General features: G+C 68.9%; 115 protein-coding genes and 1 pseudogene (2 of these 116 cut by a window edge). 52 read left to right on the top strand and 64 right to left on the bottom strand.

Going from position 1 to position 110,858, the window contains the following annotated elements; all coding sequences use genetic code 11:
* The 5 genes from ctaD to OG558_RS33645 form a co-directional block, all read right to left on the bottom strand.
* Positions 1 to 731, bottom strand: the 5' end (the start) of a protein-coding gene (ctaD, locus tag OG558_RS33665; RefSeq protein ID WP_405066579.1) for a cytochrome c oxidase subunit I. 967 nt of this gene lie to the left of the window's left edge; 731 of the gene's 1,698 nt are visible here — the first part of the coding sequence; its start codon is at positions 729 to 731; its stop codon lies beyond the left edge, outside the window.
* A gap of 88 nt (positions 732 to 819) precedes the next feature.
* Complete coding sequence (locus OG558_RS33660) at positions 820 to 1,629, bottom strand: LLM class flavin-dependent oxidoreductase (RefSeq protein ID WP_405066578.1); 810 nt, start codon at positions 1,627 to 1,629, stop codon at positions 820 to 822.
* On the bottom strand, positions 1,629 to 2,450 hold the full coding sequence (locus OG558_RS33655; protein WP_405066577.1) for an alpha/beta fold hydrolase: 822 nt from the start codon (positions 2,448 to 2,450) through the stop codon (positions 1,629 to 1,631). Before OG558_RS33655 ends, OG558_RS33660 begins: the two co-directional genes overlap by 1 nt.
* A gap of 100 nt (positions 2,451 to 2,550) precedes the next feature.
* Positions 2,551 to 3,354, bottom strand: a complete 804-nt coding sequence (locus OG558_RS33650) for a TIGR02569 family protein (protein ID WP_405066576.1) — start codon at positions 3,352 to 3,354, stop codon at positions 2,551 to 2,553.
* Between the two features lie 28 nt (positions 3,355 to 3,382).
* On the bottom strand, positions 3,383 to 4,579 hold the full coding sequence (locus OG558_RS33645) for an MFS transporter (RefSeq protein WP_405066575.1): 1,197 nt from the start codon (positions 4,577 to 4,579) through the stop codon (positions 3,383 to 3,385).
* Positions 4,580 to 4,706: 127 nt separating this feature from the next.
* Between OG558_RS33645 and lexA the strand changes: the two genes are divergently transcribed.
* On the top strand, positions 4,707 to 5,357 hold the full coding sequence (lexA, locus tag OG558_RS33640) for a transcriptional repressor LexA (RefSeq protein ID WP_405066574.1): 651 nt from the start codon (positions 4,707 to 4,709) through the stop codon (positions 5,355 to 5,357).
* 18 nt (positions 5,358 to 5,375) lie between these two features.
* On the opposite strand, the gene OG558_RS33635 is transcribed toward lexA, so the two are convergent.
* Together OG558_RS33635 and OG558_RS33630 are read right to left on the bottom strand one after the other, a co-directional pair.
* Entirely contained in the window at positions 5,376 to 6,566 is a 1,191-nt protein-coding gene (locus OG558_RS33635; protein WP_405066573.1) for an RNA polymerase sigma factor, read from the bottom strand.
* Positions 6,563 to 6,907: a YciI family protein gene (locus OG558_RS33630; RefSeq protein WP_405066572.1), complete on the bottom strand. Its 345-nt coding sequence runs from the start codon at positions 6,905 to 6,907 to the stop codon at positions 6,563 to 6,565. Before OG558_RS33630 ends, OG558_RS33635 begins: the two co-directional genes overlap by 4 nt.
* Before the next feature lie 187 nt (positions 6,908 to 7,094).
* Here OG558_RS33630 and OG558_RS33625 point away from each other — a divergent pair, with 187 nt between their 5' ends.
* A complete protein-coding gene (locus OG558_RS33625) occupies positions 7,095 to 7,718 on the top strand; it encodes a pyridoxamine 5'-phosphate oxidase family protein (RefSeq protein WP_405066571.1) in 624 nt (207 codons plus the stop codon).
* 7 nt (positions 7,719 to 7,725) lie between these two features.
* Here the strand turns inward: OG558_RS33625 and OG558_RS33620 are convergent, their stop codons facing one another.
* On the bottom strand, positions 7,726 to 8,382 hold the full coding sequence (locus tag OG558_RS33620) for a response regulator (RefSeq protein ID WP_405066570.1): 657 nt from the start codon (positions 8,380 to 8,382) through the stop codon (positions 7,726 to 7,728).
* A 62-nt stretch (positions 8,383 to 8,444) separates the two neighbouring features.
* On the opposite strand from OG558_RS33620, the gene OG558_RS33615 reads away from it, so the two are divergent.
* The 3 genes from OG558_RS33615 to OG558_RS33605 all read left to right on the top strand — a co-directional run bounded on the left by OG558_RS33615 (position 8,445) and on the right by OG558_RS33605 (position 10,990).
* Positions 8,445 to 8,912: a pyridoxamine 5'-phosphate oxidase family protein gene (locus OG558_RS33615; protein ID WP_405066569.1), complete on the top strand. Its 468-nt coding sequence runs from the start codon at positions 8,445 to 8,447 to the stop codon at positions 8,910 to 8,912.
* Entirely contained in the window at positions 8,909 to 9,991 is a 1,083-nt protein-coding gene (locus OG558_RS33610; RefSeq protein ID WP_405066568.1) for a sensor histidine kinase, read from the top strand. Before OG558_RS33615 ends, OG558_RS33610 begins: the two co-directional genes overlap by 4 nt.
* Before the next feature lie 78 nt (positions 9,992 to 10,069).
* Positions 10,070 to 10,990: a carbamate kinase gene (locus tag OG558_RS33605; RefSeq protein WP_405066567.1), complete on the top strand. Its 921-nt coding sequence runs from the start codon at positions 10,070 to 10,072 to the stop codon at positions 10,988 to 10,990.
* A 2-nt stretch (positions 10,991 to 10,992) separates the two neighbouring features.
* Here the strand turns inward: OG558_RS33605 and OG558_RS33600 are convergent, their stop codons facing one another.
* From OG558_RS33600 to OG558_RS33590, 3 genes are read right to left on the bottom strand one after another with little or no spacing between them, the layout of a single operon-like run.
* On the bottom strand, positions 10,993 to 11,475 hold the full coding sequence (locus OG558_RS33600) for a hypothetical protein (protein ID WP_405066566.1): 483 nt from the start codon (positions 11,473 to 11,475) through the stop codon (positions 10,993 to 10,995).
* A gap of 55 nt (positions 11,476 to 11,530) precedes the next feature.
* A complete protein-coding gene (locus tag OG558_RS33595; RefSeq protein WP_329477420.1) occupies positions 11,531 to 12,154 on the bottom strand; it encodes a response regulator transcription factor in 624 nt (207 codons plus the stop codon).
* Positions 12,151 to 13,476 (bottom strand): sensor histidine kinase, encoded by a 1,326-nt coding sequence (locus tag OG558_RS33590; RefSeq protein ID WP_405066565.1) that lies wholly within the window; start codon positions 13,474 to 13,476, stop codon positions 12,151 to 12,153. The genes OG558_RS33595 and OG558_RS33590 overlap by 4 nt, the downstream gene beginning before the upstream one ends.
* Positions 13,477 to 13,581: 105 nt before the next feature.
* On the opposite strand from OG558_RS33590, the gene OG558_RS33585 reads away from it, so the two are divergent.
* Positions 13,582 to 15,258: an ABC transporter ATP-binding protein gene (locus OG558_RS33585; protein ID WP_405066564.1), complete on the top strand. Its 1,677-nt coding sequence runs from the start codon at positions 13,582 to 13,584 to the stop codon at positions 15,256 to 15,258.
* A 155-nt stretch (positions 15,259 to 15,413) separates the two neighbouring features.
* Positions 15,414 to 16,193, top strand: a complete 780-nt coding sequence (locus OG558_RS33580; protein WP_329477426.1) for a serine/threonine-protein kinase — start codon at positions 15,414 to 15,416, stop codon at positions 16,191 to 16,193.
* Here OG558_RS33580 and OG558_RS33575 read toward each other — a convergent pair.
* Positions 16,183 to 16,623, bottom strand: coding sequence for a nuclear transport factor 2 family protein (locus tag OG558_RS33575; protein WP_329477428.1), 441 nt, complete (start codon positions 16,621 to 16,623; stop codon positions 16,183 to 16,185). The two genes, OG558_RS33580 and OG558_RS33575, sit on opposite strands and share 11 nt — an antisense overlap.
* Positions 16,624 to 16,724: 101 nt before the next feature.
* Between OG558_RS33575 and sigJ the strand changes: the two genes are divergently transcribed.
* Positions 16,725 to 17,624: an RNA polymerase sigma factor SigJ gene (gene sigJ / locus OG558_RS33570; RefSeq protein WP_405066563.1), complete on the top strand. Its 900-nt coding sequence runs from the start codon at positions 16,725 to 16,727 to the stop codon at positions 17,622 to 17,624.
* A 6-nt stretch (positions 17,625 to 17,630) separates the two neighbouring features.
* Here sigJ and OG558_RS33565 read toward each other — a convergent pair whose 3' ends face one another.
* On the bottom strand, positions 17,631 to 18,266 hold the full coding sequence (locus OG558_RS33565; RefSeq protein ID WP_405066562.1) for a class I SAM-dependent methyltransferase family protein: 636 nt from the start codon (positions 18,264 to 18,266) through the stop codon (positions 17,631 to 17,633).
* A 165-nt stretch (positions 18,267 to 18,431) separates the two neighbouring features.
* On the opposite strand from OG558_RS33565, the gene OG558_RS33560 reads away from it, so the two are divergent.
* The 3 genes from OG558_RS33560 to OG558_RS33550 are packed head-to-tail and all read left to right on the top strand — an operon-like array spanning position 18,432 to position 20,467.
* Positions 18,432 to 19,334 (top strand): DUF929 family protein, encoded by a 903-nt coding sequence (locus tag OG558_RS33560; RefSeq protein ID WP_405066561.1) that lies wholly within the window; start codon positions 18,432 to 18,434, stop codon positions 19,332 to 19,334.
* A 3-nt stretch (positions 19,335 to 19,337) separates the two neighbouring features.
* Positions 19,338 to 19,814, top strand: coding sequence for a vitamin K epoxide reductase family protein (locus OG558_RS33555; protein ID WP_329477438.1), 477 nt, complete (start codon positions 19,338 to 19,340; stop codon positions 19,812 to 19,814).
* 29 nt (positions 19,815 to 19,843) lie between these two features.
* The gene (locus tag OG558_RS33550) at positions 19,844 to 20,467 is read left to right on the top strand and encodes a UdgX family uracil-DNA binding protein (RefSeq protein WP_405066560.1); all 624 of its coding nucleotides are present in this window, start codon (positions 19,844 to 19,846) and stop codon (positions 20,465 to 20,467) included.
* Positions 20,468 to 20,522: 55 nt separating this feature from the next.
* On the opposite strand, the gene OG558_RS33545 is transcribed toward OG558_RS33550, so the two are convergent.
* From OG558_RS33545 to OG558_RS33535, 3 genes are all read right to left on the bottom strand, one after another.
* The gene (locus tag OG558_RS33545; RefSeq protein WP_329477442.1) at positions 20,523 to 20,666 is read right to left on the bottom strand and encodes a GPGG-motif small membrane protein; all 144 of its coding nucleotides are present in this window, start codon (positions 20,664 to 20,666) and stop codon (positions 20,523 to 20,525) included.
* A gap of 123 nt (positions 20,667 to 20,789) precedes the next feature.
* Positions 20,790 to 21,545: a DinB family protein gene (locus tag OG558_RS33540; RefSeq protein ID WP_405066559.1), complete on the bottom strand. Its 756-nt coding sequence runs from the start codon at positions 21,543 to 21,545 to the stop codon at positions 20,790 to 20,792.
* Between the two features lie 98 nt (positions 21,546 to 21,643).
* Complete coding sequence (locus tag OG558_RS33535) at positions 21,644 to 22,231, bottom strand: dihydrofolate reductase family protein (RefSeq protein ID WP_329477446.1); 588 nt, start codon at positions 22,229 to 22,231, stop codon at positions 21,644 to 21,646.
* Between the two features lie 208 nt (positions 22,232 to 22,439).
* Between OG558_RS33535 and OG558_RS33530 the strand changes: the two genes are divergently transcribed.
* On the top strand, positions 22,440 to 23,408 hold the full coding sequence (locus OG558_RS33530) for a TIGR03557 family F420-dependent LLM class oxidoreductase (protein WP_405066558.1): 969 nt from the start codon (positions 22,440 to 22,442) through the stop codon (positions 23,406 to 23,408).
* Between the two features lie 3 nt (positions 23,409 to 23,411).
* On the opposite strand, the gene OG558_RS33525 is transcribed toward OG558_RS33530, so the two are convergent.
* The gene (locus OG558_RS33525) at positions 23,412 to 24,113 is read right to left on the bottom strand and encodes a helix-turn-helix domain-containing protein (RefSeq protein ID WP_329477450.1); all 702 of its coding nucleotides are present in this window, start codon (positions 24,111 to 24,113) and stop codon (positions 23,412 to 23,414) included.
* A 114-nt stretch (positions 24,114 to 24,227) separates the two neighbouring features.
* Between OG558_RS33525 and OG558_RS33520 the strand changes: the two genes are divergently transcribed.
* Complete coding sequence (locus OG558_RS33520) at positions 24,228 to 24,737, top strand: DUF2231 domain-containing protein (RefSeq protein WP_405066557.1); 510 nt, start codon at positions 24,228 to 24,230, stop codon at positions 24,735 to 24,737.
* A 1-nt stretch (position 24,738) separates the two neighbouring features.
* Positions 24,739 to 25,158, top strand: a complete 420-nt coding sequence (locus tag OG558_RS33515) for a hypothetical protein (protein WP_405066556.1) — start codon at positions 24,739 to 24,741, stop codon at positions 25,156 to 25,158.
* A 1-nt stretch (position 25,159) separates the two neighbouring features.
* Here OG558_RS33515 and OG558_RS33510 read toward each other — a convergent pair whose 3' ends face one another.
* The 3 genes from OG558_RS33510 to OG558_RS33500 all read right to left on the bottom strand — a co-directional run bounded on the left by OG558_RS33510 (position 25,160) and on the right by OG558_RS33500 (position 28,020).
* Positions 25,160 to 25,783 (bottom strand): DUF1684 domain-containing protein, encoded by a 624-nt coding sequence (locus OG558_RS33510; RefSeq protein ID WP_405066555.1) that lies wholly within the window; start codon positions 25,781 to 25,783, stop codon positions 25,160 to 25,162.
* Between the two features lie 127 nt (positions 25,784 to 25,910).
* On the bottom strand, positions 25,911 to 26,564 hold the full coding sequence (locus OG558_RS33505) for a transglycosylase SLT domain-containing protein (RefSeq protein WP_405066554.1): 654 nt from the start codon (positions 26,562 to 26,564) through the stop codon (positions 25,911 to 25,913).
* A 13-nt stretch (positions 26,565 to 26,577) separates the two neighbouring features.
* Positions 26,578 to 28,020: an MFS transporter gene (locus OG558_RS33500; RefSeq protein WP_405066553.1), complete on the bottom strand. Its 1,443-nt coding sequence runs from the start codon at positions 28,018 to 28,020 to the stop codon at positions 26,578 to 26,580.
* Positions 28,021 to 28,099: 79 nt separating this feature from the next.
* Between OG558_RS33500 and OG558_RS33495 the strand changes: the two genes are divergently transcribed.
* Positions 28,100 to 28,756, top strand: a complete 657-nt coding sequence (locus OG558_RS33495) for a TetR/AcrR family transcriptional regulator (RefSeq protein WP_405066552.1) — start codon at positions 28,100 to 28,102, stop codon at positions 28,754 to 28,756.
* Here the strand turns inward: OG558_RS33495 and OG558_RS33490 are convergent.
* Genes OG558_RS33490 through OG558_RS33480 form a run of 3 tightly spaced genes read right to left on the bottom strand, consistent with a single transcriptional unit; the run spans position 28,753 to position 31,253 of the window.
* Positions 28,753 to 29,472: a cation diffusion facilitator family transporter gene (locus OG558_RS33490; RefSeq protein WP_405066551.1), complete on the bottom strand. Its 720-nt coding sequence runs from the start codon at positions 29,470 to 29,472 to the stop codon at positions 28,753 to 28,755. The genes OG558_RS33495 and OG558_RS33490 overlap by 4 nt on opposite strands.
* Entirely contained in the window at positions 29,469 to 29,849 is a 381-nt protein-coding gene (locus tag OG558_RS33485) for an ArsR/SmtB family transcription factor (protein ID WP_405066550.1), read from the bottom strand. Before OG558_RS33485 ends, OG558_RS33490 begins: the two co-directional genes overlap by 4 nt.
* A 12-nt stretch (positions 29,850 to 29,861) precedes the next feature.
* A complete protein-coding gene (locus OG558_RS33480; RefSeq protein WP_405066549.1) occupies positions 29,862 to 31,253 on the bottom strand; it encodes an alkaline phosphatase in 1,392 nt (463 codons plus the stop codon).
* Positions 31,254 to 31,649: 396 nt separating this feature from the next.
* On the opposite strand from OG558_RS33480, the gene OG558_RS33475 reads away from it, so the two are divergent.
* From OG558_RS33475 to OG558_RS33435, 9 genes are all read left to right on the top strand, one after another.
* The gene (locus OG558_RS33475) at positions 31,650 to 33,764 is read left to right on the top strand and encodes a DEAD/DEAH box helicase (RefSeq protein ID WP_329477468.1); all 2,115 of its coding nucleotides are present in this window, start codon (positions 31,650 to 31,652) and stop codon (positions 33,762 to 33,764) included.
* Positions 33,765 to 33,841: 77 nt separating this feature from the next.
* Positions 33,842 to 34,600 (top strand): ArsR family transcriptional regulator, encoded by a 759-nt coding sequence (locus OG558_RS33470; RefSeq protein ID WP_405072249.1) that lies wholly within the window; start codon positions 33,842 to 33,844, stop codon positions 34,598 to 34,600.
* 2 nt (positions 34,601 to 34,602) lie between these two features.
* Positions 34,603 to 34,974 (top strand): VOC family protein, encoded by a 372-nt coding sequence (locus OG558_RS33465; protein ID WP_405066548.1) that lies wholly within the window; start codon positions 34,603 to 34,605, stop codon positions 34,972 to 34,974.
* Positions 34,975 to 35,133: 159 nt separating this feature from the next.
* Positions 35,134 to 37,881 carry an ATP-binding protein gene (locus OG558_RS33460; protein WP_405066547.1) on the top strand — a complete coding sequence of 916 codons (2,748 nt, stop codon included), beginning with the start codon at positions 35,134 to 35,136 and terminating at the stop codon, positions 37,879 to 37,881.
* Positions 37,882 to 37,960: 79 nt separating this feature from the next.
* On the top strand, positions 37,961 to 38,728 hold the full coding sequence (locus OG558_RS33455; protein WP_405072248.1) for an SDR family NAD(P)-dependent oxidoreductase: 768 nt from the start codon (positions 37,961 to 37,963) through the stop codon (positions 38,726 to 38,728).
* 57 nt (positions 38,729 to 38,785) lie between these two features.
* Positions 38,786 to 39,745, top strand: coding sequence for an ABC transporter ATP-binding protein (locus tag OG558_RS33450; protein ID WP_405066546.1), 960 nt, complete (start codon positions 38,786 to 38,788; stop codon positions 39,743 to 39,745).
* The gene (locus OG558_RS33445) at positions 39,742 to 40,467 is read left to right on the top strand and encodes an ABC transporter permease (protein WP_405066545.1); all 726 of its coding nucleotides are present in this window, start codon (positions 39,742 to 39,744) and stop codon (positions 40,465 to 40,467) included. The genes OG558_RS33450 and OG558_RS33445 overlap by 4 nt, the downstream gene beginning before the upstream one ends.
* Before the next feature lie 33 nt (positions 40,468 to 40,500).
* A complete protein-coding gene (locus OG558_RS33440; RefSeq protein ID WP_405066544.1) occupies positions 40,501 to 41,178 on the top strand; it encodes a VOC family protein in 678 nt (225 codons plus the stop codon).
* A gap of 7 nt (positions 41,179 to 41,185) precedes the next feature.
* Positions 41,186 to 41,476, top strand: a complete 291-nt coding sequence (locus OG558_RS33435; protein ID WP_405066543.1) for a hypothetical protein — start codon at positions 41,186 to 41,188, stop codon at positions 41,474 to 41,476.
* Between the two features lie 2 nt (positions 41,477 to 41,478).
* Here OG558_RS33435 and OG558_RS33430 read toward each other — a convergent pair whose 3' ends face one another.
* Positions 41,479 to 41,796: an alkylmercury lyase gene (locus OG558_RS33430; RefSeq protein WP_405066542.1), complete on the bottom strand. Its 318-nt coding sequence runs from the start codon at positions 41,794 to 41,796 to the stop codon at positions 41,479 to 41,481.
* Between the two features lie 311 nt (positions 41,797 to 42,107).
* Between OG558_RS33430 and OG558_RS33425 the strand changes: the two genes are divergently transcribed.
* Genes OG558_RS33425 through OG558_RS33415 form a run of 3 tightly spaced genes read left to right on the top strand, consistent with a single transcriptional unit; the run spans position 42,108 to position 45,347 of the window.
* Positions 42,108 to 43,070, top strand: a complete 963-nt coding sequence (locus OG558_RS33425; RefSeq protein WP_405066541.1) for a phosphotransferase enzyme family protein — start codon at positions 42,108 to 42,110, stop codon at positions 43,068 to 43,070.
* The gene (locus OG558_RS33420) at positions 43,054 to 43,722 is read left to right on the top strand and encodes a DNA-3-methyladenine glycosylase family protein (RefSeq protein WP_405066540.1); all 669 of its coding nucleotides are present in this window, start codon (positions 43,054 to 43,056) and stop codon (positions 43,720 to 43,722) included. Before OG558_RS33425 ends, OG558_RS33420 begins: the two co-directional genes overlap by 17 nt.
* A 14-nt stretch (positions 43,723 to 43,736) precedes the next feature.
* A complete protein-coding gene (locus OG558_RS33415) occupies positions 43,737 to 45,347 on the top strand; it encodes a RecQ family ATP-dependent DNA helicase (protein WP_405066539.1) in 1,611 nt (536 codons plus the stop codon).
* Between the two features lie 8 nt (positions 45,348 to 45,355).
* Here OG558_RS33415 and OG558_RS33410 read toward each other — a convergent pair whose 3' ends face one another.
* The 5 genes from OG558_RS33410 to OG558_RS33390 all read right to left on the bottom strand — a co-directional run bounded on the left by OG558_RS33410 (position 45,356) and on the right by OG558_RS33390 (position 50,215).
* Complete coding sequence (locus OG558_RS33410) at positions 45,356 to 46,459, bottom strand: hypothetical protein (protein ID WP_405066538.1); 1,104 nt, start codon at positions 46,457 to 46,459, stop codon at positions 45,356 to 45,358.
* Between the two features lie 112 nt (positions 46,460 to 46,571).
* A complete protein-coding gene (locus OG558_RS33405; protein ID WP_405066537.1) occupies positions 46,572 to 47,468 on the bottom strand; it encodes an oxidoreductase in 897 nt (298 codons plus the stop codon).
* Positions 47,465 to 48,532, bottom strand: a complete 1,068-nt coding sequence (locus tag OG558_RS33400; protein ID WP_405066536.1) for an MBL fold metallo-hydrolase — start codon at positions 48,530 to 48,532, stop codon at positions 47,465 to 47,467. Before OG558_RS33400 ends, OG558_RS33405 begins: the two co-directional genes overlap by 4 nt.
* Positions 48,533 to 48,566: 34 nt before the next feature.
* On the bottom strand, positions 48,567 to 49,247 hold the full coding sequence (locus tag OG558_RS33395; protein WP_405066535.1) for an SDR family NAD(P)-dependent oxidoreductase: 681 nt from the start codon (positions 49,245 to 49,247) through the stop codon (positions 48,567 to 48,569).
* Entirely contained in the window at positions 49,244 to 50,215 is a 972-nt protein-coding gene (locus tag OG558_RS33390; protein ID WP_405066534.1) for an MBL fold metallo-hydrolase, read from the bottom strand. The genes OG558_RS33395 and OG558_RS33390 overlap by 4 nt, the downstream gene beginning before the upstream one ends.
* Positions 50,216 to 50,324: 109 nt before the next feature.
* Between OG558_RS33390 and OG558_RS33385 the strand changes: the two genes are divergently transcribed.
* Positions 50,325 to 52,919, top strand: coding sequence for a LuxR C-terminal-related transcriptional regulator (locus tag OG558_RS33385; RefSeq protein WP_405066533.1), 2,595 nt, complete (start codon positions 50,325 to 50,327; stop codon positions 52,917 to 52,919).
* Here OG558_RS33385 and OG558_RS33380 read toward each other — a convergent pair.
* Genes OG558_RS33380 through OG558_RS33370 form a run of 3 tightly spaced genes read right to left on the bottom strand, consistent with a single transcriptional unit; the run spans position 52,902 to position 55,944 of the window.
* Positions 52,902 to 53,756 carry an amidohydrolase family protein gene (locus OG558_RS33380; RefSeq protein WP_405066532.1) on the bottom strand — a complete coding sequence of 285 codons (855 nt, stop codon included), beginning with the start codon at positions 53,754 to 53,756 and terminating at the stop codon, positions 52,902 to 52,904. The two genes, OG558_RS33385 and OG558_RS33380, sit on opposite strands and share 18 nt — an antisense overlap.
* A gap of 3 nt (positions 53,757 to 53,759) precedes the next feature.
* Positions 53,760 to 54,749 carry an aldo/keto reductase gene (locus OG558_RS33375; RefSeq protein WP_405066531.1) on the bottom strand — a complete coding sequence of 330 codons (990 nt, stop codon included), beginning with the start codon at positions 54,747 to 54,749 and terminating at the stop codon, positions 53,760 to 53,762.
* Positions 54,742 to 55,944: a mandelate racemase/muconate lactonizing enzyme family protein gene (locus OG558_RS33370; protein ID WP_405066530.1), complete on the bottom strand. Its 1,203-nt coding sequence runs from the start codon at positions 55,942 to 55,944 to the stop codon at positions 54,742 to 54,744. The genes OG558_RS33375 and OG558_RS33370 overlap by 8 nt, the downstream gene beginning before the upstream one ends.
* Before the next feature lie 180 nt (positions 55,945 to 56,124).
* Here OG558_RS33370 and OG558_RS33365 point away from each other — a divergent pair, with 180 nt between their 5' ends.
* The 5 genes from OG558_RS33365 to OG558_RS33345 all read left to right on the top strand — a co-directional run bounded on the left by OG558_RS33365 (position 56,125) and on the right by OG558_RS33345 (position 62,817).
* Complete coding sequence (locus OG558_RS33365) at positions 56,125 to 57,057, top strand: LysR family transcriptional regulator (RefSeq protein WP_405066529.1); 933 nt, start codon at positions 56,125 to 56,127, stop codon at positions 57,055 to 57,057.
* Between the two features lie 161 nt (positions 57,058 to 57,218).
* A complete protein-coding gene (locus OG558_RS33360; RefSeq protein ID WP_405066528.1) occupies positions 57,219 to 58,142 on the top strand; it encodes a carbohydrate ABC transporter permease in 924 nt (307 codons plus the stop codon).
* Positions 58,143 to 58,152: 10 nt separating this feature from the next.
* The gene (locus OG558_RS33355) at positions 58,153 to 59,091 is read left to right on the top strand and encodes a carbohydrate ABC transporter permease (protein ID WP_405066527.1); all 939 of its coding nucleotides are present in this window, start codon (positions 58,153 to 58,155) and stop codon (positions 59,089 to 59,091) included.
* A 38-nt stretch (positions 59,092 to 59,129) separates the two neighbouring features.
* Positions 59,130 to 60,488 carry an ABC transporter substrate-binding protein gene (locus OG558_RS33350; protein WP_405066526.1) on the top strand — a complete coding sequence of 453 codons (1,359 nt, stop codon included), beginning with the start codon at positions 59,130 to 59,132 and terminating at the stop codon, positions 60,486 to 60,488.
* 7 nt (positions 60,489 to 60,495) lie between these two features.
* Positions 60,496 to 62,817 carry a glycosyl hydrolase family 95 catalytic domain-containing protein gene (locus OG558_RS33345; RefSeq protein WP_405066525.1) on the top strand — a complete coding sequence of 774 codons (2,322 nt, stop codon included), beginning with the start codon at positions 60,496 to 60,498 and terminating at the stop codon, positions 62,815 to 62,817.
* A gap of 1,118 nt (positions 62,818 to 63,935) precedes the next feature.
* On the opposite strand, the gene OG558_RS33340 is transcribed toward OG558_RS33345, so the two are convergent.
* Positions 63,936 to 65,111, bottom strand: a complete 1,176-nt coding sequence (locus OG558_RS33340; protein WP_405066524.1) for a PucR family transcriptional regulator — start codon at positions 65,109 to 65,111, stop codon at positions 63,936 to 63,938.
* Positions 65,112 to 65,242: 131 nt separating this feature from the next.
* Here OG558_RS33340 and OG558_RS33335 point away from each other — a divergent pair, with 131 nt between their 5' ends.
* From OG558_RS33335 to OG558_RS33320, 4 genes are read left to right on the top strand one after another with little or no spacing between them, the layout of a single operon-like run.
* Entirely contained in the window at positions 65,243 to 66,748 is a 1,506-nt protein-coding gene (locus OG558_RS33335; RefSeq protein WP_405066523.1) for a long-chain-fatty-acid--CoA ligase, read from the top strand.
* Positions 66,745 to 68,433 (top strand): PHA/PHB synthase family protein, encoded by a 1,689-nt coding sequence (locus tag OG558_RS33330; RefSeq protein ID WP_405066522.1) that lies wholly within the window; start codon positions 66,745 to 66,747, stop codon positions 68,431 to 68,433. Before OG558_RS33335 ends, OG558_RS33330 begins: the two co-directional genes overlap by 4 nt.
* A gap of 7 nt (positions 68,434 to 68,440) precedes the next feature.
* On the top strand, positions 68,441 to 69,232 hold the full coding sequence (gene phaZ / locus OG558_RS33325) for a poly(3-hydroxyalkanoate) depolymerase (protein WP_405072247.1): 792 nt from the start codon (positions 68,441 to 68,443) through the stop codon (positions 69,230 to 69,232).
* Positions 69,229 to 70,401, top strand: coding sequence for an acyl-CoA dehydrogenase family protein (locus OG558_RS33320; RefSeq protein ID WP_405066521.1), 1,173 nt, complete (start codon positions 69,229 to 69,231; stop codon positions 70,399 to 70,401). The genes phaZ and OG558_RS33320 overlap by 4 nt, the downstream gene beginning before the upstream one ends.
* On the opposite strand, the gene OG558_RS33315 is transcribed toward OG558_RS33320, so the two are convergent.
* On the bottom strand, positions 70,402 to 70,998 hold the full coding sequence (locus OG558_RS33315; protein WP_405066520.1) for a sensor histidine kinase: 597 nt from the start codon (positions 70,996 to 70,998) through the stop codon (positions 70,402 to 70,404). It abuts the gene before it with no gap.
* 18 nt (positions 70,999 to 71,016) lie between these two features.
* Entirely contained in the window at positions 71,017 to 71,640 is a 624-nt protein-coding gene (locus OG558_RS33310) for a response regulator (protein WP_405066519.1), read from the bottom strand.
* Positions 71,641 to 71,798: 158 nt separating this feature from the next.
* On the opposite strand from OG558_RS33310, the gene OG558_RS33305 reads away from it, so the two are divergent.
* A complete protein-coding gene (locus OG558_RS33305) occupies positions 71,799 to 72,452 on the top strand; it encodes a BON domain-containing protein (protein ID WP_405066518.1) in 654 nt (217 codons plus the stop codon).
* A 77-nt stretch (positions 72,453 to 72,529) separates the two neighbouring features.
* Here OG558_RS33305 and OG558_RS33300 read toward each other — a convergent pair whose 3' ends face one another.
* The 6 genes from OG558_RS33300 to OG558_RS33275 form a co-directional block, all read right to left on the bottom strand.
* A complete protein-coding gene (locus tag OG558_RS33300; protein ID WP_405066517.1) occupies positions 72,530 to 73,084 on the bottom strand; it encodes an HdeD family acid-resistance protein in 555 nt (184 codons plus the stop codon).
* Between the two features lie 22 nt (positions 73,085 to 73,106).
* On the bottom strand, positions 73,107 to 74,153 hold the full coding sequence (locus OG558_RS33295; RefSeq protein ID WP_405066516.1) for a helix-turn-helix domain-containing protein: 1,047 nt from the start codon (positions 74,151 to 74,153) through the stop codon (positions 73,107 to 73,109).
* Positions 74,154 to 74,270: 117 nt separating this feature from the next.
* Complete coding sequence (locus OG558_RS33290; protein ID WP_405066515.1) at positions 74,271 to 74,444, bottom strand: hypothetical protein; 174 nt, start codon at positions 74,442 to 74,444, stop codon at positions 74,271 to 74,273.
* 117 nt (positions 74,445 to 74,561) lie between these two features.
* Positions 74,562 to 75,755 carry a PucR family transcriptional regulator gene (locus OG558_RS33285; protein WP_405066514.1) on the bottom strand — a complete coding sequence of 398 codons (1,194 nt, stop codon included), beginning with the start codon at positions 75,753 to 75,755 and terminating at the stop codon, positions 74,562 to 74,564.
* A gap of 73 nt (positions 75,756 to 75,828) precedes the next feature.
* Positions 75,829 to 76,251 carry a DUF1003 domain-containing protein gene (locus OG558_RS33280; RefSeq protein WP_405066513.1) on the bottom strand — a complete coding sequence of 141 codons (423 nt, stop codon included), beginning with the start codon at positions 76,249 to 76,251 and terminating at the stop codon, positions 75,829 to 75,831.
* Positions 76,252 to 76,266: 15 nt separating this feature from the next.
* A complete protein-coding gene (locus OG558_RS33275; RefSeq protein ID WP_405066512.1) occupies positions 76,267 to 76,695 on the bottom strand; it encodes a hypothetical protein in 429 nt (142 codons plus the stop codon).
* A gap of 267 nt (positions 76,696 to 76,962) precedes the next feature.
* Between OG558_RS33275 and OG558_RS33270 the strand changes: the two genes are divergently transcribed.
* Positions 76,963 to 79,716 carry an ATP-binding protein gene (locus OG558_RS33270; RefSeq protein WP_405066511.1) on the top strand — a complete coding sequence of 918 codons (2,754 nt, stop codon included), beginning with the start codon at positions 76,963 to 76,965 and terminating at the stop codon, positions 79,714 to 79,716.
* Between the two features lie 94 nt (positions 79,717 to 79,810).
* A complete protein-coding gene (locus tag OG558_RS33265; protein ID WP_405066510.1) occupies positions 79,811 to 80,464 on the top strand; it encodes a BON domain-containing protein in 654 nt (217 codons plus the stop codon).
* Here the strand turns inward: OG558_RS33265 and OG558_RS33260 are convergent.
* The 3 genes from OG558_RS33260 to OG558_RS33250 all read right to left on the bottom strand — a co-directional run bounded on the left by OG558_RS33260 (position 80,458) and on the right by OG558_RS33250 (position 81,535).
* Positions 80,458 to 80,592, bottom strand: coding sequence for a hypothetical protein (locus OG558_RS33260; RefSeq protein WP_405066509.1), 135 nt, complete (start codon positions 80,590 to 80,592; stop codon positions 80,458 to 80,460). The two genes, OG558_RS33265 and OG558_RS33260, sit on opposite strands and share 7 nt — an antisense overlap.
* Positions 80,593 to 80,824: 232 nt before the next feature.
* Entirely contained in the window at positions 80,825 to 80,980 is a 156-nt protein-coding gene (locus OG558_RS33255) for a hypothetical protein (protein WP_405066508.1), read from the bottom strand.
* A 120-nt stretch (positions 80,981 to 81,100) separates the two neighbouring features.
* A complete protein-coding gene (locus OG558_RS33250) occupies positions 81,101 to 81,535 on the bottom strand; it encodes a nitroreductase family deazaflavin-dependent oxidoreductase (RefSeq protein ID WP_329477499.1) in 435 nt (144 codons plus the stop codon).
* A gap of 87 nt (positions 81,536 to 81,622) precedes the next feature.
* Between OG558_RS33250 and OG558_RS33245 the strand changes: the two genes are divergently transcribed.
* From OG558_RS33245 to OG558_RS33230, 4 genes are all read left to right on the top strand, one after another.
* Positions 81,623 to 82,600 carry a metal ABC transporter solute-binding protein, Zn/Mn family gene (locus OG558_RS33245; RefSeq protein ID WP_405066507.1) on the top strand — a complete coding sequence of 326 codons (978 nt, stop codon included), beginning with the start codon at positions 81,623 to 81,625 and terminating at the stop codon, positions 82,598 to 82,600.
* 137 nt (positions 82,601 to 82,737) lie between these two features.
* The gene (locus OG558_RS33240) at positions 82,738 to 83,496 is read left to right on the top strand and encodes a metal ABC transporter ATP-binding protein (RefSeq protein WP_405066506.1); all 759 of its coding nucleotides are present in this window, start codon (positions 82,738 to 82,740) and stop codon (positions 83,494 to 83,496) included.
* Complete coding sequence (locus OG558_RS33235; RefSeq protein ID WP_329477505.1) at positions 83,493 to 84,344, top strand: metal ABC transporter permease; 852 nt, start codon at positions 83,493 to 83,495, stop codon at positions 84,342 to 84,344. Before OG558_RS33240 ends, OG558_RS33235 begins: the two co-directional genes overlap by 4 nt.
* Entirely contained in the window at positions 84,341 to 85,168 is an 828-nt protein-coding gene (locus OG558_RS33230; RefSeq protein WP_405066505.1) for a metal ABC transporter permease, read from the top strand. The genes OG558_RS33235 and OG558_RS33230 overlap by 4 nt, the downstream gene beginning before the upstream one ends.
* Here OG558_RS33230 and OG558_RS33225 read toward each other — a convergent pair.
* Genes OG558_RS33225 through OG558_RS33215 form a run of 3 tightly spaced genes read right to left on the bottom strand, consistent with a single transcriptional unit; the run spans position 85,105 to position 87,527 of the window.
* A complete protein-coding gene (locus OG558_RS33225) occupies positions 85,105 to 86,319 on the bottom strand; it encodes a VOC family protein (RefSeq protein WP_405066504.1) in 1,215 nt (404 codons plus the stop codon). The genes OG558_RS33230 and OG558_RS33225 overlap by 64 nt on opposite strands.
* Positions 86,316 to 86,912 carry a GNAT family N-acetyltransferase gene (locus OG558_RS33220; protein ID WP_405066503.1) on the bottom strand — a complete coding sequence of 199 codons (597 nt, stop codon included), beginning with the start codon at positions 86,910 to 86,912 and terminating at the stop codon, positions 86,316 to 86,318. Before OG558_RS33220 ends, OG558_RS33225 begins: the two co-directional genes overlap by 4 nt.
* Positions 86,913 to 86,963: 51 nt before the next feature.
* Positions 86,964 to 87,527 (bottom strand): DUF308 domain-containing protein, encoded by a 564-nt coding sequence (locus tag OG558_RS33215; protein WP_329477513.1) that lies wholly within the window; start codon positions 87,525 to 87,527, stop codon positions 86,964 to 86,966.
* A 160-nt stretch (positions 87,528 to 87,687) separates the two neighbouring features.
* On the opposite strand from OG558_RS33215, the gene OG558_RS33210 reads away from it, so the two are divergent.
* The gene (locus OG558_RS33210) at positions 87,688 to 88,068 is read left to right on the top strand and encodes an SHOCT domain-containing protein (RefSeq protein WP_329477515.1); all 381 of its coding nucleotides are present in this window, start codon (positions 87,688 to 87,690) and stop codon (positions 88,066 to 88,068) included.
* 30 nt (positions 88,069 to 88,098) lie between these two features.
* On the top strand, positions 88,099 to 89,424 hold the full coding sequence (locus tag OG558_RS33205) for a hypothetical protein (RefSeq protein WP_405066502.1): 1,326 nt from the start codon (positions 88,099 to 88,101) through the stop codon (positions 89,422 to 89,424).
* Between the two features lie 6 nt (positions 89,425 to 89,430).
* Here OG558_RS33205 and OG558_RS33200 read toward each other — a convergent pair whose 3' ends face one another.
* Positions 89,431 to 90,846 carry a DUF2252 domain-containing protein gene (locus tag OG558_RS33200; protein ID WP_405066501.1) on the bottom strand — a complete coding sequence of 472 codons (1,416 nt, stop codon included), beginning with the start codon at positions 90,844 to 90,846 and terminating at the stop codon, positions 89,431 to 89,433.
* Between the two features lie 233 nt (positions 90,847 to 91,079).
* On the opposite strand from OG558_RS33200, the gene OG558_RS33195 reads away from it, so the two are divergent.
* Positions 91,080 to 91,619 (top strand): potassium channel family protein, encoded by a 540-nt coding sequence (locus OG558_RS33195; RefSeq protein WP_405066500.1) that lies wholly within the window; start codon positions 91,080 to 91,082, stop codon positions 91,617 to 91,619.
* Here OG558_RS33195 and OG558_RS33190 read toward each other — a convergent pair.
* The 5 genes from OG558_RS33190 to OG558_RS33170 form a co-directional block, all read right to left on the bottom strand.
* Positions 91,600 to 93,189 (bottom strand): MFS transporter, encoded by a 1,590-nt coding sequence (locus OG558_RS33190; protein WP_329477523.1) that lies wholly within the window; start codon positions 93,187 to 93,189, stop codon positions 91,600 to 91,602. The genes OG558_RS33195 and OG558_RS33190 overlap by 20 nt on opposite strands.
* 78 nt (positions 93,190 to 93,267) lie before the next feature.
* The gene (locus OG558_RS33185; protein ID WP_405066499.1) at positions 93,268 to 93,585 is read right to left on the bottom strand and encodes an SHOCT domain-containing protein; all 318 of its coding nucleotides are present in this window, start codon (positions 93,583 to 93,585) and stop codon (positions 93,268 to 93,270) included.
* Positions 93,586 to 93,595: 10 nt separating this feature from the next.
* Entirely contained in the window at positions 93,596 to 94,042 is a 447-nt protein-coding gene (locus OG558_RS33180; protein WP_329477527.1) for a DUF6325 family protein, read from the bottom strand.
* Positions 94,043 to 94,143: 101 nt separating this feature from the next.
* Positions 94,144 to 94,395 (bottom strand): hypothetical protein, encoded by a 252-nt coding sequence (locus OG558_RS33175; RefSeq protein ID WP_405066498.1) that lies wholly within the window; start codon positions 94,393 to 94,395, stop codon positions 94,144 to 94,146.
* Positions 94,382 to 94,648 (bottom strand): hypothetical protein, encoded by a 267-nt coding sequence (locus tag OG558_RS33170; RefSeq protein WP_405066497.1) that lies wholly within the window; start codon positions 94,646 to 94,648, stop codon positions 94,382 to 94,384. Before OG558_RS33170 ends, OG558_RS33175 begins: the two co-directional genes overlap by 14 nt.
* Positions 94,649 to 95,090: 442 nt before the next feature.
* On the opposite strand from OG558_RS33170, the gene OG558_RS33165 reads away from it, so the two are divergent.
* Positions 95,091 to 97,511 (top strand): LuxR C-terminal-related transcriptional regulator, encoded by a 2,421-nt coding sequence (locus tag OG558_RS33165; RefSeq protein WP_405066496.1) that lies wholly within the window; start codon positions 95,091 to 95,093, stop codon positions 97,509 to 97,511.
* A 13-nt stretch (positions 97,512 to 97,524) separates the two neighbouring features.
* Here the strand turns inward: OG558_RS33165 and OG558_RS33160 are convergent, their stop codons facing one another.
* Complete coding sequence (locus OG558_RS33160; RefSeq protein WP_329477535.1) at positions 97,525 to 97,962, bottom strand: hypothetical protein; 438 nt, start codon at positions 97,960 to 97,962, stop codon at positions 97,525 to 97,527.
* A gap of 2 nt (positions 97,963 to 97,964) precedes the next feature.
* Positions 97,965 to 98,456, bottom strand: a complete 492-nt coding sequence (locus OG558_RS33155) for an RDD family protein (protein ID WP_329477537.1) — start codon at positions 98,454 to 98,456, stop codon at positions 97,965 to 97,967.
* Positions 98,457 to 98,543: 87 nt separating this feature from the next.
* Here OG558_RS33155 and OG558_RS33150 point away from each other — a divergent pair.
* A pseudogene (locus OG558_RS33150) lies at positions 98,544 to 99,038 on the top strand (hypothetical protein); the annotation flags it as partial.
* 225 nt (positions 99,039 to 99,263) lie between these two features.
* On the opposite strand, the gene OG558_RS33145 reads toward OG558_RS33150, so the two are convergent.
* The 6 genes from OG558_RS33145 to OG558_RS33120 form a co-directional block, all read right to left on the bottom strand.
* On the bottom strand, positions 99,264 to 100,052 hold the full coding sequence (locus OG558_RS33145) for a YhjD/YihY/BrkB family envelope integrity protein (RefSeq protein WP_405066495.1): 789 nt from the start codon (positions 100,050 to 100,052) through the stop codon (positions 99,264 to 99,266).
* A gap of 77 nt (positions 100,053 to 100,129) precedes the next feature.
* Positions 100,130 to 101,218, bottom strand: a complete 1,089-nt coding sequence (locus OG558_RS33140) for a hypothetical protein (RefSeq protein ID WP_405066494.1) — start codon at positions 101,216 to 101,218, stop codon at positions 100,130 to 100,132.
* Position 101,219: 1 nt separating this feature from the next.
* Positions 101,220 to 102,815, bottom strand: a complete 1,596-nt coding sequence (locus OG558_RS33135; protein WP_405066493.1) for a phospholipase D family protein — start codon at positions 102,813 to 102,815, stop codon at positions 101,220 to 101,222.
* A 47-nt stretch (positions 102,816 to 102,862) separates the two neighbouring features.
* Positions 102,863 to 104,929, bottom strand: coding sequence for an alkaline phosphatase family protein (locus tag OG558_RS33130; RefSeq protein WP_405066492.1), 2,067 nt, complete (start codon positions 104,927 to 104,929; stop codon positions 102,863 to 102,865).
* Positions 104,930 to 104,942: 13 nt separating this feature from the next.
* Positions 104,943 to 105,353: a hypothetical protein gene (locus tag OG558_RS33125; RefSeq protein ID WP_329477548.1), complete on the bottom strand. Its 411-nt coding sequence runs from the start codon at positions 105,351 to 105,353 to the stop codon at positions 104,943 to 104,945.
* A 106-nt stretch (positions 105,354 to 105,459) separates the two neighbouring features.
* A complete protein-coding gene (locus OG558_RS33120; protein WP_405066491.1) occupies positions 105,460 to 105,978 on the bottom strand; it encodes a hypothetical protein in 519 nt (172 codons plus the stop codon).
* Between the two features lie 187 nt (positions 105,979 to 106,165).
* Here OG558_RS33120 and OG558_RS33115 point away from each other — a divergent pair, with 187 nt between their 5' ends.
* Both OG558_RS33115 and OG558_RS33110 read left to right on the top strand, forming a co-directional pair.
* A complete protein-coding gene (locus OG558_RS33115; RefSeq protein WP_329477552.1) occupies positions 106,166 to 107,326 on the top strand; it encodes an AI-2E family transporter in 1,161 nt (386 codons plus the stop codon).
* 9 nt (positions 107,327 to 107,335) lie between these two features.
* Positions 107,336 to 107,950, top strand: a complete 615-nt coding sequence (locus OG558_RS33110) for a hypothetical protein (RefSeq protein WP_329477554.1) — start codon at positions 107,336 to 107,338, stop codon at positions 107,948 to 107,950.
* A gap of 11 nt (positions 107,951 to 107,961) precedes the next feature.
* On the opposite strand, the gene OG558_RS33105 is transcribed toward OG558_RS33110, so the two are convergent.
* Positions 107,962 to 108,390 (bottom strand): hypothetical protein, encoded by a 429-nt coding sequence (locus tag OG558_RS33105; RefSeq protein WP_329477556.1) that lies wholly within the window; start codon positions 108,388 to 108,390, stop codon positions 107,962 to 107,964.
* Between the two features lie 150 nt (positions 108,391 to 108,540).
* On the opposite strand from OG558_RS33105, the gene OG558_RS33100 reads away from it, so the two are divergent.
* Complete coding sequence (locus tag OG558_RS33100) at positions 108,541 to 110,253, top strand: SulP family inorganic anion transporter (protein ID WP_405066490.1); 1,713 nt, start codon at positions 108,541 to 108,543, stop codon at positions 110,251 to 110,253.
* Here OG558_RS33100 and OG558_RS33095 read toward each other — a convergent pair.
* Complete coding sequence (locus OG558_RS33095) at positions 110,247 to 110,705, bottom strand: DUF6069 family protein (RefSeq protein WP_329477562.1); 459 nt, start codon at positions 110,703 to 110,705, stop codon at positions 110,247 to 110,249. The two genes, OG558_RS33100 and OG558_RS33095, sit on opposite strands and share 7 nt — an antisense overlap.
* On the bottom strand, positions 110,702 to 110,858 hold the end of the coding sequence (locus tag OG558_RS33090; protein WP_405066489.1) for a phosphatase PAP2 family protein. The gene runs 428 nt beyond the window's last position; only the last 157 of its 585 coding nucleotides appear in the window; the start codon falls outside the window, past its right edge; the stop codon is at positions 110,702 to 110,704. Before OG558_RS33090 ends, OG558_RS33095 begins: the two co-directional genes overlap by 4 nt.

The raw sequence follows: 110,858 nt of genomic DNA, 5'->3' as shown, positions 1-110,858 counted from the left end.
GCCCCCAGCCGCCGATCCGCCTCCAGCACCAGCAGGGCCGCGGCCAGGATCGGGAACGCGATCAGGACGAGGATCGACGTGACCAGGATGTTCCAGCAGAAGATCGGCATCCGGAACATCGTCATACCGGGCGCCCGCATCGTGATGATCGTGGTGATGAAGTTGACGCCACCGAGGATGGTGCCTAGACCGGCCATCCACAGACCCATGATCCACAGGTCGCCACCGACACTCGGCGAGCGCACAACGTTCGAGAGCGGCGAGTACGCCGTCCAGCCGAAGTCGGCCGCGCCACCCGGAGTCAGGAACGAGGACAGCGTGATCAACCCGCCGAACAGGAACAGCCAGTAACTGAACATGTTCAGCCGCGGGAACGCCACGTCCGGCGCGCCGATCTGCACCGGCATGATCACGTTCGCGAAGCCGACGAACAGCGGGGTCGCGAACAGCAGCAGCATGATCGTGCCGTGCATGGTGAAGAGCTGGTTGTAGACCTCTTCGTTCACGATCTGCAGCCCAGGTTCGGCGAGCTCGGCGCGGATGATCAGCGCCATGATTCCGCCGACGAGGAAGAAGGCGAACGAGGTGATCAGGTACAACTGGCCGATCACCTTGTGATCGGTCGTCGACAGCAACCGTCCGATCACCACCCCGAGCGGCCGCCGAGCCGGCCCGACGGCGACCGGACCGGTGCGTTCAGTTACCCCGGTGTGTTCGCTGACACTCGCCATGCGTCCTCCCGTGGACGATCCCGCCTGCGCGGAACCCACATTCCTCCGATTACACACCCGAACGGGCGTCGCAGGAAGAAGCCCGGCCTCAGCGCGCCGGTCCGGCGTCGATCACCGCGCGTACGTCGGCCGGCCGCAGGGTGGCCGGGTCGAAGTCGGTCAGGCACCACGTTGCGCCGGCGGTCGCGTACGGGCGTACGTCGGTCGACGATGACACGGCGACGGTGATGTCATACCCGGTGAGGGATCCGCGCAGGGACTGCACGCTCGCCACGACATCGGCCAACTGGTTCGGCGAGGTCAGGTTGACCGGGAAGAAACCGTCGTGGCGGACACCCCGGCGCAGCGGCCTCGGATTCCCGGGGAAGCCTGCCACCCAGATCGGGGTCCGGCCCGCCACGGGCCGTGGCAGGAAGCGCACCGAGTCGACGGTGTAGTGCTTGCCATGGTGACAGACAGGTTCACCGGTCCAGCCGGCCTTCAGGATCTCGAGGGACTCGTCGAGTTGCCCGGCGCGGACGCGATCGTCGGCCTCCTCCCCCGAGCGGGAGAACTCGCCCGCGAACCGATCACTCCCCAAACCGACACCGAGCTTCAGACGTCCACCGGACAGCCGATCCAGCGTTGTTGCCTCGCGCGACAGTTTGACGGGGCGCCGGCGGGCGACCGGTGTCACCATCGGCCCGATCCGCAGCCGTTCGGTCGACGCGGCCACGGCGGCCACGGCGGCCAGCACGATCCACGGATCGGCGACAGCGGTGACCGGCGCCCGCCACCACAGCTGGTCCCACACGAACATCCCGTCCCACCCGGCGTCCTCCGCAGCGGCCGCAAGTCGCGCAACCGTCAGTGGATCCGCCAGTTCGTCGAACAGGGGCACCCACACCGCGAAGCGCATCACCGGCTCGCGGTGTGCTCGCTGAGGGCGTCGGCAAAGACATCCCACAGCTCGGGGGGAACCCCGTGCCCCGCACCCTCGAGAACGACCAGGCGACCATCGGGAACGGCCGCGCGCAGAGCCTCCCCGTGCGCCGGCGGAAAGACCGGATCCACCGAGCCGTGCACCACCAGCACCGGCATCGAGAGGTCAGCGAACCCACCGTCCACGGGTCCGTCGAATGCCATCGCGTAGTGGTTCGTCAGCGACGCCTCATAGTCCCGGGCCCGCGCCATGTCGCGACGGACGAGATCATGCGCCGCGGCCTCGTCGAAGTACCCGGCTGACTCGGCCTCGATCGACCGTACGACGTACTCCTCGACCGCGGCCGGGTCGTCGAAGTCGGGTCGCTCCAGGTGCGGCAGCGACGGAGGCGGCAGGCCGTCCGCGCCGGTGCTCGTCGACACGAAGGTCACCGATGCAACCCGCGACGGGTAGTCGACACCGAGCGTGAGCGCCGTGCCGCCGGACATCGACTGCCCGACCACGTGCGCACGATCGATGCCCAAGGCATCCAGCAGGCCGACCGCATCCGCGGCCAGGTCCCGCGTCGAGTACGGCGGCCGGCCGACGGGGTACGACGTCGATCGCCCGGTGTCACGCTGGTCGTAGCGGATCACATACCGCCCGCGGACCGCGAGCTTCCCGCACAACTCGCTGTCCCACCAGAGCATCGAGGCCGAACCGCCGTGGATCAGCAGGACCGCCGGATCGGCGGCATCACCGAACGTCTCCGCACAGATCTCCGCGCCGTTGATCGGATAGAGCGTCTCGGAAGTCATGTCCTCGACCGTAGAAGCCGCACACCATCACGAAAAGCGATTGTTCCCGATGATCTTGATCGCCCGTGGCGATCGCCCGCAGACCGGCCGCGCACTCAGGTCAGCCCACGTACGAGAGGGCCAGCTCGATCACCGGTTCATAGACCGCCCGACGATCACGCGTCCAGACCTCCGGGCCGTGGGCGAGCTCGTCGGTCGCCATCCGATAGATCAGCGCCCGCACCAGCATCTGCCCCCACTCCGGCAACTCTGACCACCGCGCCGCCAGCTCCGGTTCGGCGTCGTACCAGCACAGGGCGTCGGCCACCGCGACGGCCGACGCCCACGCGGGTGGGCGCCAGTACACCGGCCAGTCGATGATCGCCGGCGGCAACCCGTCGGCGAACATCACGTTCCCCGGCAGATCCCCGTGCACCGCCTGCGCCACGAGGTCGACCGGCCGACGCGCCGCGACGAGCGGCGACACCAACTCGACGTACGCCGGACTCCCGCCGATCGACCGCTCTTCCCAGGCGACCCGATCGCCGTCCGACCAGGGATCGTCCCGCGTATCGACGAAGTCCGGGCGCGGCAATCCCGCCACTGTCTCGTGGAAGGCGACGCCGGCCGTCAGCACCTCGTCCTGCCGGCTCACGTCCGTGGCACCGGCCAGCAGCTCCGAGGCCTCCCAGCCGAACGCGACCCACGCGCCACTCGCACTCCGCACCGGCCGAGCCACCCGGAACGCGGTCGACTCCGGCAGCTGATCCAGCACGGCGGCCCGCCACTCGGCCTCCGCCGGTAACCCCGCACGCTTCAGCACGACAGCCCCGCACCGCCACGTGTCCCCCTGCCCACCGGGCAGGAGTACGGCGCTGCCGGACAGGCCGAACGCTTCCAGGACAGTTTCCGGCGGACCGTTCATCCGCCCGATCTTAGGCCGCAACGTCTGGCTAGCTGCGGGTCTGCTCTCCCGAACTCAAGAGCGTTGCAGGAACCTGCCGCACAGCCGGCCGCGCCGACAGCAACCGGCTGTTCGCCGCCACGCCGACGAGCAGCGGCAGCAGCCCGGTGAACGTCCAGACCAACCCGACCGCCGCCGCGAACCAGCCGACGATCGCCGGTCCGATCAGGACTCCGGCGTACGTGAAGGTGGTCAGCCGGGACACCGCGGTCGCGGCCTCGACCCCGCCGGTGCGACCAACCGCGCTGAAGACCAACGGGAGCAGGACCGATCCGCCGAGCCCGACCAGCGCAAAGCCGGCGATCGACACCGGCCACAGCGGCACGGCGACGACAACGGTCAGCCCGATCACGGCCACCAGTGCGCAGGTCCGGAACAGTGCGGCGGCGCCGTACCGCTCGGTCAACCGATCGCCGATCAAGCGGCCGACGGTCTGGAACGCGGTGAATGCGGTGAATGCCAGGCCGGCCGTCGCGAGGTCCGCACCGCGCGACTCGTGCAGCAAAACGCCACTCCAGCTGATCACAGCTGCCTCGCCGATCATCACCACGAAGCCCATCGCGCCGAAGATCAGCACCGGCCGGGTCCAGCCCACCGTCCACCCGGATCGCGTCACGCGATCGGTCTGGTCCGCCGCGGGCGGAAGCAGTCCGCGTGTGACGACCTGTCCCACCACGAGCAGCACGGCAGCCACGACCACGAACTGATTGCCGAGGTCGACGTCGGCACGGATCGCCACGGCACTCAAAAGCGAGGTCAGCACCGCACTCACGCTCCACGCCGCGTGGCAACCACTCATGATCGGCCGGCCGCGGAGCCGCTCGACCGCGACCGCGTGGGCGTTCATGGCCACATCGACCGCACCGTGCACGAATCCCATCACCAGCACCGCAAGGCCGAGTTGTACGACGCTGCGTGCCAAGCCGACGGCGACCAGCAGCAAAGGAAGGACCGCGAGCGCGATCGTGATCAGGCGCCGGCTGCCCACTCGGGCGACCAGACCGCCCACGAACTGCATCGACACCAGCGCCGCCGCACCGAACAGCGTGAGCACGATGCCGAGTTGGCTCTCGGTCAGCTGATGCTCGACCTTGATCGACGGGATCCGGGACAGGTAGCTGGACACCAGGCATCCGTTCACGAAGAACACCGTGGTCACCGCCCAGCGTGCGCGTCCGACGTTCATGACAACCTCCTCGGCGCGCCGTCTGCACGCTCTCGGGGGCGACGTCGGAGCCGATCCGCGGATGTTGCCGATCCGGTGCGGCGGGTCGGACGGAGGTCCTTGGGGTGGGTCGCTCTAGGATCTCGTGGTGACTGATCTCGATCTGTTCGGGGACCTCGACACCGCCGCGCTCCCCGAGCGGCAGCAACGGATCCTGGTGGTGATCCGGGACTGGGTGACGCGGTACGGATACCCGCCGAGCAGCCGGCAGATCGGTGACGCGGTCGGGCTGCGGTCCTCGTCGTCGGTGTCGAAGCACCTGGCCAGCCTGGAGGACAAGGGTTTCCTGCGCCGGAGCCCGTCGGTCTCGCGGCCGATCGACGTCCGGATGTTCCTGCCGGAGCCGACCGCCCGGGAGTCCGAGGACTCGGTGCCGGTGCCGGTGGTCGGTGACATCGCGGCCGGTACGCCGATCTCCGCCGTCGAGCAGGTGGACGACGTACTGCAACTGCCCCGCGGACTGACCGGCCGCGGGAACGTGTTCGGCCTGCGGGTCCGGGGCGAGTCGATGATCGACGCCGCGATCTGCGACGGCGACATCGTCGTGGTCCGGCAGCAGTCCGAGGCCTACACGGGCCAGATCGTCGCCGCGATGATCGACGACGAGGCGACCGTCAAGGTCTACCGCCGCCGCAACGGCCACGTGTACCTGGAGCCGCGCAACCCCGCGTACGACGTCATCGACGGGGACAACGCGGTCATCCTCGGGATCGTCGTGTCGGTGCTGCGGAGCGTTTGACGCCGAGGAGCAACTCGATTACTGGGCCAGCCGCTCCTGCAGCAATCCGAGTTGGGCGGGATTGACGGTCAGGTCGGCGGCCCGTCGGTCGGCCGCATGTGCTTCGGGCTCGCGACCGAGGTCGCGGAGGAACTGGGCGTGCGTCGCATGGAACAACGGATACGCCTGGAGGTCCGTCGAGAGCTCATCCAGTTCGGCGAGCGCGGCCTTGGCGTTTTCGACGTAGGACAAGGCGATCGCGCGCTGCAGGCGAGTGACCGGCGTCGGCTGCACGACCAGGAGCATGTCGTAGAGCACGAGGATCTGTACCCAGTCCGTCGCCGCCCAGGTCCGGGCCTCGCTGTGGCAGGCGGCGATGGCGGCCTGCAGTTGGTAGGGACCGGGAGCCCTGTGACGCCGGGCGGTGCGGGTCAGCAGGGCCGTCGCGTCGGCGATGGCGGCGTGATCCCAGCGGGCGCGGTCCTGGTGCTCGAGCAGGACAAGGTCGCCGGTGGTGGTGAAGCGGGCCGCCGTACGGGCTCGATGGAGACGGATCAGGGCGAGCAGACCGGCGACCTCGGGCTCGTTCGGGAGCAGACCGTGCAGGAGCGCGGTGAGCCATTCGGCGTCGTCGACCAGATCGCGGGAGTGGACGCGCTCGGCCGTGCTGGACAGATAGCCTTCGTTGAACAGCAGGTAGATGACGGTCAGCACCTCTGTGACGCGCTCCTGGAGATCGTCGTCGCGCGGGATGCGATACGGGATCCCGGCATCGGTGATCTTGCGCTTCGCCCTGGTGATCCGTTGCGCGACGGCCGACTCCGAGGCCAGGAACGCGGCCGCGATCTGCGCGGTCGTCAGTCCGCAGACGACTCGCAACGTGAGGGCGATCTGCGCCTCGCGCGCCAGCGCCGGGTGGCAGCAGGTGAAGATCAGCCGGAGCCGGTCGTCCGGAGCCGGCTGCACGGGCCACTGGAGCTGGGCCAGCTTGGCACGGTAGTTCTGCTGCCTTCGCAGTACGTCGAGACCGCGCCGCCGCGCGACCGTGAACAGCCACGCGTCGGGCCGCTCGGGGATCCCCTCGACCGGCCAGCGCCGGAGCGCGATCTCGACAGCGTCCTGGACCAGGTCCTCGGCCGCGGAGAAGTCGCCGAGCAACGACACCAGCGATCCGGCCAGCCGGCCCGCGTGATCACGCACCACGCGGGCCAGCTCGTCGTCGGTGTTCACAGCTGCTGCACTGGCCGGATCTCGACGATCGGGCAGGCCGGCCAGGTCTTCACCATCCGCAGCGCCTCGTCGAGATCGGCGACCTCGATCTCGCTGAACCCGGAGATGACCTCCTTGCCCTCGATGAAGGGCCCGTCGGTGGTCATCGGTACGCCGCCGCCGAACCGGACCGTGGTCGCGGACTCCGCCGCCTGCAGCTTGCTCCCGCTCCGGATCTTGTCCCGGTGGTCGTCGAACCACTGCATCACCCGCTGATACGCCCGGTCCCGCTCGTCCGGCGCCATCGCCTCGAGCTCCTTCGCGTACTCCTCGGTCTCCACGAACATCAGCACGTACTTCACGCGCACACCTCCTGCGGTCAGTCTCACACTCACTCGACACCACCAAGACGATCGGGATCCGGCCGGATCCGACAGTGGGGGCCTCAGCCGGCGGGGACTTCGGACCTGCCCGGAAAGGCCCTCCGGCACTGCCGGTCGGGCGGGCTCCCCCGGTTGGATCGAGGAAGCGGCAGGAAGGGAGTGTTCGATGACATCGTCCGGCCGATCACGGTCTCCGCAGGGGAGAGACCAGTCGCGGCGGATGGTCCCGCTCGAACTAGCGCAGGAGGAGGGGTCTGCGCGGTCCGGGCCGGATGCCGACGCGTCTGAGGAGTCACAGCAGCTGACGGCTGGGGCTCTGATCCGGCTGGCCGGTGCGCTGGACACCACCGTCTCCGCTCGCACGGGTTCACGGACAACGCCCGTCCGTGGACTCGCCGCCCTCCATCCGGTCCTCGATCACCTCCGCGAGGACGAGTGCCTCGCACTCCTGGCGCCCGGCGGCAGTGGCCGGCTCGCGTTCGACCTGTCCGGCCGGCTGTCGGTACGGACGGTGACCTACACCCTGCACGACCGGCTCATCGTGTTCCGGACCGGGGCTGCCACGGCGATCGCGCAGTACGGCGATGGTCCGGTGGCGTTCGAGGTCGATCGGCTGGACGGGGTCGCGCGGGATGGCTGGAGTGTGCTCATATCGGGGCGCTGCCGGCACGGCTCCCTCCAGGAGATGTTCGCGTGGCGACCGTTCATGGACGAGTCGGGCGACGAACGGGAGATCCTCGTCGTGATCGAGCCGGAGCACATCAGTGGCCGCCGCATCCGCGCCTGGTGACGGCGGGTCAGGTCTTCGGCCGGCGCTTGGTGCGCTCGACCGCGTACACGGCCGCCTCGGTCCGCCGTTCCATGTCGAGCTTCCGCAGCAGCGCCGAGACGTAGTTCTTCACGGTCTTCTCGGCCAGGAACATGCTCTGCGCGATCTGCCGGTTGGTCTTCCCCACCGCGATCTCGTCGAGGATCCGGCGCTCCTGATCCGTCAACGACTGGTACCGCGGGTCGTCCTCGACGTCGACGGGGTTCCGCAGGCGCTCCAGGACCAGAGCGGTCATGGCCGGGTCGAGCAGCGACTCCCCCGCGGCCAAACGCCGTACTGCTCCGACCAGATCGGTGCCGCTGACCTGCTTGAGCAGGTAGCCGGCCGCACCGGCCATGATCGCGGTGAACAAGGCTTCCTCGTCAGAGAACGAGGTCAGCATCAGGCAGGCCGGCGGCGTGTCCATCGACGACCGCACCTCCCGGCACACGGTGATCCCGTCGCCGTCGCCCAGCCGGACATCCAGGACGGCGACATCCGGGCTCAGCGCCGGGATCCGCGCGATGGCGTGCGCCGCGGTCGACGCCTCGCCGATCACCTCGATGTCCGGCTCGCTCTCGAGCAGTTGCCGCAGCCCGAGCCGGACGACCTCGTGGTCGTCGAGCAGGAACACCTTGATCGTCATCGCGTCTCGCTTCCCCCGGCAGCACCCGTCCCGCTCAGAGTAAGCCGACCCCGGAGGTTGTGATGCGAAGCCAGGACGGCGCCGCCCGCGAGTTTCTCGACGCCGGCGAATGTCTCCGCCTGCTGGGCTCGGTCCCGGTCGGGCGGCTGGTCTTCACCCAGGGCGGCCTGCCGGTCATCCGGCTGGTGAACTTCCTCGTCGACACGGACACGATCGTCTTCGTGTCCGACGACCCCGAATGGCTCCAGGCCGCCCATCGTGGTGACGTGGTCGCGTTCGAGGTGGATGACCTCGATCCGTCCCGGCACCTCGGGTGGACCGTGACCTCGATCGGCCACCTGTCCGTCGTACCCGCGGCTGAGGCGGCCGACCTGGAGCGGACCGCGCCGTCGTGGGTGGGGCTGGGTGGCCGCCCGTTGTTCCGGCTCGGCGTCGAGTCGCTCAGTGGCCGGCGTGCGCCTATCGATGCTCAGGGCAACGGCTCCGAAGCGTTCCCAAACCGTCACGGGCTTCGTACCGTGGCCACGTGAGTGATCAGGACGACGTCGGCCGGCGGCGCCTGTACGAGGTGACCGCCGAGATCACACAGTTCCTGCTCGGGGACTTCGACGAGCGGGACGCCCTCCGGCTGATCGCCCGCCGGGCCCGCGAGGTCTCCGGCGCGCACGCCGGTGCCGTCCTGCTGACAGACCACGACAAGCTCGTGTTCGCCGCGCTCGACGGGCCGCCCGAACTCCAGGAGTACGTCGGCAAGCGGGTCGCGGGACTGGATCACCTGGTGCGCGCCGACCGGGTGAGTGTTGTCGGCATACCCCAGATCGCGTCACTCGGACCGGCCCTCGTCGCTCCGCTGCCGCCGGCGTCGTCCGCGGTGGGCGGGCTGTTCTTCGTGGCGGCCGAGCCTGGTGGTGCAGTGCACGAGGCTGACGAGCTGGTCAGGATGTTCGCGGCGCAGGCGCGGCTGGCGCTGGATCGCTCGCAGGCACAGCGGGAACACTCGATGATCGCCGTCCTGGAGGACCGCGACCGGATCGCCCGGGATCTGCACGACCTGGTGATCCAGCGCCTGTTCGCGACCGGGCTGCAATTGCAGGGCATCCACCGGATGGTGGACGCCGAGGTCCAGGAACGCATCGATCGCGCCATCGCGGACATCGACTCCACGATCCGCGACCTGCGCGCGGCGATCTTCGAGCTGCGCCACCACCCGGCTCGCCGCTCGCTCCGATCCGACCTCCACACCCTGGTCTCCGAGTACACCGGACCCCTCGGCTTCCGTGCCGAGCTGACCTGCACCGGCCCGCTCGATGCCGTTGTACCGCTGGAGGTCCGTCCCGAGATCCTCGCAGCGGTCCGCGAGTCGCTCTCGAACGTCGTACGCCATGCCGAAGCCACCGCGGTGACCGTCGACGTCACGGCGACCGCGACCGAGGTCATCAGCCGGGTTGCCGACAACGGCGTCGGCGTGGCCGCGGTCGACCACCGCAGCGGACTCCGCAACCTCCAGGAGCGGGCGGAGGCACTCGGCGGTGCCGTGCGGCTGGAGAGGAACCAGCCGCATGGCACCGTCCTCGAACTGCGCGTGCCACTCGCCGGGCCGCGCAGCTGAGCCTGTTCGCGTGCACATTCCAACCCACACGGTCTGTGAGTGCGCGAGCTCGCTGGGTGTGCGTGTCACGCTGAAGGTATGCGGATGGTGATCGCGCTCGGGGGGAATGCGTTGTTGCGGCGCGGGGAACGGCCGGACGCAGAGGTGCAAGTGGCCCATCTGGCCGTGGCGGCGCCGGCGCTGGCGACCGTGGCGGCCGAGCACGAGGTGGTGATCGTGCATGGGAACGGACCGCAGGTCGGGCTGCTCGCATTGGAGAGTACGGCGGACCCGGGCCTGACCAAGCCGTATCCGCTCAGCGACCTGGTCGCCGAAACCCAGGGCGTGATCGGCTACTGGATCCAGCAGGCACTGACCAACGTGGGCCTGCCCGGCCGAGCGGTCACCCTGGTCACGCAGACCGTCGTCTCCGCCGACGATCCAGCGTTCGGTACGCCGACGAAGTACGTCGGGACCGGGTATCCCGCGGACCACGCGCGCCTGCTCGAATCGACGACAGGCTGGACCTTCCACCAGGACGGCGTCGAGTGGCGCCGCGTCGTCGCGTCACCCGAGCCGCGCCGGATCGTCGAGCTCGACGCTGCCGAGATCCTCCTCCGCAACGGCGTCACCGTGATCCTGGCCGGCGGCGGAGGCGTCCCAGTGGTCGAAGGTGCCGCGAGGTTGGCCGGGGTCGATGCCGTCGTGGACAAGGATCTGACCGCGGCGCTGATCGCGACCGAGCTCCGCGCGGATCTGCTGGTGATGCTGACCGATGTGCCGGCGGTCTATCTCGACTACGGGACGCCGACCCAGCGTCCGTTACACGAGATCGGGATCGTGGACCTTGCGGCACTCCACTTCCCCAGCGGGTCGATGGGGCCGAAGGTCACCGCTGCCGGCCGGTACGTGGAAGCGACCAAGGGCCGGGCCGCCATCGGCTCTCTGGACGAGGCGGCCGCGGTGATCGCGGGGGCCGCGGGGACCCAGATCGTTGCCGGCAGTCCACGGGTGAGCTGACCTCAGTGGTGGCCGGAGCCGTCGTCGGACGACTTCCCCGAGCCGGACTTGCCCGAGCCACTCTTCCCTGAAGTCGGCGTCCCCGAGGTCGGTGACCCTGAACTCGACTTGCCTGAGGTCGGTTTGGTGGTGGCGGTCCGGTCGACGCCCCTGTCGTCGCCGGGTTCGGTGGTCGCGGTGCTGGGGCCGGGCGTGCGGGTGCGGTCGCCGCCGTGGTCGTCCTGGGTCGGGGTGACCTTCGCGCTCTGGGGAGTGATGTTCTCCGGTGGCGGGAACCACAGTGGCGCGGGCGACCGGCCCGGCGTACCAGGATCGAAGGCGGACCAGACCGCCGTACCTCCGGCGACCAGTCCGGCTGCCGCGACCAGGCCCAGCAAGCCGGTGCCGGCCCAGGCGAGGTAGCGCACCGGGCGGCGTTGCGGCTCCGCGTCGTCTCCGCTGGTGCGCAGTACGACGGGGCGGCGGCGCAGGTCTTCCGAGTCCATGCCTCGATGCTGTCCCAGCTACCCGGCCGGCGCTATCGGACCTTGGTACTAGTACCTAGTCGTCCCGGCGCTGGCGCTGGGCCCACAGCGCGGCCTGGGTGCGGTCCGTCACGCCGAGCCGCTGGTACACGTTCGTCAGGTGCGCCTTCACCGTGCGCTCGCTGATTCCGAGCCGGCGGGCGATCGTCTTGTTCGGCAGGCCGGCGCCGACCATATCGAGCACCTCCTGCTCACGATCGGTCAGCTTCGTCTCCGGACCTGGGCTCCGCCGGTTCGTCAGCAGGACACGCGCCGCTTTCGGATCCAGCGGCGATCCGCCGGCGACGATCTCCCGCACCCCGGCCAGGATCACCTCGGGCTCGCTGTGCTTCAGCAGATACCCCTCAGCTCCGGCCTGCAGCGCGTCCAGGATCCGAGCCTGATCGCTGAACGACGTCAGCACGAGCACATGCACACCTGGGTCGGCCGCGACGATCTGCCCGGTCGCCGAGATCCCGTCCGTCCCGGGCATCGACAGATCCATCAGTACGACGTCCGGCCGCAACTCGGCCGCCATCGTCACTGCCTCGGCACCGTCACTCGCAGCCCCGACCAACTCGATGTCGTCCGCAGTACCGAGGAGCTGGGACAGACCCGTCCGGACGATCGCATGATCGTCGACAATCAGCACCCGGATCACACCGGCACCTCGGCTTCCACCCGTGTCCCCTGCCCGGGAGCGGCCCGGACCGTCAGCGTGCCACCCGACTCGGCGAGCAGGTCGCCGATCGAGCGTAGCCCGAGGTGCCCGTTGCTACTCCGCTCGTCGAGTCGCGATTCGTCGAACCCGCGGCCGTCATCGTCGACGATCAGCACTCCCCGACCGTCGACCCGCTGCGCCTTGATCAGCACTTCACGCGCGCCGCTGTGCGCGGCCACGTTCCGCACGACCTCCTGCGCTGCCCGGAACAACAACGCCGCGGCCGCCGGCGGCAACTCCTCCACCCCATCGGTCTCGAGCCGTACGTCGACCCCCGCCCGCTCGAGCCCCGCCGCCAACTCGGCCAACGCCGACGTGAGCCCTTCCTCGGCGAGGTTCGGCGGATAGATGTCCACCAGCAACGACCGGAGCGACCCGATGCTCGCGCGCAACCTCCCAGCACTCTCCGCGATCAAGTCCGCTCGCTGCCCCTCGCTCGGATTCCCCAGCCGCATGGCATCCAACGCGTAGTTCAGCCCGGTCAGCTCCTGTACGACGCCATCGTGCAACTCCCCCGCGATCCGCCGACGCTCGGCGTCCGAGGCGTCGACAGCGTGCTGCAGCAGCCGTTCCCGCTCCCGCTGTTGCCGCTGCACCCGCCGGGCCAGCGACCAGGCGAACGGAATCTGGACCAGCTCCAGCACGAGCAGCGCACCCAGCGCAGGCGGTGCGAACCGCTGCCAGGCAGCCTTGCCGGCGTCAGTCACCGCCTGGTACTGGAAGTACGCCTCGAACAGCATGGGTTCCCCCTGCGGCCCCCGGATCCCGACGTACACCTCGAGCAGCTTCTTGTACGGGATCTCGAACCGGTTCTCCGGCCGGCTCAGGTCGCTCACTTCCGACGCGCTGCTCCCCTGCTGCCGCAGAGCGGCCTCCTCTTCCGGGCCCAGCGGGAACTGCTGACCGATCAGGCGGGGCTCGTCGGAGTAGACAATCCGGCCGTCGGCATTCCACACCTTCACCCGTACAAGCGATCCCTGCAGCACGTACTTGCGCATCGCCGTGTCGAACGACTGCAAGGCGAGCGGCTGTCCGGCGATCACGCCCGCGTCCAGGCGCGGCTCGACCACCCCACGCGCGGTCACAAAGGCCACCTGCCGAGCCGACTCCCTTGCCTGCTCGACGCCCGCCTGGCGGGCCACGACCGCGATCAGCGCGGCCAGGGACAGCAGCACGATCAATCCGGCCGCGGTGAATCGCACCAGCAGCCCGACCGTCGAGATCGGCCCACGGTCCGTGCGCGAGCGTCGCAGTCTCACCATGCCTGGGATCGTAGGGGTTGCCTGGCGCCGCGCGGCAGCCCGACGACAGTCGTAGTACCAAGGTGCACTACCGAAGCCGACCGGCCGGCGACGACGGTTGTCGGCATGAAGCTTCCGCTCTCACTCGCCGTCGCCGGGCCCGCCGCCCGAGCGCAGTTCCCTGCGCTCGCCGTCGCGGCCGGGTTCGTCGTACTGCGAGTCGGCGCGGTTCTCGTCCGTCCGTGGCCCCTGGCCCTCGCGGTCGATCACGCCCTCGGGCCGGATCCCGCGGCGGATCCGGTCGTCGTCCTCGGATTGGCGGCCGTTGGCAGCGTCGGATTGTCGGCAATCATCGGATTGCTCGACATGGCGAGTCTGCGCACCGTCGAGGGTGCGGCCGAGCGGATCGGCGCCTCACTCCGCGCCACGATGTTCCAGCGCACGATGACGCGGTCGTTGCGGTGGCACGATCGCATGCGCAGCGGCGAGCTGGTGTCCCGCCTGACCACGGATGTCGGCCGGGTCCTCGACGCGGTGGTAGCGGTGACCACGTCGTTCCTGCCCGATGCGGTGATGCTCGCCGGCGTCCTCGCGCTGTTGTTCGCGTTCGACCCCGAGCTCGCCCTGATCGGCCTGGCGGTCGCACCGGTCCTCGGCGCGCTGGCCGTCCGGCAGCGGCGGCTCATCCGAGTGGCACAGCAGGATGCGAGGACCGAGTCGGGACGGTTGGCCGGGGCAACGACCGACCTGTTGCGGAACGTCCGCGCCGTTCAGGCCTTCGGGCGCATCGACAGGGCCGCCGCGATCTTCGGCACCCGGAACCGCGCCGTACTCGATGTCGAGCTGCGAGCGATCGAGGTGGACGCGCGCTGGACCCCGATGGCCGATGTCGTGCTGGCGATCGGCGCTGCCCTGGTGCTGGTGATCGGTGGACGGCACGTGCTGTCCGGAGCGCTCACGGTCGGTCAGTTGCTCGTCGTACTCGCCTACCTGCGAGACCTCTACTCTCCGGTGCGCGGCCTGACCCGGCTGTCCGTCGTACTTGCCAAGGCCGGTGCCAGTGCGGCGCGGGTTCGCGAGATCCTGCACTGCGACGAGGCGGTCGAGGATCGGTACGGCGCTCGGCCGGCCCCGGCACTGCGGTCCGGCGTACGGTTCGAGCGGGTCTCGTTCGGCTATGAGAACGGTCAGCCGGTGCTCGATCACTTCGACCTCGACATCGCAGCCGGCGAGACCGTCTGCCTGCTCGGACCGAGTGGGATCGGCAAGAGCACAGTGCTGCACCTCCTGCTCCGCCTGTACGACGTGGACGCCGGACGGATCCTGATCGACGGCGTGGACGTCCGGGACTGCGACCAGCGCAGCCTGCGGGACCGGTTCGCGTTCGTCCCGCAGGACCCGTGGCTGCTGGACGCGACAGTCGCCGAGAACATTGCCTTCGGCAACCAGAATGCGACCCGCGCGGGTGTCATCGCAGCCGGGCAGGCGGCCCTGGTGGACGAGTTCACCGGACGGCTGGCGTACGGGTACGACACGCCGCTGGGCGAGAGCGGTGTCCGGCTGTCCGGCGGTCAGCGCCGCCGGGTCGCACTGGCCCGGGCCGCCGTGTCATCCGCGCCGATGGTCCTGCTGGACGAGCCGACCGCGTCCCTCGATCCGGTCTCGGCCGCCGCGGTGATCGAGGCCATCCGGACCACGACCGCGCGGCGCACGGTCCTGCTGGTCACCCACGATCGCGACCTGGCGGCCATCGCCGACAGGGTCGTCACCCTGCACGAACACCAACTCAGTGGAAGGAGGTGACCACCATGCTCCGCATCAAGCCGGTCATGCACCACGGCCACGGACGGTCCCGCAGCCGCTCGCGCTCCCGCAGCCGTTCCCGCAGCCGCTCCCGCGGCTGACCACCAGCCTGCCGCCGGCCTAGCCGGCGGCAGGCTTCACCGCTTGGAGGCCGAATGATGAATGTCGACACCGAGGACGGACTGGCCGTCTGGGATTGGGCCGAGGGTTGCGAGCTGCCGGGTGGAAGCCTCGCGCTGGAGCGCCTCGGCGTTGGCCACCGGTGCGAGACCTGGCTGGTCTGGTCGGTCGCGTTGTGGTCCCCCGCCGTACTCAAGGCCGCCCGTCCGCATCAGATCCACCATCCCCGCGCGATGAAGTCGCTCCAGCGGGAGACCGTCGCCCTGGCGGGCAACAGCCACCCGTCTCTCCCACGTCTGCTGGCCGACGGCACCGGCGACCCGATCCCACACGTCCTGCTCGAGTACGTCGACGGCCCGACGCTGACCGAGGAGCTGGAGGAGAACGGCGTACTGACCGCCGAAGAGACCGCGCTGCTCGGCGCGCAACTGCTCCCAGCCCTGATGGCGCTCCACAACCGCGGTCTGGCCCACTTGGACGTCAAGCCGGACAACATCGTCCTTCGCGACGCCCGCCCGGTCCTGATCGACTTCGGCAGCGCTCGCCGGATCGGCAGCGAGCAACCGCCGGGTCACCCGGTCGGGACCGTCGGGTACGCCTCCCCCGAGCAGGAGGCGTGCGAGCCGGTGTCCGTCGCGATGGATCTCTACAGCCTCGGCCAGACCCTCGCCGAGGCGGGCGCCGAGCTGCCCGCGAGCCTCCAGGGACTGCTCGTGCCGCAGGCGGGCCGGCGGCTCACCACGGCCGAGGCACTGACGGCCCTGGCCGAAACCGCCGGCGCGCTCCGCCCGTGGCCTGCCTGGCTCAGGGCGTGAGGTCCAGCGCCGCGCGACCCTCGGGGAAGTAGGTCGGCACCGAGACCTGGTCGTGGACGACCATCCACTGGCCGTCGATCCGCTGCCAGGCCGCCGTCCAACGGACCCATTGGTTGGTCTTGGGACCGTTCACCACCGTGCCGCTGATCCGGTTGACGGCGAACACGACCGCAAGGTCGCCGTCCACGAGCACTGTGAGGTCGCGGACCTCGTAGTCGATCGGCAGCTGATAGATCGTGAAGACCTTCTCCCAGTTCCGCCACTTCGCCTCCGCGCCCAGATGCCGCAGCGGCGCTTCGATGTCGAACGAGACCACGTGCGGCGCGAAGATCGTCTTGACGGCCCCCATGTCACCGGTCCGGATAGCACCGACCAGCGTGTTGATCCGGTCCCGGATGTCGGCTTCGTCTGTTGCGTGTTGAGTAGTCATGATCAGTACGACGGAACGGTCGGCCGGACTGTGATGACCTCACACTTCGGTACGGCGTCTCGTCGTACCGAGGAGAGGTGGAACCGACGAAGGGAAGCACCATGACCGGGGACGACCAGGTCGAGCCGGGCCTGAGCGCGATCATGAGCGAGCGGCGGCAGCTGATCAACCTCGCCTACCGGCTCCTCGGCTCGCTTGCCGACGCGGAGGACGTCGTCCAGGAGACGTACGCGCGCTGGTACGCGATGCCGAGCCGCGAGCAGGAGGCGATCGACTCCCCCGGCGCCTGGCTGACCAAGGTCGCCAGCCGGATCTGCCTCGACCTGCTGCGCTCGGCCCGGGTCCGGCGCGAACGGTATGTCGGCGAATGGATCCCGGAGCCCCTGCCGGAGAACGCCGACTGGCAGGCGGGCACCGACCCGGCCGATCGGGTCACGCTGGACGAGTCGGTGAGCATGGCGTTCCTCGTCGTCCTCGACGCGATGACGCCGGCCGAGCGGGTCGCGTTCATCCTGCACGACGTCTTCCGGTACCCGTTCCCCGAAGTGGCCGAGATCGTCGGCCGGACCCCTGCGGCGTGCCGTCAGCTGGCGTCCTCGGCCCGGCGCCGGATCAGTGAGGCGCAGACCCCCGCACCGCCGACGGCCCGGCGCGCCGAGCTCATTCGCCAGTTCAAGGAGGCGTGGGAGGCCACCGACATCGCGACCCTCGTCAATCTGCTCGACCCCGACGTCACCGCGGTCGCCGATGGTGGCGGCGTCGTGATCGCCGCGCTCGAGCCGGTCCATGGTGGCGCGAACGTTGCGCAGTACTTCAGCGGCCTGCCGATCCTGGACTACGGCCGCACGCTGGTGGAGCGGACCGTCAACGGCCAGCCGGGCCTGGTGATCGAGTTCGAAGGCGTCACCGAGACGGTGATCGCGTTCGACATCGCCGCGGACCGGATCACGAACATCTGGGCGGTCCGCAACCCGGAGAAGCTGCGCCCCTGGACGAGCTGACCGGCGTCAGACTCGGCCGCTGACGAAGCTGAACAAGGTTCGGCCCGGGACCAGGGGTCGTGGTTCGCCGATGAAGCGATGGACGCCGACACCGAAGCCCGCGTCCGGATCGGACACCCACACCCGCTCGAACTCCCGCTCCTCGAACCACGCACAGATCTGCGGGACCAGGTCCGGATCCTCGCGGTGCCGCGTCCAGATCAGCGTCGCGCCGGTTTCACACAGTTGCGGACACGAGTCGATCGTGGCCTCGATGTCCTGGTCCGAGATGTTGCCGAAGACCCCGCACACCAGGACCACGTCCGCCGGCGCCATCCCGCCGTACTGATCGATCAGTGCGGCGTCCCCGGTCACCACTTCGACCTGGTCCCGCAGGCCGAGGTTTCGTGCCCTCGCGTCGGCGAACGACGACAGGCGCGGGTCCAACTCGACCAGCCTGGCCCGGACGTCGCTACGCCGCGGATGCTCGGCCATCACATCGAGCACATCCCGTCCTTGCCCAGCGCAAAGACTGATCACCCGCACCGCACCAGCCGGCGCCCGGTCCAACGCGGCAAGCACTTGCCCTTGAACGACTGCCAGCCGCCGTGCCAACCCCGACCCCGGCTGGTCATAATTGTTATGCCATCTCTGCCAATCCATGCCGGCAACCTAGCGCCGCCCTCGGACAGCCTGACCACCTACCGGTCGTCGTTCCCGGCTTCTGTAATCTCCCGGTGACGGAGAGGCACGGAACTTCCCCGGGCGGTCAGCAGTTGTCCTTGATGGGCGCCGAATCGGACCAGGCGTGGCGAGCGAAGGAGAGTCATGAGTAGGCGTGTCGAGCAGAAGGCCAAGGCCCGCGAGCGGATCGCGGCGCAGCTGGCCGCTCAGCAGCGGGCGGAGCGACGCCGGCGGCTTCTGCTGGCGGTCGGGGCCGTCGTGGTCGTCATCGTCATCGTCGGCGGCCTGGTCGCCGTCCGCCTGGCCGGTGGCGGCAAGAAGACCACGACCGGACCGTCGGGTGCCGCCGACAGCCAGATCGTGACCGCACTGTCCTCCATCCCGGAGTCGACCTTCGCCGCGGTCGGCTCGGCCGGCGTCCAGGCCGCACCGTCGCCCATCACCGCCCCGCCCCTGACGTCGGGCGGCAAGCCGAAGGTCCTCTACATCGGCGCCGAGTACTGCCCGTTCTGCGCGGCCGAGCGGTGGCCGGTCACGGTCGCACTGTCCCGGTTCGGCACCTTCAGCAACCTCGGTACGACGCACTCCTCCGGAAGCGACGTGTATCCGAACACCCCGACCCTGTCGTTCCACGGCTCCACCTTCACCAGTCAGTACCTCGCCTTCACCGGCGTCGAAACCACCACGAACGAGCAGGTCAACGGCCAGTACGCGCCGCTCGACACCCCGACGGCCGAGGATCAGAAGACGTTCGACACCTACAACGCGCCGCCGTACGTGAAGACCGGTGGCTCGATCCCGTTCATCGATCTCGGCGGGAAGTTCGTGTCGTCGGGCGCGACGTACAGCCCCGAGATCCTGGCCGGGAAGACCCAGGCCGAGGTCGCGGACGCGCTCAAGGACCCGTCCAACCCGATCGCGAAGGCCGTCATCGGGTCCGCCAACGTCTACACCGCCGCGATCTGCAAGATGACCAACAATCAGCCGGCCAACGTCTGCTCGACCGAGCCGGTGACCGCGGCCGCGGCCAAGCTCGGGAGCAGCTGAGCGATGAGCGGCACCACACAGCGCTCCGAGAAGGCGACGACCGGGCTCGGCTGGATCCCGTGGACCATCCTGGCCCTCTCGATCGCCGGTCTCGCGGTCGCGTCGTACCTGACCTATGAGCACTTCACCGCCGGCACCACGCTGGCCTGCCCCAACACCGGGGTGGTCAACTGCGCGAAGGTCACCAGCAGTCAGTACTCCAAGGTCTTCGGCATTCCGGTCGCCCTTCTCGGCCTGGCCTTCTTCGCCGGCATGACAGCGCTCTCACTGCCTCCGATGTGGCGTACGTCATCCCCCTGGCCGAGCCGCCTCCGGCTGACCGCCGTCGTCGTCGGCGTGGTCTTCGTCTGCTACCTGATCTGGGCCGAGCTGTTCCAGATCGACGCCATCTGCCTGTGGTGCACGGTCGTCCACGCGCTGACCCTCGTGCTGTTCGCCCTGGTCATCATCCGCCAGGCGCTGGATCCCGACGGCGGCTGAGACCGACCGGAGCCGGGTACTGGTGAAGCATGCAACCCGACGAGTTCGCCGGAGCAACGCGCTGGGTCCCGCAGAACGGCGGGATCCGGAAGCTGCGCGCGGCCCTGCCAGACTGCCGCGGGTGCGACCTGCAGGAGTACGCCGAGCGGGTCGTGCCCGGCGAAGGTCCGGTCCGGGCCCGGATGATGCTGGTCGGTGAAACGCCCGGCGACGTCGAGGACAAGGAAGGTCACGTCTTCGTCGGGCCGGCCGGACGCCTGCTCGACAAGGCTCTGGCGGAGGCCGGCATCGACCGCTCGGAGGTATACCTGACCAACGCGGTCAAGCACTTCCGCTTCGAGCGCCAGGGCAAGCGCCGCATTCACAAGACCCCGGCCGTCGGCCACATCGTCGCGTGCCACCCGTGGCTGGACCGCGAGCTCGCGATCGTGAAACCCGAGCTGGTGGTGGTCCTCGGCGCGGTGGCCGCGCGCTCGTTGCTAGGAACCGGCTTCAAGGTCACCGAACACCGCGGCGAGCGGGTCGAACTCCCCGACGGCCGCGCCGCGGTCGCGACCGTCCACCCGTCCGCGGTGGTCCGTTCGCAGGAGTTCCGCCGCGACTTCGCCGACTTCGTCAAGGACCTGCGCGCCGCAGCCGGCCTCCTGGCATAACGGGAGGTCGCCCCCACGCCGGGGCGACGTGAGGGCGACCAGATCCGGTAGGGGGTCAGGTGAAGATGCTGACGCCCCCGGGACCGACCAGCAGGCCGATCACGATCAGTGCCGCGCCCCACAGCAACTGGCCGCGGAAGAGCGAGACGATTCCCGAAATGACGAGGATCGCAGCGATGATCCACAGAATGAGACCCATGGTCCTTCCCATCTCTCCGGCCGGGCGGAACCCGGCGGCTGAACTCCCCGTGCACGACCTCCGGTGCCCCACCCCAAACGCTGCAAACAACCTCGCGCATCCGCCGCGAGCCCTTCAGCCGGTTCAGGCACCGGCCTCGAGCTCGGCGAGGTCGCGCACTGCATAGCGGTGATGCTCGGCCTCTTCCTTGAGCACCACCTTGAGGCAGCGGCGCACGACGTATTCCTGGTCGGGATACGAGTCCGCCGGCTTGCGACGACAGACCCGATCGAGCTCGGCCTCGGTGAGCCCGTCGACGACACGCCGCATCGTGGCCATGCGGACGAACCGCGCCGCCAGCACCTCGTCGAGAGTCGGGGTGGCTTCGAGGGTGAGGCCGAGCTTCGCCGACGCCTCAGGCGGCATCCCGCCGATGGGGAAGCCCAACGGGTGATACGGCGTTTCCTCCTCGAGCACGGCATTGCCGAGCCAGGCATCGCTGCCGTGCAGCAGGTGTCGTTGGGTCTCGACGTACGACCACTCGCCGTCGACCTGCACGTGCAACTTTGCCTCGGGCAACAACCGGGCGCGGTCGTGCGTCGTCTGCCACATCTTCTCGATGGCGTCCCACACAGCCCGGTAGTCGTCGGGGGACCCGGCGTCACGCGCGAGTGCCCGGGTGGGGTACTGCCGGTCGAGCTCGGCCTCGACGTAGGCAGTCACGTCGACGTCGTTGACGACAACACGCTCGAAGGCGCCGCCGAGGGAGACCTCGCTCCCGTAGCAATCGACGATCTTCAGACCGCTGACCTCGCAATCGCGGATCTCGAGCCCGGCGAGCTCACTCGACCGGATGCGGGCACCACGGAACTGGTCACTCTCGGCGTACTCAGCAGACATCGAAGCAGTCTCTCGCACCCGCCCGGCCCGCGCCAAGTGGCAACAAAGTGTTCAGCGCTCTGCATCAGACGCAACCCCCAGAACCAGTGGCGACCTGATCACCTGAGGACGTGCAGGGTCGGCCGATAGGTGAGTTCTTGGATGTTGCCGTCGAGGGTCCGGGACTCGAGCAACTCGAGATCGAAGTCGGCCGTGCCTCGGAAGACCGGGTTCGCTCCGGTCTGACCGGTGAGGACCGGGAAGACCGTCACCTGGACCCGGTCGACCAGACCGGCGGCCAGCAGAGCGCGGTTGAGCGAGATGCTGCCGTGCGAGCGCAGCGGTACGTCGGACTCGTCCTTGAGCCGGGCAACGAGGTCGATGGCGTTGCCCGAGGCAATGGTCCCGTCCACCCAGTCGAGGGGTTCGTCCAGGGTGTTCGACACCACGGTTGCCGGCAACTCCAGCATCCGGCTGACCCAGGGGTCGTAGATCTCGGAACCCTTAGGGAACGTGGCCAGCATCCCCGCGAACATTCGGTACGTGCTGGCCCCGAAGACCATGCGCTGCTTCTCGCTGTACTGCGCGAGGCGGTGTTCCAGAAACTCGGGTCCCTGCTTGCCCCAGTAGCCACCCCAGTCGCCGCCGCCGGGCGAGCCGAAGCCGTCGAGCGTCGAGAAGACGTCGAACGTATACGTAGCGGTCACGATGTGCTCCTCTGATCAATGCGGCACTCTCGGCCGCCTCACTCATGCTACGAACGCCTCACCGCAGATCCGACACGTCCTCGAGCAAGAGTTCTGGCGTCGACCCCGTGACCGACGGTGGCCACTCCGGGCCGACTGCCACCAAAGAGCGACCGCATGAAACGTCGGCGTGCGGGCACTCGGTGGGAAAGCGAGTGATCGGAGAACTGTGAAGATCGGGTATTTCCTGTCCAGTGAGGAGTACACGCCGTCCGAGTTGCTCGAGCAGGCGAGGCTTGCCGAGGAGGCCGGGTTCGACGGGCTGTGGATCAGCGACCACTTCCATCCGTGGAACGACGAGCAGGGGCAAAGCGCGTTCGTGTGGTCGACCATCGGTGCGATCTCCCAGGTTTGTGAGCTGCCGGTGACGACGGCTGTCACCTGTCCGACCGTGCGGATCCATCCGGCGGTCATAGCGCAGGCTGCCGCGACGAGCGCCGTACTGATGAACGGGCGGTTCACGCTCGGTATCGGCACCGGCGAGGCGCTCAACGAGCATGTGGTCGGGTCCGTGTGGCCGACCATCGACGTACGACTCGAGATGGTCGAGGAAGCGGTCGAGATCATGCGCCGGCTGTGGACGGAGGAGGGGTTCGTCTCACACCACGGCAAGCACTACACGGTCGACACCGCCCGGATCTACACCCGGCCAGAGGCGCCGCTGCCGATCTACATGTCCGGATTCGGGCCGGAGGCAACGGATGTCGCGGCGCGGATCGCGGACGGCTACATCACCACGACGCCGGACGCCGAACTGCTGGAACGGTTCCGCGACAACGGCGGCGGGGACAAGCCGGCGCAGGCCGGGTTCAAGGTCAGCTACGCGCCGAGCGAGGCCGAAGGTGTCGAGCAGGCGCACCGGATCTGGGCCAACTCGGGCCTCCCGGGTGAACTCGCCCAGGTGTTGCCGTCCCCTCGGCACTTCGAGCAGGCCAGCCAACTGGTGACCAAGGAGTCGACCTCCCAGTCCGTCGCCTGCGGACCGACGGCGGACGTCCACGTCGACGCCTTCACGCCGTACGTCGAGGCCGGCTTCGACGAGGTCTATGTCGCCAACATGGGGCCGCACTCGATCGACATGATGAACCTCTACCGCACCGAGGTCCTCCCCGAACTCCGTCGCACCAACCGCTCGTAGGCGTCAGACCGCGGTCAGCTCGACGCAGCACTCGCCACTCTCGGGATCCAGTACGGCGTGGATGGCCGTCGCCTGGAGCCCGGAGACCACTCCGCTCACGAATGCATGGTTGATGCCGCAGACGGCCTCGGGCTGTGACTGCGCGAGCGGGTGGAACGGGCAACTCTGCAGCCGGACGCAGCCCGGGCGTGGACGGACCGGCTCGAAGCCGACGCTCGCCAACGTCGCCTCGGACATCGTCAACGCCCGCTCTGCACTCAAGCGGCCCGGGCGGGTCCGATCCCGCTCCTGCTCGCCGACCCGCTCGCCGTGCCGGAAGGCTGCCCGGCGCGCCGACTCCAGCGGACTGACGTCGTCCTGATCGAGGACGCCGTCGAGCAGGATCTCGGCGAGCAGGTCCGGCCGGCGCGGCGGGATCGACACCTGCAGGTCGGTCGCGACCGGCTCGTACATCTTCGGCGCCCGGCCGACCCTGCGGATCCCGCCGGCACGGTCGTAGTGAGCCCGCAGCAGACCGGCATCGACCAGGCGCTCCAGATGGAACGCGGCCAGCTTCCGCGAGATCCCCACCTCGGCCGCCGCCTCGTCCCGGCTGATCGCCCGGCCGGCCCGACGGCAGAAGTCGAACATCCGGCGCCTGGTGTCGTCGCTCAGCACCGACACCGCCTGGATCGTCGCGTCCGCTCCGCTCCCCCGTGCTCTCACCGATCCACCATAACGGACATCACCATTGGCGAAAAGCATCGGCAGTTGCCCTTCAACCCTTGACCTGTGATCCGCAATAAGACCAAACTCCATTAGTGGAACAGGGAGGCCCCGGTGTCCGATCGGTCCGCTGCGGCGAAGCGTCCGGTGAGTGCGTTGCTGACCGGTCCGTACGGTCATCCGTTCCATCCGATCCTGGTGACGATCCCGATCGGCGCGTGGGTGGCCAGCTTCGTCTTCGACATCGGGTCGCGGGTGGCCGACGCCGCGTTCCTGGTGCAGGCGTCGGTCTGGCTGATCGTGATCGGCATCGTCGGCGCCGTCGCGGCCGCGAGCGTCGGTCTGCTCGACTTCTTCGCCATCCCGTCGGGCACCCCCGCGTTCCGCACCGGCCTCGTCCACCTGATCCTCAACGTCGCTGTCACCGTGGCGTACGTCGTCAATGCCTTGTGGCGCCGTGGATCCGAGGCCGACCAGGTCCCGGTCGGCCCGATCGTGCTGTCCGCGATCAGCCTCGGAGCCCTGACGGTCTCGGGCTATCTCGGGGGCAAGCTGGCGTTCCGGTACGGCGTCCGCGTCGCCGAGGAGCATGACCAGGCCGAAGGCTTCGAGCCGAGGAGATGACATGGGTATCGCAGCACTCGTCACGTGGCTGATCACCGCGCTCGGTGGCTTCTTCCTGCTGTACACCTGGATCAGCAACGGCGGCCCTCGCAAGCCGAGCTCGAGCCACTTCCCGCCGGCACTGATCTTCGGCCACTTCGCCCTGGCCGCGATCGGTTTGGTGCTGTGGATCATCTACCTGATCGTCGACAGCGACACACTGGCCTGGATCGCGTTCGTCCTCCTGCTCCCCGTGGCTCTTCTCGGCTACACCATGTTCTTCCGCTGGCTGCCGACGTACCGGACGCGGACCGAGGCACCGGCCGCCGACGCGCCGGCGGAGCGTCACTTCCCCATGGCGGTCGTCGGCGGCCACGGCTTGTTCGCGTTCGTGACTCTGGTCCTGGTCCTGCTGACAGCGCTCGAAGTCGGAGGGAGCTGACCTAGGACCTCGTCAGTTCGCCGACGGGCAATGCCGCTGCCACGGTGTTGCCTGTCGGTGCCAGCGGGCACGTCCAGAGTGGACTGTAGGCACACGAGGGGTTGTAGGCGAAGTTCAGATCGACGACGAGCCAGCCTTCGCGGACGTCCCCACCGAGGTCCGCGCCCTTGACCGTGTCGAGCAGATAACGCCCACCGCCGTACGTGCGCTCACCGGCGAGCGAGTCCTTGACCGGCACGAACAGGCCACCGCCGTACGACTCGAGCCACCACACATCCAGGTCACCCACGGTCGGCACGTGCAGGACTCCGGCCCGGGTGAACGGAATCACGCCATCCGTTGCCGAGGGCACCTCCCATCGCACCGGCTCGACATCCGTGTCGATGGCGACCTCGAAGCGCAATTCCGGCCGATAGGCCCCGATCTCAGGGCCCTTGTAGGCGTCGCGATCTTCCACCGGCGATGCGGGATGGGTCATCAGCAACTCGTCGCGCCCGGCCCGCCACACCGCGTGTGCCGTGGCCGGATCACTCTCCGCCCGCACCGCCCCGTAGAGCGCGAACACTCGGCGCCGCCAGTCGGTCACATCCAGCACGGAGGCGTACTGCACCTGATCGTCCTTCACACTGCCTCTCCTCTCCGGTTGCTCACCCACGACACTACGGAGCCGACCCCAACGGCGTGATCGCCGCCCACGGACGACGTACTCGCGGAAGCGGCGGGTACGCGATCCGGCGGTCAGCCCGGTGGGATCACCCGACGGCTCGGGCGGATTTGTCCCAGTTGTCGTGCAGGCGGTCGAGGTAGGACTGAGCTTGTGTGCCGGCCTTCGCACCCTTGGCGAACGCCCGCATGTTCCCGGCGCCGGTGTTGTAGCCCAGGGCAAGCAGTTCGTCCTTGGTGTACCGCTGGCTTCGCTTGTCGGGCAGGCGCTTGGCCAGGTCGTGCAGATGCCAGGCCGCGGCCTCGATGGCCAGGCCCGGATCGTCGGGCAGTTGCTCCCACTTCCGCCCGGCGAAGTCGCGCCCGCGCTTGCTGTCGTCGAAGGCGGCCCGATGCATGTTCGCGATGCCGAAGGCGGGGTCCGAGTCGACCTGCGCCCACGAGCGCTCGAACTTCGGGTCGTGCGGCTTGTACGCCTCGTTGTACAGGATTGCCATCAGCAACTGTGGACGGATCCCGGCCTGACCGGCGTACCGGCGTACCTGCGGGGCGAAGTGGGCCGGGTCGTAGTCGTCGTACCAGGGCTTCGCGGCGGGCGTCGGACTGACAGTCCGCTGGGGCGTCGCCGAGGGAGTGGGCTGGGCGGTCGCGGTCTCCGCGGTCTTGCGGTCGCCGTCGTGGCGTGCGGCCCAGACGCCCACGACCACGACTCCGACCGCCACCCACCACCAGCCCTTCGCCACCCACCCAACCTAGTCAATCGCGCAACGGAACCAAGTCACGTTCGGCCTGAACCGCCGGGTTCGTACGCCGTACGACACCAAATGCGATCAGCGCAGCGGCGACCAGCAGCGCCGCGCAGAGCGTGAAGCCGAGGGCGTAGCCGTCACTGAGCGCTTGGGGTGTCACGGATTTCCCGCTGCGATCGTGAGCCGCAGTGCCGACAGCGGCCAGTCCGAGCGAGGCGCCGAGCTGACGGGTGCTGTTGAGCAGACCTGAGGCCATGCCCGTCTCGCGGGGATCGACGCCCGCGGTCGCGGTCGCCACCACCGGACCGAGGCAGAGCCCGAAGCCGACGCTGGCGATGATCGACGGGCCGAGGATGTTCGTGAGGTAACTGCCATCGGCGGTGATCAGGCCGAACCAGGCGAATCCGGCGGCCGTCAGCAGTGCGCCACCGGCCAGGAGGGTGCGGGCGGGAAGCCGGTAGCCGAGCTTGACCGCGAGTACGGCGCCGACGACCACGCCCAGCGCGAACGGCAGGAACATCACCCCGGTCTCGGCCGGCCCGATCCCGAGCACGCGCTGAAGGTAGAGGGACGTGAAATAGAAGGCCGAGGCCATGGCTGCGCCGACCAGGAGGTTGAAGGCGTTCGCGCCGGAGACCGAGCGATTGGCGAACAGGCCCAGCCGAATCAGCGGTTCGCGGCGGGTGGTCTTCTCGACCGCGATGAAGGCCGCCAGCAGTGCGACGGCGATCAGCAGCGTCACGAGCGTGGTCGCCGAACTCCACGGATACCTGTCGGTGCGCACCACGCCGTACACGAGCAGTGTCATTCCCGCTGTCGCGAGAACTGCACCCAGCACGTCCGGGCGGCCGGCGCGGGCGGTCGTCGAGTCGGTGGGGACGCCACGCCAGGCCAGTGCCAGCGCGACGGCGGCCATGGGGACGCTGACGAACATGACCCAGCGCCAACCGGCGTACTGGGTGAGCAGGCCGCCGGCGAGGACACCGAACGCACCGCCCGCCGCGTTCATCGCGCTCCAGACCCCGAAGGCGCGGATCCGCTGTTTGCCGGTGGGGAAGGTTGCTGTCAGCAACGAGAGCGCGGCGGGGGCGAGGGTGGCGGCGCCGATGCCCTGCGCGGCGCGGGCGGCCACCAACTGGCCGGGCACCTGGGCGAACCCGCCGGCGAGCGACGCGAGGCCGAAGACCACGAGTCCCAGCTGCAGGACCCGCCGGCGCCCGTACCGGTCCGCGGCCTTGCCACCGAGCAGGAGCAGCCCGCCGAACGTCAGCGCGTAGGCGTGGATCACCCAGGTCAGGCCGAGGGCGCCGAACCCGAGGCCGGTCGCGATCTGCGGGAGGCCCACGTTCACGACCGAGAGGTCCAGCGACACCATGAACTGCACGACCGCCACGGCCGTGAGGACGAGCCCGGTCCGGGCCATTGCAGTGTCTGTCGACTTTTCGAACATGTTCCGAAAGTAGCATTACTATGAACGGACCGCCAAAGGTTTTCGGCCTCGTCCGACGGCGGACGGCATGATGGGGCCCGTGGCTCAACGCAACGCAACGAACGGCCGCACCGGCCGGCCGCCGGTCACGTCGCGCGCCCAGATCCTGGTCGCTGCGCGTCAGCTGATCGACCGGGACGGCTGGGAAAAGCTGACCGTCCGCCGGTTGGCCGCCGAGCTCGGCATCGGTCCGACGACCATGTACCACCACGTCCGGGACAAGGAGGACCTGCTGCTGCTCCTGCTGAACGAGTACGCGGCCCAGATCCCGCGCCCCGACCTGCCGAGCGATCCGCGCGACCGCGTCGTCGCGGCCGGTCTCGCGATCCACGACGCCCTTGCCGACTGGCCGTGGGCCGCCGAAGTCCTCACCGCCGACGGTTTCATGGGCCTCATCGGCCCGTCGGCCCTCTGGATGGTCGAAACCATCGTCGACGCGACCGTCGAGGCAGGTCGTACCCCGGATGAGGCCGTCTACGTCTTCCGAACCATCTGGTACTACACCGTCGGCGAGATCCTGGTCCGGGCCCACTCCCCCCGCCGGCCCCTGGACCGCGACCCGTTCTTCACCACCCTCGACTCCACCCAAACCCCGCAGCTGGCGGCCATAGCCAACAGTTGGCCCACCCTCGCCGCCCAGAACACCTACCCCCAGGGCCTCCAGGCCCTGGTCAACGGCCTACTCCCCCGCGACTAATCGCAGCAACCGTCAGTGCAGGAGGCGCCACAGCCGCAGGTCGCCGTGGCGGTGGCGCCGGGGATGGGTGAGCAGCAGCCTTTGCCTTGCCAGGCTTCGACGCCTTCGCGGATGGCGACCGCGGCAATGACCAGGCCGGCGATGGGGTCAGCCCAGGTCCAGCCGAGGGTTGCATTCAGGACGAGGCCGACGAGGAGTACGGCGGACAGGTACGTGCAGAGCAGGGTCTGGGTGGAGTCGGCGACAACCGCGTTCGAGCCCAGGGCCTTGCCGGTACGGCGCTGGGCCCAGGAGAGGAACGGCATCACGATGAGCGACGCGATCGCCAGGCCGATTCCGACCCGGGACACGTCGGGATGGGCACCGGTGACGAGCGCGCGGACCGATTCGAAGGAGACGTAGGCGGCCAGCGCGAAGAACGAGAATGCGAGCAGACGCAGCGCCTGGTGCTCACGGCTCTCGGGCAACCGGTGACGGAACTGCCACAGGATGATCAGGCCGCTGGAGACCTCGACCACCGAGTCGAGGCCGAACCCGATCAACGCAACCGATCCCGCGACGAGACCCGCGCTGACGGCGACGACCGCCTCGACGATGTTGTAGGCCACCGAGACCCCGGCGAGTAGCTGCGCCCGTCGGCCGAGCCGTCGCCGCTGCTCTGGGTCTGTCGTCCACGAACCGGTCGGAGCGCTCGTGATCCGGAGCGGCTCGGTCATGACCGGCTCGCCGCCTCGCCGTAGATCGGGCAGAGGACGACCGCGTCGCCGGTCAGGCCCAGGAGGCGCTCGGCGGCGGTCAACAGCGCGAGGGTCGCCTCGGGATGGGTGAGGCTGAACAGCGACGCCCGACCCTGCGGCCGGGACTCGACGAGACCGCAGTCCCGCAGACACGCCAGATGCTTCGACACCGTCGACTGCGCCAGACCGAGATGCTCGGTCAGATCCACCACCCGGTGCTCCCCCAGCGCTAGGTGCCGGACGATCGCCAGCCTCGACGAGTCACTGAACCCGTGAAACAGACAGGCGGCCGCGGAGAGCGCGGCCGCCTCGTCGACTACCTCGGACTCGACACCAGTCGACGCTGTCATCGCCATTCGGCGATGTTATCACCGACCCTGGAGCACCTTGAACAGGTCCGTGTGGTCGTTCGTGCCGAGGACCGCGTCGGCGCCGGGACCCTGGGCCCAGACCGGTACGACGGAACCCGTGTGCTGCTGGCTCGGCGGCGTACCGACCGGAGCCTTGCCGTCGCCGCCGAAGCCGGCGGTGCCGTAGGTCAGGGTGAGCGTCTGACCGTCCTTGGTGGTCAGGTTGGTCGAGTAGCCGGTCGGCAGACCCGAGCCGGACGCGTCCTCGCCGACGATCTGGCTGGTGTGCGAGTGGTCCGCGGTGACGACCACCAGGGTGTCGGGGTGGGAGCGCTGGTAGTCGAGCGCGACGCCGATCGCCTTGTCGAAGGCGACAGTCTCACCGATCTGGCCGCACGCGTTCGTGGCGTGGTCCTGCTTGTCGATCGAGGCGCCCTCGACCTGCAGGAAGAAGCCCTTGCGGTTCTCCAGCAGCTTGATCGCCTTGGTGGTCATGTCCGCCAGGCTCGGCTCGTTCGCCGGACGCTGGTTCTCCTTGCACGCCGCCGGCGTGTTGCTCTTGCCGAGCGCTGCGGACGGCCCGGTCCACTCCAGCGACATGTTGCTGCTGTTGAACAGGCCGAGCACCGGCTTGCCGCTCTTCACCGAGTCCAGGCCGGCCGCGTCGGTCACGTACTGGATGCCCTGCGTCTTCGCCTGGTCGACTACCGTCTTGCCCGCGAACGGACCACCGGTGATCGTCTGCTCGAAGCGGCCGCGGCCACCACCGAGCAGGACGTCGACCTTGTGGTCCACCTGCTGCTCCGCGATCGAACCCAGGCCACCCGCGGCCTTCGTCTCCTTCGCGCAGGCGGTCATGTCGGCCGGTCCCTGGCACCCGCGCAGCGAGATGTGCGACGTCAGCACCGCCGGCGTGGCGTCGGTGATCTCAGCCGTCGAGACGTCTCCGACCTTCAGGCCGCGCTTCTGCGCCAGCTCCAGCACCGTGGTGAGGTTGGTGCCGGGTACGTCGATGGCGCTGCTCGGCCCCTGCGAGATCCGCTCGTCGAGGGTCTTCTTGCCGGTCGCCCAGCTCGAGCCGGTCGACGCCGAGTCCGGGTCGTAGTCGGGCTTGTACGGCGGCTTGGCGGCCGGCTTCACCGACCACGTCGTGTCGAAGCCGGTGTACCGGGCCCGGTCGACGTTCAGCTTGTTCTGGACACCCTGGTAGTAGCGCGCGGCGGTGATCTCCTGCGTCCCCATGCCGTCGCCCAACAGGAAGATCACGTTCTTCGGCCCGGCCGGCGCGGACTGCGCCTCCGCGCCCTGCGCCGACGAGAACGCGCCACTGGCGGCGGCCGAAGCCATACCTGCCGCGGCGATCACCGTGGTCGCGGCGAAGGCGGCCACGACGGCCTTTTTCCTGATCATTTCGGGCCTTTCTGCTTGGACGGAACACCCGGAACGTATGCGTGATCTCGGGACAACAGGTGACCGCCAAGCAACGAACAGATGACACAAGCAGCGCGCCAGGTGGGGGCACCGGGGTCACCGACTGGCGGACTGCGGTTAGTATTGGAACCGCACCGACATCGGCGACGCCGATCGCCGCGGATTCTGCTGGAGCTCACGGCCACCGACTGATGGTCATCGGTCCCCCGTACATTGGCCGGTCTCGTCGGAATCGACGGACCGACCATCTCGCGATGGACTGAGCCAGTCTCGCGGTGGGCTTCGTCGGACACACGGCGTCTCGTCGACGGCATCACGCCGTACGGTGCGCGTTTCACCATGGCCGGGGGCCATGGCAGTCCCTAGGAGGATTCTTTGGCCCGACGAGGCCAGCGCCAGCCCGGCGCTACCCGACCGGCTCCTCAGCGCCGTCGTCCCGCCCGCGATGCCGACGGCCTGCTCCCGGTGCTCGCCCGCGCCGTCCGAGAGGTCGAGTCGGCGGTCGAGCGTGCCGACGTCCGGCCGTCGGTCCGGACCAAGTTCCAGGTCGTCGCCCTGCTCGTCCGCGAGGAGCGGTCCCGGGTGAACGCCGACCACGCCTCCAGCGACGCGTATCGCGCCGAGCAGCTGCGGCGGCTCGACGGGATCGCGACGATTCTGGCCAAGTCCGCCGCCCGCGAGACCACACTCCTCGGCCTGCTCGCCGAGGACGCGGTCATCTCGGAGGCAGCCGCGTCACTCAAGCGCGAGATGCTGATCGCCGCCGGTCAGGAGCCGCCCCGCGAGGAGCCCGTCAGCCGGCCGACGACCCCCGCCGACACGACCGTACGCCGGGTCGTGCCGCAGACAGTGGTCCAGCGGCAGCTGGCCAACCCGTTCCTCGCGCCCGACTTCTCGTCGGCCCCGGCCCGCCCGCCCCGCCCGGGACGTCTGGCCGGCTGGGAGCTGATCACCCCGCTGCTGAGGTCGTTCGAGCACGCCGCGGCCTCCGCCAGCAAGTCCCTGCCGGAGCCGACCACCCTGCGGACGGCGGAAGGCCTGGAACTGATGCCGCACCAGGCACGCCTGATCGCCTCCGCCGCGGCCGGCCACCGAACGTTCCTGCTCGCCGACGAGCCTGGCCTCGGCAAGACGGCGCAGGCGTTGCTCGCCGCCCGGGCCGTGGGCGCCTACCCGTTGCTCGTCGTCGTACCGAACGTCGTGAAGACCAACTGGGCCCGCGAGGCGGGCCTGTGGACTCCGAAGCGGAACGCCACGGTGATCCACGGCGACGGCGAGACCGTCGACGGCTTCGCCGACATCGTCATCGTCAACTACGAGGTACTCGACCGGCACGTCGGCTGGCTCGGCGATCTCGGCTTCCGCGGCATGGTGGTCGACGAGGCGCACTTCATCAAGAACAAGAAGTCCCAGCGGTCGCGCAACGTGCTGCAGCTGTCCGAGCGGATCCGGACCCGCGCCGGGCGACCGTTGCTGATGGCACTCACCGGTACGCCGCTGATCAACGACATCGAGGACTTCACCGCGATCTGGGAATTCCTAGGCTGGATCGACGAGACCGGACCGCGGGCCGAGCTGATGGAGTCGCTCGAGGAGACCGACCTGACACCGGCCGATCCCGGCTTCTCGGCGGCCGCCCGTGCGCGGGTCATCGACATGGGCATCGTCCGCCGCCGCAAGGTCGACGTCGCGGCCGATATCCCGGCCCGCCGGATCGCCGACCTGCCCGTCGAGCTCGACGGTGCCATCGGCCGCTCCATCCGCGACGCCGAGCGCGAGCTCGCCGACCGCCTCGTCGCGCGCTACGAGACCGCCCTCGCGACCCGGACCTCCGGCAGCACCGTGGACGGCATCGACCACGACCTCGTCCGCCGGGTGGCCGGCTGGGAGCGCTCCGACCGGGACAGCGCCAAGACCGGCGAGAACGTGTTCAGCCTGGTACGGCGGATCGGCCGCGCGAAGGCCGGTCTTGCCGCCGACTACGCGGCGCAGCTCGCGCACAGCGTCGGCAAGGTCGTGTTCTTCGCCCGGCACATCGAGGTGCTGGACGCGGCCGAGGAGCTCTTCACCGAGCGCGGCATCCGCTACTCCTCGATCCGGGGCGACCAGTCCCGGACGACCCGGCAGAAGAACATCGACGCCTTCGTCAACGACCCGGACGTCTCCATCGCGGTCTGCTCCCTGCTGACCGCCGGCGTCGGCCTCAACCTCCAGGTCGCCTCGAACGTCGTCCTCGCCGAACTCTCCTGGACCAACGCCGAGCAGACCCAGGCCATCGACCGGGTCCACCGCATCGGTCAGGCCGAGCCGGTCACGGCGTGGCGCATCATCGCCGCCCAGACCATCGACACCAAGATCGCCGACCTGATCGACGCCAAGGCCGGCCTCGCGGCCACCGCCCTGGACGGGTCCGACGACGAGGTGGCGGCGTCGGCCGACTTCCAGCTCGAAGCCCTCGTCGCCCTGCTGACCAACGCGCTGTCGGAGTAGCGCCTGCGCAGGCGTTGGTTGCGGGCGGAGCTATCTACTGCATCAATTGGGTTTGATGTAATGTCGGCTGGGTGGGCATGACCGACGGTGCGGCGCTACCCGAGTTCGTTCGACTGGTGAGCCATCCGCTCAGGTGGCAACTGATCGCCGAGCTCGCGCGGAGCGATCTGCGCGTCCGTGAACTCGTCGCCATCGTCGACGAGCCGCAGAATCTGGTCTCCTATCACCTGCGGCTCCTGCGAGACGGTGGCCTGGTTGCGGCGAGACGCAGCAGTTTCGACGCGCGTGACAGCTACTACCACCTCGACCTCGAGCGCTGCGCCATCGCGTTGGCCGACGTGGGCGTCGCACTGCATCCGGCCCTGCGGATGGCGCCAGTACCCAGCGCTCCGATGCGGCGGTCAGGGCGAGCGAGCGTCCTGTTCGTCTGCAGTGGCAACAGCGCTCGATCACCGATCGCCGAGGCGTTGCTGCGCCGCCACGCCGGGAACCGGGTCCGCGTGAGCAGCGCCGGCACCCGGCCTAAGGACCGCATCCATCCGCACGCGGTCCGGGTGCTGCGGGAGCAGTACGACATCGACATCGAGGGGCAGGCACCGCGCCCGCTCGACTCCACGCGGAGCCGTCGGTTCGACCGTGTCGTCACTTTGTGCGACAAGGCGCGCGAGGCGCTGCCCGACGGCGAGTACTGGCCACGCGCCCACTGGAGCATCGCCGATCCAGCGGCCGGCGACGAGAGCCGAAGTAGCTATTCGAGGTATCTGTCGGCGGCGGCCGAGATCGACACCCGCGTTCGGCAGTTACTGCCGAGCCTCAGCACCGAGAAGGAGGACTGACCATGGACACCTTCGCGAGCGTTCGCTACATCGTCGACGACGTGCCGGCTGCCATCGACTTCTACACCACACACCTCGGGTTCGTCGTGCGCAGCAACCCCGCACCAGCCTTCGCCGACGTCACCCACGGGCCGTTGCGCCTCCTGCTGTCCGGACCACCGTCGTCCGGCGCACGTGCTACTCCAGCCGACGCGGCCGGGCCTGGCCGAAACCGCATTCATTTGATCGTGGACGACCTCGATGCCGAGATCGACCGGCTCCAGGCCGCCGGCGTCCCGTTCCGCAGCGAAGTCACCACCGGCCCGGGCGGGCGCCAGATCCTGGTCGCCGACCCCGCCGGCAACCTCGTCGAACTGTTCCAGCCCGCGAACTGACTGCGGGCGACAAGGTTCATCGAGCCGGCCGGACAAACTCGACCGGGTCAGTGGTCAAAGCGGATCTGCTCGGCATAATCTGAGCGAGTTCGGCACAGGTGTGGCGTGGTTGGCCCGGTGTGCGTCGTGCGGATCATCGCTGGGGGGCGAGGGCGGGGCATGAGGCTGCTCGGGCGTCGGTCGGAGTGTGAGGTCCTCGACGACGTGCTGGCGGCCGTTCGCGCGGGTGAGAGCCGGGTGCTGGTCCTGCGAGGCGGCGCGGGAGTCGGGAAGTCAGCGCTGCTGGAGTTCGCGGCAGACGCAGCCGCGCCGGACATGCGCATTCTGCGCGCGGCGGGCGTCGAGTCCGAGATGGAACTGGCCTTCGCCGCACTGCACCAGCTCTGCGCACCGCTGCTGGGTCGGGTCGACCACCTGCCGACCCCACAGCGCACGGCTCTGGCGACCGTCTTCGGGCTGCAGCCGGGTCCGCCGCCGGACCGGTTCATGGTCGGCCTCGCCGTACTGAGTCTGATCGCCGAAGCGGCCGATGAGCGACCCGTGTTGTGCATCGTCGACGACGCACAGTGGCTCGACACGGCGACCGCGCAGACGCTGGGGTTCGTCGCGCGGCGGGTGCACGCGGAGACTGTCGGTCTTCTGTTCGGGGCACGGGAGGTCCGCGAGGAGCTGCACGGTCTCGCCGAGCTCGCCGTCGACGGCTTGCAGGAGGATGACGCCCGCGCGTTGCTCGGATCGGCGGTCGGGTTCCTGCTCGACCGGCCGGTCCGCGATCGGATCGTGGCGGAGACCGGCGGCAATCCGCTGGCCCTGCTCGAGCTCCCGCGCGGGCTGACCGCGACGCAACTCGCCGGTGGATTCGGGCTGCTGGGCACCCAGACGTTGCCGGGCCGGATCGAGGAGAGCTTTCTGCGCGAGGCCGACACGTTGCCGGCGCCGACCCGCCAGCTCCTGCTGGTCGCGGCCGCCGAGCCGGTGGGCGATCCGGTGCTGGTGTGGCGAGCAGCCGACGAGCTCGGTATCGCCGCCGCCTTCGCCGAGATCGACGGTCTGCTCACGCTCGGCGAACGGGTGACGTTTCGCCACCCGCTCGTCCGGTCGGCTCTCTACGGCTCGGCGACGCCGCCGGAACGACGCGCTGTGCACCTTGCCCTCGCGAACGTGACCGACTCGACGGTCGACCCCGACCGCCGGGCCTGGCACCTCGCCGCTTCGGCAGCCGGACCGGACGAGGACGTCGCCGTCGAGCTGGAGCGGTCCGCCGACCGGGCTCAGGCCCGCGGCGGATTCGCTGCTGCCGCCGCCTTCTTGCAGCGTGCCGTCGCCCTGACACGTGACCCGGCTCGCCGGACCGACCGAGCGTTGGCCGCGGCCCAGGCCAGCCTGCAGGCAGGAGCTTTCGAGACCGCCCAAGGCCTTCTCGCCACCGCCGGTGCCGGCGACCTGGATGAGCTCGGGCGCGCGCGGGTCGACCTTCTCCGCGCGGAGTCCGCCTTCGCGTTTCAGCGCGGCGGCGACGCACCGGCGCTGCTCCTCCGGGCGGCCCGGACGCTCGAGCCGCTCGACGTACGGCTTGCCCGGGACACCTATCTCGACGCGTGGAGCGCGGCACTGTTCGCCGGCCGGATGGCGACGACCGCGGATCTCCGGGAGGTGTCGCGCGCGGCCAGGGCGGCTCCCCCGGCCGAGGCCGCGGGACGCGGCTCCGATCTGCTCCTCGACGGTTTCGCGCTGTTGTTCACCGACGACCGCGGCCACGCGGTGCCACTGCTGAAGCAGGCGGCCGGTGCGTTCGCAGCAGGTGACGTCTCGACCGAGGAGGTCCTGCGCTGGGGATGGCTCGGGACCGCCGCCGCGGCCTTCGCGTGGGACTTCGAGGCCTGTGGTGGAGCAGCCACCCGGCAAGTGCAGGTGGCCCGGAGCGCCGGCGCCCTCGCCGTACTCGCGGTCGGCGTGAACGTACTGGGTCAGGTCGTCGCGTTGGAGGGCGACTTCGCCGAAGCGGCATCGCTGAAGGCGGAGGCCGACGCGGTCCGGGAGGCGACCGGCGCGCAGGTCGCGCAGTACGGCGCTTTGGTGCTCGCGGCACTGCGGGGACGCGAGAGCGACGCGTTCGCCCTGATCGAGGAGACCATCGCCGAGGCAACGGCCGTAGGCCAGGGCACCGCGGTGCAGTACGCGCACTGGGCCCGATCGATTGTCCTCAACGCCCTCGGCCGCCACGACGAAGCGTTGATGTCAGCCAGGCTGGCCGCCGACGACACCCCTGAGCTTTTCGTGGCGTCGTGGTCGCTGAGCGAGTGGGTCGAGGCCGCCGTCCGGAGCGGCAACCCCACCGCGGCGACCGAAGCACTCGCGCGACTCCAGGTGCAGATCCGGGGGACGCATGAGCCCTGGGGGTTGGGCGTCGAAGCCCGCGCCCGTGGCTTGGTGAGCAAAGGCCCGAGCGCCGAATCCGCCTACCGCGAGGCGATCGAGCAACTGGGCACCACCCGGCTGCGGCCGGATTTGGCGCGTGCCCATCTGCTGTACGGCGAATGGCTGCGCCGGCAGAGTCGCCGCGTAGACGCCCGGGCCGAACTGCGAGCGGCGTACGACCTGTTCGTCCCGATCGGGATGGAGGCGTTCGCGGAACGCACGCGGCGGGAGTTGCTCGCGACCGGGGAGAGGGTGCGCAAGCGGACGGAGTCGTCGTCGGCGGGTGCCGAGTTGACTCCTCAGGAACGGCAGATCGCCCTCTTGGTGCGGGACGGCCTGTCGAACCCGGAGGTCGGAGCCCGGCTGTTCCTGAGCCCGCGGACGGTCGAGTGGCACCTGCGCAAGATCTTCGACAAGCTGTCGATCAACTCGCGCCGGCAACTGCGGAGCGCGCTGCCGCGGACCGACCACGAGGCCGCCACCGGCTAGCCCGGTCCCTGGTCCCGGTCGGCCAGGGACACTCCCTGGCGCGACCGGCGTACGCCCGGAGGAGTGTCGTGGCGTGGCCATGACAGAAACGCCCCTGTCCGGGGCGGTTGCGCTCGTCACGGGCGCGAGCAGCGGTATCGGAGCCGCGACGGCTCGCAGCCTCGCGGCGAGAGGTGCCGCGGTGGCGCTCATCGCCCGCCGCCGCGACCGGCTCGACCAACTCGCGGCCGAGCTGACCGACGACGGTCGCGGGGCCGCGGTCCTGGAGGGCGACATCACCGACCCGGAGGTCGCGTCCGGCGCGGTGCAGGACACGGTCGACCGCCTCGGCCGCCTGGACATCCTGATCAACAACGCCGGCATCATGCTGCTCGGCACCGCCCTGCACACCACGACCGACCAGTGGGATCGCATGATCGCGCTCAACGTGTCAGCGCTGGTCCACGTCACACATGCGGCGGTCCCCTACCTCATCGACGCAGCCGCGACGTCACCCCGCCGGGTCGCCGACATCGTGAACGTCAGCTCCACCGCCGGCCGCGTCGCCCGCCCGGCCAGCAGCGTCTACAACCTCACCAAGTTCGGCCTGAACGGCTTCACCGAGTCCCTCCGCCAGGAACTCCTCGAGGAAAGCGTCCGCGTCAGCGTGATCGAACCCGGCACCGTCGACACCGAGCTCGTCGACCATCTCGCCGACGACCTCCGCGACGCCGTCCGCCGCCAGGTCGACGGCATCGACCCCCTCCACCCCGAGGACGTCGCCGACGCCATCACCTACATCGTCACCCGCCCCCGCCGGGTCTCTCTCAACGAACTCCTGCTCCGAGCCACCGACCAGACCTGGTGACACCACGCTCGGTCGGCGCAGCTCGTCTGGGGGATTCGGGCGAGGGATGATCGCAGTATGACGACGGCGCGCGTGGGTGACCCGGTGCGGGATGGGTGGGCGTTGGCTGTCGAGGGGTTGGGGAAGCGGTTCGGCGAGCGGGTTGCGTTCGACGGGGTCTCGTTCGAGATCGGGTACGGCGAGGTGTTCGGGTTCCTCGGGCCGAACGGGGCCGGGAAGACCACCATGGTGCGGACGCTGGGGACGCTGATCGCGCCGACCTCGGGTACGGCGACGGTCGCCGGGATCCCGTTGACGCCGGACAACGGCGTACAGATCCGCCAGCGGATCGCGATCATGCCTGAGGCACCCGGGCTGTATCTCCGGCTGAGCGTGCAGGAGAACCTCGAGTGCTTCGCCGGTCTCTACGAAGTGCCGCAGCCCGGCGACCGCGTCGAGCGCGCCTTGGCTGCCGTCAACTTGACCGACCGTGCCCAGGACGCATGCGGTGCGCTGTCCAAGGGCCTCCGGCAGCGCGTTTCGCTGGCGCGTGCTCTGCTGAGTGACCCGGAGGTGCTGTTCCTCGACGAACCCACCTCGGGACTCGACCCGGTGGCTGCGCGCGACGTTCACACCCTTGTGGACGATCTCCGGCGGCGTGGCGTGACCATCTTTCTCACAACGCACCGGTTGGAAGAGGCAGAACGCCTGTGCGATCGCGTCGCGATCCTGAACACCACTCTGCGCACGATCGGCCGTCCCGACGAGCTTCGCGACAGACTGTTCGCCAAGACGCTCAAGATCAGGACCGCGGCGCCGCTCGCCGACCCGCGGCGCGTCTTCGAAGGCCTGCCAGGCGTCGAGGGTTGGCAGCCTGACGGCCCTGCCGCCTATGTCCTCGCCGTCTCCGATCCGGCCGCCGCGGCTCCGTCCGTGACACGGGCGCTCGTTGCCGACGGCGCCGACGTACTGTCGATCGGCGAGTCGCACCACTCACTCGAGGACGTCTACCTCGAGACGGTGGAGAACAGATCATGAGCCTCAGCGCGCGGCGGGTGCGAGCCGTCTTCACCAAGGAGGTGCGTGAGTTCCGCCGCAACCGATCCATCACCGCCGGGATGGCGATCATCCCGCTGGTCTTCAGCGTCCAGCCGCTGATCAGCATCTTCGCGCTGCAGCCCGCCGCCTCGGCACCGCTCGCGCAGGAGCATGTGCTGCTCTACATGCTCGGCATCCCGGCCCTCGTTCCATCGCTGATCGCGGCGTACTCCGTGGTGGGCGAGCGCCAGCAAGGCACCCTCGAGCCAGTGCTGACGACCCCCATCCGCGCCGACGAGTTGCTGCTCGGCAAAGCTCTGGCCACCTTCCTGCCGGCCGTCGCGATCGCCTACGCGGTCTACGGCCTCTTCCTGCTCGCCGTCGAACTCTTCGCCGCCGACGGCGTCGCGTCGGCCCTCATCCGGCCTTCGGACCTGGTCGCCCAGCTCCTGTTCACGCCACTCCTGGCCGGCTGGTCCATCTGGCTCGCGATCGTCATCTCCACCCGCTCGAGCGACGTCCGCGTGGCCCAGCAGTTCGCAACGCTCGCGAGCCTCCCGACGGTCGCGCTGACCACTCTGATCGCCCTCAACGTCATCCCGCCCTCCCCCAGGCTCGCCGTCACTGCCGCGGTCGTCCTGATCCTCCTCAACGTGCTCGGCTGGAAGACCGCCGCCAAAGCCTTCGACCGCGAAATCCTGATCACCAACACGCGATCCTGACCCTCCTCGGTAAGCGCTTGCTATCGTGATCCGGTGATCTATGAGCTGAACCACGTCGGCGGTCGGGTCCAGGATCTCGAAGCCAGCCTGGCGTTCTACACCGGGCTCGGCGCGGAGGTGGTCGACCGGTTGTTCGTGGCCAGTAGTCGCGTCCACCGGGTGCACATTCAGCTCGCGACCGGGCTGGTGGAGCTGCTGCACAACGAGGAGCCCGATCCGGACGCCACCTACGGGCTGAACCACGTCGGCTTCATGACCGACGACCTGGACGCGGACTACGCGCGCCTGATCGCCTTGGGGTACGCCGAACTCTCGTCTCCCAGGACCGCGAGCAGCGGCCAGGGCCGACTCGCCTTCCTCGCCGACCCGAACGGCGTACGCATCGAACTCCTGCAACGCTCGGAGGAGTTCCGCATCCCACCCATCGCCTCAGGTCCCGTACGCCGCCTGTCCCACATCGCACTGTCCGCACCGGACCTGGACGCGGCCACCGAGTTCTACGGCACCCACCTCGGCATGCAGCCCGTCCCGGACGACTTCCCCGGGACCGCCACGTTCCGCCTCGGCGCCGACGCCGTCAAACTCCACAAATCCTTGCCCCCAGCAACCACTCCCGTCAACCATCTCGCCCTGCTCGCAACCGAGGGCCGGCCCGCCACCCAGGACCCGGACGGCAACCGCCTCACATTCCTCGAGGGCGCAGGCACATGATGGGTGCGTGACCAGTGCGGACGAGCCGGCGCCGACGAGATGTTGGTGTTGCGACAGGGAGTACGACGAGCGCGAGTTGGTGCGGTTGGGCGCTCATCCGGAGGTTGGAATCTGCGGTGCGTGCGCCGTCGACATCAGGCAGCGCGCCAGTCAGCGCCAGGACGAGCTCAGGCCGGCCTGGGGCACGACGGTGCGGACCGGCGTACGCCGGCTACGCGAAGGTGTGATCGCCCGGGGCTGGCACCAACGACCGTTGATCGGCCCGATCCTCCGCCGGATCAACCGCCACTTCCCGTGACCTCAGTCGGCCGAGCCCGGCGGGCTGATCGCGGCGCGGAGTTGTTCGATCGACGGTACGGCGACGGGAGCGCCGGACTCGTCGCGATAGAGGCGACAGGACAGGCCGCACTCCCCCGCGGGAAACGGATCGACCCCGTGGACCAGTAGCGTGGGCGAGCCCGTCATGCCGAACCGCACGGCATCCGCGTCCGTACTCACCACTCGCGTCACCACAGGCAGGTCGGTCACCTGGCTGAGGTGATCGAGGAGAGGCGGCAGGTTCGGGCAGTCCGGGACGTGCAGGACCTCCAAGCTCGTCGGACCTCCTCTCGTTCGCATGCCATCCACGGTAATGCCGCGTCGAGCAGGGTTGGAGAGGTAATCCGGACTGACCACCACCCCCGAGGCCGGCCGCGGCGGCCAGGTGCGGGGTTCACCCCTGATCTGGTCCCTTCACCTCGGGCATGCGGTGGGTAGAAGGGTGCAGTTGCGAGGTTCTCCTCTCAAATTGACCCGTGTGGGAAGCCAAGTGCGGCAACGATCTCGACGCTTCTTGGCGAGGCACAAGGAAGGCAACTATGAGCGAGGACGGGCGGTTACCGGGTGGTGTTGCAGACCGTTTGGTTGTTGCTTACGGGATTCGGCCGGCGATGATCACGCGGATTGCTGCCGGCACGGCTACGGCGAACTTTCTTGTCACCGAGGAGTCGGGTGGGCGGTGGTTTGCGAAGGTTTATCGGGATGGCGGCGGGCTTGAGCGGGAGCGGGCTGCCGTGGAGTTGGCCGAGTTTGCGCGGGCGGGTGGTCTTCCGGTTCCCGGCGTACGGCGTACTTGCGCGGGCGAACTGGTTGCGGAGAACGGGTCGCCGGCGATGTCGGTGTGGGAGTACGTCGCGGACGCCGAGACCGCCGAGGGTGGACTGACCGGAGAGCGATGGCGGGCTGTCGGGGCCGTGCTTGGTCGGCTCCATCGGCGGCTCGCGAGTCATCCGGCGGCGGCGCCGGCTCGGGTCGGCGCGAGCGGAGTGCGCGATGTCGAGCGGTCGCGGGATCTCTTGGATCGGCTGACCAGCGAGTACGGGCGGCGCAGCGGGCTGAGCTCATTCGAGCTGTTCGCGCTGGAGGCCGCCCGGGAGAAGCGGTCGTCGCTGGATCGGGTCGGCGGCATCCTCGGGCGTCTGCCTGAGCTGACCCAGCAGATCGTGCACGGCGACCTGGCCGGCCCGAACCTGCTGCTGCGTGGTGACGAGGTCGCGGCCGTGATCGACTTCCAGCCGCCGACCTCACGCTTCGTGTCGTGGGAGATCGCGCGGATCGGTTGCGACCCCAGGACGATCGTCCTCGGCGATCAATGGATGACCGGGCTGCCAGAGCTTCTCGTCGCGTACCGCGAGGAGCATCCCGCGGCCCGACCGGACGACCTCGTAGCCACCGTCGCCGTCGGCTGCGCCTACACGTTGGCCTCGACGTATCCTCTTGCCGAACCATTGCACAACCCGGACGCCGTGGATCCATCCCTGGAAGCCTACGGACGCGCCCGTCACCAGGCGGCCCTGCTCATGCTGGACCGCCTCGACGAGATCGAGGCAGTACTCCGTGACCACCTCAGCTGATCTAACACCGGAGCAGTACCTGCGACAGGCGGATCCGGTGCTCGGCTCGATCATCGACGACGTCGTCCAGGCCAACGGCGCGCCACTGACCGTCGAGCCCGACCCGGCGCTGACGCCCGACCCGAACCTTCCGAGCGAGCACTTCGCCGTACTCCTCCGCGCGATCGTCAGCCAGAACATCTCGAATCTCGCGTCGCGCGCCATCTTCCAGCGCCTGCGGGACCGCTTCGGCGGAACGCCGCCGACGCCGCAGGAGATCCTGGCCGACGATCCCGACGAACTGCGCACCTCGGTCGGGCTGTCGAGGGCCAAGACGGCCTCCGTCCGCTCGCTCGCCGAGCACGTCAGCTCCGGTGAGCTCGAGCTCGACCACCTGCACGCGCTGTCCGACGACGAGGTGGCCGCGCAGCTGATCGCGGTCAAGGGCATCGGCCGCTGGACTGCCGACATCTTCCTGATCTTCCACCTGCGGCGGCCGGACGTTCTGGCCGTCGGCGACCTGGAGATCCGCCGGATGGTCGAGAAGGCGTACAAGCTGCCGGACTTGCCCGCGCCCGCGGAGCTGGAGCGCCTCGCGGAACCCTGGCGCCCGTACCGCACACTCGCGTGCCTCTACCTGTGGCAATGGGCGGAGACGGCCCGGCAGTCCTAAGGCATGATGGGCGGGTGCTGGGCTCCTCCGACATCGCCGAGCTCGCTCGCGAGCGGCTCGGATTCGACACGCTGCGCCCCGGGCAGGAGGAATCCGTTCAGGCGGTCCTCGCGGGACAGGACACGCTCGCCGTCCTCGCCACCGGGACCGGCAAGACCGCCATCTACCAGCTCGCCGGGCTGGCGCTCGGTGGAGTGACGATCGTGGTGAGCCCCTTGGTGGCTCTCCAACGGGACCAGCTGCGGGCCTTGTCGGAACACCCCGCAGGCGTCGAGGTCGCGGAACTGAACGCCAGTGACCACGCCGGTCGCCGGGCGGCTCACGACCTGCTGGCGAACAACCGTCCCGGCTTCGTACTCATGTCGCCGGAGCAACTCACGCATTCCGACGTACTCGACCTGCTCGCGGCGTCCCGTCCCCGGCTGGTGGCTGTCGACGAGGCTCATCTGGTGAGCGAGTGGGGCCAAGATTTCCGCCCCGACTACCTGCGGCTCGCCGCCGCCATCCGCGCGATGGGGCGGCCACCGACCCTCGCACTGACCGCCACCGCCGCGCCACCGGTGCGCAAGGAGATCGTCCACCGGCTGGAGTTGCGCAGCCCGGCCGTGGTGGTCGGCGGATTCGACCGGCCGAACCTCAATCTCGCCGTGTTCACCTTCGCCGACGAGGAGACCAAGAACCGCCGGCTGCTCAGCCACGTCCGCTCCTCCCGCGGACCAGGCATCGTGTACGTCGCAACCCACCACCACGCCGAAGACCTCGCGGCAGAACTCCAGATCGCCGGTGTGTCCGCGCAGGCGTACCACGCGGGCCTGTCGGCGCGGCAACGTCGCGAGGTTCAGGACGGATTCCTCGCGGATCGGTACCGGGTCGTGGTCGCGACCATCGCCTTCGGGATGGGCATCGACAAGCCGGACATCCGCTGGGTCAGCCACGCCGAGGCACCGGGCTCGGTCGACGCGTACTACCAGGAGATCGGGCGCGCGGGCCGCGACGGCGAGCCGGCCGACATCGAGCTCTTCTTCCGCCACGCCAACCTCGGGCTCAACCGGTTCTTCGCCTCCGGCGGGGTGACAGACGAGGACCTCCTCGCCGTCGCCACCGCGATCAAGGAACACCGTCCGGCCGGCATCGAGGAGCTCGCCACGACGACCCGGCTCAGTCCGGCCCGGATCGAACGCGCGCTCGGCCGGTTGATGGATGCCCGGGTGGTTGCCATCGGCCACCAATTCCACCTGGCCGCCCGCACCACCGTCGACCAGGCGGTCGCCGCCGCCTCGGCCGTCGAGCACGATCGCCGCGAGGTCGCCCGCTCCCGGGTCGAGATGATGGCGGCGTACGCGGAGTACGGCGGGTGCCGCCGCGAGTGGCTGCTCAGCTATTTCGGCGAGCAGTACGAAGGCCCGTGCGGCAACTGCGACAACGACCTGGCCGGGCGCACCGCCGCACCAGCTCCCGACCAGCCCTTCCCCATCGGCAGCCGAGTCAGACATCCCACCTTCGGACCCGGCCTGGTCGAACACTACGACGGCACCACCATGACCGTCCTCTTCGACCGCGTCGGCTACAAAGAACTACGCACCGCCTTCATGACCCACAACCACCTACTCCAACCCGAATCCTGATCGACGGATCATCGCGCCGTGGAGGGTCGGACCGCGGTTTCAGCTCTCGCCGCTTCGACGCGGTAGTCGTGGATCGGACGGTAGCGGTCGTACAGCATGGTCAGAATGCTGAACAGGAAGACGAAGAACAGTGTGTCGACCAGCCGCAGGCCACCTTCGCCCCGCCTCAGCAGCAGGGCCGCGACTGCGACCAGTACGACGTTGGTCACGAAGACGACCAGGAACGAGACCCCGGCCGACTCCCACGAGTGACCTCGCTTCGCCGCCCACACCCCGAGCGCGGCATTGATGATCGCGAACACCGCGACGCCGAGGAAGATCTGCAGGCTGCTCGCCTCGACCCCCGGCAGGACCCGTCCGTAGACCACACTGATCAGCCCGATCAGCAGGATCTTCTCCACCGCTGCCTCGTCGAAGACCTTCCGGTGCCTGGCCTGGAACGCGGCGCGCTCGCTCGCGTCGGCGATCGCGGCCGGCAGCGGATCGGCCGCGAGCCGCAGGGACCAGTCGGCCTGCGGCAGCCGGGGGCGTACGACGAACACCAGGATCGCAATCAGGAGGAGTATGGCGGCGGCGAGCGCCGGACCGAACCAGGGCACGTCTCTGATCGTGTCGGTCACGTCGAGCTCCGCGATGTGCAGCCAGTACTCCTGTGGCAACTTGATGAACACCCAGATGGCGCCGGCGACGATCGCCCAGAACTTGAACGCGTAGCGCAGCGGGTTCCACCGGGTGCGCACCGTTTCGTAGGCGATGAAGAAGTACTCGAACGTGTTCGGGAACACCAGCAACAGCCACCGCAGGCCGCTCAGCTCGAACGCCACCGCACCAATCTGGCGGTACAAGAACAGGAACCGGTTGATGCCGAACGCCGACATGTTCGTCCAGTTCCGTAGGCTGGCCGTATAGGCCACGGACAGATAGAACACGTCCATCGCCTTGTCGTAGCTCTGGTAGAACGGCGGGTTGAACCCGAACGCCTGGAAGATCGTCTGGTCAGCAGCGTCGAGCACCAAGCAGGCGACGACCCCGGGCAGCGGGTACTTCGGGATCAACAACGGCAGCGCGAAACGAGCCAGGACCACGCTCCAGAACACGATGTCGACGGTCATACATCCCTCACACCGTTGTCTGACGGTGCCCAGAGCCGGTGAGGCCGGGGCCTTTCGTGGAACGAGCCTAGGCGCGACCCTCGGCGCGATCCTAGGCGTGCTGTGCGCGGTTCTAGGCGCCCTGTGCGCGATGCCGCGGACCGCGGCGAATACGATCGGAACCTAGCCGTGCGAGTCCGGTGCGGACCGCGTCGTCGAGCTTGAGGTCGGCGGCGGCGAGGTTCTCGGCGAGGTGCGAGCGAGTGCGGGTTCCGGGGACCAGCAGGATGTTCGGGGCGAGATCGAGCAGCCAGGCGAGTGCGAGCTGCGCCGGCGACGCGCCCAGCCGCGCGCCGAGCGTGGCGAGCGTGGCGAGGTCGGGGTCGGTGAGCAGCCGGTGCCGCTGCTCGCCGGGCAGGCCCAGTGGACAGAACGGCACGAACGCGATCGCGCGTGCCTCGCACTCCGTGAGGACGTCGAGGGACCGCTGGTCGGCCAGGTTGAAGAGGTTCTGCACGCAGACGATCTCTGTTTGGTCAGCGGCCCGCAGTAGGTGCGGCCGGGAGACGTTGCTCAGTCCGATGCCGTCGATCAGCCCGTCCTCGCGAGCCTTGATCAGCGCCGCGAGCTGAGCGTCGAACTGCCCGCCCGGGACTTCGGACGGATCCGTGATCCGCAGGTTCACCGCAGCCAGCCGGTGGGTGCCGAGCGTGGCGAGGTTGTCCTCGATCCCTTGGCGCAACAACGCGGGATCGGTGTCGCCGCGGGCACCCACCTTGCTGACGATCGCCAAGTCGTCTGGGTAGGGGTGCAAAGCCTCGCGGATGAGCTGATTCACTGTGCCCGGCCCGTAGAACTGCGCGGTGTCGATGTGGTCAACCCCGGCCGCGACGGCCGCGCGCAGTACCCGCAATGCCTCGTCGCGATCTCCCGGCGGCCCGAAGACCCCGTCGCCGGCCAGTTGCATAGCGCCGTACCCGGCCCGGTGCACTTGCCACGGGCCGAGTGCGAAGGATCCGCCGAGCGTCACGGGTGGACCTGCGAGCCGACACCGCTGTCGAGGCGGACCGATTCGAGGATGAGGAACGCGGTGCTGGCGGTGTAGACGTCGGCGGCGGCCAGGACGCCGGTGTACTTCTTGATCACCGGCGCGGCCGCGTAGTCGACCTGCGCGTCCTGGTAGGTCTTGACCGCCGCCCAGGTGTTGTTGCCGTACTTGGTGAAGAACGGGGTCGGATCAACAGCCACGAGTGCCTTCTTGACGCCGTCGATGAGGTCGGCGACGTACTGCTGGTAGACGACCATGTCGTGCCGGGTGCCCGTCCGGCCCATGTGGCCGCCGATGAAGTGCTTCCACGGGTAGGACAAAGCCTTCGCGGGGGCTGCGATGGAGCCTGGGACGTCCTCGTTGATGTTGAAGCTGGCGAACGGCACCCAGCCGGGCAGGTTGATGTCGACCAGCATCAGCGTGTCGTGGGCCGGTAGGTGGATGTAGATGTTGTCGGGCGTGTGGTTGGTGCCGTGCCAGGCCAGGTCGATCCGCTCCCCGCCGACGCGCAGCGTGCGCCGGGTCTCGAAGGTCACGTCGGGCCCGGGCCGGGTCGGATCGTTGTCCCGGGCAAGCAATCGCTTCGTCTCGACGTGGCCGACGCGGACCACATCACGGCCGAACAACGACGATGCGCCGAGGTGGTCTGCGTGGTGGTGCGAGTAGACGATGTGCGTCACCTTGTTGGACACGCCGTTGGCGGACGCGATCTCGTCGATGGCGCGCTGCAGGTTGTGTCCGATGCTCGGGGGTGCGTCGAACAGCACCACCCCGTCCTTGGTGGTCAGGAAGGCGGCCTGGTAGGTGCCGTCGGTGACCCAGTACAGGTTCCGCTCCAACCGCCCGACGGAGTAGCCCTGCGCATTGACGGCCGGCCCGAGGGCGGACGGCGGTATCGGCGCGTAGTCGGGCAAGGTGTCGTCGGCAGCGGCAGCGGCCGGCTCGGCGAGGACTCCCCCGGCGACGGTGGCTAGCGCCGGCACGGCCGCTATCGCCGCGCCACGAGCGAGGAATGAGCGGCGGTTCGGGGTGGGGCTGGATGACATAACAGACCTTTCACGAGATACGACGGGTTGACGGTCAGGGGCCGTAGGTCGGGACGATGGCCCCGCTGATCGGAGCCGCGGCGTCACTGACGAGGAAGATGATGGAGTCGGCGGCAGCCTCCGGTGAGACCGCGTGCGCCAGCAACTCGGGACTCAGGTACGGCCGGTTCTTGGCCGTGTCGAGGATGTCTGGTGCGATGGCGTTGACCCGGATCCCGAGCGGACGGAGCTCCAGGTCGAGGACGCGGGTGAGGTAGACCAGCGCCGCCTTGCTCACGCCGTACGCCGCCATCCCGGCGGTCGGCTCCAGCCCGGGCTTGGAGGCCACATGCACGATGACGCCCGTACCTCGGTCTCGCATGTACGGCGCCACCGCCTGGGTCAGCCACAGCGCGGGGCCTGTGTTGACGTCGATCATCCGCCGCAGATCTTCCGGGGTCACGTCGAGCGCAGCACCGAGGCCATAGGTGCCGAGGGTGTTGACCAGTACTTCGGGCGGACCGACCTCGGCGGCGATCCGGTCGACGAGCTCCTTCGCGACGGCCGGGTCGGTTGCGTCACCCACCTCGGAGCGGATGCCGTCGGGCAGTTCCTTCAGGCCCTCGGCGTTCCGGTCGACAGCGACCACCGTGAAGCCGCCGGCTGCCAGCTTCTGCGCCGTCGCGCGGCCGAGTTCGCCACCCGCGCCGACCACGATGGCCACCCGCGCGCTCATGGGTGCACCTGCGAACCGGTGCCGAGGTCGAGGCGGATGGACTGGAGGATGCTGAACGTCGTGCTCGTGGTGAAGGCGGGTACGTCGGCGGCCCCCAGGACGCCGGTGTACTTGGCGATGACCGGCGCGGCGGCCTCAGCGGTGACGGTGTCCAGATAGCCGCCCACACCGGCCCACACGTTCGCGCCGTACTTGACGAAGTAGGGGGTCGGGTCGATCGAGGCGAGGGCGGCGTACGAGCTGTCGACGATGTCGGCGATGTACTGCTGGTGCAGGACAACGTCGTCGCGAGTCCCCAGCCGGCCGAGGTGACCGCCGATGAAGTGGTTCCACGGGTAGTCCATCGCCCGCGCCGGAGCGCCGATGTAGCCGGGCACGTCCTCGCTCAGGTTGAGGTTGTAGATGGGCACCCAGCCCGAGTTCACGACATCGACCAGCATGAGCGTGTCGTGGTTCGGGAAGTGGATGTAGATGTTGTCCGGCGAGTGGTTAGGCCCGTGATAGGCCAGCTCGACCCGCTCGCCACCGACCTCGAGCGTGAACGTGTCCTCGAAGGTGACCTCCGGCGCGGGCCGGGTCGCGTCGTTGTCGCGCAACAGGAGCCGCCGGCTCTCGACGTGCCCGATCCGCACGATGTCGTCACCGAACAGGTTCGCCGCACCGGCGTGGTCGGCGTGGTGGTGCGAATAGACCAGATGGGTCACCGTGTTTCCGATGCCCTCGGCGGCCGCGACCTCATCCACGGCCCGGCGCAGGTTGTGGCCGATGGTCGGTGGAGCGTCGAACAGGACGACGCCGTCGGCCGTCGCGAGGAACGCCGACTGGTAGGTGCCGTCGGTGACCCAGAACAGGTTGCGCTCGACACGGCCGACGAAATACCCCTGGTCGTTGAGGGCCGGGCCGAAGGCCGCCTCAGGTACCGGCACGTAGTCCGGCAGGTCGTTCTCGCGTGGACTCGACGTACTCATGATCACCCTCTGTTTCGTTCCGCATCGATCAAGGCGGGTTCAGCTTCGCCAGCCGCCCGGTGAGAGGTCGTCACCTGATTCCAGTGATCTCCGCGAGTACGCTGACCGGGTGCACGGGCTCATCGACCGTCGCGATCTGATCGCCGCGCTGGACAAAGCGGTGGAGAAGCACGTCACGGTCATCTCGGCGCCCGCCGGCAGTGGGAAGACGTCGCTACTTCAGGCGTGGGCCGACCGACGGCGCCAGGACCGCCGGATCGTCTTCCTGTCGGTCAAGCCCGGCCAGCACGACGCGCAACTGTTCTGGCTCACCCTGCTGGGCGCGATCCGCGGTACCGAGGCCCCGCCCCCGGCGCCTGGCTTCAACGGCCGGGCCATGGTCGACAAGGTGCTGTCCGAGCTCACGGCGTACGGCGGACCCGTCGTCCTGATCATCGACGACCTGCACGAGCTGACGTCCGCCGAGGCCACCGAGCAGCTCACGGTTCTGTTGACGAACCTCCCCGCGGAAGTCCACGCGATCGTGGCCACCCGCCGCGACCTTCCGCTGCGCCTGCACCAACTCCGGCTGGCGGGAGAGCTGGCCGAGATCCGCGCCGCGGAATTGCGCTTCAGCGAGGAGGAGACGCGCAAGCTGCTGACCGCTGCCGGGATCACCCTGCCCGATCAGGCGGTGACCACGCTGTACGAGCGGACCGAAGGCTGGGCGGCCGGGCTGCGGCTGGCCGTCCTGTCCCTGACCGGCCACCCGGAGCCGGAACGGTTCGTCGCCGAGTTCTCCGGCAGTGACCGCACGGTCGCCGAGTACCTGATGGCCGAGATGCTGGACCGGCAGCCGCCAGAGGTGCAACGTCTGCTGCTGCGGACGTCCCTGCTGGACCAGGTCAACGGCGAGCTGGCCGACCTCCTCACCGGCTCAGGAGGATCGGAGCGGATCCTGCTGGATCTCGAGGACGCCAACGCGTTCGTCGTGTCACTCGACCCCGCGCGCTCATGGTTCCGCTACCACCATCTGTTCGGCGGTCTGCTCCGGCTGGAACTGCGCCGTACCGTCCCCGGAGACGTCCCGGAGCTGCACCGGATCGCCGCGCGGTGGTTCGCCGACCACGGCCGCACCGCTGACGCCATCCACCACCTGCAGGCCGCCGGTGACTGGACCGACGCCGCCCACCTGCTCACCGACCACGCTCTCAGCCTCACCCTCGACGGTCAGGCCGGGACCGTGGCCGTGCTGTTGCGCACCTTCCCGGCCCGGATCGGCGAGGACTTCCCCGGGCTGGCCCTCGTGTACGCGATCGCCGATCTCGACCAGCTCCACCTCGACCAGGCCGACGCACACCTCGACGTCGTCAGGGCGTACGCCGAGACGACGCCGCCGGACCGGCAGCACCAACTGCGGTTGGCCCTCGCATCCCTGGACCTGCTGTCGGCCCGGCTTCGCGGTCACTTCGACAGCGTCTTCGAGCAGGTGGACGCGCTGCCGGCAACGGCCCACGGACAGACCAACGCCGATGTGGCCCTGGGCAACGATCTGCGGGCCATCGCGCTGCTGAATCTCGGCGTCACCCAGGCGTGGTCGCTGCGGCTGGCGGAGAGCGAGAAGAGTCTGTCGGAGGGCGCGGCTCTCGCCCACGACATCGGGCGACCGTACCTGGAGGTGGCCTGCCTCGCCCACCTCGGGTTCGCTGCCACCGGCCGGTCCTACGCCCTCGCCCGGCAGCATTGCGAGAACGCCATCGCGCAGGCGGCGCTGCACGGCTGGGACGCCGAGCCGGTGATCGCACCGGCCCAGGCGACACTCGCCGGGCTCCTCGTCTCGGCGGGCGAGTTCGACCGCGGCGAAGAATGGCTGGAGCGCGCCAGGCGTGCCACCGAGGCCGGCGCGGAGCCAGGGGTCCGCCTGCTCATCCACCTGATCGCTGCGATCCTCCGGGCGGCGCGGGGACGGCTGCCCGAGGCACTGGCCGAGCTCGGCGCCGCCGAGCAGATGGGCGCTCGCATCACCGGGAAACACGCTTTGACGTCGCGAGTCACCGGCTGGACGATCGCCACCCAGGCCCGTGTCGGCGAGATCGACCAGGCGCGCGCCACCCTCGCCGCGGTCGACGACCAACTGGCCGCGGCCGGCGAGATCCGCACCGCGGCCGCGGTGGTCCGCCTCGCCGAGCACGATCCAGCCGGCGCTCGCCGCGAACTCCGGCCTGTCCTCGATGGCGCTGCCCCGGTCGACCCGTACGCCACGCTGATCGAGGCTCACCTCCTGGACGCGCTCGCCTGCCGGGACCTGGGCGACGAGCGCGCGGCGCGGGCGGCCCTGGAGCGCGCGCTGCAGCTGGCCGAACCGGACCGGCTGATCGTCCCCTTCGCGGTGACCGGCGCCTGGGAGCTGCTGACGGCCCTGCCACCGCACGGTACGTCGCACGCCGCACTCATCACCGACATCCTCGACGCCGTCCACGGCGACAGCCCGACCAGCACGACAACTCCCGAGCCGGTCGAGAAGCTCAGCCCCACCGAGCTCCGCGTGCTCCGCTACCTGCCGACCAACCTCACCCGGCCCGAGATCGCCACCGAGCTATCGGTCTCCCTGAACACCGTGAACACCCACATCCGCCGCATCTACACCAAGCTCGGCGCCAGCGACCGATCCTCGGCCGTCCAGCGTGGCCGCGACCTGCGCCTGCTGTCAGCCGGCCGCGCGTGAGCGGCGGTACACCTGCTCTGCGTTACCGCCGTACAAGAGAACTCGTTCGGACGGGCTCATCGCCGGGAGTGCCGCATCGAGCCCCGTGACGATGTCGCCGTACGAGCCGGCGAGCAGGCACACGGGCCAGTCCGAGCCGAACAGCAGACGCTCAGCGCCGAACCAGCGCACGACGCGCTCGACGAAGGGGCGGAGGTCCGCGGCGGTCCAGGTGCCCCAGTTCGCCTCGGTGACCATCCCCGACAACTTCACGGCGACGTTCGGCGCCGCGGCGAGAGCAGGCATCCGCTCTGTCCATTCCGGATCGGCACCGGCCGCGATGCGTGGTTTCGCCACGTGGTCGAGGACGAACGGAAGGTCTGGAAGGGCCCGGACGACATCCACTGCCGCGGGTAACTCGCGGGCGCGGACGAGCAGGTCGTAGGTCAACCCACGCTGCTGAACCGCGGCGAGACCACGTCGTACGTCGTCCCTCCCCAGCCACTCGGGGTCAGCCTCGTCGTGCACCTGATGGCGGATGCCGACCAACCGGCTCCCGCCCGGCCCGTCGAGCAACTCGTCCAGGTGGTCGCCCACCGCGGCCGACGTCAGGTCGACCCAGCCGACGACGCCGGCGATGAAGTCAGTGGCGGCCGCCAACTGCAGGAACTCCCGTGTCTCGGCGACGCTGGAGACGGTCTGGACCAGGATAGTGCCGTCGATCTCCGCCGCACGCAGTACGGGGCGGAGGTCGTCCGGCGTGAACGCCCGCCGAACGGGATCCATCGCGTCACCGGCCATCCACGGATACTCGTGCCGCGCCGGATCCCAGAAGTGCTGATGTGCGTCGATTCGCATGGCCTACTCCGGTGTCGGTACGTCGGGATCGAGTAGTCCCGCGGCTCGAAGATCAGCCCACAGGCCGGCCGGGATCTCGCAGTCGAACAGCGCCAGATCCATCTCGAGCTCGTCGATCATGCGAGCCCCCACCAGCACCGTGCACACCCGCGAGTGCGCCAGCGGGAACTGCAGTGCGGCGGCAGCGAGGGGGACGTCGTACCGCCGGCAAACCTCCCGAATCGCCGCAGCTTTGGCGAGGACCGAGTCGGCGGCCGGGATGTAGTCGAACGACGCCCCCGGCGCCGGATCGACGAGAATCCCGCTGTTGAAGACACCACCGATCACCACCGAAGTTCCCCGAACTTCGCACGCTGGTAGCAGGTCCGACAGCGCGGACTGATCCAGCAACGTGTAGCGACCCGCGAGCAGAACGACATCCAAGTCACACGAGCGAACGAGATCGGCGAGTGGAGCCGAGTTGTTCATCCCGGCGCCGATCGCCCGGACCAACCCGGCCTCCCGCAGATCACGGAGAGCGGCGTACCCGGTGGAAGCGGCCGCGGCCAGATGCTGGTCCGGGTCGTGCAGCAGGAGAACATCGAAGTGATCGAGCCCGGTCCGTTCCAGGCTCTCCTCGACCGACCGGCGAACGCCGACATAGCTGAAGTCCCACACCGGACCCGCCGCCGGCACATCCCGATAGAACGGGACACCGTCGTGGTACTGCGTCTCGTCCCGCGGAGCGTCCTCCCGCAGCAGGCGGCCGACCTTCGTCGAGATGATCAGCTCGTCCCGCGCAACCTTCGCCACCGCCTGCCCGACCCTCGACTCGGCGAGCCCATGCCCGTACAGCGGGGCAGTGTCGAGGTAGCGGACACCCAACGCCAGAGCACGATCCACCACCGCCACGGCGTCCGCGTCGGTGATCGCCTGCTGAAAGTTGCCCAGGGCAGCGGTTCCCAACCCGATCCGCGGGACGAGCAGGTCGGTAGTGCCCATCCGATCAGTCATTCGACGTCCGCCGGCCGACGCCCTTGAGCTGCCACTTCTCCCTGGCCTGCTTGAGGACAGCCGTCGACGCTCCCGGAGTCTGCGGCCGTTCGGCGAACCCTTCGTTCACGACGCTGCGCTCCTCGAAGACGTCCTGTGTCCACGGGATGAACTCCAGCAGCGCCGGGCTCTCGCTCAGTACGACGCCGGCGAGGTGCTGATGGACCTGCATCATGTCCCCGGCATGCGGGACCAGCCGCAGACTGCGCCCCGCCGCCTGGTGGGCGACCTGCAACCACTCGGTCACACCGCCGAGCCGGGTCACGTCGGGCTGGACCACACGGAGGGCGTCCGCGGCCATGAAGCCGGCGAACGCGTGGTACGAGTAGAGGCTCTCCCCCGCAGCGACATCGACCGTCCCCACCGCCTGCAGCCGCTGGTGCGCGCCGAGATCGTCGGCGTGCACGGGCTCCTCGATCCAGTCCAGCTCGGCCTCGGCCAGAACCGGCATGATCCGCTGCGCGGTGGCGAGATCCCACCGCTGATTGGCGTCGGCCATCACCGTGATGTCCGATCCGACCGCCTTCCGTACGGCGCGCACCCGGGCCGTGTCCTCACGCCAGTCGGCCTTACCGACCTTGATCTTCACCCGTCGCCAGCCGCGGTCGATCAGCGAACCGACATCGCGGACCACCTCCGCGACACTCAGATTCAGCCAGCCGCCGTCGGTGTTGTACGTCTCGATCGGGTCGGCCGAGCCTCCGAGCAGGCGCCAGAGCGGCACCCCGGCACGCTGAGCGGCGAGATCCCACAGGGCGATGTCGACCATCGACAGGGCCATGTGGACGACGCCGGCTCGGCCGATCCAGTGCGTCGGCAACCAATAGAGCCGTTTCCAGGTGCCGAGGATGTCCTCCGACGAAGCGCCGACCAGCGCGGGTGCGTAGTACTGGTCGATGACGTGGCAGAGCAACTCCGGCCCGCAATGGACTCCGGAGATCCCGGTTCCGACCCGGCCGTCCGCCGTACGGATCTCCACCACCGGGACGATCCAGGACTTCAGCGCCGCGGTCGAGTCCGCCAGCGGCTGCACCAGCGGTACGGCGAGCGCGTAGGTCTCGACCGAGACGATGACGTTGCCCTCCTCGCCCGGGACCAGGTCGGTCTGCGCCGGCGACAGCAGCCCCAGCGCGTCATCCGGCAGCTTGAACTCCACTCCACACCCCTTTGTTCGCACGTCATTCGGCACCGCCATTCAGACATGCCGGTCTGGTCCGCCACAACGCCGAAGTACGAATGCAGAGGTTTCGTACGACGAATACCGATGGCCGATCGCATCCGGTCCGGCTGATAGCGTCCGAATCACCAAGGTCGTTCGGAAAGGAGGCAGCCGGTCATGGATGTCGAGCTGGCCTGGCTCCGCACCTGGCTCGAAGTCGTCGATTCCGGCGGGTTCGCCCGCGCGGCCGCCCGAATGCATCTTTCCCAGCCGCGGGTGTCGGCGCGGGTCGCCAGCCTCGAGCGTTCGCTGGGATGTGTGCTGATCGAAAGGCGCATGCGTCCACTGACGCTGACCGACGACGGCCGGCGGCTGCTCCCGCGGGCCCGGCTGATCGTGACCGAGGTGGACGACACGGTCTCCGACCTGCGCGCAACGGCCGGATCGATCACCGGGAAGCTGGCCATCGCGAGTTTCGCCAGCGGGAGCTCGGAGTTCCTCCCCGGCGTCCTGAAGCAGCTGCGGACCGCCAACCCATTGCTCGAGATCGCCGTCCTCGACGGCGACGTCCAGATCAGCGACGAGTGGCTGTCCGACCGGCGCGCGGCGGTCGCCCTCCGTCCGCTCCGGCCGGAACCGGCCGACCACGCCTGGATCCACCGCGGCCTCTGGCGCGAGCCGTTCGTCGTGCTGGCGCCACCCGGCCATCCGATCCTGGCCGCGGACGCGATCGGCCTCGAGGACGTGGCGGCGCACCCGATGATCACCATCGGCGATCCGCTCGGCGACCCCAGCCTGGGCTACGAGGCCTGGTCGGCGATGCAGTCGAGCCGGATCGAGCCGGCCGGGGGCATCGTCTCCCACCAGCCGACCACGCTGGCGGCCATGGTCCGGGCCGGGCACGGCATCGGCTTGATCAACGGCCTCGCCGCGGCGATGGTGCGCACGGACGGTCTGGAAGTACGCCAGGTGGACAGTGCGCAGCTCTACCGCGATGTCGGCGTGTGGTGGCCCTCCGAGCGTCCGCTCAGCCGGGCCGCCCAGGCCTTCGTCGACCTCGTGCTCGCCGCGGAATGCCCCGCCGGGACGCGGCCCATCCCCGCCGCCTGACCTATTCGCGGGACGAATACTCCCCATCCGGTATGCGTCGTTGCACCGGGCAGCACGCGCATGACTGAATGTCGGTGAGGTTAACCCTTCGAGTCGAACCGCATTCACGGCGGTCATTCCTGACAACGACTCGCCGCAATTGTTCCGCGAAGGAGCTCACCGTGGTGACACTTGCCACCGGCACGCCGTCACATCGCCGAAAAACCAGGGGTCCCGCGCATCGGTCGGATTGGCGGCTCGCGGTCGTCCTCATTCTTCCGGCCGCCGTGGGATTCATCGTCTTCGCCGCCGGGCCGGTACTGCGCGGCATTTACCTGAGCTTCACCAGATTCCGGATCCTGACCCCGGCCACTTGGACCGGTCTGGACAATTATCGCCGTCTTCTCGGTGACGACGTCTTCTGGAAATCGCTCGGCGTCACCGTGCAATACGTCGTACTGTCGGTCGTCCTCGGCCTGGCCGTGTCGCTGGCGACCGCGGTGATCATGCACCGGCTGACCCGATCGACGGTCGTCCGTGGGCTCGTGCTGCTGCCGTTCCTGGTGTCCGGCGTCGTCGCGGCGCTGGTCTGGCAGTGGATGCTCGATCCGGGACTCGGCATCGTCAACGTGGCCGTGAAGGCGGTCACCGGGCACGACATCCTCTTCCTCGGCTCCCAGGGATGGGTCGTCCCGACGCTCGCGTGCATCGGTGTGTGGAAGGCGATGGGCTACAACGCGATCCTGATCTTCGCCGGCCTGCAGACGATTCCGGCGCAGATCTACGAGGCCGGCCGGCTGGACGGCGCGAGCGAGCCGCGGATGTTCACGCACCTCACGCTGCCGCTGCTGCGTCCCATCCTCGCGCTGGTGACGGTCCTGACGGTCATCGGCTCGTTCCAGGTGTTCGACCTGGTCGCTGTGACCACCAAGGGCGGGCCGGCCAACGCCTCGAACGTGCTGCCGCTCTACATCTACAGCAAGGGCTTCGCCGAGTTCGACTTCGGCTACGCGCTGACGATGTCGATGGCTCTGTTCATCCTCTTGCTGGCCATCACGTTCGTCCAGATGCGGCTGCTGCGAGCCAACGAGTCCGACACGAACTGAGGGCGCAACCATGACGACCACACTCCCCCAGGTGACGCACTCCCCGGCCCGGCCGGATCTGCCACCGCAACGCCGCAAACCGCCCATCGGCAAGACCGTGGCCTGGGTCTACCTCGTCCTCTTCCTCGTCGTCACGATCTTCCCGTTCTACTGGATCCTCCGTACGGCGCTGTCCAACAACTACGCGTTGATCGACCACCCGTCCTCGCTGCTCCCGGTCGATCTCACCCTCGGGCCGTTCGAGCGCGTCCTCGGGCTGGCGACCCGCGAGCAGGCCGTCGCCGAGGGCGGCTCCGGCGCCACCATCCAGCTCGGGCTCTACCTGCGGAACTCGGTCATCTACGCGACCACGTTGACCGTGCTCGTGGTGTTCTCCTCGCTGCTCGCGGCGTACGCGTTCGCGCGGCTGCACTGGCGGGGCAGAGATCTCGTCTTCGGCCTCTTCCTGAGCGCGCTGATGATCCCGGGGATCATGACGCTGCTCCCGAACTTCGTCCTGATCCACGATCTGGGTCTCACCAACACCTTCGCCGGCCTGATCCTGCCGGGGGCGCTGTTCTCGGCGTTCGGCATCTTCTTCCTGCGCCAGTTCATGCTCGGACTACCGACCGAGATCGAGGACGCCGCGCTCATCGACGGACTCGGCCGGTTCCGGCTGCTGTTCCGGATCACGGTCCCGATGAGCCAGGGTCCGCTGACCACGCTGGCGTTGCTGACCTTCATCAACGCCTGGAACGACTACTTCTGGCCGCTGATGGTCGCCGGCAACTCGAACGTCAAACCGCTGACCGTTGCCCTCGGCGTCTTCCAGCAGGCCTCGCCGCAGACCCAGCCGGACTTCGCCGGCCTGATGGCGGCCGCCCTCGTCGCGGCCTTCCCGATGCTCGTCATCTTCATGCTCTTCGGCCGGCGCATCGTCGACTCGATCGGCTTCACCGGACTCCGGTAGCCGGCCACCCACTCTCGACCGTTCCGAAAGGGGACACGGTGAACAGGACACGACTCGTCCGCTCTGCTGCCGCTGTGGCAGCCGCGCTCACAGTACTGACCGGCTGCTCCGGAGGCGACAACTCCGGCGCCTCGGGAGAGACGACCACGGTCAACTGGTGGACCTGGTCCCCGGACCAGGCGATCGCCTACGAGCAGTGCATCCCGGCCTTCGAGAAGGCCAATCCGACCATCAAGGTGAAGATCACCAATTACAACGTCAGCGACTACTTCACCAAGCTCACCTCGGGATTCGTCTCCGGTGACGCGCCCGACGCGTTCATGAACAGCGTGACCTACCTGCAGTCCTATGCCGGTCAGGGACAACTGCTGCCCTTGGACGACTACATCTCCAAGGACAAGCTCGACCTCGGCCAGTACGCCATCGGCACGGAGGGCTGGAAGTACAAGGACGGCAAGCAGTACGCCCTGCCGATGGACTGGGCCACCGGAGCCCTTTACTACAACACCGATGTCCTGGCCAAGGCCGGCTACACCGCCAAGGACGTTGCCGCCCTCAACTGGACGTCCGACGGCGGCGGCAGCCTCTGGCCGATGATCAAGCACCTCACCGTCGACAGTGCGGGCAAGCGTGGTGACCAGGCCGGCTTCAACGCGAACGCCGTACAGACGTATGGGCTCGGCAACATCGAGTCGACCGGTGACCCGTTCGGCCAGAACGCCTGGGGCTGGCTGCTCCCGAACGACGGGATCAACATCCCGGACCAGCAGAACTGGGCGACCGTCTTCAACTACAACGATCCGAAGGTGGTCACGTCGGTCCAGATGGTCCGCGCGCTCGCCAACGACGGCTACACCCCCAAGCTGAACCAGTTCACCACGGCCAACAGCCAGCAACTGGGGTCCGGGAAGGTCGCGATGGTCGTCGGCGGGACCTGGGAGGCCGCGACCTACGCGGCGTTGAAGGGCGCGAAGATCGGCACCGCTCCGCTCCCGGCCGGCGCCGGCGGCAAGCGCGCCCTGATGACCAATGCCAACGGCAACAACCTCTGGGCCGGAAGCAAGCATCCGGACCAGACCTGGAAGTGGGTCAAGTACCAGGAGAGCGAGGAGTGCCAGACGACGGCCGCGAAGTTCAACGGTTCCTTCTTCCCGTCCATCGCGGCGTCGATGAAGGCACTGACCGATCAGCAGGCCGCCAAGGGCGCGGACTTCTCGGTCTTCAACCGGTACCTGACCAGTGGCGAGCTCGTTCCGTGCCCGGTGTACAACAATGGCGCGGCACTCACCAACGCGATGGTGCCGCAGTTCGAGTCGTATTTCACGAACAAGGCCGACGAGAGCATCTTCCCGAAGATGCAGGACCAGAGCCGGACGCTGCTGGCGGAAGGCAAGTAGGAGAACCATGCTGATCGCTTCACCCGCAACCGGGCCGCGACCCTCCGTCACCCCGGCCGGCACGCTCTGGTACGACCGGCCGGGCGAGCGCTGGTTCGAGGCGCTGCCCATCGGCAACGGCCGTCTGGGTGGCATGGTGTACGGCGGTGTGCCGACGGAACGGGTCGACCTGTCCGAGTCGACCGCCTGGTCCGGAGGGCCGTCGACCGTCGACCTGAGCCCGACCGCCCGGCAGGAACTGCCGGCCGTCCGCAAGCTGCTCGTCGCGGGCGACTACGCACAGGCGCAGCGGCTCGCGGGTGAGCACCTGCTGGGCACGCGGGCGTCGTTCGGGACGAACCTTCCCCTTCCCCACGTCCGCCTGACCTTCGCCGACCGCGGACCGGCCACGAGCTACCGACGGTCTCTCGACCTCGACCAGGGCATCGTGGCAGTCACCTACGACCAGGGCGGGACGCGGTTCACCCGGGAGGTCCTCGCATCCCATCCGCAGCGCGTCATCGCCGTACGCATCGGGGCTGATCGGCCTGGGGCGGTCAGCTTCACGGTCGGCCTGGACGGGGCCGTCATTCCCGGCAAGACGACCGGCGCGGAGGCTGGCGTCGCGTTCAGCGGTCGCTCCGTCGAGTCCCTGCACAGCGACGGCCGTACGGGCACAGCGGTCGAGATCCGGGTCAACGTCGAGGCTGTCGGTGGGACCGTACGACGAACCGACGATGCGGTCGAGGTCGACGGTGCCGACTCCGCCGTACTGATCGTGGCCGTCGGCACTGACTGGGCGGGCGAGGACCCGGTGCGACAGGTCGAGACGTTGACGGCGGCGGCCACCGCAGCCGGGTTCGATGCCATCCGCGCCGCCCACGTCGACGACCACGCCGGCCTGATGCGGCGGGTCTCGCTCGACCTCGACGCTGCCACCGAGCCCGATCCGGTGCCGACCGACCGCCGCCGCGACAACCTCGCCCGCGGTGAGCGTGATGACAGCCTCCTCGCCTTGTACTTCCAGTACGGGCGTTACCTCACCGTCGCCGGATCCCGCGCCGACTCACCGCTGCCGTTGGCCCTGCAGGGACTGTGGAACGACGGCCTGGCCAGCAGTGCGTCGTGGAGCAACGACTTCCACCTCGACATCAACACCCAGCAGAACTACTGGGCGGCCGAGCCCACCAACCTAGCCGAGTGCCACACTCCCCTGTTCCGCCTGCTCCAACTCCTCGCCGAGACCGGCCAGACCACCGCCACCCAGATGTACGACGCTCCCGGGTGGGTCGCCCACACCGTGACGAACGCCTGGGGCTACTCGGCTCCGGGCACCGACCTGGGATGGGGCCTCAACGTCACCGGTGGCGCTTGGCTCGCGACTCACCTCTGGGAGCACTACGAGTACGGCGGTGACGACGAGTTCCTGCGCGACGTGGCCTACCCGATGCTCCGGGGCGCCGCGCAGTTCCTGCTGTCCTACCTCACCGAGGACCAAGGCCTCCTCGTCTCCGGACCGTCCGAGTCCCCCGAGAACTGGTACGTCGCGCCCGACGGCAGCAGGTGCTCAGTTGCCATGGGCAACACCGTCGACCGGGTCTTCGCCGAGGCGATCCTGCGTGACTGCGCGACCGCCGCGGAGGTGCTCGGCGTCGACCCGGACCTGCGCGAGCGAATCACGGCCGCTCGCGCACGACTGTCGCCGTACCTGATCGGCCGGCACGGCCAGCTGCAGGAATGGCTCCATGACTTCGAGGAAGCGGATCCGGCCCATCGGCACACGTCCCATCTGTGCGCGCTCTTCCCCGAGCGCCAGATCACACCCCGCGCAACGCCGGAGCTGGCCCGCGCCGCCGAAGTGACGATCGAACGGCGGCAGAGCGCGGCAGGCTGGGAGCAGACCGAATGGGTCGAGGCGAACTTCGCCGTCTTCCACGCCCGCCTGCTGCAAGGCGACAAGGCGCTCGCCCATCTGACCAGCCTGGTCGCCGACGCCAGCGAGGCGAACCTGATGAGCTACTCCGTCGGCGGTGTCGCCGGTGCCGCGCAGAACATCTACTCCTTCGACGGCAATGCCGGCGGCTCCGCTGCCGTCGCCGAGATGCTCCTCCAGTCGGACGGCCAGGAGATCGAGCTGCTCCCCGCCCTCCCGGCAACCTGGCAGAACGGATCCGTCCGCGGGCTCCGCGCCCGCGGCGGCTTCACCGTCGACATCACCTGGAAGAACGGCCGGCTCGACCACGCCCGAATCCACCCATCCAGAGCAACGACCCATCACATCCGGTACGGCGACACCACCACCGAACCGACCTTCACCAAGCAGGAGGCCCTCAACCTCCGCACCGATTAAGGGCTCTTCTCCTTGGTGTGTGGTTGATGATCCAGGGGTGGTCGGATCTGGTGACCTGAGACAGTCCCCGGACACCAACCCGGGACTGCGGACACCGGGCCGGGACTGCGGACGTCTGATGCAGTGTCCACGGTCCCCACAACCTGTCCGAGGTACCACCCCCCGCCCCGAAACCCTCCACACCACTCAAGCTCTCACCCCTTCTCACCCACACAGAAGGCAGAGGAGACCCCTTTGAGGGGATAACCGGCTCTTCAGTCGGTTCCGTGGGTGTTTGCTTGCGCCGTCGACCGGATCGCCAGGCCATCACAACGAGGCCAGGACGAAGACTTCCCACGGACGGTCGCTGTGTCTGGGTGATTGTGATGGCCTGGAAGTCCGCCACACCCGCCCCGTCGGGGGGCGGGTGTGGCGATGCCGGGGCGCTGACCGGACCGGCCCCACTCACCAAACAGCGCGATGCCAGAGATGGCACGCTCGGCCGCAAGCACTCAGCACCTGACGGACTGGGTTGGTGAGTGCGCCACGTCCGCCCAGGCCGAGACCCACGGGCCGGCCTTGTCCCAGTAGTCGCGCTCGCGGATGTCGGCGGTCGGGACCGAGCACCAGGACTCCGGCCGGCCGGGCGAGGCTGGGGAGGATCTTCCCCCGATCCGGGGCTGTGTTCCGGGACCAGATCCTCCCCACCCCGGGCGGCAACCGACAGAACACGGCCGCCTGCCCGGGACGCGAAGGAGGCGAACGAACCGCCCACGGATACGTCAGAAGAGCCGGATAGCCACTCGGGGTGCGCCTTCTCCCCTGGTGTACGAGCGGAGAAGGCACAACCGGAGGGGACATCCGGCTCTTGTGTCGTTCCGTGGGTGCCCACTTCGGGCCACACCGGGGGCGACTTTGTGCACCAGATGCGTACGCCGAGGTCGGCCGCCGTACGGATCTCGTGCACAAAGTGAGCCATCGTGACGATGGTGGCAGCTGGACGGCCGGACAGGACGGGCGGACAGGACGGCCGGATATCCCCACTGCTTGTGGGTTCTCCCTCGGTACACCAGGGGAGAACCCAGCAGCCGCAGGGATATCCCATGAAATGGCGCTACCGCAGCGGGCAGAGGAGCGGGTTAAGGACCGTGGCGGGATGCTTCGAGGGCGAGGAGGAGTTCGGCGAGCGAATGCGGATCGTTGAGCGAGCGGCCGGTGCGTTCCTCGATCCGGCGCAGGCGGTGCCGGACCGTGTTCGGGTGACAGTAGAGGTGTTCGCCGGTCTCGGTGGCGGAACCGTGATGCGTCGACCAGACCGCCAAGGTCTCGAGCAGCACCCCACGGTCGTCGGGCGGAAGGTCGTCGAGTCCGCCGAGCACCTTCCGGACGAAGTACTGCATCACGTCCGGCGCCGCGACCGCTGCCATCGTCAACGGTGACTCGTCGAACAGCGCCACCGGGGCGTCCGGCGTCGAACCCGACAGGGCGACCCGCGCGAACCGCACCGCCTGCCCGGTCCCGTCGAGTTCGTCGTACGGCGGACTGACGCCGACGCGACCGGTCGCGGACTGACGCAGCAGGTCGACCAGTACGGCGAGACGCCCGGGCCGCACGCCCACCACGCCGATCTGCAGCTCGGGCAGCAGCCGCCAGGCGGACGCAAGACCGACAGACCGCAGCCGCTCCTCCGCCGCGGGCAATGCCTGCCGGCCCACCTCGGGCACCTCCGCGGCCACGACCACGAAAGGTCCCTTGTGCGGCAACCGCAACAGCTCGGCCGCCTCCCACAGCGTGCCGCCGCCACTCACCCGGCCCTCGAGCAACGCTTCGACCAAGGCCGAGCGTTGTTGGTCCTGCTCCAGCATGCGACGGGACTGCACGTCGCGGTACGCGTCCGTCATGGCGTCGGTGTAGGACGACTGCATCTGCCACAGCCGGCTCGAGGCGCGCACCAGCACCTGATCGGTGACCCGAGCCGCAGCGGCCGCGGCGAGCACCGCATCCCAGAGATACCGCGTGCCGACCCGGTACGCCGCCATCACGTCGGCCAGCGGCGCGCCCTGCTCCGCCCGCAGCCGCCCTGTCTCGCGGGCGGACACCGGGTCGGAGCGGTCGCTGACCAGTGACTCGAGCATGAAGTCGAAGTTCGCCCGGCAGGACGCCCGCAACGCGGCCGGCGGCACGAGTCCCCCGGTGCGGTAGAAGTCGATCTCGCTCTCGATCTGGGCCGCCATCGCCTCGACCAACTCATCGGCCCGGGCCCGGAGCCGGCCGACGAGACCCTCGATCTCCGGGCCGGCGCGCTCCGTGCTCACCTTCGGAGCATAAGCCCCGGGCCGTTGTTCACGGGGACACTCGTGCGCCCGCCACGTTGGCCGGCCGGCCATCGACGCGGACCGGCCCCGGACGGATCGTGGAGTCAATCCCCGAACCCCGGAGCGACGCCATGACGAATCTCAGCCTGAACCTCACCGAGTCCGCGGCCATGTACCCGGACCACCCCGCGATCCGGCTGGACGACGACGTCCTGCGCTACGCCGACCTCGATGACGCGGTATCCCGCGTCGTCAGCCTGCTCCGCGAGTACGGCGTGCAGTCCGGTGACCGGGTCGGCGTGATGCTGCCGAACATCCCCGAGTTCGCGATCGTGTTCTACGGCATCCTCCGGGCCGGCGGCATCGCCGTACCGATGAATCCGCTGCTCAAGCGGCGTGAGATCGACTACTACCTCAGCGACTCCGGTGCCAAGGTGCTGTTCGCCTGGCACGAGGTGGCCGCCGAGGCCGAAGCCGGATCCAAGGCCGCGGGCACCGAGCACGTGCCGGTGGCACCGGGTGAGTTCCGCACCCTGATCTCGACCCGCCAACCGGCGCCGGACCCGGTCAGCAAGGACGGTTCCGACACGGCGGTGATCCTCTACACCTCCGGCACCACCGGCCGGCCGAAGGGCGCCGAACTGACCCACGCCGGCCTGAACGCCAATCAGGCGGTCAGCGCCCGGACACTGTTCCGGATCGGGCCGGAGGACGTGGTCATGGGCTGCTTGCCGTTGTTCCACGTCTTCGGACTCACCTGCGGCCTGAACACCGCGATCGCCAACGGCGCAACCTTGACCATGATCCCCCGCTACGCCCCGGCGAAGGCGCTCGAGGTCATCGCCCGCGACGGCGTCACGGTGTACGAGGGCGTGCCCACGATGTACGCCGCCATGCTCGGCGTCCCCGGGCGCGAGTCGTACGACGTGAGCACGCTGCGCACCTGCGTGTCGGGTGGGGCCGCGCTTCCGGTCGAGGTGCTGCGCGCCTTCGAGGAGGCGTTCGGCTGCATCATCCTGGAGGGCTACGGGCTGTCCGAGACCTCGCCGGTCGCCTCCTTCAACCATCCGGACGCGACCCGCAAGCCCGGGTCGATCGGTACGCCGATCGAGGGCGTGCGGATGCGAGTCGTGGACGACGCGCACCGGCCGGTCCAGCCGGGTGAGATCGGCGAGATCCAGATCGGCGGCCACAACGTGATGAAGAGCTACTGGAACAAGCCCGACGCCACCGCGGCGACGATCGACGCCGACGGGTGGCTGAGCACCGGGGACATGGCGCGGCAGGACGAGGACGGCTACTTCTTCATCGTCGACCGCAAGAAGGACCTGCTCATCCGCGGCGGGTACAACGTCTACCCCCGCGAGGTCGAGGAGGTTCTCTACGAGCACCCCGCGGTCGCCGAGGCGGCCGTGGTCGGCATTTCGCACGCGTCCCTCGGCGAGGAGATCGGCGCGGCCGTCGCCCTCAAGCCCGGTACGACGGCGACGCCCGCCGAACTGCGCGACTTCGTCAAGACCCGGATCGCGGCGTACAAGTATCCGCGCGCGGTGTGGATTGTCGACAATCTGCCGAAGGGACCGACCGGCAAGATCCAGCGCCGCGACGTCCTCGTCCCGGAAGGTGTGCTCCGATGACCACCCACGACGCTCGCGCCGACGCACTCGCCGCGCCGCTCGACCTGTTGCTGACCAGCGCCGCCATCGGCCCGATGCGCCGGCTGATGCCGAACGCCTCCTGGGCCCGGATGACGACCGGACTGGCCGCCCGGCCGCGCACGGTCGCCGGCCGCGCCGTGGACCTGGCCGGCGAACTCGGCCGGATCGCGATCGGTCACTCCGACCGGGCACCGTCCCGCCGCGACCGGCGTTTCTCGGACCCGGCGTGGACGCACAACCCGGTCCTGCGACGAATCGTTCAGGCCTACCTGGCCGCGGCCGAGACGGCCGGCGCGCTGACCGCGGACGCACAACTGGAGTGGCGGGACCGGCAACGGATGGGCTTCGTCGTCGACAACGTCGTCGAAGCACTTGCCCCGAGCAACAACCCGCTGGTCAACCCGGTGGCCTGGAAGGCGCTGATCGACACCGCCGGGCTGAGCTCGGTCGCCGGCGCCCGCAACCTGGTCCGCGACCTGGCCACCGCGCCGCGGGTGCCGAGCATGGTCGAGCCGACGGCGTTCGAGGTCGGTACGACGGTCGCCGCGACCGCCGGCGCGGTCGTGTTCCGCAACGAGCTCCTGGAGCTGATCCAGTACACCCCGCAGACCCCGAAGGTCCGCACCGTGCCGCTGCTGATCGTCCCGCCAGTGATCAACAAGTACTACGTCGTCGACCTGGCACCGGGCCGAAGCATGGTCGAGTACTTCGTCGCTCAAGGCCAGCAGGTGTTCACGATCTCCTGGCGGAATCCGGACGCCCGGCATCGCGACTGGGACCTCGACACCTACGGCCAGGCGATCCTCGACGCGATGGACGCCGTCCAGCGGCTCTGCCGCACCGACAGCACGCAGCTGTTCGCGACCTGTTCCGGCGGAATCCTCGCCTCGATGGTGCTCGCACACCTCGCCGCTCGCGGTGAACTCGACCGCGTCGCCGGCTTCACCCTCGCGGTGTCGGTGCTCGACCAGACCCACGCCGGCTTCGCGTCGGCTGCTTTGGACGAGCGCGTGGCCGCGGCGGCCGTAGCTTCATCGGCGGCCAAGGGATACCTGGACGGCCGGGCGCTCGCCGAGGTATTCGCCTGGCTGCGGCCGACCGATCTGATCTGGAGCTATTGGGTCAACAACTACCTGCAGGGACGACCACCGGCTGCCTTCGACGTGCTGTTCTGGAACGCCGACACCACCCGGATGACCGCCGCACTGCACCGTGGTTTCGTCGAGCTGGCGATGGCCAACGCGCTGACTCAACCGGGGAAGGCGACCATGCTCGGGTCCGCGGTCGACCTCAGCAAGATCGGCACCCCGTCGTACGTGATCGCCGGGATCGCCGACCACATCTGCCCGTGGCAGGCGTGCTATCGCAGTACTCAGCTGCTTGGCGGCGAGACCCGGTTCGTGTTGTCCACGGCCGGGCACATCGCCTCGATGGTGAATCCGCCCGGCAATCCGAAGGCGACGTACCAGATCAACGAGGCCAACCCGCCGGACCCGGACGAGTGGTTGCGCACAGCAACGACAGAGCAGGGGTCCTGGTGGCCCGACTACGCCGACTGGCTGGGCAAGCGCAGCGGCCGGCTGAAGGCCGCACCGGAGGACCTCGGCGGCGGTGGGTTGGACCCGCTCGAAGCCGCGCCCGGCAGTTACGTGCGAGAGGCCTGAGGTGGAGATGCTGACCGCCGCCGGGAGACGGATCCGGTACGACGTACGGCTGGGCGACCCGCGACGAACGCCGCTGCTGCTGTGCTGCGGGATCGGGGCCGGCTTCGAGGTACTGCAGCCGGTGGTCGACGTGCTGGACCGGACGGTGATCCGCTTCGACGTACCCGGCGTCGGCGGCTCGCGGGTCGGGCTGCTCCCGGACGGGATCCCCAGACTCGCGTGGATGGTCGACCGGATGCTGACGCAGCTCGGCTTCGCTCAGGTCGACGTACTGGGACTGTCGTGGGGTGGCGCGCTCGCGCAGCAGCTCGCCGCCCAGCACCGGCGGCGTGTCCGTCGACTGGTACTGGTGAGCACTGGCACCGGCGCCCTGATGGTGCCCGGGCGGCCGACCACCCTGCTGCGGATGCTCACGCCGCGACGCTTCGGCGACCCCGGGTACGCCGCCGGAATCGCCGGTGCCATCTACGGCGGAAGCGCCCGGGAGCACGCCGGTGACATCCGAAAGGTGTTCCAGAACCAGGTGCGGGCCGGATCGCTGCGCGGCTACCTCTACCAACTCGCGGCCGGCGCCGTCTGGACCAGCCTGCCGTTCCTCGGCCTGATCCGGCAGCCGACGCTGGTGCTGACCGGCGACGACGACCCGATCATCCCGGTCGTCAACGGCCGGATCCTGGCCCGTCTGATCCCGCACGCCGAACTGCACATCTACCGCGGCGGGCACGTCGAGCTCGTCACCGAGGCACCCGCGCTGGTGCCCGTCATCACCCGATTCCTGTCCGCCGAGGGGGACGCATGACCACCGACCCGATCGACTTCTACGGCCTCGAACTGCTGCTCGACAACCATGACCGCGAGCTGTTGCACGCCGTCCGCGAGTTCGGCGACAAGCAGGTGACGCCGATCATCAACGACTACTGGAACCGGGCCGCGTTCCCGTTCGAACTGATCCCGGCGCTGCGCGACCTGGGCATCGTCGGTACGCCGTACACCGGGTACGGCTGCCCGGGCCGCAGCTTCCTGCTCGACGGGCTGATCGCGATGGAGCTCAGTACGGCGGACCCGTCGATCGCCACGTTCTTCGGCGTACACAGCGGGCTCTCGATGGGATCCATCTACCTGTGCGGCTCCGAGGAGCAGAAGGAACGCTGGCTGCCGGCGATGGCCCGGCTGGAGAAGATCGGCGCCTTCGGCCTCACCGAGCCCGAGGTCGGGTCCGGCGCCTCGCGCGGGCTGCAGACCACCGCCCGGCGCGAAGGCGACACCTGGGTCCTGGACGGCCAGAAGAAGTGGATCGGCAACGCGACATTCGCCGATCTCACCGTGATCTGGGCTCGTGACGTCGAGGACGGTCAGGTGAAGGGCTTCGTGGTCGAGAAGGACACACCGGGGTTCACTACCACCAAGCTCGAGGACAAGATGGCGTTGCGCGTCGTACAGAACGCGCTCATCACCCTGGACGGCGTACGGGTCCCGGACGCGAACCGCCTGGCCGGCGCGGAGTCCTTCCGCGACACCGCCAAGGTCCTGCTGATGACCCGCGCCGGCGTCGCCTGGATGGCCGTCGGCTGCGCCCGTGGCGCCTACCGTCATGCCCTTGCCTACGCGGGAGAACGCGAGCAGTTCGGCCGGCCGATCGCGTCGTTCCAACTCGTTCAGGACCTGCTCGTCCGCATGCTCGCCAACACCACAGCCTCCGCCACCTTGTGCGCCCGCCTCTCCCAACTCCAGGACGCCGGCCTCGCGTACGACGAACACGCGTCACTCGCCAAGGCCTTCTGCACCGTCCGGATGCGCGAAACCGTCGGCTTCGCCCGCGAACTCCTCGGCGGCAACGGCATCCTCCTCGAACACAACGTCGGCCGCTACGTCGCCGACGCCGAAGCCATCTACTCCTACGAAGGAACCCGCGAAATGAACACCCTCATCGTCGGCAAATCCATCACCGGCCACTCCGCCTTCCTCTGACTACTGGCTCAAGACGATCACCGCGCGGGCGCCGCTTGCCCGGCCTGGTTCGAGTTCGAGTGCTCCGCCGCATCTGGCAACCAGGCGGCGGCAGAGGACGAGACCCAGTTGGGCGCCGGTGGCGTACCGGCCCGTCGTTCCTGGCGCGGCGCCGTCGTTGTCGACGGTGAGCACGCTGCGATCGCCGACCCTACGAGCCTGGATGTGGATGCGTTGTGCACCGGCGGCGACCGCGTTTCCGAGCAGGTTGCGGAGGATCAGGCGGAGGGCGGCGGGTGCCATCGGGAACTCGCCGGTCACGCTGGTGACGATCTCGGCGGGCAGACTGTCGAGATCCGCGGCAGCCTGTTGCAGGCAATCGGCGACGGGCGCGTGACTCCGGTCGGCATGATCGGCACGTGCTGCCTCGAGGATCGAGTCGACGAGGTCGAGGGCGCGCTGCATGGCCTCCCGTGGCTCGTCGGCGTCGATCGCGAACCTCAGGATCGACTTCAGGTCGTGCGCGATCAGGGCCGACGCGTCCTCGAGCGCCTCGTTCCTGCGTGCGAGGCGCGCAACGTGTTCCGCCAACTCTTCCGCGATCCGTCGGTACGTCATCCGTGGACTCCTCGAACTCTAGGACTGGCCGATGAGGCCGTGGGACAGGGCGAACATGACCAGTTCGGCGCGAGTGCCGAGCCGGAGTTTGCGCATGATGTGTGCGCGATGCGTGTCCACGGTCCGCACCGAGATGAACAGACTCCGTGCGATCTCCTGGTTGGTGTAGCCGAGGGCCAACTGGTAGAGAATGTCGCACTCACGCTCGGACAGGGGTTGGAGCGCGGCCAGCTGATCGCCCACCACCAGCCTCGCGCCAAGTGCTGGCTCGACATACGTCTCGCCGGCACAGATCCGGCGCATCGCACCGATCAACGCTTGGTCCGACGAGCCCTTCGAGATGTACCCGGACGCACCGGCCAGCAGAGCACGCCGTACGGTGCTCGCGGACGCCTGCGCCGACATCATCAGAATCTTCGTGCCGGCCGCGACACGTCTGAGCGGTGCGATGGCGTCACAGCCGTTCGTCCTCGGTAGCACGACGTCCAGCAGGATGAGATCGGGCTGAAGCCGCTCTGCGAGCGACACCGCATCAGCCGCGTTCCCCGCCTCGCCGACCGGCACGATGTCGGCCTCCCCCGCCAGCCGCGCCCGAAGCCCGGCACGGACCAAACCGTGGTCGTCGACGATCAGAATCCTCATCACACAACCGAGCCTAGGGCCGGAATCGGCCAGCAGATAAAGCGATTCGGCAACCCTGCACGCCTGGCAAGGCCGCGTGCACGGAGAACACAGTCGTACGCCGTGGCCGTGGCTAGCGTGCAGATCGTCAGTACCGAACCGAATCCTCAGGAGGAGAAATGACTGACGAAGCAGTGGCCCTGAACGTCAAGGACGAACTGTTCTGGGACCCGAAGGTGGACAGCGAGGAGATCGCAGTGTCCGCGGACGACGGAATGATCACGCTGCGCGGGACCGTCGGCAGCTTCCGGCAGAAGCGCGATGCCAAGAAGGCCGCAGAACGTGTGCACGGAGTCGTGTACGTCGACAACGAACTCTCGGTACGCATTCTCACCAAGAGCCGGCGCGCCGACGCCGACCTGCGCGGCGATGTGCTGCAGGCGATGCTGCTCGACTCGCTGATCCCCACCACGGTCGACGCCAAGATCCAGGACGGGTACGTCACCTTGTCCGGCGCGGTCGACTGGCAGTATCAGCGCGACGAGGCGACGTTTGTCGCCGGCAACGTTCTCGGCGTGACCGGCGTCGACAACGAGATCTTGGTCGGCGGTGACGACGCCCATACAGCCGGCGAGGTGTCGGACGACATCCAGAAGGCGTTCAAGCGGGACGCCAAGATCGACGCCGACAGTCTCGCGGTGGCAGCCTCGGCCGGGACGGTGACGCTCACCGGTAGTGTGCGGTCCTGGTCCGAGCACGACGCGGCCCTCGTAGCGGCCTGGGCCGCCCCGGGCGTCACCACCGTGAACGACCGGCTGGTCGTCACGTACTGATCCGCGAAGCGACTGAAGCCGGCTCCAGGTGGTTGCCACCTGGAGCCGGCTTCAGTCGTATGTTCGGCCGTGGTGTGTCAGCCGACGGATTCGGCCAGATTCTGGGGAGCCGATCCCGCCTTCCGGAGCTGCGCCGCCAGCACCAGCGTGGAGATGCCGTAGACGATGCCGAACAGACCGAACACCGTGGCCAGGCTGACCGCACCGATGTCGGGCCGGATCGCCAGCACGACGCCGAGTGCGATCGAGACGAGTCCGGTGAGCGCCCACATCGCCCGCTCCCCCGCCTCCTCGCCTTGCCGGAACGCCATCGCGACCTCGATGACGCCCGAGACGAACGCCCACACGGCGATCCAGATCGTCAGCACGAGCGCGGTGATGCCGGGCCACGCCAGGGCGGCGATGCCGGCGACGACGTCGAGCAGTGCGAGTAACAGGTAGCCGATCACGGGACCGGCGCTGCGGCCGGCGAACGCGCGAGCTCCATCCGTGGCTGCCGCGATGAAGGCGTAGATCGCGAAGAGAATCACGACCGCGCCGACGGTGACATCCGGCCAGGCGACGGACACCACGCCGATCGCGACGGCCAGCAGGCCTCGCCAGAGCAATGAGGACGACACGGATTTGAACATCAACAGCCTCCTTGGTGATTGATCACGACGCGACGTCGGCGTCGATCGGGTTGTTGGTGAGTGCGTAGGCGCGCTGCTTGTGCTGGTGCAGCGCACGCCATTCGCGCGGCGACATGCCGAACGCCTCGCGGAAGGTGCGACTGAAGTGGGTCGCATCGCCGAAGCCCCAGGCATGCGCGATGGCGGAGATCGTCCGGCCCGCCGTCGCGCTCCTGGCGAGCTCACGCCGGCACCCCTCCAGCCGACGTACCCGGATCCATTCGCCCAGCACGATGCCGGACCGCGACAGCGTCGTGTAGAGATGCCGGACCGAGATGTTCTGGGCGGCGGCGATCTTCGCCGCGGTGAGGTCCGGATCGGTGAGATGCTGCCGGGTGAACTCCATGATCCGCAGCGCGAGCGTGTTCTCCATCGGTTCGCCGGCCAGCACACCGGCGCCGAGCTGCGTGGCGACGACAGCCCGGATCAGCTCGATCGTCGGGGCCTCGAAGACGTCCAGGTCCGCCTCGGCGGCGAGCCGTTGATCACCGACCAGCCGGGTCAGGTACGCCGCCGCGAGGTTCGCGACCGGATTGCGTGGGCCGAGGCGCAACCCGGCGACGCGGGCGAGCGCGTGATCGGTCAGCGCCAGATCCGCCCTCGGGACCCGGACGGAATGCTGGTGGTTCCCGTCCTGGCTGGTCGACAGGTACGGCCGGCGAGCGTCGAGCAGGATGAGATCGCCCGGCGACAGCACCGTTCGCCGGTTGTACTGGACGACCGATCGCCGGCCCGCCAGCTGCAGCTCGACGATGATGCTCGGCTCCGGATCGGCCCGGGCCAGCCGTACCGTACGCCGCACGGTCAACGGCGTCGTCGTGACCGTCAGGATCGACAGCCGGCCCAGCCTGCCACCGGTACCTCGCGCGGACACCTCGTCCGGACCGACGTGGTGCAGGACCTCCACCGGCACCGCGGCGCTGCCCATCGCATCCCGCAGCAGCCGGAGCCGGTCGCCCGGCGGCATGGTCGCGGTGTCGAACAACTCGGGCAACGAGCTGTTGTGGTCGGATGGCAACGAGCGAGCCATGGCAGCCTCCTGGCGGTCATCGCGAGCGTCCTGCGCTCGACATCGACGACGCTAGGAGGCCGCGTGCGGCCCACACATCGGCAATCCGACGCAACGATGACCCAAATGAGCCGACCGTCACCCCCGCCGGGCCCGGTGCCGATGGATCCCGGCGACTGCCACGGAACAGATCAACGCTGCGGGAATGGCCTTGCGGACCAGAGGTCCGGCGGCGGCCTTCTTCTCCGTGGTCACCTCCGGCTCGTGCCGCGGGCCGGCCAGCTTGATCAGGTGTTCGAGCATCGTCTTCATCGCGCACTCCTTCTCGAGGGCATGTGGGTCATGCCTGTGCCGAAACGGTAGGAGCGCACCGGCCGTCCTGATCTGCGCGGAACGCGCCACTTCTCTGCGTTTTGCGCTCACTTGGATTCAGTGGGGCTGCCGGCGGGTGGCCTCGAGGGCCAGGCAGAGTTGCGCGACGTCGCGAGGTGCGGTCACGGTGCGGCCGGTGAGCTCGACGATCCGGCGCAGTCGTTGGCGGACCGTGTTGGGGTGGACGAACAACTGCTTGGCTGCCTCCGCGGTCGATCCGCCGCAGTCACGCCAGGCTTCCAACGTGTCCAGCAGAACCTCACGGTCGGCCGCAGCGTCCAGCGGGCCCAGGGTCGAGCCGACGATCCGGGCCATCACCTCGGGCGTACTCGCCGCGGTCACGGCGAGCGGCGAGTCGTCGAAGAGGGTGACCTTCGCGCCGGGTGCGGTGCCGAGAATCGCGAACTTCGCGAAGCGCAGGGCCTCGCGCGTCCCGTCGAGTGTCGAGTATCGCGGGCTGATACCGACCCGGTGCTCGGCGTGCTTGGCGAGCGCGGCGACGAGCTGGTCCATCCGGCCACTCTCGGGCAGTACGACGATGCCCACCTGCAGGTCCGCGAGCAGCCGCCACGCGGACGCCAGTCCGACCGACCGCAGCCGCACCTCCATGTCGGGCAAGGCCTGGCGGCCGACCCCCGGCAGCTCCGCGGCGACCACGACGAACGGTCCCCGACGGGAGATGCGCAAGATCTCCGCGGCTTCCCAGAGGGTCTCGTGCTCAGTGATCCGGCCCTCCAGGAGCGCCCCCACCAGAGCGGAGCGTTCGTGCTCCTGGGCGATGATCCGCTCGGCCACCGCGTCCCGGTAAGCGTCTGCCATCGCGTCCGTGAAGTCGTCGAGGATCAGCCAGATCCTGGACGCGGCCCGAACCAGTGCGTCGCTGCTGAGCGCGCGAGTCTCCCTCGCCTCGGCGACCAAGGCCTCCCAGATGAATCTGCCGCCGACCCGGTAGGCGTCCATCGCCTTGGCCAGCGGCACACCGGCGTCGACACGGTGCCGACCGCTCTGCCGCGCATAGGAGACGTCCGCTCCCGCCGGCCCACAGAGGGCGGGCAGGACCGACTTCAGCTGTGCACGACAGTCCTCGCGGAGATCGGCGTAGGGGACCAGTCCGGTGTCGACGTACGACGTGACCTCCTTCTGGATCCACTCCGCCATCGACTCGGCCAGCTCGCCGATCCGGTCCAGCAAGGCCGTGGCCAGCACAGCGATCTGGCGATCGAGATCCGCGTCGTCGTGCCCGGTGTCCATCTGCTGATGGTAGGGCTTCCGTTCGTCCGTTGGCCGTACACGATCGCTGACGGGCGCGGGTGATGACAGTCGGCTATGAACGCGGCATCGGTCCGCTGCTCGGCTCCCGGATCAGATGCTTGTGCAGCTCCTCGGTCAGCGTGTGAATCTCCCGGGTGAGCTTCGTATTGTCCTTCAGTTCCAGCTCTTGCTCGGTGAAGTCGTGATCAGCCTTGGCCTCCTGGAAGGCGGACTGCCGGTTCTGCCCGATCATCACGAACGTGGACAGGAAGATCGCCTCCAGGGACACGATCAGCGTCAGGGTCGGCCACGGACTGGACTCGAAGAAGAGCATCCAGACCGCGAACACGATGGCGTGGATGTAGACGAAGGTCATCGAGCCGGCAAAGGCGGTGATCGCGTCGGCGATCCGCAACTGGAAGTCCTTCGCTCGCTTCGCGCGGGTCGCGGCGACAACAGGATGGTGCTGCTGAGCACTTGTGTCCGTGGCATTCATGGGATCCCCGGACCGTCAGCTCTTCGGCGCCAGGTCGTCGGCGTCGGCCCGGGCAATGGTGGCGTCGACGATGGCGTACTCCGCGTAGTCAAGGGCGTAGATCGCGAAATCAATCGCATCGGCCGCATCCAGCTCGGCGTCGTCGGCGCGCTGCTCGGCGCGCTTGAGATCGCGTTCGGCCTTGTGCTGCTCGCCCTTGGCGCGCAGTTCGGCGACGTGGCTGTCCATGGCCGTCCGAAGATCGTGCCACTTCGACTGGGCGTCGGCCTGCGCCTTGGTCGTCCCTTCGTCGATCCGGGCCCGCTCGGCGCCGACGGCCGTCTGCAGCTGCGCCTTCTGCGCCTGCAACCGTTCCCGGTTCTTCGCCTTCGCGGCGTCGACGACGTCCTCGGTCCGCTTCGTACGGTCGGACAGGTCGCTGAGCTGCTCCGAGAGCTTCTTCATGGTGGGGGCCTTCCTCAATCGTCGGGGTTGTGTTCGATCCTGGCCGGCAGGACTGCGTACGACCGTACGAGCGCGCAGCCGAGCGTGGTCTGCGGATGATGCTCAGACTCTCGGCTTTTCGTGCCGAATGTCTCCCACCACTGCTGACGGCGCCGAACGCTGTGGGCGCGTACATCGACTCTGGGCCGGCCCGATCGGATCCTGGAAGTGGCCGTACTTCCTCCCGTGGGAATCAGGTCACGATCAGTTGCGAAAGGATGCACGACGGTGAAGTCAGAGCCCGTGGGACGCGCGGCCGAACTGGAGCGGATCGACTCACTCCTCGAGCGGTACACCTCGACCCGGCCCGCGCTACTGCTGCGTGGCGATCGGGGTATCGGCAAGACCGCGCTGCTCGACGCCGCGGCAGAGCGGGCGGCGGCCCGCGGAATGCGGACTCTCCGTGCCTTCGGTGCGGAATTCGAGGCGGGGCTGTGCTTCTCGGCGCTGCATCAACTCCTCTACCCGCTGCGCGACCGGGTGGACCGGTTCGCCGGCCCGCACCGCCGTACCCTCCAGCAGATCCTGGATCTCACGCCGGGACTGTCACCGGATCCGTTGGTCGTGACTGCGGTGCTCGCCCTCCTCAGTGAAGCCGCCGCCGAGCGGCCACTCCTGCTGATTGTCGACGACATCCCCTGGTTAGACCCCGCCAGCGCGGCCACGCTGGGGTTCGCAGTCCGCCGCTTCGGCCACGACCCGATCGCCCTCCTGGCGGCCGCGCGGACGGGTACCCACGGTCTCCTCGACCGAGTCCAGGTGCCTGAACATGTCATCGCGTCACTCGACGCAGGGTCGGCGCTCAGGCTGCTGGACATCCAGTGGCCCGGCCTGGCTCCGCCAGTCCGGCGGCGAATGCTGGCCGAGGCCGCCGGCAACCCGCTCGCACTCCAGGAGTTGCCTGTGTTGCTGGACGACCGGCAGCGCTCCGGCCAGGACCCGCTCCCCGAATTCCTGCCGTTGTCCGGACGACTGCGGGCCGCCTTCGCCGAAGAGGCCCGAACGTTGCCCGCCGCAACTAGACGGGTGTTGTTACATGTGGCCCTGGAGCCGGAGGTCAGTCTGGCTGCGATCCAGGGATCGGCGACGGACTCGGTGGACGTCGACGATCTCGCTCCCGCGGTGCAGGCCGACCTGGTGCATGCGGATGCCGGTGGCCGCCGCATCTGGTTCCGGCATCCGCTGATCCGCTCGGCCATCGTGCACCAGACTCCGCCAGGCGAACGCCGGAGCGCACACCAGGCCCTGGCCACGATCATGACCGCTAGCCCCGAGCGCCGCGCCTGGCACCTCGCCGAGACCGCCACCGGACCCGATGAAGCTGTGGCTCGCGCCCTGGACGAGGCCGCGACGTCCGCCAGACGCGGGGGTGCGGCGTCCGCGGCTGTGACCGCGCTCATCCGGGCCGCCGACCTCAGCCCGCACGCGGCCGATCGGTCCCGGCGGTTGATCGAGGCGGCCCATCTCGCCGGCATCACCGGCCAACTCGACGAGGTACCCCGGTTGCTGGCCGACGCCGGCCAGGCCCGGGACACGCCGACCGGCCTGGTCTTCGCCACCACCGCCCATCTCCTCACCAACCAGGACGGCGATGTCGCCGCCGCCTACCGACTGCTGACCCGAGCGCTCGACGATGTCGACAGTACGGCGAACAACGACCGCCGGTGGAACTCTTGCGGCATTCTCTACGCACTACTGCTCGTCAGCCTCTACTCCCTCCGGCCGGAGCCGTGGGAGCTCCTCGACAAGGCCATGGCTCGATTCGAACCGGAAGCAGTCGCCCCGTTCCGTCTGTGCCACGACGCGTACGTCGATCCGTCCCGGTCCGCCAGTGCGGTGCGCGACGGCCTCGCTCAGGCATTCGCCGCGCTGCCCGCCGACGCGGGACCCTGGCAACTGCTGCCCCTGGCCTTCGCAGCCGTTGCGATGGATGTCCTGTCCGACTATCGCTACCTGCTCGCGCGGATGATCGACCGGGAGCGCGATGGTGGCGCGATCGCCATGGTCATCCCCGGCTTGATGCTGCTCTGCCACGACTCGTACATCCACGGGCAGTGGGACGAGGCCGAGCGCCTGGCCCAGGAGGGGCTGGACCTGGCCGCGGTCTACGGATACCACTTCTGGGAGGGCCAGATCCGGGCCTTGCTGGCCTCGGGCGCGGCGCTGCGCGGCAACGCGGATCTCTCCCGATCCCGCCGTACCGAGACCACGAACTGGGCGGCGCCCCGCGGGATGGGGGTGACAGAGGCGTACGCGCGGTCGGCCGGAATTCTCGCGGCCATGGGGCAGGGTGACTTCGACGAGGCGCTGGTCCAGGCGGCGAGGATCGCCCCGGCCGGCGCCCCGACCGTCGGCATCCCGGGCCGGTGGGTGGTGCTCGACCTGGTCGAGGCCGCGGTCCGCTCCGGTCGCCTCGACCAGGCACGCGCCCACGTCACCGCCGCCCAACAGGCCGGCCTGCACCGGATCGGCCCGCGCATCGCGCTGATGATCACCGGCTCGGCAGCCCTGACCGCGGACGACGACGAAGCCGGCACGTTGTTCGAAGCGGCACTGGCGATGCCCGATGCGGCTCGGTGGCCATGCGAGCACGCGCGCGTCCAGTTCGCCTACGGACAATGGCTCCGCCGCACTCATGACACCACTCTCGCCCGGGCACATCTCCGCGCCGCCCTGGAGACCTTCGACCGGATCGGCGCCGAAGGCTTCGCTCAGCGGGTCCGCGCGGAACTCCGTGCGGCCGGCGTCGCGTACGCCGTACCGCCCGACGTCCCGGCGGTTCCACTGACGGCGCAGGAGCGGCAGATCGCCGACCTGGCCGCGACCGGGCTGACCAACAAACAGATCGCCGAACGGCTGTTCCTGTCCCACCGGACGGTGGCGTCCCATCTTCACCGGCTGTACCCCAAGCTCGGTGTCGCCTCGCGCACAGCCCTGCGCGCCGCGCTGGATGCGATCGCCCGGGGCGAGGTTCCTTCGTGATTCCCGCAACCGGTCAGTGGCGGCTCCGATGCCGCAAGGGTGTCACCCCGCCGAGGATCGAGAGCACAGGAGACACCCGACGAAAGGAACTGAGATGAGCTGGGACAGCGACCTGGTCGACAACGTCAGCGACGAACTGTTCTGGGACCCCAAGGTCGACAACGAGGCCATCGCGGTCTCGGCGAAGGCCGGCACGGTCACACTGCGCGGCACCGTAGGCGGTCTGCGCGAGAAGCGGGAGGCGAAGAAGGCGGCACAACGCGTCGTCGGCGTACTGGACGTCGACAACCAGCTGAAGGTGCGGCTGATGGGCGGCGAGGGACGCATCGACGCCGATATCCGCGGCGACGTGCTGCAGGCCCTGATGCTCGACAGCCTGGTGCCGAGCGCGGTCGACGCCAAGGTGCTGGACGGCGTCGTGACCCTCACCGGCACGGTCGACTGGCAGTATCAGCGCGACGAGGCGGAGTTCGTTGCCTCGAACATCGTCGGCGCCCTCGACGTCTTCGACGAGATCGAGATCAAGAACCCGAAGCCGAAGGCCGGGGACGTGCAGGACTCGATCACGAACGCCTTCAAGCGCAACGCCGCTCTCGACGCCGAGGGTCTGCAGGTGTCGACCGACAACGGGATCGTCACCGTCAAGGGAACCGTCGGCTCGTGGGCCGAGCGGGACGAGGCGATCGGCGCTGCGTGGTCGGCACCTGGCGGCACAGCGGTGCGTGACGACCTGACGGTCACCTACTGACCGAAGCACGGCCCGACGGCGCGGGCGGCATCCACCGCCCGCGCCTCGCCGTATCTGAGGAGCAGGTTCATGAAGCAGATCAATCCGCCACTCCAGATCGCCGGTGAGCTGATATCGAGCGCCGGCATCCGCGGCTGCTCCGTGTACGACCGCACGGGCCTCCGAGTCGGCCGGCTCGTCGATCTGCTCGTCAGCCCCGACATGACCGACCCCCGGCCGCCGATCCGAGGAGCTTTGGTCCGCGCCCAGGGCCGGCTGTTCTACCTCCCGGAAGCCGCCATCGCCGGCATCCGCGACTGGACCCTGTACCTCTGCACCGTCGGCCTTACTCTTCGACCCTTGGCCGCTGACCTAGTCCCGCTAAGTCACCAGGTCCGCCACTGTCAGCTGCGCGCCTCCGACGTGATCGTTGCCTGCGGCCCCGACGGCCTCCGCCTGGTCGGCGTCGACCCCAGCCTCCGCACCCTCCTCCGCCGACTCGCCCCCACCCCGCTGCGCCGCAGAGTCATCCGCCACCGAATCCAGCCCTGGCCCTCGCCCGCTCCCCGGCTCACCCCAGCACCCACACTAACTCGGCCCACTCGCCAACCGGTGCCCCCGCAGTACAGGCCCTACACCAGACCGCGCCGCCAGCCTTCAGCCGCCGGACACGGGACGTAGCTCGACGACGGCGATCGGGCGGGTGGTTCTGGTCTGGTACTGCGTGTAGCGGTCGGCGTTGACCGAGTTCACGATCGTCCAGCGGCGGGCGTAGTCGGGGTCGTCCGGCAGCGTCGAGCGTGCGGTGACCGGGATCCGGCGGCGGCCGACCTGGATCTCGCAGCGCGGATCGGCTGTCAGGTTCGCCAGCCAGGCGGGGGGTTTGGGTGATCCGCCTTTGGACGCGACGACCAGGTAGTCGTCGCCGTCGCGGGCGTAGGTGAGCCCGTTGGTGCGAACCTCGCCGGTACGGCGGCCGGTCGTGCGGAGCAGCAGCGTGGGGTTGCCGAAAAGCAGGTGATGACCGAGAAATCCGTCGGTGTGCTCGTAGATCCATTGGTGGGTGCGCAGGACCTGGTGGAAGAAGCTCATCACAGTCCCTTCACCGTTCCATCAGCTGACTCCCACCCTACGGCGAGGGCGGCCGGCGTTGCACTTCGCGGTCGGAGGCGTATGGTTATGAAAGTCATTTTCATCTATGCCGTCGAGGAGATCGTTGTGCCACACCGTGCCTTCGTACGTCGGTTGTCGGGGCTCGCCTTGGCGGTGACTACTGTGATGGCGGCTGCGGCCTGTTCGACCGCGGCGCCTGAGGTTGCCGATTCGTCCACGAGTGGCAGGACGATTCAGGTCGTGGCGGCGGAGAACTTCTGGGGCAGCATCGCGTCCCAGCTCGGCGGCGACCACGTCAAGGTCACGAACATCATCAGCAATCCGGACGCGGATCCGCACGACTACGAGCCGACCGCCGCCGACGCCCGGACCGTGGCCCGCGCGCAGTACACGATCGTCAACGGCATCGGGTACGACGCCTGGGCGGACAAACTGCTGTCCGCCAACCCCACCGACGGCCGCACCGACCTCACGATCGGCGACCTCGTCGGCATCCAGGCGGGCGGGAACCCGCATCGCTGGTACTCCCCCGGCGACGTCCACAAGGTCATCGAGAAGATCACCTCCGACTACAAGTCGCTGGACCCGGCCGACGCCGCCGACTTCGATGCGCTGAAGACGACGTACGAGACAAAGACCCTTGCTCGGTACAACCAATTGATCTCCGATATCAGGACGAAATACGCGGGTACGCCGATCGGTGCTTCCGAGTCCATCGTCAGCCCACTGGCCGATGGACTGGGGCTGAAGATGCTGACTCCGGATTCGTTCCTGAGCGCGATCAGCGAGGGCACCGATCCGACCGCGCGGGACAAGTCGCTCATCGATCAGCAGATCGCCGGTAAGCAGATCAAGATCTACGTCTACAACAGCCAGAACAGCACACCGGACGTGCAGACGCAGGTGAAGGCGGCCGAGGCCAAGGGCATCCCCGTCGCGACAGTCACCGAGACCCCGACTCCGGCCGGTGTGTCCTTCCAGGACTGGCAGGTCAGGCAACTCGAGGGCCTCGAACAAGCCCTCGCCAAGGCCACGGCCAAATGACCGCAGAACCATTTCCACCGGTGCAGCCACGGTTGTCAGCGGCAACGACACCAGGACAGTTGTCAGCGGCAACGCCGACGAGGTCGTTGTCTGCGGCAACACATCCGGCCGCTGCGGTCTCGTTGCGGGGTGCGGCGGTGCGGGTTGGCGGCCGGACGTTGTGGTCGGGCGTCGACCTGGACGTCGGTGTAGGCGAGTTCGTCGCTGTGCTGGGTCCCAACGGTGTCGGCAAGTCCACCCTGGTCAAGGTGCTGCTCGGCGTCATGCCGCCGGCTGCGGGCGACGTACGCGTGCTCGGCGAGCGACCCGGGCGGGCCGGCGACCGGATCGGCTACCTCCCGCAGCGGCGCAGCTTCGACGCCTCGCTGCGGATCCGTGGCATCGACGTCGTCGGACTCGGCTGGGACGGCGACCGCTGGGGTGTTCCACTGCGGGGCCGCCGGCGCAGGGCCGCCCGGGTTGCCGAGGTCATCGAGCTGGTCGGCGCCTCCGCCTCTGCGCACCGGCCGATCGGGCAATGCTCGGGCGGCGAGCAACAGCGTTTGCTCATCGCCCAGGCGCTCGTACGCCGCCCCGACCTGATGCTCCTCGACGAGCCCCTGGACAGCCTCGACCTCCCGAACCAGGCCGCGACGGCCGCCCTGGTCGGAAGGATCTGCCGGGAGGAGGGCGTGACGGTGATGATGGTTGCCCACGACATCAACCCGATCCTGTCCCGCCTGGACCGCGTCGTCTACCTGGCCGAGGGCGGCGCCGTCGCGGGACGGCCCGAGCAGGTCATCACGTCCGAGATCCTGTCGCGGCTCTACCGCACACCGATCGAGGTACTACGGACCTCCGACGGCAGACTCGTGGTCGTCGGGCAGCCGGACGCACCCGCCCCGCTCACCCGATGATTCCGGTCGGTGGGCAGGCGTGGTCCTGGGACCCGGTGACCGACCTGCAGCAGATGTGGGCGTTCCCGTTCATGGTCAACGCCTTCCGCGCGGGCACGATCGTCGCGGTCGCGGCCGCAGTGGTGGGGTGGTTCACGGTCTTGCGCCGGCAGAGCTTCGCGGGGCACACGTTGGCCGTGGTCGGGTTCCCCGGTGCGGCCGGCGCGACGCTGGTCGGCGTCAGTGCGTCGTACGGCTATTTCGCCTTCTGTGTGTCGGCGGCCGTGGTCATCGGAATGATCCCGCGGGACGCCGATGGCCACGAGTCCGCGCTGACGGGAACGATCCAGGCCTTTCTGCTTGCTTGCGGTTTCCTGTTCGCGGCGCTGTACAAGGGATTGCTGGGCGGTGTGACCGCGTTGCTGTTCGGCAGCTTCTTGGGGATCACGGCGACTCAGGTCTGGATGCTGCTCGCGGTGGCCAGCGCCGTACTCGCTCTGCTGGCCGCGATCGGGCGTCCGTTGCTGTTCGCATCGATCGATCCGGATGTCGCAGCCGGGCGTGGTGTTCCGGTGCGGTTGCTCGGGTTGGTGTTCCTGGTCCTCCTCGGGGCGGCGGTCGCCGGGGCCAGTCAGATCACCGGGAGTCTGCTGGTGTTCGCGCTGCTGGTGATGCCGGCCGCAACGGCCCAGACGCTCACCGCGAGCCCACGTCTCGGGCTCGCCCTTTCAGTGCTCATCGCCCTGGTGGTCACCTGGGCCGGCCTGATCGCCGCCTACTACACGCCGTACCCGATCGGCTTCTACGTCGCCACCTTCGCATTTACCGGCTACGTGCTCGCGTTGACCGGTCGACGGGCTCTGGCATGACGACGTTCTTTCAGCATGCCTTGCTCGCCGGTACGGCGATCGCCGCAGCGGCCGGCCTGGTCGGGTACTTCCTAGTCCTGCGTGCTCAGGTCTTCACCGGCGATGCGCTGAGCCATGTCGCCTTCACCGGCGCGCTCGCCGCGCTGGCGGTCGGTGTCGATCCACGGTTCGGGCTCTTCGCCGCCACGATCGGCGTTGCGCTGCTGCTCGGCGTACTCGGCCGTCGCGGTCGGCCCGATGACGTCGCCATCGGCAGCGTGTTCAGCTGGATCCTCGGCCTCGGCGTCTTCTTCCTCACGGTCTACACCACCTCACGCAGCGCGGCGAACGGCGGCGCCGGAGTCAACGTGCTGTTCGGGTCGATCTTCGGGCTGTCGGCCTCGCAGGCCGTGACCGCGGCGGCGATCGCGGCCGCCATCTGCGCGATCGTCGCGGCCATCGCCCGGCCGTTGCTGTTCGCATCGATCGACGAGGCGGTGGCGGCTGCTCGCGGTGTACCCGTTCGACTCCTGGGCCTCGGTTTCCTGGCCCTGGCCGGCGCCTGTGCGGCCGTCGCGACCCAGGCCGTGGGTTCGCTGTTGATTCTGGGGCTCCTGGCCGCTCCCGCCGGTGCCGCGCAGCGCCTCACCGATCGTCCCTACCGGGCTCTCGCCTTGTCGGCAGGGCTGGCGGTCACCGAGATGTGGGCCGGGCTCGCCCTCAGCTACGCGGTGCCGAACGTGCCTCCGAGCTTCGGCATCCTCGCCGCCGCGACCGTCGTCTACGCCGGGGCGACGATATCCACCTCGTTGCCTTCGGGGTCAGCAAGTGTGCAGCGACCCTGAGCCGGCTCGGCCAGGATCCGTCCCCCGGCGGCGACGGCTGCGTCGATCCGGGCCCGGGCCTGGTCGTCCGGTACGACGAGGTCGAAGTGGATCCGGTTGCGCTGCCGGAGCCGTTCCTCGTCGGCTGCGCCCATCTGCTGGAAGATGATCACCGGGTTGAGCCGGCGCGGATCGTAGATGTCGGACACGTTCGGCCGTGGGTCGTGCTGGTAGCCGAGCAGGGTCGTCCAGAAGTCCCGCACTGCGGGAACATCGACGGCGTCGATACCGAATTGGACGAAGCGCAGGCGCGATGGGTCCGCGGCGAGCGCCAACTCGTGGGCCGCGGCCTGAACCCGACCGGCAAGCGCCGCGAAGCGAGGCACGTCCTCCTCCCACAGATCCTTGCCGCTGTCGATCGTGACGCCGTCCGGCCGGAGGTCCACCATCAGCGGCACACCCGCGTCGTCGGCCAGACCGGCCACGGCCGTAGCGAGCGCGGCTTCCTGCGCGGGTGAGGAGGTCGGATAGAAGGTCATCGCGCCGAAGACCACTTGCCAGTCGGCGGTCTCCGGCCCCTCCGAGAGCTCGCCGCCCGGGACCAGATCGACCTCGTTTCCTTCGGTGTCGGCGAGCGTGAGCTGCCACGCGCCGTACGCCTCCGTGCCGAGGGCAGTCTTGACCGCCTCCACCGCTTCGGGCGATCGGCTGACATCGAAGTGGATCCGATTGCGCAGCGGTCGTGGTTGGTCCAGGCGGTGGAACGAGATCGGCGGGTCCCGTCGCAGCGCGTCCGCCAGGCTGTTGTCATCGGCCGGCTCGTAGGCGAGCGCCGTACGCCAGAACGACATCACCGAGGACCTGTCCGCGGCGTCGATCGCGAATTGCACGGTCTGCAGCGCGGCCGGATCCGCAGGCAGGCCGAGGTCCTGAGCCGCCGCCGAGATGGCGCTGGCGAGCTCCACGTCGAGATCGGAGGAAGCACCGATCCGGACCCGAACCCCGCCGGAGCGGAGATCCAGGTCCGGCAGGCCGGGCGCCAGGTCGGCGATCCGGCCGACGAGCGCCGCGCCCGCGGTCTGCGACGGCGCGTCGAACCAGGCGCTCGCGCCGCTGCCCAGGACCCGCCAGTCCTCGACGCCGCCGGCTTGCTGGAACTCGGTCGCCTTCATGCCGGTGACACCGTCGCACTCATCACGCAGTGGTTCTTGCCCTTGGGGCGGGAGTAGGTGAACCCGGCCTGCGCGAAGAGACTGCGGGTGCCGTTGTAGAGGAACGAGGCGGTGATCTGCTTGCCGGCGGTGTCCTGTGGGTACGCCTCGACGACCCCGCCGCCCGCCTGCGCGATCAGTTCCAGAGCGCCGCGCAGGGCGACCGCGGACACGCCCTGGCGCCGATACCGCCGGTCGATGAAGAAGCAGGTCAGCCGGTAGTCGGGCGGCTCGCTGAGCCCGGCCTCGTACTCCTTGCGGTGGTTGATGTTCGGCAGCTCCTGCGGTGCGCCGTACTCACACCAGCCCACCGCGACGTCCCCGTCGAACACCAGCGCGGCGTGGGCCCGCCCCTCCGCGACCAACCGCTCCTTCAGAGTGCGGTTGTCCGCCGCCTCGAACGTCTTCTCACCGTGCAGCGTGTGGAAGAACGTGCACCAGCATCCGCCCCATACTCCGTTGTGCCGCTCCGCGAGATCCGCGAAGGCGGCCCAGGTCTCCGGGGTGAGCGGCCGGACGGTGAGCTCGCCCGGAACCACCTTGGTCTTGGCCATGCTCTCAGGTTAGGACGCTATCCGGACGATCTCCGTCCGGAAACGCCGTCATCACGCCGGTGCCGGGTTGGCGGGAGCCGGCCAGGAGTGTTCGCGGCGCAGCATGAAGCCGGTCACGACGAAGACCACACCCCAGCACACCGCGATCAGACCCAGCCAGACCGCGATCCCGACGACGCCACCCCCGGGGTTCACGACGAAGAACACGCCCAGCAGGATCGACAGGGCGGCGCCCAAGAGGAGCAGCCACCGCGGTGTGAGCCGGTAACTGCTGAAAGCGGTGAAGACCTCCACCACCCCGCGAAAGATGAGCCAGAGACCGAAGATCCAGGTCAGGGTCTTGGCCGCCACGTCCGGGCTGAAGATCGCGAAGAACGCCACGACCAGCGCGATGACCCCCAGCACCCCACGTCCCAGCCGGCTCCCCTGCGTGCTGGACCGGAACGCCTGCACCAGCAGGCTGATGCCTTCGAGCAGTGCCCAGAATCCCCACAGCACCATCAGGGCGATCGCGGTCTCGATCGGCCAGACGATCGCCAGGATCCCGATCACGATCCCGACCACCCCGCGGACGACCATCATCTTCCAGCTCGACGTGAACAGCTCCTGATCCATGTCCAGACCTCCCCGGCCTCCGCGCAGCACAGGTTGCGCGATCAGGCCCATGATTCTCCGGATCGGCGCCGGGAAGATCATCCAGGAAAGGTGAGGACGGTGCGGTCATCGGACGCAACGGTTGAGGCACGTGTTCGCGCTCCGAGAAAGGACGCTCGCAATGAGTTTCTGGGACATTGTGTGGTTCATCATCATCAGCTTCGTCTTCGTCGCCTACCTGATGATGCTGTTCTCGATCATCGCGGACCTGTTCCGCGACTCCGAGACCTCAGGAGTGGTCAAAGCCATCTGGCTGATCTGTCTTCTCTTCTTCCCGCTGATCACCGCGCTGGTGTATGTCATCGTCCGCGGCAAGGGCATGTCGGAGCGGATGGTCACCAGCCGCGTGGCTGCCCAGCGGCAGCAGGAGGACTACATCAAGCAGGTTGCCGGATCGACCAGTCCGGCCGACCAGATCGCCCAGGCCAGCACGCTGCTCGACAGCGGCAAGATCTCGCAGACGGAGTTCGACACCCTGAAGGCGAAGGCGCTGGCGGTCTGACCTGTCATCCACAGCGGAGGAGGACCGGCTGTGAGCGACTCCGACGAGGTACGGCGACTGCGCGAGCGGGTGGCTCAACTCGAAGCCGAACTGGCCGCCGGACAACACCTGGAGACTCGCGAACCGGCGGGCCGTCGGGAGTCCTGGCGCACGGTGGTCTCCGCCGTGCTCATCACGCTGGCCTGCCTGCTCGCACCCTTGTCGGCGACGGCCGTCTGGGCGAGCAGGCAGGTCTCGGACACCGACAGGTACCTCGAAACCGTCGCACCACTGGCACACGACCCCGCGGTGCAACGGACCATCTCCGACGCCGTCACCCGGCAGATCTTCGCCGCCGTCGACCTCCAGGCGATCACCACCGACACTCTGAACGCGATCTCCCGGCAAGGCCTGCCCCCGCGGGTCACGGCCAACCTGCAGGCGCTGAGCGGACCGCTCGTCAGCGGCATCCAGAGCTTCATCCGGGGCCAGGTCGACAACCTCGTCGCCAGCCCCCAGTTCGCCGCCGTCTGGAGGCAGGCGAACCAGACGGCGCACGCATCACTGGTCAATCTGCTCGAAGGCAGGCAAGGCGGCGCGCTCAGCGCGCAGAACGACACCGTCACGCTCAACCTGGCACCGATCATCGCGCAGGTGAAGGACCGGCTCGTGGCCAACGGCTTCAGCCTGGCGAGCAGGATCCCGGTGGTGAACACATCGATCGTGCTGGTGCAGACCGACAGCGTGACCAAAGCCCAGGGCCTCTACCGGCTCCTCAACACGCTCGGCTCCTGGCTGCCGATCATCGCCCTGTTCCTGCTTGCCCTCGGCGTCTATATCGCCCGCGACCACCGGAGGGCTCTCCTGCTCGGTGCGCTGGGAGTCGCCGGATCAATGCTGGTCCTGGGCGTCGCCCTGACCCTCGCCCGCGTGTTCTACCTCAACGCCCTGCCGGCACAGGTGATCTCGAGGGACGCGGGCGGCGCCGTCTTCGACACCCTCGTGCGCTACCTGCGCTACGGCCTGCGCGCCGTCGCCGTCCTCGCGCTCATCGTCGCAGCCGCGGCCTTCTTCACCGGCCCGTCCATTTCCGCGGTGCGCACGCGCGTCGGGCTGACCAAGGGCATCGGGTACCTGCGAGGCAGGACAGAGTCCGCCGGACTCAGCACGGGCCGCGTCGGAGCGTGGACTTTCGCCCACAAGCGTCTGCTGCTGATCGCCAGCGTGGTCGGCGGCGCGCTCGTACTCACGTTCTGGTCGAGGCCCACTGTCTCGGTCGTCGTGGTCACCGCCTGCGTCGTCCTGCTGGCGGTTGCCCTGATCGAGTTCATCGGCCGTCCACCGGCCGGCGACGCCCGTCCCAGCGCGCCGGCCTGACCACGGCTACAGTCCGCTCTCGGCCTCCAGCCGGCCGGTCTTGATCGCTTCCAGGAACGCCTGGTAGTCGCGTTCGTTCTGGTCGGCGTACGCCTCGGCGTACTCGACCATCGCCTCCGGGAAAGCGTCGTCGCTGTTGAGGTAGGTCGACAGCGCGATCCGGTCGCCCGATCGCGCGTGAGCCCGGGCCAGCGTCCAGCCACACAACTGGCCGTACATCGTCATACCGCGCGGGTCCATCCGCTCCACTGCGGCCGAGCCCTTCATGTCCCGCAGTTGCCGGAGGTAGAAGTCGCGGGTCTGTTCATCGATGCCTTCGACCCGTTGCCAGCCGAGGAAGATGTCACTGGCGGCCTGCATCAGACGTTGACCCACCACCACGCGCTCCCCCTCGTTGCGGGGCTGGGACCGCTGCCTGAGCGTGGTGGGCACCTTGGCCTTGAGCACTGACGGCGCGGCCTCCTTGACCTGCAGGAAGAGCGGATCACCGTCGTCCCTTCCGCGCAGCAGCACGATCCAGCACCGCGTGTCGACGCTTCCCACCCCGACGACCTTGCGGGCCATGTCGACGAACTCGAACTGGTCGAACAGTGCCCGCCGCTCGGCCGGCAGCGACCTGCGGTAGAGGTTCAGCAGGCCCTTGATCCCGGTCTCGAGCTCTGCCCGGCCGGCGTCGGGCAGCAGATCGGCGATCGGCACGACCAACGGCGGATCGGCCTTGATCCGAACCCCGTCGTCGGTGATGTCGGTGAGCTTGGCGAACGCCTTGAGACTTCCGCTGCCGCGCGCCTTCAGCAAGGTCTGGTCGACACGCCTGCTGCGGCTCGAGGTCAGCTTGTTGCGCAGCGTCTCCTCGATCTCATCGATGTCGGCATGCGCATACCAGACGTCGAGCGCTCGCATCGTCGCGAACTCGGCACTGGCGTCGCGATAGCGCCGTACCGTCTCCAGGACGCACTTGCGGCGCTCCTTCCGCCCGAACCCGTTGTCCCGGCCCGCGATCGACAGGCTGGCGGCGAGACGTTTCACGTCCCACTCCCACGGACCGGCGATGGTCTCGTCGAAGTCGTTGATGTCGAAGAGCAGTCGCCGTTCGGGAGATCCGAAGACTCCGAAGTTCGACAGGTGCGCGTCACCGCACAGCTGCACCCCGAGGCCCGACACCGGCGCCACGCCGAGGTCGGTGGCCATTCCGAGGGCGTTGCCCCGGAAGAAGGCGAAGGGCGACACCATCATCCTGCCGTGGCGCACCGGCACAAGTTCGGGAACGCGGGACCGAGCCTGCTCCTCGAACAACGCAACCGGATCCGGACGGTCCGCGGGCAGTACCAGCTCCGCCTGCTCCCGCGGCGGCAGCGCTGCCCGCGCGGCGAGTCCCAGGCGGGCATGGTCGGCCGGTGCGAGGCGACGGGCAGCGGACACCGATGCACCGTCGGCGCGAACTGACCTCGTGGTGCGGACGGCTTCCCTCGTCGGGGGTGTGGCTCGGCGTGACGTCGCGATCGGGTTCTGTGGAGTCATGCTGCCTTCCCCCTCCGGTCATGGTCGAGCCAGACTCAGATCCGTGAATGCCCCAGACAACACCGGAAATCGCCTGGCCAGCATCACCCCCGCCGGATGAACCGCCCGGCGGGGGTTCGGGCTTCACTAAGACTGTGAGAAGGACCGAGGTCAGCTACGCCCAGCTCTCCCCGCGGAAGCGCCGCCGCCTCGCCACAAGGTCGCTGCTGCGGTCCTTGCTGGTGTCCGTGGTCATCATCGCCGGCTACTTCCTGCTGCCGATGACCCATCTCGATGGCACCTTGAGCCTGGCCCTGGCCGCTGGACTTGTGGTGGTGGCGCTCCTGCTGGCGTGGCAGATCCGCGAGATCACCCGCTCACCCTATCCCCGCATCAGGGCGGTCGGCACGCTGGCGACGTCGCTGCCGTTGTTCCTCGCGATCTTCGCAACGACGTACTTCCTGCTGGGACGTAACCAGCCGGCTAACTTCTCCCAGTCGTTGAGCAAGCTCGATTCGGCGTACTTCACGGTGACCGTCTTCGCGACGGTCGGTTTCGGCGACATCGTGCCTGTGACGGAGATAGCTCGCATAGTGACCATCATTCAGATGCTCGGTGATCTCCTGATCGTCGGCCTGGTCGCGCGCGTGCTCTTCAGCGCCGTCCAGCAGAACCTCAGCCAGCGGGAGGAATGAGGGCCACGGACGGCGGATCCTGCTGGCGGGCCATCCGGAAGGAGTTCACCAGGCCGGCGAGAGCCGCGAGAAGCGGAATGCCCAGCGCGACTTGGAGGGCGATCGGACGCGCGTCCGTGTTGATCCGGATGATCTCCGCCTGGACATCCGGTGGCTGCTTGACGAGCACCTTCTCGAGCTCGGTGTTGCTCATCACCTCGGCGTCTTCGTCCAGCGCTTGGGCGACCTGCTCCTGCTGGCCCGGTTGAAGGACGGCGCTCGACTCCGCCATGTTGGTGAAGGTGAAGGACAGCGTCGCGAGCATGATGGCACCGGCGAACGCCAGACCGAAGGACAGTCCGAACGAGCCCGCCGCCGAGTTGACGCCGGCCGCCTCGCTCACACGTTCCTGAGAGATCGGCGACAGCGTGTAGTTGTTGAGCTGGGACACGAGCAGGCCCAGACCCAGTCCCGCGAGGATCAGCGGCGGGATGAGAGGCCAGCCGGAGTCGGCCCGGGGCACGATCGGGATCAGCACCACGAGGCCGGCGGCAAGGAGCAGGAATCCCCACCTGACGATGCTGCTCGGGCGTCGCCCGCCCGCCTTCTTCTCCGCGAGGATCGCCATCCCGAACATGCTGAGCGAGAGCGGTGCCAGGGTGAGGCCGGCCTCCATCGCGTTGTACTCGAGGACCATCTGGAGGTAGATCGGCAGCACGATCATGGTGCCGCCCAGGGCGATCTGCTGGAGCATCTGCTGGGAGATACCCAACTTGAAGACGGCGGAGCTGAAAAGAGCCGGGTCGATGAGGGTCGGCTCGCCCCGGCGTTTGCGCCGCACCAGCCAATAGCCGAACGCCACCAGCCCGACGACGCCGATGGCCAGGATCAGACCGACGAGTTCGCCGCCTTCCTGCCACACCAGGATGCCCAGCACGATGCCACCCATCCCCAGCACCGACAGGATGGCACCGACCACGTCCACCCGCCGGGACCCCGTGTACGGCACGTCACGGATCAGGCCTTGGCCGACGAGCACGACCGCGATCACCGCGTCCTCGAGCAGAAACGCTACTCGCCAGGACAGGTAGGTGGTGATGAACCCTCCGATTAGCGGTCCGACCGCGGCAGCCAGCGCAGCGGCAGCACCGACCAGGGCATAGGCCTTCACCTGAGCCGCGCCTTCGAAGTTGCCGTGGATCAGTGACTGCATCGCGGGCAGGAGCAGCGATGCCCCGATACCACCCACCAAGGCCCAGAAGATGATGACCGCCGTCAGGCTCTGAGAAAGCGCCATCGCCAAGGCGCCGATCGCGTAAGCACACAGTCCCAGCAGGTACGCACGCTTGCGGCCGATCAGGTCACCGACCTTGCTCCCGATCAGGATGAAGGCCGCGGACACCAGCGCCTCGAGCGCGATCGCGGACTGGACACCGCTCACCGTCGTGTCGAGATCGTGGACCACCGAAGAGATCGAGACGTTCATGATCGAGGTGTCCACGACGAGCACGAACATCGCCATCGCCAGCAGGATGGCAAGCCGTGGGTTGGCCTTCGTCCCGGCCGGAACGCCACTCACTTCCTCGGTCATTGCAGCCGTTCCTGTCTGTCGGGCCACTGATCGGGAGATGGTGGCGTACTTCCCCGGGACGTCCGGTGCGGCCGCGAGTCAGCCGGCGAGGATCTTGGCCTTCTGTGCCTCGAACTCCGCGTCGGTGAGAACACCCGACTGCTTCAGCTCGCCGAGGGTCTTGAGCTGGTCCAAGCGGTCGGCAGTGGAGTCCGATGGTGGCGCAGCGGCCTCTGCCGGTGCAGCGTCCTCCGGCGGCGCGGTGTCCTCCGCGTACGCCTGGTCGCGTTGCGCTGCCGTGTCGGCGTCTTTCTGAGCGAACTTGGCGTCTTGATGCCGCCGGACCCGGCCGGCGACAACCGTCGCGGTACCCGCGACAGCCGCGGTCCTCGCTATTCCTCGCAACAGTCCTGGCATGTCAGGCTCCTCAACTCGTCGATTCCAGGCTTTCGAGGGCCTCGAGTGCTTCCATCACGTCCTCGGCCGGAATGCGGCCACCGGCGATCATCTGGCCGCCGGACTCCATGGCGGCGGCGACGAACGGGATCGCCCAGGTGTTCTCGTAGACGATCAGTGCCGCCAGGGTGCCGGGCTCCATCGCGGCGGCCGCCTCGGCGAGGTCGTCGTCGGCCAGGATCCCCGACCGGGCGCCGCTGAGGTCCGCGAAGCTGCCGGCCTCGCCGGACGCTTCGGCGAGGTCCACCGCGTAGGCGGTTCCGTCGGCCTGCTTGCCGACGATCATGACGTCGTACACGTGAACGATGCCGCGCTCGACGAGGTTCACGAGTTCCTCGGCCGCTCGACCGGTCATCTTGTTGCCGGTGAACTCGAGGAGTACGTAGTCGATGGGTCCATGAACTTCTACGTCTGGCATGACTCTCCATCCCTCCACCAGGGTCGTGGCGACCCCGCGCCCTGTTCGTCGCCACACTGCCGTGGCCTGGGGGCGGCAGTCATCACCCGCGCGGGATGAACTCAGGCGGACAGGCTCGCGGGCGACGACGCGTCTGATTGCGTGACCTGCCGGATGCCGAGGATCGTGAGGCCCGCGGCCTGCAACATCGCGACGAGATCGGCGATGCCCTGATCGTCGTGGACCTGCAACCGAAAGACTCCGGAGGTCTCGTGATCGGCCTGCGGGCCGGCGCAGAACGCGAGTACGGCCGGCTTCAGCTCCCCCCGGACGGTCACCTGGTACGACGCGCCGCGGCCCTCATGTGTTTTCATCGTCTCCGCCCCCCTGATCGATGTCGATCGGTTCCGTCGACCGTGCGGCAGGGTCCAGGATCCGGCGAACCTCGACGACCTCGATGCCCAGGGCACGCAGTCTTGCCAGCAGACCGTAGAGCGCGGACTGGTCGGGGATGCCGTAAACAACGGTGTTCACCTGGTCGACCGCCAGTGTCACGGCGCCCATGTCTCGAAGGTCCTGTTCCGGTACGGCCCCCGCCACGCGGATTTCGTACGTCGCGTCGACCATCGAACCCACTCCGTTCCCAACGTGTGCGTTCGACGCTCGCAAAGGTCGGGTGTCGCGGCGTCATCCCTGCGGGGTGAACTGCCCGCGAGGCGCGTTGCGCACGTCTTCTTGAGTTCTCAAATTAAGACCAGCTCGTCTCGGAACGTCCGGCAATCGGACGGCGAATACTGGTTTTACAGGCGATTCCGTGATTTCGTCGAAGTGTGCGGACTCGCGACGCACCGCCCTCCCCAGCGTTCCGTGATGCCGCACATCGCTAGGAGGGGAAATGCCGAGCGATCAGCACGCAGGGGCGGGGAACCGAAGCAACACTTCACCGGGTGCACCATTCGCAGGCAACAGCAGGTCCTCGGCCTGGACCTGGGTGATCCCACCGGGAACAGTGCCGCGGCCTCGTCTTGTCGATCGCCTGAGCCTCGGGATTCATCGGCCGCTCACACTGGTGAGTGCGCCCGCGGGCTACGGAAAGACGATGCTGCTCGATGCGTGGGCAGCGCGCTATGCAGGTCCGGCCGTGATCCGGCGCGTCGCCTTGAACGGCAGCGATGAACCAGCGGCCATCGTGGAGTCCGTCCGCGACGATCACGACGACGTACTGGTGCTCGTGGTGGACTGCGGCGACGTGACGATGACGCCGGAGTTCGGGCAGAGTCTCCATCGCCTCCTCCGCGACAACGCCGGACGCGTGCGGGTTGTCCTGGTGACGCGGACCGACCCGCCGCTCCCCCTGCACCTCTACCGGTTGGCGGGCACCGTTGCCGAGATCCGGGCCGATGAGCTGGCGTTCACGACGGACGAGGCCGCGGCGCTGATGCGCGGGCACAAACTCGAACTGACCGCCGCGGACGTCGGCGAACTCCAGGCCCGGACCGACGGCTGGCCGGCCGGCCTGATGTTCGCGGCCATGAACCTTGCCGGAAAGCCCGACGCGCAGCGGGTCATCCGGGAGTTCCGCGGAGACGCCGGGAACGTGGCGGCGTACCTGATGACCGAGGTCCTCGACGCACAGCCCCCGGAGCTGCGCGAGTTCCTGCTTCGGACCAGCGTCGTCGACGAGGTCCGGCCGAGCCTGGCCGAAGCGCTGACCGGGCACGCCTGCGACCTTCGGTCATTGGAGTTCCTCTCCCACGGCAACTCGTTCATCCAGCCCGTTCCGGAGACAGCGGACCGCTACGGCTACCAGCCACTGTTCCGGGAGTTCCTTCGCGCCCAACTGCTGTACGAGCGGCCCACCGCCGTCCCTGCGCTGCACCGCGCCGCCGCTGCCTGGTTCGCCCAGAACGATCAGCCGCTGGAGGCGATCCATCACGCGATCAGGGCCGATGATTGGGGGCAGGCGGCCCGATACCTGGTGGAGAAGCTCGACGTTGCCGGTCTCCTCGTCGGGCGCCGGCGTCGACAGCTGACAATGTTGTTCGACGGCTTCCCCGACGATCTGGACAGCCCCGAGGCCGCAGTCGTCCGAGCCGCCCGGGCACTGGCCGCGTTCGACGCCGACCGCTGTACGTCGGAACTCGGCAAGGCCAGGAACTGGCTGGACCAGCGGACGTCCGCTCAAGGGCATGCGGCCGAGCTGGCCATCGGTGTTCTGCACGCGGTCTGCGCAAGCCTGAGCGCGACGCCCGAGGCTGGGCTCGGCGCCGTCCTGACCGCGGAGGCCGAGCTCAGAGCGGCATCGCGGGAATCAGCCATCGCCCATCCGGAACCGAGGCTGCTGGTCGCCGCCTGCAAAGGCCGGGTGCTGCTGGAGCGCGGAGACTTCCCGGCGGCCCTGACCGCCTTCACCGAAGGGATCGCGATCGCGGAAGAAGCCGCTGCTCACGAGACCGTGTCCGATCTCCTCGGCATGGCGGCGCTGGTGGAAGCTGTCTGGGGACATCTCCGGCGCGCCGGAGAGGTCGTCGCGCACGCGGCCACGCTGTCGGAGTCCGGGCCGGCGCTGCCGCAGTCCGCGATCGTGGCCGAGGCCTGGGTGCATGCGGACCGGGGCAACCTGTCCGGCGCCGAAGAGATGGTGCAGCGTGCCGCGGAGGCCGCCCCCACCCAGGACGCACGGGTTCTCGCTGCCGTACTAGCTCTGGTTCGGGCCCGGCTGCTGCGGGCCGGCGGCGACATCGATCTCGCCGCTGCCGAGTTGCGGGCCGCGAGCAACCGGTACGGCGCGAAGGGCGGCTGGCTGGACCAGGCGATGGTCGTCGACGAGGCCAAGATGCTGCTCGCACGACACCAGCCACAGGAGGCCATCACGGTGATCGAGCAGTCCCCGGGTCGCGACCAGGTCGGATCGCTCCTGGTGCTACAGCGCGCCGCTGCCGAGGCCGGCGAGCGCCCGCCTGGTCCGCCACCTCAGGTCACGGATCGCGCCGTCCCACTCGAAACCCAGGTGGACGGCTGGCTGGTCCAAGCCGCGGAATCGATCCGGACCGGGGACACCGGCCGCAGCGGGCTCTGCCTGGAACGCGCGCTCAGACTGGCTGCTCCCGAGCAGCTCCGCCGTCCGTTCGCGGAGGCGCCACCGTCGTTGCGCAAGCTGCTGCAGCCGAGCGGTGAGCTGATGAGACATCACCCGTGGCTCCGTGCGCCCGGCCTTCCAGAAGGTCGCGACCGCGCCGCCAGCCACTGGGGAGTGCCCCGGACCGAGTTGGTCGTCACCGCCTCGCTGACCAGCAAGGAGCACGAGGTGCTGGAGTACCTCGCCGAGCTGCTGACCACGGAAGAGATCGCCAGCACCATGTACGTCTCCGTCAACACGGTTCGCAGCCACGTACGCAGCATTCTTCGCAAGCTGAGCGCGTCTCGCCGGAACGAGGCGGTACGGCGGGCGTGGGAGCTGGGACTGCTGCCCGCACGTCCGGAGGCCTGACCCGTCGGCCTCGCTACGGAAGGCCGCCGATGCCACCCTCGGGCCGCACCTCACGACCGTGGAAGGTCAGCGCCCAGATCACCAGGATGTCCAACGCGATCATGATGGTCGTCCAGGCCGGAGCCGCGGCGAGGAACCCAGCGTTCACCACGATGCTCAGGACGGCCACGATCACGCCGACGACCCGGGCCCACACCTGACCGAGGAGGACACAGAATCCGGCCACCAGGACGATCGTGCCGACGATCAGGTGCGTCCAGGCCCAGGCGGTGTAGTCGATATGGACGGCGAGACCGTTCTCCCGGACCGCGTAGAACCCGTCGTTGAACAGAGCGACGAACCCCTGGAAGCCGTGGAAGAAGCCGAGAATGATCATCATCACGCCGGCAAAGACGATCGGGCCGATCCAGACCCCGGTCGAGGTCGCGGCCCGCTGGTCGGTGTCCGCCACGCTCACCTCCTCCACGGTTGTCCGGGTAGCCAGTCGTAGATGACCGACGTCCGCAGGACGAGGTCCTGCACAGAGCGGTGCAGGCGCCCGCCCGCGCACAACAGCAGTCCGAGCGGGAACACGACATAGAAGACGGCCCGCAGCAGCGCGACGAGCGGCCGCAGCGGCCTCCCGCGATGGTCGACCACCCGCAGCGCCATCACCTGACAGCCGTAGGTTCGTCCGGTGATCGACCAAGCGGCCGTGAGGTAGACGATGAGGATGAGTATCCCGGTCGTGACACCCGGCAGCGGCGAGGCTTCACTGAACTGGAAGCCCCGGGGATCGATCAGGAACTTCAGCCCGTTGACGCCCACATAGCCGGCCACCAGCACCACCGCCACCACGAGCGCGTCGATGACACCGGCGATCGACCGGGTGACGAGGCCCGCTCGTCGTCCCTGGTACGGCTCGGCCTCGCGCGGGACGATCGACACGTACTCGTCCGTTCTCATGGTTGCGTTGGCGTCGTCTTAGGGTCTTTGCGGCCGCGCCGCAGCTTCAGCCGGGCCACCACGCGGCCGACGGCCTGATCACCGGAGATGCCCTGCATGCGGACGCCGCGGACGGTGTCGGAGGCAACGGATCCGGAGGACTGCCGGATGATCTCGGCGAGATCGACCTCCGCGATCACCCCCTCGGCCATTCCGGCCACATCGATTCGCTTCAGCACCTCCGCTGCCACCGCGGGAACCATCCAGTCCACCACGGCCATCAGCTGGCGCTCCAGTTCCGCACGTTGCCGGCCACCGCGCTCAGCCAAACCGTCCAGCCAAGTAGCCGGCTGGTACCGCTCCGCCAGCATCGGCGGCCGCAGGATCACGACGGCGACCGGGTTGACAGCTCCCCCGACCCGGTGCCGGACCGGGCTGAGAGCGCCCCCGACCCGGCGTCCTACCGTCTGCGCGACTGCCGCGGCCAGCAGGGAAGCCCCGACGGCCGTGTCGAGCACGCGGAGCGCCTGCGGTCCCAGCGGCGGCGCGTCACTCGGCGGCGTGTCACTCAGGGGCACTTCGCTCAGGGGCACTTCGCTCAGGGGCACTTCGCTCAGGGGCACTTCGCTCAGCGGCACTTCACTCAGCGGCACTTCACCCGGCGGCACTTCACCCGGCGGCACGTCACCCGGCGGCACGTCACCCGGCGGCACGTCACCCGGCGGCACGTCGCCCAGCGGTGCGTCACCCAGTGGCGCGTCAGGCGAGTTCCCCGGCTGCTCTGATGTACCCACGCGACCATGCTCCGTCCCGCCGCCGGGCGCCACCTCATCCATGGTGGGGGAGAACGCCCGGCCCGGGATGAGCCTCGGTTCCGAGCCAGGTACGGACGCGGCGCGCGAACCAGCCCTGGCTGCGGTCGAACTCCGCCCCGACCACGGTCGCCATCACCAGGATGAGCGACACCGCCAGTAACCAGCCAACCAGGGCCAGCGTGACACCGAAGAGGCCGTACCGCTCGCTGTTGGTCTCCATCATCCGCGGCATGTAGATGGTGGACGCACTGCTGTAGGCAGCGCCGCAGAGGCTCGCCACCACCGCGGTCGGCAAGAGTCGTCGCCAGTGAACGCGGCCGTCGAGCAGCAGCCACGGGATGCAGATCCACAGCACCAGTCCGCTCACGATCGAGGCCGTAACGCTCAGCAACCAGTTCATCGGCAGCGTCCGCACCGCCGAGCGGGCCAGAGACAGCAAGGCGATCTGCAGCAGCAGGGCGGCCAGGCCGACGAACGTCGTGAGCGACCCACGAACGCCCGAAACACTGTCGAGCCGCCAGGCATCCTGGTACATCCGCTGCACCCGGCGGGCGAGCGACACTCCCGAGAAGACCAGGATCACCACGCTCAGCAAACCGATGTTCGAGCCGCCTGGGGGCCGCGTGAACACCTCCCGAACGGCCGCGGCGGCGTTGCCGCTGAGCTCGAACTTCCTGATGAGTCCCTGCGCGACGACGTCACGGCGGTTCGCCGGAGCAAGCGTCGAGACCAGGAGCAGCAGTGGAACGAGCGCCGTCAGCGCCTGCGAGGCGATGACCATCGCCCGGTCGATGCCGCGCATGGCCACGAACGACTCGACGCACCGGCCCAGGAACGTCTGCTCCAGCCGCCGAGTGATCGCCTCCAGTCGCTTACCCGTCAGCGCTCGGCTCCCGTCCGATCAGTAGCGGCGGCGCGGTAGTCGGCGATCGGGCGGTACCGGTCGTACAGGGTGGCGAGAATGCTGAACAGGAAGATGAAGAAGAGCGCGTCGACCAGGTGCAGCTGGCCCGGTCCCCGGGACAGCAACACGTCGGCCAGCACCACCAGTACGACGTTCGTCGCGAAGACGACCCCGAACGAGACCGCCGCGGAGTCCCACGAGTGGCCGCGCTTCGCCGCCCACAGGCCGATCGCGGCGTTGATCACCACGAAGACCGCGATCCCGAGGAACAGTTCGAGGTTGCTCGACTCGACGCCGGGCAGCACCTCGCCGTAGATGATGCTGATCAGGCCGATCAGGAAGGTCTTCTCCAGCGTTGTGCTGTCGAACACCTTGCGGTGCGCGGCCTGGTACGCGGCCCGCTCGTGGGCCTCGTCGATTCCCTCGGGCAGCGGATCGGCGCGGAACCGCCAGGCCCAGTCTGCCGGGCTGAGCCGCGGCCGGACGAAGAAGTACAGGACCGCGAGCAGAGCGAGCACGGCGACGATCAGCGCCGGGAGGAACCAGGGCACGTCCCGGATCGTGTCGGTCAGGTCCAGCTGGGCGATGTGGATCCAGTACTCCTGCGGCAGCTTGACGAAGATCCAGATCGCGGCGGCGACGATCACCCAGAACTTGAAGCTGTACCGCAACGGGTTCCGCCGGGTCCGGACCCCTTCGTAGGCGATGAAGAAGTACTCGAAGGTGTTCGGGAACAACAACAGCAGCGCCCGCGCGCCGGTGAGCTCGAACGCGACCACACCGATCTGGCGGAAGAAGAACAGGAAGCGGCTGATCTTCACCGCCCCCGGGTTGGTCCAGTTCCGCAGGCTCGCCAGGTAGGCGATGGACAGGTAGAAGACGTCCATGGCCTTGTCGTAGCTCTGGTAGAACGGCGGGTCGAAACCGAACCACTGGAAGATCGACTGGTCGACGCCGTCGAGCAGGAGGCAGGCGATGATCGCCGGCAGCGGGAACTTCGGGATGAACAGCGGCAGCGCGAAGCGCGCCAGGACAACGGTCCAGAACACGAACTCGACACTCATGTCAGAACTCCCCATGCCGGCGCATCCGGCGGGGCCGGCCGTCCGGGTCGTAGATCAGCCGATAGAGCGGTTCCGCCCAGAGCGCTTGGAACCGGGACACTGGTTGTGGCTCGTGCGGGCGGATCTGTCCGGGTGGCCGGATGCCGGTGCGGCCACCGGCGTGCCAGGCCTCCAGGTCCGCGGCGGTTCGCGACCACAGGTCGAAGCCCGTCCGCGGGTCGAGGCGCGCCAGGTTGCGGCGCGGCAGGCCGAGATGCTCCGACCACACCTCCAGCCGCAGCTCCCGCGCGAGCCGGCGGGTGCCCTCGGTCACGAACTCCCCGTCCTCGGGAGTCGGGTCGAGGACCGCGCAGGTGAGTTCGCTGTCACAGGTCCAGGAGCGGCGGTTGAAGTTGTCCGAGCCGCAGGTGAACCACACGTCGTCGACGATGCAGATCTTCGCGTGCACGTAGATGGGTGCGCCCACGGCGTTCTCCAGGTTGTAGACCCCGACGCGCTCGGGCGCGGTCCGCCGCAGCATCTGCACAGCGCGCAGCTGACCGAAGCGAGCGGGAGGTCCACTCACCGCACCGTCGGCGTCCGGGTAGCGCGGCACGACGACGATCACCCGGAGCTCGGGTGACCGCTCGAGGGCATCGTGGATGCCCTGCGCGATCAGCTCGGACCACAGGTACTGGTCCTCCAGATAGATCAGGCTCCGGGCGTTGCCGAACGCCTTGCCGTACGCACGGGCGATGCTCCGCTCCCCCTCGGGCGCGAACGGAAAGCCGGGACGCTTGTTGGCATACGTTCGCAGCACCTGTACGGCGTGCGGCCCGGCCGGAGGTGGATCCGGGAACCTCTCCGGCAGCGACTTCGGATGGCGCGGCATCCGGGCGAGCCGTTGCCTGATCATCCGGTACGGCGTCCGCCGGTCCAGCGGGTGGCCGTCGTCCCAGCGCTCGATGAAGGTGCGGAGCAGATCGCCGACGACCGGTCCGCGGATCTCCAGCGCCGCATCGTGCCAAGGTGTGCGGTCGCCGTACCTGCGATCCATCGGTGCCTGTTGTGGGTCCCCCAGATGCTCGCCGTCGTCCCGGCGCTGATGGGACAGGTCGATGCCGCCGACGAACGCGAGATCCAGTTCCCGTCGCCCCTTGTGCTGGATGACGACCAGCTTCTGGTGGTGCGACGACATCCACCGGACCCGCTGGTCGAGCAGCACCTCGGCGCCGGCCTCGTTGAGCTTGGTTCCCAACCGCCGGTTCTCCTTCGCGTTGAACTGCAGGTAATCCGAATGCGATCGCCACAACAGCCCTCTGACCTCGACTCCCGATCGGGCCAGATCGGCCAGGACCGTCCCGATCGCCGGGCCGTCGGGCAGCAACTTCTCATCCGCGTCGCCGCGCCAGTCGGTGAAATACACCCGGTCGCCGGCCTGCAGCGCGCAGAGCTCCTCGTACAGCCGGCGGAAGTAGGTCGCCCCGTGGATCAGCGGCCGGACCAGGTTGCCCTCGACCCAGGACCCGTCCACGTCGCCGACCCGGTCGATGTCCGTGCCGGGATTACCGCGCTCGTCCGGGCGGAGGAACCACTTACCGGCAGTCTGGTCGATCATCGTGACACCCCTCGGTCGAGTGTTGCCCGCCGGCCGCGCCGGTTTGCTCATCCTCTGTGGGTGAGTCTCCGTCGGTCCGGCGGTGATAGCTGTGTCGCGCCGTCGCGAGAGATCCCGCCGCGCTGCCCGAGCTGTTCGAGGTAGCCGACGAGCACGCGGTGCAGCTCGTCCGCGCCGCGGATCGGCTGGTCCGGAACGGCCAGGTCGGGCGGAGCGAGCAGGAACCCCCGTCCCTGCCACCCGCCGAGCCCACCGTGACAGCCCACCAGACCCTCGAACGCGGAGACCTCGCCCGTGTCCTGGTCGACCGAGCTGTTCACGTACAGATCAGGTGCCTCGGGCATCGACACCGCTCGCAGCAGGTCGGCCGGGATCAGCGGCCCGAATTGCGCCAGTGGGTCGTCCCCCGTCACCTTGGAGTCGGTCAGCCGGTGAAGACCCGAGGGCCCGACCACCAGCGGTCCGTGCTCGGTGCTCAGCACCGCGACGAAGCTGATCCCCTCATGGTTCACCAGCCCCGGGATGAGGGCCGGCCAGCGACCGTTGATGTCCTCCATCGTCAGCCGGCGTTCCTCGGCGGCGTAGACCAGGCCGAGGTTTCCCGACCCGAGGACGACCAGGTCCGAGCCGGCCGTGACCGTGGGCGGCGCGGAACGGCGCTGGACCCGGAGTGCCGCGCCATGGGCGGCGCGCCCCCGGCTCGAGTCACTTCCGGACAGATCGGCCAGGAGCCCGTTCAGGCGCCCCCAGCCCTCGACCGGCTGCTCGACGGCCTCGACCTGTGCCTCGGTCAGCTGTGCACAGACGGCGGCGAGGTCGACTCCGTACCGATCGGCGAAGATCGCTCCCTGGGACTGCCCGTGGTCGGACAGGATCACCAGCCGGTAGGGCCGGGGCGCGGCCGCGGCGACCTCCTCCAAGCACGCCAGCACGTGATCGAGCCGATCGAGCGCGGCCAGCGACTCGGGCCGCAGGCAGCCGGCGTGATGAGCCACCTCGTCGTAGTCGACATAGTCGACGTATACGGACCGCGTGCCACGAATCATCTCCTCGGCCACCAGCGCGGTGTTGAGATCCCGCAGTACGACGTTCGTCACGGCCCGCATGCCGGCGAACAGCCAGCCGCGGTGTCCCCGTGGGCGAACGTCGCGCCGACGTTGCCGCCGGGCCTCGAACCGCTCCCTGGCGATCTCCGCGACCGCCCCGAACAGGCTGCCCGCGAACCCGTCCGGCCGGGCGAGATACCAGCCGACGCGGCGACGCGTGTCAGCGGAACCCCGCTTGAGCTCGATCTTGCTCATCGTCAGTACCGATCGCTCGGCGTCTCCGCTGAACAGGTTGGAGATACTCACGCCGCCGTCGGCCAGCAGACCGCGACCATCAGAGGCGCGGCGCTCGATCTCGGCGGCGTCGGCGGCGCGGTTGGCCACCAGCACCCGCCCGAGGGCACGGTCGTACCAGCGGAAGGCGGGGACGCCGTCGATGCGGCCGTGCAGGATCCCCAACTGGCTGGCCGGTGTGGTGGGTGGCAGCACCGGCGTCCATTCCACCAGCCGATAGCCGCCGTCGCGGATCCAGCGGCCCACCGTGGGCAGGGTGGCGGCCAGGAGCTGCCAGCGCAGGACGGGGAAGGGCACGCCGTCGAGCTGAACGAAGATGACGCCGGGAGCCTCGGGATCGTCGACCGGTGTGCGCCGGCGCCTGGTCCGGCGGACGAGGGCCGCGGTGAAGGCTTCCGGCGTACCGGAGGTGCAGAGCCACGCCACGATCGTCGTCGCGGCCGCCACGATCCAGGCGGCGGCGAGCACGACCCAGAACGAGTCCGCCTCGACGCCCGGGATCAGCGTGAGCGCCACCGCGAGGATCACGGCCTGCCCGAGAAATGCCAGCAGGAGCACCGCGAGCCAGCCGATCGCCGCACTCGCGGCGACGAGGACCGGGCGCACCAGCGCACCGATCAGCAAGGCCGCCGCAGCCGTGGCGAGCAACTGCTGTAACGACGTGAACCGCAGGCCGGGCAGCACGGCGGCCGCCAGGGCCAGCGCCAGGACCGAGGTGACATAGGTGGCGACGATCCGGCCGAGATCGCCAGTCCGGACCAGCGGGGTGGCCACGGGTGCCCGGCCGTCAGGTCCGCAGTGCGCGCGGACGCGTCAGCGCCCAGATCACCCACGCGTCGAGCGCGATCAGCAGCAGCGCCCAGAACGGCTGATAGGGAATGAAGAAGAAGTTGTCGATCGCACTCAGCACCACCAGGAACAGGGCGATCACACCTGCCCACACCGCTCGGGAGAACAGACCGACGCCGGCGACGATGAGCGCCAGGCCGATGACCAGGTGGATCCAGCCCCAGCCGGTGACGTCCAGATGGAAGGCGTAGCCCCGGACGATCCCGAAGTATTCGTCGTTCAGGATCGCGGCGAGGCCGGCGATCACGTGGAAGGCGCCGATCAGCAGCATCATCGTGGCAGCGAAGGCGACTCCGGTCATCGCCCAGCCCGACTCTGCCTGCGGCTCGACAGTGCGGTTGCCGGTCATCTGTGTCCACTCCTCCTGCTCGGTCTCGACGGACGTCGAGTGCGCGTTCGACAGTAGGACCGCACCGACCGCCGGCGCGTCACCCTTGGCGGACGACGTACCGGCCTCAATGGGTCAACGCGGCCTTCAGCAGGACGATCACCAGGCCCAGGACGAGGTTGATGACACCAGCAGCCACCAGGCGGCCCCTGGTGGCGCCTGCTTTGGCAGCGACGTACAGCGCCCATCCCAACTGGGATCCGACCGCCACCGCCAGCGCCAGCCACGCGGCGCCGGCGTCCGACAACCCGAGGAACACACCGATGCCGACCGCCGCCGCGGGAGGTACGGCGGCCTGCACGATCGGCCACTCCCGCCTGGCACAGACGCGGAACTCCGTCAGGGACACGAGGGCTCGGGATGATTTCTCTCCGACCAGGTGGGCATACACGTGGGCCAGCCAGAACACCACGCCGGTCGCGAGCAGCAGTGCGATCAACTGGCCAGGGTTCGGAGGCTGATGCCCAGGGCCGGTGCCGGCCACCACTGACGCCGCCAGCAGGGACCCGTAGATCGCCCCCGCGTAGTCGGACGGGGAACGCTCCTGGCGCGCGGTGGCCGAGTCGGCCGTCGGCCCGTCTCCCATCCGGCCTCCTTCACAGTGCCGTTCAGGTCAGTGCCATGGGATCAGGAGCAGCCTCCCGCGGCGACGGACCCCACCACCTCACCCCGATCGGATGACGCGAAGGATCATCCAGGGCGGGTGATGCTGCCCACGGTGATCTGAGCGATCTTCGAAGCCCGGATGGAGTCCGGGGAGGGAGGTTGCGACCATGTCCGCAGGCTCCACGGAGTCCCTCGATGGCCAGGCGCCGGGCGCCGGCCCGCCGCCTCCGTCCTGGGCGTTGCCGCGCGGGGTGATCGTCCTCCTCGGGACGGGCGCCGCCGTCCTGACGGCCGCCGGACTCCGCAGCATCCCGGGCATCGTCGGACCCGTCTTCCTCGCGCTCGTGCTGACGATCGCTGTCACGCCGCTGCGCCAACTGCTGATCAGACGAGGCGTCAGGCGCTGGCTTGCCGCACTGATCGCGCTCGTGGTCGTGATCGTCTTCTTGCTGGCAGTGGCGGTTGCGCTGGCCTTGTCGCTCGCCAAGCTGGCGACTCTGCTGCCGACGTACCAGGACAAGTTCGCCGGCCTTGTCGACGACATCCGGAGCTGGCTGGCGAACCTCGGCGTGGGCCAGGACCAAATCCAGGCCGCCCTGAAGAAGCTCGACCTGGGGGCGCTCCTCGATGTCCTGCAAGGCTGGCTGAGCGGACTCCTCGGGGTCTTCTCGAACCTGGCCTTCGTCGTCATCCTGCTGTTCTTCATGGGAATCGACGCCACCCACTTCTCGGACCGCCTGCGCGAGACGGCGCGGGTCCGGCCGGAGATCACCGCCGCCCTGACCGGCTTCGCACGAAGCACGACGCGCTACCTGATCGTCTCCACCGTCTTCGGGCTGATCGTCGCGATCTTCGACGTCGGGGTCCTCTACCTGCTGGACATCCCGCTGCCCTGGCTGTGGGGTCTGCTCGCCCTGATCACCAACTACATCCCGAACGTCGGGTTCTTCATCGGGGTGATCCCGCCCGCGCTGCTCGGGCTGCTCGACCAGGGCTGGGAGACCTTTCTGTGGGTGATCGTGGCGTACAGCGTCATCAACTTCATCATCCAGTCGATCATCCAGCCGAAGGTCGTCGGCGACGCGGTCGGTCTGTCCACGACGCTGACCTTCGTCTCCCTGGTCTTCTGGGCCTGGGTCCTCGGCCCGCTGGGCGCCGTCATGGCCATCCCGCTCTCGCTGCTGACGAAGGCCCTGCTCCTGGAGGCCGACCCCTCCACCCGCTGGCTCGGCGGCCTGATCTCCGGTGCCCCGCTCCCGGAGGACGCCCCGACCGCGGAACCGGCCGACCTCCCACCTGCCGATCTCACGGCCGAGCAGGCCGGATAGGGGATCGACATGTGGCGCTCAGTGTTGCTGCGCGAGTTCCCGGACCACAACATCCGGTCGCTTCACGGCCTGCCGGGCAGCTTGTCGCCCAGCTCGCTCCCACTGAGTCCGTCCGAGGGCACCGTCCTGATCGCACCCGGCCGCAGCCTCCACTATGTCCTCGACACTCCCCTGGTGGATGTGATCGGAGTGAGCTGCCAATTGCAGTTCAAGCACCCCGGCCGGACCGTGAGCTCGTCGGTGCGGATCCTTCGCCTCGGGGACGAGTTCGATCTGAGCCTCGAACCGCTGACCAGCTTCCAGGCCTTGGTCCGGGTCCGGCTGCACCGAGCCTGGCACGACATCGGGCAGCTGCCGAACCCCAGCACGCACTTCGCGGAACTGAGATTCGACTGGCACACCAGCGGCAAGACCTACCTTCGGGTGGACGGGCGACTCGTCGGTTATCACGATGCGCTGAGTCGAGGCTCCCGGCTCACCATCGAGGACGTGGCCTTCGGCTCCCCCGCGTCGATCCCCACCGTGCCCGACCCGCGCTATCAGCTGGGCGAATTCTTCGTCCGCGCCCTCAGCCGCCGCGCGCACTGGGGACGGAGGCAAGCGACGGCGGCCCGCAGACCTTGACGCCGACCGGGTCAGACCTGGCTTTCTCGAGCGTGCGTCACGGACCAGATGACCCACACGCAGAGCGCGATCACCACGATCGACCAGACCGGCTGGACAGGAATGAAGAAGAAGTAGTCGAGGGCGGTCAGCCCGGCGAAGATGATCGCGACCAACCCTGCCCACGCCTTGTTCATGAAAAGCCCGATCCCGACCACGACGAGTGCGATGCCCAGCACCAGGTGGATCCACCCCCACGCGGGGACGGAGAGGTGGAACGCGTAGCGCCGGTTGTTGACCATGTAGTTATCGTCGAGAATCGCGGCGAGCCCCGCCACGATCGAGAACGAACCGATCATCGCCGTCAAGGTCGCGGCGAACGCGACGCCGCCCACCGCTCCGCTCGAGACATCCTGCTCCACTTCCAGGTCGTCCATCGGACCGTATTCGCCGTGCGTCATGGTGCCACCCCTTTCTGGTCATTCGCCCCCACGGTGATGACGATGCCCGCCGATCCGCCGCACCGCATCGTCCATCCAGGGTGAGATGCCGCCGCCGCTCAGCCCCTAGGCTCGCAGCCATCAGACCCTCGATCGCGGAGGGAGACGCGCGTGGCCGGTCACCGCGTGACCGCGCGCCCGCTGCTGCGGTGGCTGCGATCGATCCGTCCCGAGCGACGGAACCTGCGCGCCGACGTGATCGCCGGGCTGCCGGGCGCGATCAGCAGCGTTCCCAACGGGATGGCGTCCGCGGCACTCATCGGCGTGAACCCGATCCATGGCCTCTACGCGAGCTTCGCCGGTCCGGTCGCGGGCGGATTCGCGACGAGCAGCCAGCTGATGGTGATCACCACTACCACGGCCGGGGCCCTGGCCGCCGGATCGGCCCTGGAAGGCGTGGACCCCGCGGACCGGCCGCAAGCCCTGCTGCTGTTGACGATCATCGCCGGCCTGGTGATGATCCTGGCGGGCATCGCCCGGTTGGGGCGCTACACCCGCTTCGTGTCACACTCGGTGATGACCGGGTTCCTCAGCGGGATCTCGGTCAACATCATCCTCAGTCAACTACCCAGCCTCGCCGGCGCGAACGCCACGGGCGACGTCGCGCTCACGAGGGCCATGGACGTCTTCCACCCCGGGCAGATCGACCTCGCATCGCTGCTCGCGGGCCTCGCCGCGCTCGCGATCCTCGTCGGCCTGTCCCGCACCCCGCTGGCGAGGGTGAGTGCGTTGGTGGCGCTCGCCGTCCCAACCGCCGGCCTGGCACTCGCCGGCGCCGACCAGGTGACCCTCGTGAAGGACATCGGACAGATTCCTCGCGGCATTCCGCTGCCGCAACTGCCGGACCTCGGCCAACTGTCGTTCTCTTTGCTCACCGGCGCTCTGGCGGTTGCGGCCATCGTCCTCGTGCAGGGCAGTGGTGTCGCCGACGCCGCGCCGAACCGGGACGGAACCGCCTCGGACGCGAACCGGGACTTCGTTGCCCAGGGCATCGGCAACGCCGCGGCCGGCTTCTTCCGCGGCCTGCCGGTCGGCGGTTCGGTGGGCCAGACCTCCCTGAACCAGACGGTCGGCGGCCGGACCAGGTGGGCGGCGATCTGTTCAGGCCTGTGGATGATCGCGATCCTCGCAGCCTTCTCCCAGGTGATCGGGCTGGTCGCCATGCCGACACTGGCGGCCGTGCTCATCTATGCGGCGGCCAAGTCGCTGCGGCCGCGCGAGCTGGTGTCGATCCTGCGGACCGGCCCGACGTCGGAGATCGCGGTCGTCACGACCTTCTGCGCAACCCTGTTCCTGCCGATCGCCGCCGCGGTCGGCATCGGCGTGTCCCTCTCGCTGCTGCTGCAGCTCAACCAGGAGGCGTCGGACCTCAAGGTCGTCCAGCTGACGCCCATCGGCGACGGCCGGTGGAGCGAACACCCGGCTCCCGCGCGGCTGCCCAGCTATCGGGCGACCGTCGTCGACGTGTACGGGAGCCTGCTGTACGCCGGCTCCCGCACTCTTCAGGCCAAACTGCCTGACCCGGCCGGCGCCGAGGCACCAACCGTCGTACTGCGGATGCGCGGCCGGACAGCCGTTGGTGCGACGTTCGTCAAGGTCGTGGAGGACTACGCCGCCGCCCTCGACGCCGTCGGCGGCCGGTTGTATCTCAGCGGGGTCGACCACGCCGTCGCCAAGCTGCTGCGTCGTACCGACCGGACGGGGGCGTCCGAACCGGTCGGCGTCTTCGAGGCTACCGAAGTGGTCGGGGAATCGACGACGCAAGCCTTGCGGGAGGCGGAGAGCTGGGCAGTGCGGCGTCGACCGCCGAACTCCGATCAGTAAGTGGTACGGCGGTCCCGCATGGCCGACCGCGCCGCTCCGGTCAGCAGGGTGCCGATGGCGATCCCGACGATGAGGTTGATCAACCCCGTCGCAATCTTCGATGACGTCGTGCCGTTGGCCACGAACGGGAGGAGTGCCGCGGCGATCGTGGCCAGCCCGATGATCCAATGGAAGAACTGCAGGGGCCGCGGCGTGGACAGCAGCAACAGATGCAGCAGGCCGGTGGCCACCAGCGCCGCGACAGCGCAGTACACCGCGTACTTCAGGGTGTCGGCGTCTCCCCAGGTGCCCTCGCCTTCGGGTGCGAGGACGGGTACGTCGAAGACGCCGCGCGCAAGCAGTATGCCGACCACCGCGATCAGTGCGGCGATGATGGCCGTGGCAGCGCCTCCGGCCCACAGCCGGCTGGCGACGATCGCGTTCGCACCGCCTTGGGTGGGTTGAACTGTCATGACGTGTGCTCCTTGTCTTCGGCTGGCTTTGGTGGGCCGCCGCGGAGCGCCAGCCGTCCGGCCAGGCGTCCGAACAGCGCCCCGACGGTCGCGCCGACCAGAACGTCACTCGGGTAGTGCACGCCTGTGTACACCCGGGAGAACGCAACGACC

The organism is Kribbella sp. NBC_01510 (assembly GCF_045040325.1).
Taxonomy (GTDB): domain Bacteria; phylum Actinomycetota; class Actinomycetes; order Propionibacteriales; family Kribbellaceae; genus Kribbella.
This window is presented reverse-complemented; position numbering and strand designations above follow the sequence as displayed.

Excerpts from the sequence above, each read along its gene's own strand:
- OG558_RS33660 (WP_405066578.1), bottom strand. The coding sequence starts at position 1,629 with ATGCGCTTCGCGGTGTGGGTGCCCCTGTTCGACGAACTGGCGGATCCA.
- OG558_RS33655 (WP_405066577.1), bottom strand. The coding sequence starts at position 2,450 with ATGACTTCCGAGACGCTCTATCCGATCAACGGCGCGGAGATCTGTGCG.
- OG558_RS33650 (WP_405066576.1), bottom strand. The coding sequence starts at position 3,354 with ATGAACGGTCCGCCGGAAACTGTCCTGGAAGCGTTCGGCCTGTCCGGC.
- OG558_RS33645 (WP_405066575.1), bottom strand. The coding sequence starts at position 4,579 with ATGAACGTCGGACGCGCACGCTGGGCGGTGACCACGGTGTTCTTCGTG.
- OG558_RS33625 (WP_405066571.1), top strand. The coding sequence starts at position 7,095 with ATGACATCGTCCGGCCGATCACGGTCTCCGCAGGGGAGAGACCAGTCG.
- OG558_RS33620 (WP_405066570.1), bottom strand. The coding sequence starts at position 8,382 with ATGACGATCAAGGTGTTCCTGCTCGACGACCACGAGGTCGTCCGGCTC.
- OG558_RS33615 (WP_405066569.1), top strand. The coding sequence starts at position 8,445 with ATGCGAAGCCAGGACGGCGCCGCCCGCGAGTTTCTCGACGCCGGCGAA.
- OG558_RS33605 (WP_405066567.1), top strand. The coding sequence starts at position 10,070 with ATGCGGATGGTGATCGCGCTCGGGGGGAATGCGTTGTTGCGGCGCGGG.
- OG558_RS33600 (WP_405066566.1), bottom strand. The coding sequence starts at position 11,475 with ATGGACTCGGAAGACCTGCGCCGCCGCCCCGTCGTACTGCGCACCAGC.
- OG558_RS33590 (WP_405066565.1), bottom strand. The coding sequence starts at position 13,476 with ATGGTGAGACTGCGACGCTCGCGCACGGACCGTGGGCCGATCTCGACG.
- OG558_RS33585 (WP_405066564.1), top strand. The coding sequence starts at position 13,582 with ATGAAGCTTCCGCTCTCACTCGCCGTCGCCGGGCCCGCCGCCCGAGCG.
- OG558_RS33580 (WP_329477426.1), top strand. The coding sequence starts at position 15,414 with ATGATGAATGTCGACACCGAGGACGGACTGGCCGTCTGGGATTGGGCC.
- OG558_RS33575 (WP_329477428.1), bottom strand. The coding sequence starts at position 16,623 with ATGACTACTCAACACGCAACAGACGAAGCCGACATCCGGGACCGGATC.
- sigJ (WP_405066563.1), top strand. The coding sequence starts at position 16,725 with ATGACCGGGGACGACCAGGTCGAGCCGGGCCTGAGCGCGATCATGAGC.
- OG558_RS33565 (WP_405066562.1), bottom strand. The coding sequence starts at position 18,266 with ATGGATTGGCAGAGATGGCATAACAATTATGACCAGCCGGGGTCGGGG.
- OG558_RS33560 (WP_405066561.1), top strand. The coding sequence starts at position 18,432 with ATGAGTAGGCGTGTCGAGCAGAAGGCCAAGGCCCGCGAGCGGATCGCG.
- OG558_RS33555 (WP_329477438.1), top strand. The coding sequence starts at position 19,338 with ATGAGCGGCACCACACAGCGCTCCGAGAAGGCGACGACCGGGCTCGGC.
- OG558_RS33550 (WP_405066560.1), top strand. The coding sequence starts at position 19,844 with ATGCAACCCGACGAGTTCGCCGGAGCAACGCGCTGGGTCCCGCAGAAC.
- OG558_RS33545 (WP_329477442.1), bottom strand. The coding sequence starts at position 20,666 with ATGGGTCTCATTCTGTGGATCATCGCTGCGATCCTCGTCATTTCGGGA.
- OG558_RS33540 (WP_405066559.1), bottom strand. The coding sequence starts at position 21,545 with ATGTCTGCTGAGTACGCCGAGAGTGACCAGTTCCGTGGTGCCCGCATC.
- OG558_RS33515 (WP_405066556.1), top strand. The coding sequence starts at position 24,739 with ATGGGTATCGCAGCACTCGTCACGTGGCTGATCACCGCGCTCGGTGGC.
- OG558_RS33500 (WP_405066553.1), bottom strand. The coding sequence starts at position 28,020 with ATGTTCGAAAAGTCGACAGACACTGCAATGGCCCGGACCGGGCTCGTC.
- OG558_RS33490 (WP_405066551.1), bottom strand. The coding sequence starts at position 29,472 with ATGACCGAGCCGCTCCGGATCACGAGCGCTCCGACCGGTTCGTGGACG.
- OG558_RS33485 (WP_405066550.1), bottom strand. The coding sequence starts at position 29,849 with ATGGCGATGACAGCGTCGACTGGTGTCGAGTCCGAGGTAGTCGACGAG.
- OG558_RS33480 (WP_405066549.1), bottom strand. The coding sequence starts at position 31,253 with ATGATCAGGAAAAAGGCCGTCGTGGCCGCCTTCGCCGCGACCACGGTG.
- OG558_RS33470 (WP_405072249.1), top strand. The coding sequence starts at position 33,842 with ATGACCGACGGTGCGGCGCTACCCGAGTTCGTTCGACTGGTGAGCCAT.
- OG558_RS33465 (WP_405066548.1), top strand. The coding sequence starts at position 34,603 with ATGGACACCTTCGCGAGCGTTCGCTACATCGTCGACGACGTGCCGGCT.
- OG558_RS33460 (WP_405066547.1), top strand. The coding sequence starts at position 35,134 with ATGAGGCTGCTCGGGCGTCGGTCGGAGTGTGAGGTCCTCGACGACGTG.
- OG558_RS33455 (WP_405072248.1), top strand. The coding sequence starts at position 37,961 with ATGACAGAAACGCCCCTGTCCGGGGCGGTTGCGCTCGTCACGGGCGCG.
- OG558_RS33450 (WP_405066546.1), top strand. The coding sequence starts at position 38,786 with ATGACGACGGCGCGCGTGGGTGACCCGGTGCGGGATGGGTGGGCGTTG.
- OG558_RS33445 (WP_405066545.1), top strand. The coding sequence starts at position 39,742 with ATGAGCCTCAGCGCGCGGCGGGTGCGAGCCGTCTTCACCAAGGAGGTG.
- OG558_RS33430 (WP_405066542.1), bottom strand. The coding sequence starts at position 41,796 with ATGCGAACGAGAGGAGGTCCGACGAGCTTGGAGGTCCTGCACGTCCCG.
- OG558_RS33425 (WP_405066541.1), top strand. The coding sequence starts at position 42,108 with ATGATCACGCGGATTGCTGCCGGCACGGCTACGGCGAACTTTCTTGTC.
- OG558_RS33410 (WP_405066538.1), bottom strand. The coding sequence starts at position 46,459 with ATGACCGTCGACATCGTGTTCTGGAGCGTGGTCCTGGCTCGTTTCGCG.
- OG558_RS33400 (WP_405066536.1), bottom strand. The coding sequence starts at position 48,532 with ATGTCATCCAGCCCCACCCCGAACCGCCGCTCATTCCTCGCTCGTGGC.
- OG558_RS33395 (WP_405066535.1), bottom strand. The coding sequence starts at position 49,247 with ATGAGCGCGCGGGTGGCCATCGTGGTCGGCGCGGGTGGCGAACTCGGC.
- OG558_RS33390 (WP_405066534.1), bottom strand. The coding sequence starts at position 50,215 with ATGAGTACGTCGAGTCCACGCGAGAACGACCTGCCGGACTACGTGCCG.
- OG558_RS33380 (WP_405066532.1), bottom strand. The coding sequence starts at position 53,756 with ATGCGAATCGACGCACATCAGCACTTCTGGGATCCGGCGCGGCACGAG.
- OG558_RS33375 (WP_405066531.1), bottom strand. The coding sequence starts at position 54,749 with ATGACTGATCGGATGGGCACTACCGACCTGCTCGTCCCGCGGATCGGG.
- OG558_RS33365 (WP_405066529.1), top strand. The coding sequence starts at position 56,125 with ATGGATGTCGAGCTGGCCTGGCTCCGCACCTGGCTCGAAGTCGTCGAT.
- OG558_RS33355 (WP_405066527.1), top strand. The coding sequence starts at position 58,153 with ATGACGACCACACTCCCCCAGGTGACGCACTCCCCGGCCCGGCCGGAT.
- OG558_RS33345 (WP_405066525.1), top strand. The coding sequence starts at position 60,496 with ATGCTGATCGCTTCACCCGCAACCGGGCCGCGACCCTCCGTCACCCCG.
- OG558_RS33335 (WP_405066523.1), top strand. The coding sequence starts at position 65,243 with ATGACGAATCTCAGCCTGAACCTCACCGAGTCCGCGGCCATGTACCCG.
- OG558_RS33330 (WP_405066522.1), top strand. The coding sequence starts at position 66,745 with ATGACCACCCACGACGCTCGCGCCGACGCACTCGCCGCGCCGCTCGAC.
- phaZ (WP_405072247.1), top strand. The coding sequence starts at position 68,441 with ATGCTGACCGCCGCCGGGAGACGGATCCGGTACGACGTACGGCTGGGC.
- OG558_RS33320 (WP_405066521.1), top strand. The coding sequence starts at position 69,229 with ATGACCACCGACCCGATCGACTTCTACGGCCTCGAACTGCTGCTCGAC.
- OG558_RS33315 (WP_405066520.1), bottom strand. The coding sequence starts at position 70,998 with ATGACGTACCGACGGATCGCGGAAGAGTTGGCGGAACACGTTGCGCGC.
- OG558_RS33310 (WP_405066519.1), bottom strand. The coding sequence starts at position 71,640 with ATGAGGATTCTGATCGTCGACGACCACGGTTTGGTCCGTGCCGGGCTT.
- OG558_RS33305 (WP_405066518.1), top strand. The coding sequence starts at position 71,799 with ATGACTGACGAAGCAGTGGCCCTGAACGTCAAGGACGAACTGTTCTGG.
- OG558_RS33300 (WP_405066517.1), bottom strand. The coding sequence starts at position 73,084 with ATGTTCAAATCCGTGTCGTCCTCATTGCTCTGGCGAGGCCTGCTGGCC.
- OG558_RS33295 (WP_405066516.1), bottom strand. The coding sequence starts at position 74,153 with ATGGCTCGCTCGTTGCCATCCGACCACAACAGCTCGTTGCCCGAGTTG.
- OG558_RS33290 (WP_405066515.1), bottom strand. The coding sequence starts at position 74,444 with ATGAAGACGATGCTCGAACACCTGATCAAGCTGGCCGGCCCGCGGCAC.
- OG558_RS33285 (WP_405066514.1), bottom strand. The coding sequence starts at position 75,755 with ATGGACACCGGGCACGACGACGCGGATCTCGATCGCCAGATCGCTGTG.
- OG558_RS33280 (WP_405066513.1), bottom strand. The coding sequence starts at position 76,251 with ATGAATGCCACGGACACAAGTGCTCAGCAGCACCATCCTGTTGTCGCC.
- OG558_RS33275 (WP_405066512.1), bottom strand. The coding sequence starts at position 76,695 with ATGAAGAAGCTCTCGGAGCAGCTCAGCGACCTGTCCGACCGTACGAAG.
- OG558_RS33265 (WP_405066510.1), top strand. The coding sequence starts at position 79,811 with ATGAGCTGGGACAGCGACCTGGTCGACAACGTCAGCGACGAACTGTTC.
- OG558_RS33260 (WP_405066509.1), bottom strand. The coding sequence starts at position 80,592 with ATGCCGGCGCTCGATATCAGCTCACCGGCGATCTGGAGTGGCGGATTG.
- OG558_RS33250 (WP_329477499.1), bottom strand. The coding sequence starts at position 81,535 with ATGAGCTTCTTCCACCAGGTCCTGCGCACCCACCAATGGATCTACGAG.
- OG558_RS33245 (WP_405066507.1), top strand. The coding sequence starts at position 81,623 with ATGAAAGTCATTTTCATCTATGCCGTCGAGGAGATCGTTGTGCCACAC.
- OG558_RS33235 (WP_329477505.1), top strand. The coding sequence starts at position 83,493 with ATGATTCCGGTCGGTGGGCAGGCGTGGTCCTGGGACCCGGTGACCGAC.
- OG558_RS33230 (WP_405066505.1), top strand. The coding sequence starts at position 84,341 with ATGACGACGTTCTTTCAGCATGCCTTGCTCGCCGGTACGGCGATCGCC.
- OG558_RS33225 (WP_405066504.1), bottom strand. The coding sequence starts at position 86,319 with ATGAAGGCGACCGAGTTCCAGCAAGCCGGCGGCGTCGAGGACTGGCGG.
- OG558_RS33220 (WP_405066503.1), bottom strand. The coding sequence starts at position 86,912 with ATGGCCAAGACCAAGGTGGTTCCGGGCGAGCTCACCGTCCGGCCGCTC.
- OG558_RS33215 (WP_329477513.1), bottom strand. The coding sequence starts at position 87,527 with ATGGATCAGGAGCTGTTCACGTCGAGCTGGAAGATGATGGTCGTCCGC.
- OG558_RS33210 (WP_329477515.1), top strand. The coding sequence starts at position 87,688 with ATGAGTTTCTGGGACATTGTGTGGTTCATCATCATCAGCTTCGTCTTC.
- OG558_RS33190 (WP_329477523.1), bottom strand. The coding sequence starts at position 93,189 with ATGACCGAGGAAGTGAGTGGCGTTCCGGCCGGGACGAAGGCCAACCCA.
- OG558_RS33185 (WP_405066499.1), bottom strand. The coding sequence starts at position 93,585 with ATGCCAGGACTGTTGCGAGGAATAGCGAGGACCGCGGCTGTCGCGGGT.
- OG558_RS33180 (WP_329477527.1), bottom strand. The coding sequence starts at position 94,042 with ATGCCAGACGTAGAAGTTCATGGACCCATCGACTACGTACTCCTCGAG.
- OG558_RS33175 (WP_405066498.1), bottom strand. The coding sequence starts at position 94,395 with ATGAAAACACATGAGGGCCGCGGCGCGTCGTACCAGGTGACCGTCCGG.
- OG558_RS33170 (WP_405066497.1), bottom strand. The coding sequence starts at position 94,648 with ATGGTCGACGCGACGTACGAAATCCGCGTGGCGGGGGCCGTACCGGAA.
- OG558_RS33155 (WP_329477537.1), bottom strand. The coding sequence starts at position 98,456 with ATGAGAACGGACGAGTACGTGTCGATCGTCCCGCGCGAGGCCGAGCCG.
- OG558_RS33145 (WP_405066495.1), bottom strand. The coding sequence starts at position 100,052 with ATGCGCGGCATCGACCGGGCGATGGTCATCGCCTCGCAGGCGCTGACG.
- OG558_RS33140 (WP_405066494.1), bottom strand. The coding sequence starts at position 101,218 with ATGAGTGTCGAGTTCGTGTTCTGGACCGTTGTCCTGGCGCGCTTCGCG.
- OG558_RS33135 (WP_405066493.1), bottom strand. The coding sequence starts at position 102,815 with ATGATCGACCAGACTGCCGGTAAGTGGTTCCTCCGCCCGGACGAGCGC.
- OG558_RS33125 (WP_329477548.1), bottom strand. The coding sequence starts at position 105,353 with ATGACCGGCAACCGCACTGTCGAGCCGCAGGCAGAGTCGGGCTGGGCG.
- OG558_RS33120 (WP_405066491.1), bottom strand. The coding sequence starts at position 105,978 with ATGGGAGACGGGCCGACGGCCGACTCGGCCACCGCGCGCCAGGAGCGT.
- OG558_RS33115 (WP_329477552.1), top strand. The coding sequence starts at position 106,166 with ATGTCCGCAGGCTCCACGGAGTCCCTCGATGGCCAGGCGCCGGGCGCC.
- OG558_RS33110 (WP_329477554.1), top strand. The coding sequence starts at position 107,336 with ATGTGGCGCTCAGTGTTGCTGCGCGAGTTCCCGGACCACAACATCCGG.
- OG558_RS33105 (WP_329477556.1), bottom strand. The coding sequence starts at position 108,390 with ATGACGCACGGCGAATACGGTCCGATGGACGACCTGGAAGTGGAGCAG.
- OG558_RS33095 (WP_329477562.1), bottom strand. The coding sequence starts at position 110,705 with ATGACAGTTCAACCCACCCAAGGCGGTGCGAACGCGATCGTCGCCAGC.